Genomic DNA, 113,534 nt, shown 5'->3' with positions numbered 1-113,534 from the left:
GTCGACCTCTCCGACCTCAGCGAGCAGGAACGACGCGTCGCGTCCCTGGCTGCCGCCGGGCTCACGAACAAGCAGATCGGCGGTCAGCTGTTCCTCTCACCCCGCACGGTGAGCGGGCACCTGTACCGGCTGTTCCCGAAGCTCGGCGTCTCCACCCGCGCGGGGCTCCGCGATGCGCTCGTCGCGCTGGGAGCGCCGGGAGCGCCGGGCCCGGACCCGGACCCACAGGGCGAGCGGCCCTGATCACCCGTCCTGGTGGAGCATCCTGGTCGCCGCGACGAGCACGGCGACCAGGACGAGGCCGGCGAACGCGACGAGGACCGTCACGGGCGGCAGGACCAGCAGGGCCGCGCCGACGAGCAGCACCGGCAAGCACAGGCCCGCGTAGGCGATGAGGAAGACCGCCGCGAGGACCTCGCCCCTGGTGGAGGGGCTGCTGGTCGAACCGGCACGGGCGAGAGCCGAGCGGAAGAGGAGCCCGACCCCGGCGCCGGCGACGGCTCCACCGCCGGCGAACAGCGGCAGCGAGGCGAGCACGGCCCCCGCAGCGAGCAGGAGGAGACCGACGGGCATGAGGACGAGCACCGCCCGGAGCTGCCGGGCCACCGAGGACCCGCGGAAGAGCACCTGCGCGACGCACGCGGCAGCGAACACCGAGAACGCGACCGAGCCGGCCAGCAACCGGTCGGTCTGGTGCAGCGACTCGGCGAGGAACGTGGGCGCCAGCGACGTGAACAGGCCGAAGACCGCGAACCCCGCGAAGGCCGCGGCACCCGCCGCGACGAACGTCGGCCTGGCCGCCTGTGGCACGGCGATCCGCTGCGGTCGGTACGGCTGTCGTCCGACCGGGCGGGCGACGGTCTCGGGCACCATCGCGACGGCGACCCACGCTGCGACGAAGAGGACCAGGAAGACCAGGTGCGGCAGCAGCAGCGGGGCAGGGAGGCACTCGGCGAAGAGTCCGCCGATGAGCGGGCCGAGGCCCAGTCCGCCCAGGTTCGCGATGCCGGAGACCGTCACCGCGGTGGTGGGGTCCTCGTCCGGGCGTGCCCGAGAGCGCAACTCGCTGATGTGGGCGGTCGCGGTGGCGGTCAGGAGCCCGACACCGACTCCGTTGACGACCCGGCCCACCAGCAGTCCGGGGAGTTCCGGCCACAGGACGAACACGACGGCGGCAGCCGCCTCGACCCCGAGGGCGATCAGGATCATGCGGCGCCGGCCCAGCACGTCGCTGAGGTGACCGGCGAGGTACAGCGCCCCGACGACACCGACGGCGTACGCAGCGAACACGAACGTGACCACGATGGGCGGGAAGCCGTCCGCTGCCTCGTAGAGCCCCCACAGGGGTGTCGGGACCGTCGAGTACGCCATCACCGCGGTGAAGGCGACGGCGACGACCCAGAACCCGGCACCGTGGTGGAGCACCGGGAGCGGTGGGAACGCGGGACCCTGTCGCACGGACGTCATGCACCGACGATGCCCGACTGCGACGGAGCCCTCGAGCGTCAATCGGCTCGAAGCCCGGCGTGGCCCTGCCAGGGACACCCTCGTCGTCGATCCGCCGGGTGGCGGTCGGCAGCCCCCGCCCGCACCCGGTCGAGGGGCGCCGGACGACGCCGATCCGGTGTCGACACCCGCCGCTGGGGTAACGACAGGGACAGTCGCGAGCACCCGGTTCGTTCGTAGACTCCTGCCACCGACGAGGACTGGTGGCCGCCGTGTTGACGAACGAGGAGTACCGCACGCTCGAGTGCGGTGCGCCGGCACGCGGGCTCGCCACACCTCGCGCCGACCTGCCGATCCGGGGGCGTGACGCCGAGCAGGCCACCGTCTCCGAGGCGTTGACCGGACTCGCTCGCGGGGCCGGTGACGTCCTCGTCGTCCGGGGGTCCTCCGGCGTGGGCAAGTCGCGGCTGCTCGAGGACATCGTCACCCGGGCGGGCGCGGCAGGGCTGCGCGTGGCGGTCGGACGCACCGACCGGGACGCACGGCTGATCCCGCTCGCTCCGATCATGGAGGCACTCGCGACCGGGGTCCGGCCGATCTCCGACCGCACGAGGCTCGGTACGGTCGCCCAGGACCCCGAAACACGCTACTGGCTGCTGCAGCAGCTGCAGGACGACCTCGAACGCGCCGCATCGTCGAGCGGGGTCCTCGTCGTCATCGACGATCTGCAGTGGTGCGACACGACGACGCTCGCCGTGCTGCGGTCGCTGTCCCGCCGACTCGCCGACGTCCCCGTCCTCTGGGTGGTGGCGGTGCGCTCCGAGGACCAGGACCCGTCGGTGGCGACGACCGCGGAGGACCTGGGCGCGAGGGGACGGGTGATCGACCTCGAACCGCTGAGCGAGGACGCCACCTCGGCGATGATCGCGGACCTGCTCGGTGCCGTGCCGGACGAGACCGTCCTCCGCGCCGCGCACCGGGCGGAGAACGTGCCACTCCTCGTCGTCGAACTCGTCCGCGGGCTCGTCGACGAGCACCTGCTGGCGATCGTCGACGGGATCGCGACGATGCCGGGGCCGACGCTCCCGGTGACCTTCGGGGCGTCGGTGCGTGCGACCGTTCGGCGGTTGTCGAAGGAGACGCAACAGATCGTGCAGGTCGGGGCGGTGCTCGGGCGTTCGTTCGACGTCGAGTCGCTCTCGGCGATGCTGGAACAGCCGGTGCAACGCCTGCTCCCCGGGCTGCAGGAGGCGATCGAGGTGGGCGTCCTGGTCGACGACGGTCCGCTCCTGACGTTCCGGCACGACGTCTTCCGCGAGGCGGCGGAGTCGATGATCCCGTTGGCGGTCCGGCACGCCCTGATCCGCCAAGCGGTGGACACGCTCCTGCGCCAGGGCGTCGAACCCCGCTCGGTCGCATCGCGCATCGCCGAGGTCGCCGAGCCCGGCGACGTCCGCGCGGCGGAACTGCTCCGGACGGTCGCTGTCGACCTCGCCGCGACGGATGCGGCGCAGGCGAGCGACCTGGCGCTCCGCGCCGCCGAGCTCGCCCGGGACACCGCCGCGATGCCGGGCATCGTCGTCGACGTGCTGCCCCTGCTCTGGCACAGCGGACGGACCGCTGCGGCGCGCGCCCTGCTCGCGGATCTGGACGGCCGGCTCCAACCCGAGGACGACGCACGCCTGCGCCTCGCACTGGCGCGCCTGCAGACCGAGCACTCCGCCCCCGACGCGTTGCGGTCGGTCGAGTCCGCGTTGGCGCTCCCCGGTCTGAGCGCCGGGCTCCGGTCGCGCCTGCTCGCCGTGCGCGCGCTGAACCTGGCCAACGCGGGTCGGCACGAGGACCTGCAGGCCGCGTTGCACGAGTCCGGACCGACGGTCGAGGCCGGTGCCGACCCGGTCGCGGTCGCGACGTTCGAGGCCAGCGCGTCGGTGCTCGCGTTCAACCAGGGGCGCTTCGCCGAGGCGACGCAGACGATCACGACGGCCATGAGCCGGGTCGCCGCCGTCGGACACGCATCGAGCACGTGGTTGCCGGAGGGACTCTGGGTCGCGTTCCTCGCGAACGCCCTCGGGGACACCGAGCGCGCCGGCCGCATCGCCGAGGCGAACGCCATCGAGACGCGGCGGAACCACCTGGCCCGCCCGACCGCCGCCTGGATGATGCTGCGGACGAGGGTCCTGTTCGACCAGGGCCACCTGGAGGACGCCAAGACGCTGGCAGAGTCGGTGCTCGACCTGGCCGAGGACCTGGAACTGGGCGGCTTCGCGGCCCTGACGGCGGGGTCGGTGCTCTTCCGCACCGCGCTCGTGCAAGCCGACCACGCCGCCGCCGACCGGTACCGACGCTTCGCCGAGGACCTCCGCGCCGACCCGACCTTCGAGCGCGCCGGTGCCTGGCTGCTCGCGCTCGAGGCCGATGCGCGCGACGCCGTCGACGCAGCGGTCGCCCACAGCGAGCCAGCCTGGTGCACCCTGGAGTCGCCGGTCTCCTCGATGTCGAGCCCGGCGGACTTCGCCGACGACGTCCACCTGGCACGGATCGCGATCCGGGGTGACCGGCTCGACCGGCTCGACCGGATCGAACGCGTCGCCCGGGTGCGCGCAGCGGCGAACCCGGAGAACGACCTCTGCACCGGGACGTGGCTCCACGTCCACGGCCTCGTCCACGGCTCCGCCGAGAGCCTGCACCGCGCGGTGGCACGACTCCGCCGCGTCGACCGGAAGCTCGTGCTGGCGGCCGCCCTGGAGGACCTGGGGGGCGCCCTGCGATCGACGTCCGTGCCCGACACCGTCGGGGTCTGGCAGGAGGCGGCGGGCGTGTTCCACGAGGCCGGCGCCGTGCGCGATGCCGAGCGGGTCCGTGGACACCTGCGCGGCGTCGGGGTCGCCACCCGTCCGAGCTCCGCCGACCCGGGGGTCTCGGGTCTGACCGCCCGGGAGTCGCAGGTCGTCGAGCGGGTCGCGGCCGGGTTGACGACGCAGCAGATCGCGTCCGACCTGTTCATCTCGACCCACACGGTCACCAGTCACGTCCGGCACGTCTACACGAAGTGGGGCGTGTCCTCTCGCCGGGACCTCGCCGTGCGGTTCCGGCAGGAGCGCCCCGGCTGAGCGGCTGGTCGGGAACGGTCAGACCGCCTCTTCCCCGACGGGCGAACCGCGTTCGGGGACCACCGGGTGCACCGCTGTCGAGAACCCGAGTTCGATCCGCCCCGAGAAGCCCCCGAGTTCGACGAATGCACCCCCACGGGACCCAGCGGCCCCCAGGAAGCCGAGGTGGTGCTCCGTCCCCGCACCCCCGGCCCCCGGCGTCCGGAAGCCGACGAGGCTGCCCGCCACCGCCCGGAGGGTGGCGGACCCGGTCCCCCCGGACCGGGTCTGCACCCGGTCGAAGACGCCGTCGGCGCGGACTGCCACGTCGAAGTCGCACGGCGGCAGGACGGCGGCGATCCGCGCCTCCAGGTCGGCTCTGGAGGCGACCGACGCGACCGTGATCACGAGGTCAGGCGAGAAGGTCGAGACGACCGCGAACGCGACCTCGTCCGCTGCCGCCGCCTCTGTGGCCGTCCCGTCCGGGCGCATCCGGAGGCACCGGCGGTCGAGCACGACCAGACCGTCCCCGTCCCCGTCGGAGCCACCGGCGAACGCGCCCAGACCGAGGGTGCCGAGCCGCAGGAGCTCCGCGACGGTGCCTCGGACGGGCGTCAGACCGTGCGGGATGCGGTCTGCCGCTCGCCGCGCCCACGCGGCGAGGCGATCCCGGGCGATCGCCCCGTCATCCGTCGTCTTCCGCACCACACGCTCCTCGTCGTTCCCGCTCGCTTCGACGGTAGGAACCGGGTCGCGTGCCGCACCAGCGCCGTTTGACTCCTCCGCGCCCGGACGCGGTCGGGTCGAGTCGTTCTCCTCATGCGTCGGGCGGAGGATCGGGGCAGCGTTGCGGCATGAGCGATCTCACGAGCATGGTGTCCCCATCCGTCCCGCCGTCCGGCACCGGGTGCGTGGAGTGCGAGTCGACGGGGTCGTGGTGGGTGCACCTGCGCCGGTGCGCCGCCTGCGGACACGTCGGCTGCTGCGACGACTCCCTGAACCGGCACGGCACCGCCCACTTCGCCACCACCGGACACGAGGTCATCCAGTCGTTCGAACCGGGTGAGGACTGGTTCTGGGACTTCGTGTCGCAGGACTTCGTGGACGGTCCGCGACTCGCCGACCCACAGGCGCACCCGCGCTCCCAGACGGTCCCGGGGCCGGCTGACCGGCTGCCGTCCGACTGGGCGCAGCAGCTCGCCGACCGCTGAGGTGACCGGGCAGCGGACGACGACCGTCGGCGGCCCGAACCGCTGCGCGGGCGTGCCGCGGTTCAGGACTGCGGGCCGGCGTCGTCGAGCGCTTCGGACCGGGCGATCAACTCGTGCATCGTCGTCTGCGACCGCACCTGGTAGGACAGGTGCGCGACGGCGAGCACCACCGAGGCCGCGACGCCCCAGACGACCGAACCGGGGTCGTCGACACCGAGCTGGTCGACCAGGATGGCGACCCCTGCGCCGGCGACGATCGAGTTCACGACCGCGATCGCCGACGACATCGTGAAGAGCAAGCGGTACCAGGAGGGGGCCCGCCCGATGTCGAGGAGCTCGTTCGCCGCGTGCCGGCCCGTCGGCATCGGGAAGTACGTGTGGGCGTCCGGCAGGAGCCGACCGTAGTACCGGCGGATCCGCTGCATCGCCGCCAGCGCGGCGACGTCCTCGAGCGAGGTCTCGACGAGCCGCTCGTAGGTGAACGCGCCCAGCAGGACGATCACCGGGATGATCGCTCCGAGGAACCCGAGCGCGAACGGTGTGTGGGCCAGGAACCCGAACGCGACGAGGGAGCTGGAGAGCGTCGTGAGGTAGAGCGAGGACCGGCTGCTCGACTCGCTCACCGTGATGCTCCGGGCGGTCTCGAGCACGAAGTGCTCGGTCAGCAGGGCGTTGAAGAACGCCGTCGGTCGGTCCAGTGCGGCGACCGACTCCGACGCGGTCGGGAGCGGCTGGTCGACTTCTTCGGGCATCGCGGGCCTCCTCGGTCCTTCCGTCGTTCCGTCACTCAGTCGCTCGCGGCCAGGTGACGGTGCACGAAGGTGACGGCCATCGCGCCCTCCCCGACCGCTGCGGCGACCCGTTTGACCGAGCCGGCGCGGACGTCCCCCGCGGCGAAGGAGCCCGGCACGTTCGTCTCCAGGTAGTACGGGCGCCGGTCCAGCGGCCACCGGTCGAGGGCACCAGGAGCACCGTCGAGGTCTGGTCCGGTGACGAGGTACCCGAGCCGGTCACGGACCATCGGGGTCCCCGCGGCCCACCTCGTGTCGGGTTGTCCGCCGATGCAGATGAACAACCGCGTCGCGGCCGTCACCGACGTCGAACCTCGCACGTCGGTGACCTCGATCGACTCGAGGCGGGCGTCCCCGAGGAGCGCTGAGACCCTGCTGCCGGTCCGCACGGTGACGTTGGGCGCGGCCTGGATCCGGGCGGTCAGGTACTCCGACATCGTCGCGGACAGGGACGGGCCCCGCACCAGCATCGTGACGTGCGCGGCGGACCGCGAGAGGTTCATGGCCGCCTGGCCCGCCGAGTTCGCCCCGCCGACCACGAAGACCTGCTCCCCGACGCACCCGTCAGCCTCGCTCGTGCCGGCACCGTAGTAGACCCCGCACCCGAGCAGGTCGACCTCCCGCGGCAACCCGAGCCGGCGCCACTCGACCCCCGTCGCACAGATGTTCGCCCGGGCGACCACGTGGCCGCCGTCGGCGAGGTCGGCGTGGATGCGGCCGTCGTGGAAGACGCCGCGCACGCCCTCGCGCATCACCAGCAGCTCGGCACCGAACCGGACCGCCTGTTCCCGCGCACGCTCGGCGAGCTCGGCGCCGGCGACGCCCTCCGGGAAGCCGAGGTAGTTCTCGATGAGGCTGCTGGAGCCGGCCTGCCCGCCCACGGCGTCACGCTCGAGCAGCACGACGTCGAGTCCCTCCGACGCGGCGTACACGGCGGCGGACAGTCCGGCGGGCCCGGCCCCGTAGATGGACAGGTCGTACTCCTGACGACGTGGGGCGTGGATCCACCCCAGGCGGTCGGCGACCTCGCGCACGGCGGGCGCGACCAGCTCGGTGCCGTCCGGGAACACGACGAGCGGCAGTCGCGTCACGTCGAGCCGGCGGCCGGCGACGAGCACCGCGGGGTCGGTGACGTCGACGGGGATCCAGTCGAAGCGGACGACCGATCGTGACAGGAAGTCCCGCAGCGCGTAGGCGTCCGCGTCGAACTCGTGTCCGTACACACGGACGCGCCGTGACGGGACCGGATCGGTGACGTCGTCCTGGGTGTCCATGGGTCCTCCCGATGGGTGCGACGAGGAACGGTGGCGGCACTTCCGGGGGCGGGACCGTGCAGGTCGCCCCTGACGAGCACCGTACGGACCGACGCGGCACCGCACGTGGCCCTGTCAGGACCCGGTCTCGGCCGGACCCGGCCGTGAGCCGGGAGGACGGCGACCGTGGACACCCGTGGAGCGCCGTCCCCGACGCCAGAACCGGTTGCGGTGGCCCTCCGAGGGCCACCCTCGGAAACCGTCCGGCGCGTTAGCGTGACCGCATGAGCCGCAACGATGCCGGGGAGCACGCTCCGGACGGCGTCAGCGAGATGGTGGCGGCGATCGGGTGTCTCCCCGCCGTGGTGACCGACCGCCACCTCACCGTCGTGTCCTCGAACCCGCTCGCCCGGGCCCTCAGCGGCGCCTTCGAGCCGTCCGTGAACATGGCGCGGTACACGTTCCTGGACCCCGTGGTGGACGACGACGCCCCCGGCTGGTCGGACGCAGCCGGCCAGATCGCGGCGATGCTCAGGGACTCACTCGACCAGCACGAGGAGGACGCCGGGTTCCGTGCACTCGTCGGCGAGCTGTCATCGCAGAGCATCGACTTCGCGCGGGCCTGGGCGCACGACGCCCGCCGCCCGGCCCGGACCGGCACCGTCCGGTTCGCCCCGGTGTCCGTCGGACCGCTGACGATGGTCTTCCAGGAACTGCTGATCCCGGACGACTTCGCGCTCCGCATGCTGCTGTGGCGCCCGGACGGTACCCCGGATGCGCGAGCAGCCTTCGCCCGCCTCGTGGCGCGCGCCGCCGACGACGGTTGAGCGTGCCGACGCGATGACGGACGGGAGGCCCGTGGCGGATCCGCCACGGGCCTCCCGTCCGGTCCCTGGTCCGGCTCAGCCCACCCGCGCGACCCGCACGTCGACCCGGCTGAGCGCCAGGCCGTGCGTCGCCGCCGTCGCGAGGGCGACGTCGTGGACCGCGCGGGCGACCGCGGGGGCCGGAAGGAACCCGTCGGTGCCGATCACGACGCGGAGAGCGGCCTCGTCGTCGACGACGGTCCGGAGCGGTGCGCTGTTCGTCGCGATGCCGCGGACGGCCTGGACGGCGCTGGCGACCGTGGGTCGCGCGCGGTAGAGGTCGACGACGCCGGGGACCTCGGCGACGGCGGCCTCGATCGCGGCGAGGGTCTCGTCGATGGTGCTCATCGGGTCACCTCCGGGTCGGTGTCGATGCCGGTCTCGGTCTCGGTCTCGGTCTCGGTCTCGGTCAGCAGGTCGCGGACGACCACGTCGATCGCCTCGACCAGCAGGTCGGTCTGCTCCGCCAGCTCGCCGGCGACCGCGGTGCGGACCAGCTCCGCGGTCGCGGGGATCGAGGGGCCGGCGGCGATCGCTATCTCGACGACCACACGGACCGGCGAGGCCAGCTCGGTGACGTCGCCGTCCAGCTGGCAACGCGCGACGAGCACGCCGGGGACGCCGTCACCGGTGCGGCGGATGAGCGAACGGATGGCGCCCTCCGTCATCACCGGACGCTCCGTCTCGGACAGCGGGCGGAGCGGGACGTCACGGCCGGAGCGGGACTCGAGCGAGATGTTCGCCAGCACCCCGCTGATCCAGGACTCGTCGGCCGGGGCCTCGTCGCGGGCGGCGGCCTCGAGCGATCCGAGCGAGGCCTGTCGCACGCGGAGGATCGCTGCGAGGGCGTTCTGGCAGGCGGGCGAGTGGTCGATGCTCGGGTCGGCGGGCTGCATGCCGGCGTCGAGGTAGTCGGCGAGTTCGTCGATCGAGCGGCCGTCGAGGTCGGCCCGTTCGAGGGCGTCGAGCGCCCCCGGGGTGTCGGGCAGGTCCGGCCGGGTGCCGTCGGGGTCGGTCATCGCCATCCCTCCATGAGTCGGATCATGTTCTTCCTCGCTCGGGACAGCAGTCCCCGGACCGTCGACGGGGGCAGATCGAGTTCTGCGGCGATCTCCTCGTACCGGTACTCGAGCACCTCCTTCATGATCCAACATCGTCGTTGGGCTTCGGGCAGCTCGGACAGGGCCCGCTCCACGGCGTCCTCGCGCGACCGCGCTTCGGCCACCCGGTCGGGGGCATCGTCGGCGGGTGCCGCCACCTCGAGCTCGGTGACGTCGTCGTGGACCCGCCGGGCGCGGATCCGGTCGAGGCACTTCCGGCTGAGGATGCGCATCAGCCAGGACTTCACGCGGGCGAGGTCCTCGAGTCCGTCGAGGCGGCCCCAGGCGGTGATGAAGGTCTCCTGCACCACGTCGTCGAGCTCGTCGGTCGACCCGAGGGTGCGACGGGCGTAGGCACGGAGCAGCGGCGTGTGGCGGCGGATCAGGACCTCGAAGGCCCGGACGTCGCCGTCGGACGAGCGGCCGGCGAGGACCGCGTCGTCGAGCTCGGCGAGGGGCTGGTGGTGCACGGGTTCCTTCTACTGGTGGCGGGTGGTGAACGGCTGGGTGCGTCGATGATGAGACGTCCCCAGGAGCCGGTCCGTCACACGCGGTGTCGACAACGGCGAGCGGCTCGGCTTTGCGCCGCGCTCCGGTTGCGTCAGAGTGGCTCCCATGTCGCTCGTCACAGCCGTCTGCCGCGTCGACCGTCTGCTGGCGGATTCCGGCGTCATCGGCGTCACCGCCATCGACAAGCGCCCTGTCCAGGGCAGCGTCCGGGTCCGGCCGCTCGGCCTGCGCGCCGACGTGCAGGCGAACCGCAAGTACCACGGCGGCGAGGACCAGGCCGTGTACGCCTACGCCGACGAGGACGCCGCGTACTTCGCTGAACTGCTCGATCGCGAGGTCCCGGCAGGGCTGTTCGGTGAGAACCTCCGCACCAGCGGCATCGACGTGACCGGCGCCGTGACCGGTGAACGGTGGCGGATCGGCGACACCCTCGAACTCGAGGTCACCGTTCCCCGCACCCCCTGCGGCACGTTCGCCCGCCGGATGGGGATCGACAAGTGGGTGAAGCGGTTCGCGGACGAGGGTCGACCCGGCGCGTACTTCCGCGTGGTCCGGTCCGGCTCGGTGGCCGCCGGTGACCCGATCGAGGTCACCTACCGACCCGGCCACGGGGTGACCATCGGCGAGATCTTCGGCGACCTGGCGCCCGAGCGCGCCCGGGCCGTGCTCGAGTCGGGCGAGCGCCTGGCACCGAAGGTGCTGCGGGACCTGTCGAAGGTGGCAGCGCGGGCGTGATCTGCTGCGTCAGTCCGGCAGCGAGCCACGAGTCGGGTCGATCGGCCGCCGGGCCCGGGGCAGCCCGGCGACCACCAGGTCGTACGCGTTGGCCACGAGGTCCTCGACCAGGGTCTCGTCGATGCCGTCGCCCGGCGTCACCGTGATCCAGTGCCGCTTGTTCATGTGCCACCCGGGGGTGATCTCGGTGTGGTCGCGGACCAGCGAGGCTCCGTGCGGGGGCGCGCACTTCAGGTTCACGATCGGGGTCCCGCGTACCTCGCTGACCATCACGAACATCTTGCCGACGACCTTGTAGACCACGGAGCCCTCGCCGAAGGGCTGCGTCTCGACGGCCGCCGGCAGCGCGAGCGCCGTGCGGCTCGCCACGTCGTGCAACTGCTCGCCGTCCATGCGCCCAGCATGCCGCAGGCCGCCGACGGTGAACCTCGTTCGGGGGTGGGTCGCGCGGGCGGATCACGTCGTAGGATCACCACGCCGCGCACCCGACGCGGCGGTCGCTCGCGCGATCACCACCAGTTCCAGGGGGAACCCGTGCGCATCATCCGCACCCTCGGCATCGCCGCCGCCACCGCCGTCCTCGCGACCACCGTCGTCGTCGGCGGGACCTCGACCGCGCAGGCCGCGCCGAAGTCCTACGCCAACTGCACCGCGGTGCACAAGGTGTACTCCGGCGGCATCGCCAAGAAGTCCGTCAAGAAGAACAAGGTCGTCTCCGGCGGCAAGGCCACCTACCGGGCGCTCAAGGGCACGGTGAAGAAGGACGACGCGCTGTACAAGGCGAACACGAAGCTGGACCGCGACAAGGACGGCATCGCCTGCGAGAAGAGCTGACGCTCGCTCCTCGCCCACGGTGACCGGCAGAACACCGGTGTTCGCGTCCTGAACACCCACACACCGCGGTGCGACGCGCGAACACCGGTGTCTTGCGGGACCGGTGTTCTGCGGGCCTGACGTGACGCGGGAGTGCTCAGAGCGTGGGAACGCCCTCGTGCCCGGATCGGGGACGAGGCGTCCCGGCGACCCCGGTGACGACCGACCCCGCCGGCACGTCCTTCGTCACCACGGTGTTGGCGCCGACGACGGAGTCCGGCCCGATCGTGATCGCACCGATCAGGGACGACCCGGCGCCGAGCACGACCCGGTCGCCCACGACGGGGTGCCGTCGCGCTCCCGGCCCGTGGTCACCGCCGCGTCCGCCGAGGGTCACTCCGTGGAACAGCAGCACGTCATCGCCGATCACCGAGGTCTCGCCGATCACGACGCCCATGCCGTGGTCGATGAAGAACCGTCGGCCGATGCGCGCACCCGGGTGGATCTCGATCCCGGTGACGGACCGGGCGACCTGCCCGAGCAACCGGGCGGCGAACCGCGACCCCGGCAACCCCTGGGCGTTCCAGAGCCGGTGCGTCACCCGGTACGTCCAGATCGCGTGCAACCCCGAGTAGACGATCGCGTTCTCCAGGTCGCCCCGGGCAGCGGGGTCACCGCGGCGTGCTGCGGACAAGTCCTCGCGGATGGTCCGCAGCACGCCTCGTCGGCGGCCACGACTCACGCAGTGAGCCCCTCGAAGAGCACCGTCGACAGGTAGCGCTCTCCGGTGTCGCACACGATGGCGACGACCCGCTTGCCCGCGTTCTCGGGGCGTGCGGCGATCTCGAGTGCCGCGTGCACGATCGCGCCGGACGAGATGCCCGCCAGGATGCCCTCCTGCGTGGCCAACGCGCGGGCGACCCGGAGTGCGTCGTCGAGCTCGACGGCGAACACCTCGTCGATGACGCTGCGGTCGAGGACCTCCGGGATGAAGTTCGCGCCGATGCCCTGGATCTTGTGTGGCCCGGCCTTGCCCTCGGTGAGCAGGGGCGAGTCCTTCGGCTCGACGGCGACGATCTGCACGCCGGGGACGCGCTCCTTCAGGACTTGACCGACCCCGGTGATCGTGCCGCCGGTACCGACGCCCGCGACGAACACGTCGACGTGCTCCTCGGTGTCGCGGAGGATCTCCTCCGCAGTGGTCTTCCGGTGGATCGCGGCGTTGGCGGCGGTCTCGAACTGGTGGGCGAGGATCGCGCCGGGCGTCTCGGCGACGATCGACTCGGCCTTGGCGACCGCGCCCTTCATGCCCTCGGACCCGGGGGTGAGGACGATCTCAGCGCCGTACGCACGGATGACCGCGCGCCGCTCGACACTCATCGTCTCCGGCATCGTGATGACGACCCGGTAGCCGCGAGCGGCACCGACCAGGGCGAGCGCGATGCCGGTGTTGCCGGACGACCCCTCGACGATGGTGCCACCGGCCTGCAGTTCGCCGGACTCCTCGGCCGCGTCGATGATCGCGACGCCGAGGCGGTCCTTGACGCTGGCGCCGGGGTTGTAGAACTCCAGCTTGGCGAGGACCTCGGCGCCGCCGGCCTTCGGCAGCCGGTTCAGCTTGACGAGGGGCGTGTTGCCGAACGCCTGGGAGATGTTCTCGTAGATGGTGCCGCTCATCCGGTCCGTCCTCTGCAGCTCAGGTCGCGCATCGCTCTTCCTGGAGGCGCGGTGTGCGCCCGATCCTAGCGACCGGACCCCAGGCGGTCCTGTCCGTGACGTGCCGTGCGCGCCGGGCGCACGTCGCGCCTCCAGGCCCGGTTCCTGTGCTGCGAAGGCGACAGATGCCTGCCGAACGTTCGCGGGACTCTGTCGTTTTCGCGGAGGTGAGCAGAGCCAGCGCCGAGAAGGGTCGCTTTCGCGGCACGGTCCCACCGCGTCAGCGCACGAACGCCGTCCGGGCGAATCGCTCGTCGGTCGCCTCGAGCACCCGCAGCACGTTGCCGCCGGCGAGCGCCCGCAGATCCGGCTCGCCCCAGCCGCGCCGCACGAGCTCCGCCGCCAGCACCGGGTAGCGCGACACGTCCCGCAGTTCCGGCGGCAGCACGGGGGTGCCGTCGTAGTCGCCGCCGAGCCCGATGTGCGCCGCACCCGCGACGCCGCGCGCGTGCTCGACGTGGTCGGCGACGTCGGACGCCGTGACCAGCGGCCGCTCCCCCACCATGCCCGACTCCTCCCAGTCCGCCCACGCCCGCGACACGAACTTCGGCACGAACGTGATCATCACGACGCCGCCGTTGTCCGCCAACCGGCCGAGCACGTCGTCGGGCACGTTCCGCGGATGGTCGTCGATCGCGACGGTCGACGAGTGGCTGAACACGACCGGCTGCGTCGCCACGTCGAGCGTGTCTCGCATGGTCGCCGGCGCGGTGTGGGAGAGGTCGACGAGCATGCCGATCCGCTCCATCTCGGCGACGACCTTCCGGCCGCGATCGGTCAGGCCGCCGTGCGCCCGCGCCCCGGTGGCGGAGTCGGCCCAGGGGGTGTCGTCGTTGTGGGTGAGCGTCATGTAACGGACGCCGAGCCGTGCGAGCGTGCGGAGGACGGCGAGGTCGTCCCCGATGGAGTGTCCGCCCTCGGCGCCGAGCAGCGAGGCGACCCGGCCCGCGTCGACGGCGGCTCGTACCTCGGCCGCGGTACGGGCGAGTGCGAGGTCGTCGGGGTAGCGCTCGATGATCCGGTGGGCGAGGTCGACCTGCTGCAGGGTGGTGCGCACGGGGTCGGGGTCGTCGGCGGGCACGAAGACCGACCAGAACTGCCCGACGACGCCACCGGCGCGGAGCTTCGGGAGGTCGGTGTGGAGCGAGGCGTCCGCGGAGTCGATGCCTTCGACGCCGGAGTCGTGCGTCTCTCGGCGCTCCCACGGCAGGTCGTTGTGGCCGTCGATGACCGGGAACGGGAGCGCGTCGAACGTCATCCCTCGACGCTACCGCCCGTGCCGCCGTGGCTAGGCTCGAGCCGTGCACCCCGTCACTCTCCGTACCGAGCGCCTGGTGCTCTCGACGCCGGCACCCGCCGATGCCGACGACGACCGATCGGCCGCGACCGGCTGGCCGGCGTCGTGACCGTGTCGTTCCGGGTCGTCACGGACCTGCCCGTGCCGCCGGAGCGCGCCTTCGCGCTGTCGCTCGACATCGGGGCCCACGAACGGTCGATGGCGGCGAGCGGTGAACGCGCCGTCGCCGGCACGACGGCCGGCACGATCGGCCTGGGCGAGACCGTCACCTGGCGCGCTCGGCACTTCGGGATCGTGTGGCGGATGACGAGCAGGATCACCGCCCTGGAGGGACCCCGCCGGTTCGTCGATGAACAGGTGCGCGGGCCGTTCGCCCGCTTCCACCACGAGCACCGCTTCGAGCCGTCGGCCGGCGGCACGCGCATGGTCGACACGATCACGTTCCGCGCGCCGCTCGGCCCGCTCGGCCGCGTGGCCGAGGTGCTCGCGCTGGCGCGGTACATGCCGCAGCTCATCGCCGACCGAAACGCCTCGCTCGCTGCCGAGCTGCGCGCGGACTCGGACGGCGATCAGGGCGCGGCGAGCTCCCCCAACGCGTCGTAGGCGCTCGCGACGGCGTCGACCCGCACCCGCCCGCCGGGTCCGGAGGCGTCGTACACGTCGTTCGCGATCGCGGCCACGACGGCGAACAGCGCCGCCATCGAGTCGAACGCCGACGGCGAGTCGACCGGGCAGAGGATCGCGGTGGTCGCGGAAGCCGCGATGACCGCAGCGGTGGGGTCGCCGAGCACGACGACGTCCGCTCCGGAGTCGACACAGTGCCGGACGATCCGTTCCACCCCGGCGGTGTGCCGGCGCACGGTCACCAGGACGACGAGGTCGTGCCGGTCGAGGTCGGCGACCTCTTCACCGAGCCGCTGCCCGGGCGACGGACCGACGCGGACGTCGGACCGCACCTGCGCCAGCTGCGACCGCAGTTGCAACGCGATCGGGTACGCGCCGCGTTCGCCGAGGACGAGCACCCGGCGGGCACGGACGATCCGGCGGGCCAGCCGCGGGCGGTCCGCTCGCCCCAGGGAGGCGAACGCTGCGTCGAGGTTGCGGGCCTCGACGGCACGCTGGTCGACGTGGGCGGCGTCCTCGGCCACCCACGGCAGCCCCGAGCCCCGCGCGGACATCAGGTTCTGCCGGACCTCGGCGGCGTCCTGGAACCCCAGGGAGCGCACGAGTCGCGAGACCGTCGCCTTCGACGTGCCGGACTCCGCCGCGAGTTCGGCGGAGGTCCCGACGAGCAGGAGTTCCGGGTCGTGGCGGACCATCGCGGCCACCCGGCGTTCGGCCGGCGAGAGCTGGTCCCACACGGCGTCGACGCGGGCGCGGACGTCGGGGCCGCCGGTGCTCATGCCCGTGCCACGCGTCCGACGGCGACGGCGAGCGCGTCGAGTCCGAGGGCGATGTCCGGTGTCGAGACGTACTCGTCCGGGTGGTGGCTGATGCCGTCCGGGTTGCGGAGGAACAGCATCGCGACGTCGGTCACGAGCCCGAGTGACATGGCGTCGTGTCCGGCCCGCGAGAACAGCTCCACCGGCGTCGTCTCGCCGGTCGACGCGATCCCGGCGCGGACGGCGTCCATCAGCCGCGGCGCGCAGAACACCGCTGGCGCACGGTGCACCTCGGTGGGGGTGACGCTCACCCCGCGCCGCTCCCCGATCAGGGTGAAGGCCTTCGTCAGTTCGTCCCAGACGTCGTCACGCTCGTCGTCGAACTCGCCGCGCAGGTCGACGGAGAACCGTGCGAGCCCGGGGACGACGTTGACGGCTCCGGGTTCGACGGTCATCGTGCCGACGGTGCCCACCTGGTGCGAGGCCCGGCAGATCCGTTCCACCGCGAGCGCGGCCTCGGCGGCGGCGAGCAGCGCGTCGTGCCGGCGCTCGTAGGGGGTTCCACCGGCGTGCCGGGCCTCTCCCACGGCCTCGACCGAGAACCGTCGGGCGCTCGCGATGCTCGTGACGACCCCGAGGGCCTGCCCGGCCTGTTCGAGGTGCGGCCCCTGCTCGATGTGCGCCTCGAGGTAGCCGACCACCGACGCCGGGTCGACCGCGGCGTCGCCGACGCGCTCCGGGTCGAGGCCGAAGTCGGTGAAGGCCTGCCGGAGCGTGACACCGTCACCGTCGGCCAGTTCCCACCAGGAGTCGTCCCAGACGCCGGCCACCGCGGACGAACCGAGCAGGGCCTTGCCGAAGCGCGTGCCCTCTTCGTCGGAGAACGCGATGACCTCGAGCGCGACGGGCAACGGGCCGTCGACCGCGAGTCGGGCGGCGGTGCGGATCGCCATGAGCACCCCGACCACGCCGTCGAAGCGTCCGGCGTCCACCACGGTGTCGAGGTGTGAGCCGAGCAGCAGCACCGGGGCCTCCGGTGTCGCGCCCGCCACTCGGCCGTGCAGGTTGCCGGCGGCGTCCTGCCATGTGGTGAGCCCGGCGTCCTGCATCCAGCCGGCGACGATCGCGTTCACCCGCGCGTGCTCGGGCGACAGGTAGACGCGGGTGATCCGCCCTGGTTCGGCGGTCACGACCGCGAGTTCGTCGCACCACCCGGCGACGAGTTCGGCATCGGTGGCGGCGACGGCGGTGGCGCTGAGCACTGGGGCGGCGCTCATGCGAGCACCCCGACCGGATCGGCGGCGGGGACTGCTCCGTAGACGTCGAGGGCAGCGTCCACACCGCCACCCTGCGGCACCCCGTGCCCGGCGCGACGGAGCGCGTGCTCGAGCGCGGCGAGGGTCGTGACGACGGTGTCCTTGCGGGCGTTGTAGCCCATGGTGCCGATGCGCCAGACGCGTCCGTGCAACGGCCCGAACGAGGTGCCGATCTCGATCCCGTGGTCGTGGAGCATCGCGGCCCGGACCTGGTCGCCGACGACGTCGGATGGGATCTCGACGGCGACGACGTTGTGCATCTTGTGCGCCACATCGCCGAACACCTGGAGCCCGATGGCCTGCACACCGGCGAGCATGGCGCGGCCCGCGGTCTCGTGGCGGGTGACCACGGCGTCTCGACCTTCCTCGAGCAGGATGCGGGCGCACTCGTGGGCGGCGTAGAGCATCGACGCAGCCTCGGTGTGGTGGTTCAGCCGGCGCGGGCCCCAGTAGTCGAGGATCATCGCGAGGTCGAGGTAGTTCGACCGGATCGGCTCGTCGGCGACCTCGTCACCGGGTTCGCGGATGCCGGCCTCGACGCTGCGGCGCTCGTCGAGCACGGCGACGGCCTTCGGCGACAGGGTGACGGGAGCGCCGCCGGACGGCCCGCCGAGGCACTTCTGCAAGCCGACGCTCGCGGCGTCGATCCCCCAGGTGTCGACCTCGAGCGGGTTGCCGCCGACCGTGGCCGTGGCGTCGGTGTAGAGCAGGACGCCGTACCGCTCGCAGATCGCGCCGAGCTCGTCGAGCGGCTGGTTCATCGTGGTCGACGTGTCGCCCTGCACGACCGCGAGCACCTTCGGTCGGACCCGGGCGATCGCGGACTCGATCGCGGACGGCGTGAAGACCTGGCCCCAGTCGGTCTCGATGGTGTGGACCTCGGCCCCGGCACGACCGGCGATCTCGGCGAGCAGGTGCCCGAACCGACCGAACACCGGGACGAGCACGCGGTCCCCCGGGGCCAGGAGCGAGACGAGCACCGCTTCGATGCCGGCGCGCGAGGTGCCGTCGACCAGCAGCGTGGCGTCGTTCTCGGTGCCGAACACCCGACGGTAGAGCGCCTGCGTCTCGTTCATCGTGGACGTCATCCACGGGTCGTACTGGCCGACGAGCGGGGTCGACAGCGCACGGAGCACACGCGGGTCGGCATCGATCGGCCCCGGGCCCATGAGGAGACGGGCGGGTGGGTTCACTGGGAGCATGGTGGTTCCTTCCGTTCCGGCGACGACGATACCGGAACGATCGTTACAGGGGTGTTTCCGTGACGAGCACGGACCGGCCGACGAGCGAGCCCTCGACGCCGACCACGCCACCGTCGGCGGTGGCTATCCGGCGCCCCCGCAGCCAGGTCTCGGTGACGCTGCCGAGCACGTGCAGCCCGTCGAACGCCGAGACCGGGTTGCGGTGCTCGAGTCCGGCGACGTCGACGACCGACTCGGCGGTCGGGTCGAACACGGCGAAGTGCGCGACGGCACCCGGAGCGATCACGCCGCGGTCGCCGAGGCCGACGAGCGCCGCCGGGCCGGTCGTGAACAGCGGCAGCACTGCCTCGAGCGGGATCCCCCGGCGCTCGGCCTCGGTCCACGCCGCCCGGAAGCCGACCTGCAACCCCGCGACCCCGCCCCAGGCGAGCCCCCAGTCGTCGGTCTTCAGAGCCGCCGTGGAGGGCGAGTGGTCCGACACGACCAGGTCGATCGTGCTGTCGAGCACGCCCGCCCACAGGGCGTCACGGTTCGCGTCGTCGCGGATCGGCGGGCAGCACTTGTAGGCCGTCGCGCCGTCCGGGATCGTCGCGGCCACGAACGACAGGTAGTGCGGGCACGTCTCGACCGTGATCCGGACGCCGTCGTCCTTCGCGGCGCGGATCATCGGCAGCGCACCGGCGTCGGACAGGTGCAGCACGTGCACCCGCGCCCCGGTGGCACGCGCGCCGTCGATGACCTGCGCGATCGCGGACCGCTCGGCGGCGACGGGACGGGTGGCGAGGAAGTCCACGTACCGGCCCCCCAGCGCCCCGTGCGGGACGAGGTGCTCCGGGTCCTCGGCGTGCACGATCAGGAGTGCGTCGAGCCGGGCGACCTCCGTGATCGCGGCCCGGAGCTGCACGGGGTCGAGGTGCGGGAACTCGTCGACCCCGCTCGGCGCCGTGAAGCACTTGAAGCCGTGGACGCCGGCGTCGTGCAGGGCGTCGAGCGACCCGAGGCTCGCGGGGACCGCGCCGCCCCAGAACCCCACGTCGACGGCGACCCGGCCCTCGGCACTCGCACGCTTGACGGCGAGCGCCTGGACCGTGGTCGTCGCGGGGATCGAGTTGAGCGGCATGTCCACGATCGTGGTGACCCCACCCATGGCTGCGGCCCGGGTCGCGGAGACGAACCCCTCCCACTCGGTGCGCCCGGGCTCGTTCACGTGCACGTGGGTGTCGACGAGACCGGGCAGCAGCACGTGCCCGTCCGGCACCGCGTGGTCCTGCGCGGCGTCGACCACCGCGTCGAGGGGCAGGACGTCGGTGATCCGTCCGTCACGCACGACGACGGCGGCCGGCCGGAACACACCGTCGACCCATGCGCGCGGCGCGCGCAGCACCAGGTCGGCCGGGAGGCCCGTCACGAGCCCGCCCCGACCGTCGTGACCGCCGCCGGGTGGCGTTCGAAGCCCGCCAGCAGCCCCGACATCGGCTTCACCGGCGGCAGCGCGTACTCGCCGCGCTTGCCCGTGGACAGCCCGAGCCGGACGAGCGACTCGGCCAGCACCGTGGCCGCCGCGACGCCGTCGACGACCGGCGCCCCGATCGCCAGCGAGACCTCGGCGCAGATGTCGGCCATGCCGGCGCACCCGAGCACGACGGCGTCCGCTCCCCCGTCGATCACCGCCCGGCACTCCTCGACCACGAGCGCACGCGCGCCGGACGCGGGGTCGTCGAGCTCGAGCACCGGGACCTCGCACGCCCGGACCTCGGTGACGAGCGCGGCGAAGCCGTAGCGGCCGGCGAGCTCGTGCGCGCGGCCGGTCGTCCGCGTCAGGGTGGTGACGACGCCGAACCGGCGGCCGAGCATCGCGGCCGCGTGGAAGCCCGCCTCGGCGATGCCGATCACCGGCACGGTCGCGAGCTCTCGTGCGGCGTCGAGCCCCGGGTCCCCGAAGCAGGCGACGACGAAGGCGTCCACCCCGTCACGCTCGCCGCGGGCGATCTGCTCGAGCAACCCGGGCACGGCCAGTGCCTCTTCGTAGTGGCTCTCGATCGAGGCCGGCCCCATCGTGGGCTCGACCGGTTCGATCAGCGTTCCGGGAGCGGCGACCGCACGGGCCGCGACGCCGATCGACCGCGTCATCAACGCGGTGGTGTTGGGGTTGACGACGCGGATGCGCATCAGGGTCCTTCCGGTGGAGCGAGTGGAGCCGTGGAACGGGTGACGCTGGGTGGTGACCATCGTGGCGGGGGCGGGGCGGGCCTCCCGGCCGTGTCCGGGATCTGTGGACGACCGAGCGTCGCGGCCCGCCCTGTGGAGGACGGCCGCGACGCCGGCGGTCAGGCGCGACCGACGGCCGCGCCGTCGTCGACCGAGGGGTCGTCCGCGTCGAGCACGGGCATGCTCGGCCGGACACGCTCGAGCGCCCAGAAGACGACGAGGCCCAGGCCGCACCCGATGAACCAGCTGTAGCTGGACAGCCAGGGCAGCACGCCGAGCGCCGGGGGCAGGACCGCGCTCGCGACCGAGACCGCGCCGGTGACCACGAGGGTCCAGATGGCGTTCGGGTTGAACCCGCCGCGGTACCAGTACCGCGCGGTGCGGCTCGTGGAGTACATGTCGTCGACCGCGATGCGCTGCTTGCCGACGATGTAGTAGCCGGCGATGAGGATGCCGAACAGCGGGCCGATCAGCGCACCGAGCACCCCGAGCGTGTACAGGATCGCCTGGTCGTTGCCGTACCAGTTCCACGGGGTGAGGAGCACCGAACCGACCGCCGCGATCATGCCGCCGGCCCGCCAGGAGATCTTCCGCGGAGCCACGTTCGAGAAGTCGAACGCGGGGCTGATGAAGTTCGCGACGATGTTGATGCCGACGGTCGCGGTGACGAACGTCAGGCCGCCGAGCAGGATCGCGAACGGGGCACCGATGGCCTGCACGGTCTCGATCGGGTCGGTGATGAGCTTGCCGAACACCGGCACCGTCGCACTGGCGCAGAGCACGGTCAGGACCGAGAAGAACAGGAAGTTGATCGGCAGCCCCCAGAAGTTGCCGCGCTTGACCGCACGGAACGACCGGCCGTAGCGCGAGAAGTCACCGAAGTTGAGCATTGGGCCCGAGAAGTAGCTGACGACCAGGGCGACCGCGGACAGCATCACCGGGATCGATGCTCCGAACGACAGCGGCTCGCCCGCCGACAGCGTGAACGAGATGTTCGACAGCCCCGCCTGGCTGACCAGGTAGATCGCCAGGGCGATCATCACCACGTACACGGCCGGCCCGGCCCAGTCGATGAACTTCTTGATCGCCTCCATGCCCATCCAGAACAGCGCGCCCTGCGCCGCCCAGAGGATCGCGTACGAGATCCAGCCGAGTGCCGACAGCCCGAGGAACGAATGGTCGAGCAGCGCCGCGGACGCCGGGATGAACTTCAGGAAGATGATGTTCAGCGACTGCGCCGCCAGGAACGTCTGCACCCCGTACCAGGCCATCGCGATCAGGCCGCGGATGATCGCGGGGACGTTCGCACCGAGCACGCCGAACACCGCACGGTTGATCACCGGGTACGGCACCCCGGTGCGTTGCGAGGGCTTGGCGACCAGGTTCGCGAACACCTGGACGATGAGGATGCCGACCACCAGGGCGATGAGCACCTGCCAGCTCGCGATGCCCAGGGCGAAGAGCGACCCGGCCGTGACGTAGCCACCGACCGAGTGCACGTCGGACATCCAGAAGGCGAAGAAGTTGTAGCTCGTCCAGCGCTGTTCGCGCAGGGGGGCGAGGTCCTCGTTCGTGAGCGCGGGGTCGTACCCGGGCTTCACGACACCGGCACCCGCAGGAGCGGGCGCGGCGGTCGTGGTGGGGGCGTGGGGCGCGGCGACTGGTGTCGCGGTGTCGGTTGCCATGGCGTCCTCCGAGGGAGTGGGAAGCGGGGCGGTGCGTGCTTGAGCACGAAGCTACGGAGCCACTTCGCCCCCGTCGTTTCCCTCGTGTAACGGTCGTGTGTCCCGCGCCCCGTCCTGGAACGACCGTTCCGAAACGGTCCGCTCGACGTGTTCACCCACCGTCCGGGACCGCTCTGCGGCTTGCCGCACCGATGTCGCACGGAGCACGCACGGACCGGAGGGCGCGAGCGCGCGGTGGTACGAATCGAGCATGACCAGGGGAATCAGGATCGACCACGTGGGCGTCACGGTGCCGGACATCGACGCAGCAACGGCGTTCTTCGAGGCGGCGTTCGACGCCGTCGTCCTGTACGACATGCGGCGGCGGCACGAGGCGCCGAACAGCAGTCCCGAGGCGCACGACTACCTCGGCATCCCGAGCACGATGGCGCAGGGAGCCATGCGGATGCTCGCGCTGCCGGAGGGCCCCGGACTCGAGCTGTTCGAGTACCTCGGCCCGGAGCAGCGGAACCCGGCGCACCCGTCCGACCTGGGCTGGCAGCACCTGGCGATCTACGCCGACGACCTGGACCACACGCTCGCCCGGGTCGAGGCGGCCGGCGGCACCAGGAACTCCGACCCGCGCGACCTGCGCGGCGACGAGGCGGGGGCGGGGAACCGGTTCGTCTACACGCGCACACCGTGGGGGTCGACGCTCGAACTCGTCAGCTACCCGACGCCGCAGCCGTACCTGCTGCACGCGCCGCGACCGAAGTGGGCGCCGTGGCCGATGTCGGACGACGTGTTCCCGATCCCGGCACCCGCCGTGGGCTGACGAGCAGTCGGCGCATGCCGGGCGGGCGCCGTGCCCTGCTCAGTGCCGGGGCACCTGTCCCGTCCGCCGCACCGCGAGTTCGAGCAGCTCGACGTCGATCCCGACGTGCTGCCGCGCGATCGTGCCGGCCTCCGTCGCGCGGCCCGAGCACACCGCCTCCACCAGGGCCTCGTGCTCGTGCAGCGCCCGGGTCTCCATCTCCGCCATGCCCTCGGCCGTGCCCCACAGGTGCGCCGGAGCGGCGATCGAGATCTGCGACTCCAGCCCGGCGAGCGCGGTACGCAGGGCGTCGTTCCGCGCGGCGTCGATGATCGAGCGGTGCAGCACCGCGTCGGCCTGCTGCTTCTCGATGCCTGACGAGGCCCGGCGGAAGACGTCGAGACGTGAACGGATCAGCTCGACGTCGTCCGGTGTCGCGCGCTCGGCAGCGGCCGCGGCGAGCGCCCCGTGCAGCAGCGCGATCGCGTCGGCGGTGTCCTGGATCGCCGCCCACCGGGCGAGCAGCACGCGGCCGACGGCGTCCGACGACGTGTCCGGCCACTGCGTCCGGACGAAGGTGCCGCCGCCCCGACCACGCCGGGTCTCGAGCAGGCCACGGTCGACCAGCCGCGCGATGGCACCGCGGACAGTGACCCGGGCGACGCCGAGCAGCGCCGCGAGCTCGCGCTCCGGCGGTAGGCCGGCGCCGGGCAGGTACTCCCCCACGGCGACGGCGGTGACGAGCCGGTCCTCGACCTCGTCGACACGGGTCTCGGTCGCACGATCGGACACCCGGGCCCCCTTCGAGTTGTTACGACCACGTTAAGGCAGCAGAAAAGGTATTGCGTGGGACCTTTTTCGCCTCCATGCTGACCCCCATGTCCAGCATCACCGAATCCACGATGCCGTTCCGCGACGGCGAGACCTGGTACCGGGTCACCACGCCCGACGCTCCCGTCGCCGGCGCGCTGCCCCTCGTCGTCCTGCACGGCGGGCCCGGCATGGCCCACGACTACCTCCGGAACCTCGCGGCCCTGGCCGACGAGACCGGGCGCACCGTGGTCCACCACGACCAGTTCGGCTGCGGCCGGAGCAGCCACCGTCCGCAGGCCCCGGTCGACACGTGGCAGCCGCAGCTGTTCGTCGACGAGTACGCGGCGCTCGTGGAGCACCTCGGCCTCGGTTACCACCACGTCCTCGGGCAGTCCTGGGGCGGCATGCTCGGGGCCGAGATCGCCGTGCGGCAGCCCGCCGGACTCCGGTCGCTCGCCATCTGCAACTCACCTGCCTCGATGCAGCTCTGGGTCGACGGCGCCGCCGAGCTCCGTGCGCAGCTGCCCACCGACGTGCAAGATGCCCTGACCCGGCACGAGACCGCCGGTACCGTCGAGGACCCGGAGTACCTCGCTGCGACGCAGGTCTTCTACGAGCGCCACGTCTGCCGCGTCGTCCCGATGCCACAGGACTTCGTCGACTCCGAGGAGCAGATGGAGCAGGAGCCGACGGTCTACCACACGATGAACGGCCCGAACGAGTTCCACGTCATCGGCACGATGCGCGACTGGACCGTCGTCGACCGACTCGACCGCGTCGCCGTACCGACCCTCGTCGTCGCGGGCGAGCACGACGAGGCCACACCCGCCACGTGGGCCCCGTTCGTCGAGCGGATCGCCGACGTCCGGCAGCACGTGTTCCGGGGTGCGAGCCACTGCTCGCACCTGGAGCAGCCGGCGGAGTTCCGCCGCGTCGTCGCGGCGTTCCTGGCCGCGCACGACGGGTCCTGAACCCGCCACGAACACCCCTGGAGGCGCGGTGCGGGCCCGCCCCGCGCCTCCAGACCGCAGTTCCCCGCCCCACCGCCGCACCCGTCCCTCCACCCGAAACGGAACCCGACATGTCGCAGCAGCACAGCGAGCTCTCCGCACAGCAGCAGCTCGAGGCCTACGGCTACAAGCAGGAGCTCAAGCGCTCCGTCTCCACCACCGACCTGCTCATCTACGGCCTGGTCTTCATGGTCCCGATCGCCCCGTGGGCGATCTTCGGCACCGTCTACAACGCCTCCAGCGGCATGGTGCCGCTGGTGTACCTGGTCGGCCTCGTCGCGATGATCTTCACCGCCCTGGCCTACGCGCAGATGGCGAAGTCGATCCCCCTCGCCGGCAGCGTGTTCTCGTACGTCGGCCGCGGCATCCACCCCACCGCCGGCTTCTTCGCCGGCTGGGCGATCCTGCTCGACTACCTGCTCGTCCCGACGCTGCTCTACGTGTTCGCGGCGGAGAGCATGGTCGGCATCTTCCCGGGCACGCCCCGCTGGCTGTGGGCCCTGGTCTTCGTGGCGATCAACACCGTCATCAACCTGCTCGGGGTGTCCTCGCTGAAGCTCGCGAACCGCATCTTCCTGCTCATCGAGCTCGTCTTCGTGGTGATCTTCGTCGTCATCGCGATCGTCGCCCTGACCGGTGGCACGATCCCGGACGCGTCCTTCGGCACGGAGCAGATCTGGGACCCGGCGAAGGTGTCGGCGCCGCTCATCGCCTCCGCCCTGTCGATCGCGGTGCTGAGCTTCCTGGGCTTCGACGGCATCTCCACCCTGTCCGAGGAGTCGACGGGTCGCCGCGGCGGTGCCGGCACGGCGATGATCCTTGCGCTCGTCATCGTGGCGTTCCTGTTCATCCTGCAGACCTGGCTCGCGTCGGCTCTGGCCGCTGGCCGTGACTCGTTCTCGGACAGCGAGGCCGGCAACGCCTTCTTCACCGTGGTCGAGCAGGCGTCGTCGAGCGGCTGGGCCACCGCGTTCTTCGCCGTCAACGTCCTCGCGGTCGGCATCGCGAACGCCATGGCCGCCCAGGCCGCGACGAGCCGTCTCCTCTTCTCGATGAGCCGCGACCGCCAGCTGCCGGCGTTCCTGCACAAGCTCAACGGCCGTCAGGTCCCGCAGAACGCGATCATCGTCGTCTCGGTGCTGTCCGCGATCCTGGTGCTGTTCTTCGTCGGGCAGATCGACACGATCTCGTCGCTCGTGAACTTCGGTGCGCTGTTCGGCTTCATGCTCCTGCACGTGTCGGTCTTCGTGCACCACATCGTCAAGGGGAAGTCGCGCAACTGGCTGCTCCACCTGGTCGTGCCGCTCGTCGGGTTCCTGATCATCGGGTACGTGCTGCTCAACGCGGCGGTCGAGGCGAAGGTCGGCGGGATCATCTGGCTGATCGTCGGCGCGGCCGTGTTCCTGTACTACCGACGCACCGGCCGTTCCACCGAGGTCGGCTCGGAAGCAGATCCGACGACGGAGGACGCACGATGACCCCGGACCACCTCCTGCCCAACGCGCTCGGCCGCCCCGGGTTCTCCGCCGACCGCGAGCCCGTGCTGCGGATCCGCCCCGGCACCGGCGAGGCCATCGGATTCGAGACCACCGACGCCGTCTACGCCGAGCTCGACCAGCACCACGACATGGCGCAGCTGCAGGCACCGATCAACCCGGTCACCGGCCCGGTGTTCGTCGAGGGCGCCGAGCCCGGCGACACGCTCGCCGTGACGATCCACTCCATCGAGCTGACCACGCACGGCTGGTCGGTGTCCCTGCCCGGCTCCGGGGCGCTGCAGCACGTGATGGGCGACGAGGTCTTCGCCCGTCGCTGCCCGATCGAGGACGGGATGGTGCAGGTGTCCGACCGACACCGGTTCCCGGTGCGACCGATGATCGGGTGCATCGGGACCGCGCCGGCCGAGGGCGAGAACTCGACGATCATGCCGGCGTACCCCGAGGGCGGCAACATGGACGTCACCGAGGCCCGGCCGGGCTCGACCGTGTACCTGCCCGTTCGCGTGCCGGGTGCGCTCCTGTCGATCGGTGACATCCACGCCCTGATGGCCGAGGGCGAGTCGTCCTTCGTCGCCATCGAGGCCCAGGGCACCGCGATCGCCTCCGTCGACCTGGTCAAGGGCGGCCCGGTGCTCCGCGCACCCCGCATCGAGACCGCCGACGACTGGCTGTTCGTCGGGCTCGGCGACCCCGTGCAGGAGAGCGTCCGACGCGGGTACGAGGACGCCTTCGCGTTCCTGGTGGACGAACACGGCTGGACCGCCGAGGACGCCTACGCCGTGCTCAGTGCGGTGGGCGACTCGAAGCTCGGCGGCCCGACGGGTTCGGTCGCTCCGGACCCGCTGCACCCGTTCGCCGCCGTCGGCTCGGTCACCCTGCACCGGGTGCCGAAGGCGGTGCTCTGAGGGTTCGCTGGGGGTGATGAGCCCTTCATGAGCAGAAATGGTCGGGTGCCGAACGGCGACCCGACCATTTCTGCTCACGACGCTCGCGCCGAGCGCCGGGAACCTGCACAGGCGTGTGCACGATGATGGGCGCATGCACGACACCATCCGCTACGTCGCGATCGGCGACAGCTTCTCGGAGGGCATCGGCGACGCCGGACCCGCTCCGTTCCCCGGCTGGACCGGACGACTCGCGAGCGCGATGGCCGGAGCCTCGGCCGCCGACGTCTCGTACGCGAACCTGGCCGTCCGTGGCCGACTGCTCGCCGGGGTCCTCGACGGCCAGCTCGAGGCCGCCCTCGCGCTCGACCCGGCGCCGACCCTGATCACCTTCTGCGCCGGCGGGAACGACCTGCTGCGCCCGCGCTTCGACGTGCCGGCGCTGGCAGCCCGACTGGAGTCGGCCGTCGTCACCGTGCGCGAACGCGGCATCCGCATGGCCCTGCTCAGCCCCGCCGATCCCAGCGCCCGCCTGCCCCTCGGCTCGCTCGTGAACGCCCGCGGCGATGCTTGGGCCGATGCCCTTGGCGAAATCGCGCAACGCCACGACCTGCCGTTCGTCGACGTCTCGCGCGACCCGCACCTGCGCCGTGCGGAGTTCTGGTCGGACGACCGGCTGCACATGAACGCCACCGGCCACCAGCGCGTCGCCGACCTGGCGCTGCACGCCGTGATGGACGGCCCTGCGCCGGTCGAACCCGCTGACGCGGGGACGGCCAGGGCACGACTCGGCGAGGAGCTCCGCTACTACCGCGAGTACGTCCTGCCATGGGTGCAGCGACGGATCACCCGCACGTCGTCCGGTGACGGGCGCTCGGCCACGTTCCCCGCCTGGACACCGGTCCGGTAACGCCGTCAGCCCGTGACGAAGACGCGTGTCGTGACGCCGGTCAGGGCGTGCGCGAACTCGTCGCCCGTCGCGACGAAGCCACCCGCCTCGTACATCCGCACGGCGCGGTCGTTGTCGCCGAGCACGTGCAGCACCACGCGCGGGTGCCCGGCGGCGCGGGCATCGTGGACGGCCTCGGCGAGCAGGGACCGGCCGACCCCGCGGGCCTGCAGCCCCGGGCACACCGCGAGCAGCGACAGGTAGGCGGCGTCCGCCGGGTCCGTCGACCGCCCGGTGCCCGGTGCCGTGACGAGCACGAACCCGTCGAGCGCCCCGTCGGCCCCGGGTGCCACCAGCCAGGCGACGTGCTCGGCTGCGAACTTCTGCCGCGCACGCTCCCGCACCGCCGGGTGCTCGGCGACACCGTCACGCGCGGCGACGGCTGCTGCCCACAGGTCGATGCAGGTGTCGGTCTCGTCCACGGTCGCAGGACGCACGACCACGGACGACTCGATCACCCGATCAGCCTACGACCGCGCGGCTCCCGATCCTGAACGAGGCCCCGCGGTGCTCGTCGGGCAGCCGGTCCCCGCGGCCGTGCAGTTTCTGACGGAGCGACCCCGGCTCGTACTCGTCCGGGTAGGCCCCGCGGGCACGGAGCTCCGGGATCACGAACTCGATGACGTCCTCCCAGGTGCCCGGGGTCACAGCGTACGCCAGGTTGAACCCGTCGACGTCGGTCAGCTCCTGGATTTCCTGCAGCCGGTCGGCGATCGTCGCTCCTCCACCGACCGCCACCGGGCCGAGTCCACCGATCGCCGTCTGCCGGGCGAGGTCGCGGATCGTCCAGTTCGAGCCGTCCTCGCCGGTCGCGGCCGCGACGTTCGCCGCCGCCGACTGGATGGCGTTCGACTCGACGTCGCCGAGCGGCTGGTCCGGGTCCCACTGCGACAGGTCGACGCCCATCCAGCCGGAGTTGAGCACGAGCGCCCCGAGTTCGGACGCGTACGACAGGTAGTCCTCGTACTTGGCCTGGGCCAGCTCGTCGGTGGCGTCCGTGATGACGGTGAGCAGCGTGTAGATGCGAGCGGCGTACCGGTCGCGACCAGCTGCCTCCAGGGCGTCCCGGACCTTCGCGACGGTCGACGTGAGCTGCTCGAGCGTCGGGGCGCCCACGAAGACCGCCTCCGCGTTCTCCGCGGCGAAGCGGATCCCGCGCGGTGACGCGCCCGCCTGGTAGATGACGGGCGTGCGCTGCACGGACGGCTCGGACAGGTGGATGCCCGGCACGTCGAAGTGCACGCCGTGGTGCTCGATCGGGTGCACCTTCGACGGGTCCGTGAACACGCCGGCCTCGCGGTCCGCGACGACGGCGTCGTCCTCCCACGACCCTTCCCACAGCTTGTAGAGGACCTCGAGGTACTCGTCCGCCACGTCGTACCGGTCGTCGTGCGACAGTTGGTCCGACTGCCCCATGTTCCGCGCGGCACTCGGCAGGTACCCGGTGACGACGTTCCAGCCGACGCGGCCCTTCGTCAGGTGGTCGAGCGTCGACATCCGCCGGGCGAACGGGTACGGGTGCTCGTAGGCGGTGCCGGCCGTGATGCCGAAGCCCAGGTGCTCGGTGACCGAGGCCATCGCCGACACGAGCAGGATCGGGTCGTTCACGGGCACCTGGGATCCGGTGCGGAGCGCGGCCTCGTTCGAGCCGCCGTACACGTCGTACGTCCCCAGGACGTCGGCGATGAAGATCCCGTCGAACGCGCCGCGCTCGAGCGTCTTCGCCAGGTCCGTCCAGTAGGTCAGGTCGCGGTAGTCCCGCGACCGGTCGCGCGGGTGCCGCCACAGCCCGGAGGACTGGTGCGCGACGCAGTTCATGTCGAACGCGTTGAAGCGGATCTGCCGGTGCTCGCTGCTGGTGGTCACGGGTCGAGACGCTACGTCGGACACCTGCGCCCGTCACGGATCGTGACGAAGCGTGACGGGCGGGCTCCGGTAACGGCCTGGAGGCCCGCCCCGCGTCCGCCCGTCGACTCACAGTTTGAGTATTCAATATCTGTAAATTGACATTTGACACCGTTGGCACGGGTCGAAAGACTGACGGCCCTACTCGCGACAACGGAGGCACAATGTCAAGCAAGTTCACCGTCCGCCATCGCTTGATCGCTACTGCGACCGGGATCTCGTGCTTGTCGGGGTGCCTGCTGATGGCGGCACCAGCGAGGGCCCAAGACCGCCCTGTTCCGGCCACGGCACTCGACTCGACGATCGTCGATCCGTCATTCGACCCGACGGCAGCGGTCCGTGTGGATGACACGGGTCAGCCCTTGAGCCGGAGGAATCCATGCCACGACCGAGCGTTCGCCGCGATCCCGAAGATGCTGACTTCGACGCCGGGGTGCAGCATCATCGGGTCGAGCAAGAAGACGAAGGTCACCTACAGCTGGTACCGAGACAAGGGCCGGGTAGGGGTGTGCGTGTGGGGCAAGGGCTTCAACACGCGTGCGCAGACCACGTGGACGCCAGCCGGGTGCGGGACGGGCCGGCGAGGAGTCGTCATCTCCTGGGGAAACGTCGCCGCTTCGAAGCAGATCAGAGGCATGACCGCCTCTGGGGTCGCGGGAGTCCAGTGGGGTTGAACGAGCCGCGGACCGCCCGGTGGTCGGCCTCTGCCGTGGCGTTCGTCGCCGCGATCTCGACGCTCGCCGGATGCAGCGCAGCCCCGAGCCACGAAGCCGAGGCGTTCGCGGACGCGAGCCCCGCCGCCGACTCGCTCGACCAACGACAGCAACAGGCGCTTGCTGACAGCCTGGTGCAGCAGATCCCGTGCGCGGACAGGGATCAGTGGCTCGATGATCTCGCCTTCTGGGACACGATGCGCGGATACGACTGTGTCGACGGAACCGATTCGTCTTTCGTGCGGGTCTACGCGCACAGCTCCTCCGTTGCACAGGTCCTCGCCGAGTGGGACGAGACGTTCATCGAGGGTCGAACCGCGCGTCGCGGAACACACTGGTTCGTCATCGGTCCAGCGGAAGTGATCGGGGACATCAAGAGTCCACCCGACGACCCCGAGCAGCCGTACCGTCGGGGTGCCCCGCTCGGCCTGACGGCCGACCAGGAGTACCTGACGATGTGTACGCAGTACGCACTCGACGAGGCCCTCCGGACGATCCGGATGCAGCCCGGCTCCGCACCGGACGCCGCGCAGTACGACGCCCTGTTCCCCGGCGTTGGCGCAACCGTCCGTACCACTGTCGACAGGAAGGTCAGGAACGCAGTCACGGTCGAAGGCGACGAAGAGCGCTGGCCCGCGTTGCTCTCGAAGCTCGGCCCACGGTTCAAGAGCACCTACACGCGGGCAGCTTCACGATTCGCGGATCTCCCGACGGCGGTGCACGACGGATGACGATACCCGTTCACGTCATCCGCACTGCGGCGGTACTCGGGACGACCGGAGTGGCGCTGCTCGGGGCTGAAGACTGGTTGCGGTTCTTCGTGGGAGGGCTCCTCCCTGGCGCCGCCCGGGTGTGCATCGCCGCGGCGAGCGCCGTGGCACTGACCTGTGTCGCAACCAGCTCGAGGGCGGACGCACCGCTCCGACTGATCGCGCTGACGCTGCTGATCCAGTTGGCGGGTCGGCCCGCCGTGGAGAGCGACGCCGGAGCGCTCTACGTCGCCGTGGAAGTCGCGCACGCGGCCGCACCGGTCGTCGCCACGCTGGTCGGGGTCTCATTCCTCCGCTCGCGGCACGGCCGTCGGGAAAACCTGGTCAGCATCGTTGTCGTCTGCGCAGCGCTGTCGTGGTTCACCGCGAGTTGGACGCCACTCCCGCTCCCAGTGCTGGTCGGTGCAAAAGCGCTCACACTCACGGCGTTCTGGGCACTGGTCGCCCTTCCAGCGCTCCGGCTCATCACTCCCGTGGTTCGCCGAGTGCTGGATTCGGGCGCGGTCCGTTGACGCGTCCCGACTGGTCAGGACACCTGACGATTCGTCAGGCTCGGTCGTGGAGCGTCACGTGGTAGCCGTCGGGGTCGGCGAACGTGAACGTCCGGCCGAAGGGGCCGTCGATCGGCGCCGAGACGATCCGGTGCCCGCCCGCGACCAGGGCGTCGTGGATGGCCTGCACGTCGGTCGCGTGCAGCCAGATCGCAGCGCCGATGCCCGGCTGGGTCACCGCGTCGAGGTCCGTGCCGGGAACCAGGTCGCGCAGGGCGAAGGCGATGGGGGTCGTCTCGAACACGACGGCGTGCGGCGGGCCGGCCTGCGAGCGGACGAGGCCGAGGTACTGCTCGTAGAACGCCTGCGAGGCGTCGAGGTCGCGGGTCTGCAGGGAGATGAAGTCGGGGCCGGTGACGGGCATGTGGTGCTCCTTGGGTTGCGTGTCAGTCTTCTGACATAGCTCAACCTATGTCAGACTTCTGACATGCGTCAAGACGACACCGGCATCCACCTCGAGACGTCGATCGGCTACCTGCTCAAGGAGGCCGCGAGTGCGCTGCGCGCCTCGATGGAGGCAGTTCTGCGGCCACTCGGCATGACGGTGACGCACTACTCGTGCCTCGAACTGCTCGCACAGCGCCCCGGCCTGTCGAACTCCGAACTCGCACGTGGCACCTTCGTCACCCGGCAGTCGATGAACGTCCTGCTGCAGGCGCTGGAGCGGGACGGCTTCGTCGCCCGGGCCACGGAGCCGTCGGTCGGCAAGGCGCTCCCCACGCAGCTGACCGACCGTGGGCGGCAGAGCCTGGCGCAGGCGAGTGCGGCCATCCGCGGGGTCGAACAGCGGATGCTCGACGGACTGACCGAGGAGCAGCAGGCGGACGCCCGCCGAATCCTGCGGAGCATGGTCACATCGCTCCGCAGTCAGGCCACGTAGCGCACCGACGCGGCATCCTTCGGCGCGTACCGCTCCTCGAAGTCGCGCTCGTTGGGGATCCACACGTCCCGCCAGAGCGCATCGTGCCTGCGCCCGAGCGTGCGATCACGAGCCATGCCCCGACGTGCCGCCGTGTCGAGGTCCACGTCGCACCAGATGCTGACGTCGAGATGCGGGAGCGCGTCCGGGTGGAAGAGTCCGATCAGGTCGACGACCAGGACGTCCGTCCGCGGCATCGACTCAGCCGGTCGGAGGGCTCGAGCCGACCAGTCGAACCGCTGGAACGTGCTCGCCCGACCGGCCCGGTGCGGTTCGAGCACCGATGACACCAGACGGGGCCGATCGACGCCGTCCCAGTCGGCGGAGCGCTGATGGGACCGAACGGGGTCGAGGAAGTCGTCGCCGCGGATGCGGGCGGAGCCGGGGAGTCCCGCGACGAGCGTGCGCGTCAGCGTGGACTTGCCGGATCCGCAGTACCCGGAGACACCGACGACGATCGGCGCACGAGCCGAGGCTCGGCGGGATGCGACAAGGTCGATGACGCCGTCGCGGTCCATCGGGCAAGCGTACGAGGTCGATGACGGTGCGCCGGGGTTCGTAGGCTTCTCGCATGGACGTCGCACTGCGGGACAGCACCACCGAGGACCTCGAGTGGCTCGTCGAGCTCCGGACCGTGGTGCTGCGCGGCGACCTGACACGACTCGGGGTGTTCGACGAGACGCGCGTCCGGCAGCGCCTCCGCGACGCGTTCCGGCCAAAGCTGACCCGTGTCGTCGTGGTCGACGGCCGTGACGTCGGGTCGATCACCGTGCGTGTCGACGGCGACACCCGCTGGGTCGAGCACTTCTACCTCGCGCCAGACGTCCAGGGGCAAGGCGTCGGGTCGACCGTACTGCGCACCGTCCTCGACGAGCCGCACGACGGACGCACGCGACTCAACGTGCTGGTGGGCAGCCCGGCCCGCCGACTGTACGAACGACACGGCTTCGTGCTCGACACCGACGACGGCGTCGACGTGTTCATGACGCTGCGGGCCGCCGATCGAGCACCCCACGGAGCGCGCTGAGCTGCTCGTCGACGATGTCGGCCATCCGGCGCTCGGCCGGTCCGGTGAGCCAAGCCTCGAGGGCCAGGTGGAACAGCATCACGGTCGTCTCGGCGATCACCGCCGACTCGGACGGGTCGAGACCCCGGGTGACGAACGCCTCGCGCACCGCGCCGGTCAGGTCGGCCCGCTTCCGGGCGTCGCGCTCCCGCAGTGACGGCTCGGACAGGACGAGCCGCCGCACCGCACCGACCTGGTCGTGACGACCCTCGAAACGCTCGTCGGCAACCTGGCGGAGGCCGTGCACGACGATGTCGAGCGGGTCGATCCCCGCCGGTGCGGCCTCGATGGCAGCCCGCGCCAGGTCGGGGATCTCGTCGCCGGCGAAGATCACCTCGCGCTTGTCGGCGAAGTACCGGAAGAAGGTGCGGGTGGTCAATCCGGCCCGTGCGGTGATCTGCGGCACGGTCGTCGCCTGGTACCCCTGCTCGGCGAACAGCTCGAACGCCGCTCGCTCGAGTCGTCCTCGGGCATCCGGAGACCAACGCATGGGTCCACAGTAGTAGTGACGACACGCCATGTCATGGTTCAATAGCGATGACACGTCGTGTCATGCCGCACGTCGAGCAAGAGATCGGACACCGTGTCGTCATCGGGCAACACCGCACTCTGGACCACGTCGAGCGGTCGGTTCACCGTCGGGCCGGCACCGGTCCCCCAGCCCGCGCCGGGAGAGCTCGTCGTCCGCGCCGAGGCCGTCGCCGTGAACCCGGTGGACGCCGTCAGCGGACTCCTCCGCCACGTGGTCTACCCGAAGCTGCGGTACCCGGTCGTCCTCGGGTCGGACGTCGCCGGCACCGTGACCGGCGTCGGGACCGGGGTCGAACGCTTCCGCATCGGCGATCGGGTCGTCGGGTACGCCGCAGGCCAGGAGCAGCACCGGAACAGTTCGGCCGAGGGCGCGTTCCAGCACCACGTCCTGCTCCTCGAACGCGTGACGACCGAGGTGCCCGCCGACCTGTCGCCCGAACAGGCAGCGGTCCTGCCGCTCGCCGTCTCGACCGCCGCGGCCGGCCTCTTCGAACCGGACCAGCTCGCCCTGCCGCTCCCGACGGCAGACTCGGCCGAGCGCAACGGGGTCGTCCTGGTGTGGGGCGCGTCGACGAGCGTCGGCGCCAACGCCGTCCAGCTCGCACGGGCCGCCGGGTACGCCGTGATCGGTACCGCGTCACCGAAGAACCACGCGTTCGTGCAGTCCCTCGGGGCCGAGGCCGTGTTCGACTACCGCGACGACGCTGCCGCACGCCGCATCCTCGAAGAACTCGCCGACCAGGAACTCGCCGGCACCCTCGCCTTCGGCCGGGGCTCGTTGACCCGCACGCTCCCGATCGTCCGGGCAGCCACCGGCTCGGGTCGACTCGCATCGGCGTACCCGACTCCGGCGACGACGATCCGAGCACGGCTCGCCCAGCGGCACGGTGTTCACGTCACGGCCATCTGGGGTGGGCGCCCCACCCGGTCCGAAGTCGGCCCGGCGATCTTCCGCGACTTCCTTCCCGACGCACTGCGGACCGGACGCTACCGCGCGACCCCGACGGCATCGGTCGTCGGCACCGGACTCGACGCGATCCCGGCCGCCCTCGCCGAGCTCCGCGCCGGAGTCTCCGCCCGGAAGCTCGTCGTCACGCTCCCCTGAGCGACTTCGCGTACCAGCGGTCGGAGTACGGGTCGTTGTTGAACGGGTCGACCCGGACGAAGCCGAGCCGTTCGTAGAGCGCACAGGCCTCGGCGAGCTCGGCCCGGGTGTCGAGACGCAGCGAGGTGGTCCCGCGAGCCCGGCAGACGTCCTCGACGTGGCGAAGGAGCGCCGAGCCGACGCCTCGGCCGCGGTGCTCCGGCAGCGTGAAGACCTTCGTCAGCTCGCCGACGTCACCCACGAAGCGCACGCCGGCGCACGCGACGGCTGCTCCCCCGTCGGCGGCGATGATGAACACGCCGGAGTCCCCCTGCAGGTCGTCGTACGGCTCGTCGTCGAGCGCCCGGTCGACCTCAGCCGCGGTCGCCGCGCGGCCGTACCACCGCGACGCGACCTCGGTCAGGTACGCCCGCACGATCGCGTCGGCCCGGGCTGCGCCGGGTCGCTCCACCTCGACGATCATCGCGCCTCTTGCATGGTCGGACTGTTCGGGCGTTCCGGCACTGTGCGCAACCCACTGCTGACTGGAGGCGCGGGGCGGGCCCGCCACCGGCCTCCAGGCTGTCCGGTGCTCGCGATCACGAGCCGCACACGGGTCAGCGGGACGCGGTCGCGTCGCGCGCCGCGGCTTCCGCCGCGACCCAGGCGAGCATGCCGCACTTGACGCGCATGACGAACTTCGAGACGCCGCGGAAGGCGACGAGGTCCTCGAGGACGTCCTCGTCGGGCTCACCGACGCCGCGGGATCGCATCATGGAGCGGAACTCCTCGGTGAGTGCGAGGAACTCCGGCACGGTCCGGCCGACGGCCATGTCGGTGAGGACGGATGCCGAGGCCATCGAGATCGAGCAGCCGTCGCCCTGCCAGGCGAGCCCGGCGATGCGGTCGGTGCCGGGTTCGAGGCGCAGGCTGACGGTGATCTCGTCACCGCAGGTGGGGTTGCGCTCGAAGTGCGACGCGTCGGCGTCGGGCAGCTCGCCGTCACCGTGGCGGGCCTTCGCGTGGTCGAGGATGACCTGCTGGTACAGGCTGTCGAGGGCGTTCACGCGGTGGCTCCGAAGTAGTCGCGGACCTCGGCGACGGCTGCGAGGAACCGGTCGACGTCGTGCTCGGTCGTGTAGACGTAGGTGCTCGCGCGGCTCGTGGCGACGAGGCCGAGTCGGCGGTGCAGGGGCTGGGCGCAGTGGTGGCCGGAGCGGACGGCGATGCCCTGTGCGTCGAGGTACTGCGAGACGTCGTGGGCGTGCACGCCGTCGACGTCGAACGCCACCAGGCCGGAGCGCGGGACGCCGGCGGGCGGGCCGACCACGCGGATGCCGGGCACGACCGCCAGGCCGTCGAGCATGCGGCGGGCGAGGTGCTCCTCGTGGGCGCGGACCCGCTCCATGCCGATGCGCTGCAGGTACCGGACGGCCTCGGCGAGGGCGACGGCCTGGGACACGGGCTGGGTGCCGGCCTCGAACCGCTCGGGCGCGGGCATGAACTCCGAGCCCTCCATCGTCACGGTGGTGATCATCGAGCCGCCGGTGCGGAACGGGGGCAGGGCGTCGAGCAGCTCGCCACGGCCCCAGAGCACGCCGATGCCGTTCGGGCCGAGCATCTTGTGCCCGGAGAACGCGGCGAAGTCGACCCCGAGCTGCTGCACGTCGACCGGGCGGTGTGGTGCGGACTGGCAGGCGTCCAGCACGACGAGGGCACCGCGGGCGTGGGCGAGGCCGACGACCTGTTCCACGGGGGCGATCATGCCGGTGACGTTCGAGACGTGCGAGAACGCGACGACCCTCGTGCGGTCCGTGATCAGCGCGGCCGCGTCGTCGGCGGTCCAGGTGCCGTCCTCGGTGACGGGTACCCAGCGGAGGGTCGCGCCGGTGAGGGCGGCCAGCTCCTGCCACGGCACGAGGTTGGCGTGGTGCTCGGCCTCGGTCACCAGGATCTCGTCGCCGGCACCGAGGCGGAAGCGCTCGGCGTCGGCGCCGCCACGACCACGGCTGGCGTTGGCCATGCCGTGGGCGACGAGGTTCAGGGCGTCGGTGGCGTTCGCGGTCCAGACGACCTCGGTCGGGGCGGCGGCACCGATGAAGCCGGCCACGGTGGCGCGGGCGTCCTCGTAGGCGTCGGTGCTGAGCGCCGCGAGCGTGTGGGCGCCGCGGTGGACGGCGGCGTTGTCGTGTTCGAGGAACCGGCGTTCGGCATCGAGGACCTGGCGGGGGCGCTCGGCCGTCGCACCGGAGTCCAGGTACGCCAGCGGCTGCCCGTTCACGTCCTGCGCGAGGATCGGGAAGTCCCGCTTGATCGCCTCGACCTCGGCCTCGGCGAGCGGCTGGTTCGGCGCCACGACTGTCACGTCTCGTCCTCCTGGTGTTGCCGTCGGAGCAACCCGTCCATGGTGTCCGTTGTTCCCGGCCGCGTCCAGTCGGCGCGGCAGCGGCCCCGGAGGATCACCGTCCGGGGCCGCCCACGCGCTGGTCGCTACTCGTTGCCGAGCTTCTTGTCGGCGGCGTCACGCGCGCCGTCGATCTTGTCGTCGTACTTGCCGCCGGTGGCCTTCTTGACCGCGTCGGCCACGCCGCCGAGCACCCGGTCGCTCGCACCCTCGGCCTTCTCGCTCTTCAGGGCGTCCTGGACCTTGCCGTCCTTCAGGAACTCCTGGGCCTTCTTCGTGATGTCGTCGAACCCCGCCATCGGCTGCTCCTCACCTCGGTGCGGAGCCCGTCGCTCCGTCGTGCCGCCGAGCGTAGGCCGCACCGTCGGGGGCCGTACCGGAACGCTCGGGGTCTTCACACCATCTGGGCGCTGCGCCGACGGGCGAGGACGTAGCCGACGGCGACCGCTCCGGACACGGCGAGCAGCGAGGGGACGAGGATGTCGGTTCCCTGCTGGGTGAACTCGACGACGAGCACGAGCGCCGTGAAGGGCGCGCGCATCGTGGTGGCGAGGAACGCGGCGGCGCCCACGAACGCGAAGGCGGCGAGGCTCGGACCGTCGCCCGGCCAGAGCAGCAACCACGCGCCACCGAGGCCCCCGCCGATCGACGATCCGATCGCGATCGAGGGCGTCAGGGTCCCTCCGACCGCACCCGCACCGATGGTGGCCGAGGTGGTCACGGTCCGCAGGACGCCGAGCAGCAGGAGGAGCACGATCGGCGCGAGCCCGGCGATCGAGGCGTCGTCGAGCGAGGTGTTCATCGCCACGATCCCGAGGGCCCTGCCGTTGCCGAGGATCTCGGGGAACGGGATCGCGATGAGCCCGACCATCGCGAAGACGACGGGCAGCACGACGAGCAGGTGCCAACCCTTCGGCGCCATGCCCTGCAGCCGGTTGGTGAGCTTCACGAACCCGACCCCCGCGAGGCCGAGCACCGGGCCGACGCCGATCGCCCAGACGAGCAGCGACGGCGACAGGTGCATCGCGGGCACGTGGTAGAGCACCTCGTCCGGGATCACGAGGCGGGCGGTGACGGCGGCGACGGCGCTGGTGGCGAAGGCTGGCAGCGCGGTGGCGAAGCTGATCTCCCCGAGCAGGACCTCGACCGCGAACAGCGCGCCACCGAGCGGCACGTCGTACACGGCGGCGAGGCCCGCTGCCGCGCCACAAGCGACGAGGATCTTCGTCTCCCGCGGCGTCAGGCCCGCTCGACGGGTGATGAGCTGGGCGAGCCAGGCGCCGACCTCACGCGGCGCGACCTCTTTGCCGATCGAGGCGCCGAGACCCACGGCGAGGATCTGGACACCGGCGTTCGCGAGCGTCGCGAGCGCGGGCATCCGCTTGCCGTCGACGGCCGCTGTGACCGGGAGGATCGACCGGCCCCAGCGCCGGAGCGCCCACCAGGAGACGCCGGTCAGGACACCGGCCGCGGTGAGGGCCAGGAACCGGTTCAGCCCCGAGGGCGCGTCGGCGGCCTCGAGGTGCCCGCCGAAGCCGTACCCGAACGCGACGAACTGGATGAGCTGCAGGGCGAGCCAGACGGCGATGCCGGCGATCCCGCCGGAGACCCCGACCAGCGCGGTGACGACTGCGAGCTTGAGGGCCCAGACCGGGGTGGCGTGTCCGGAGTGCGGCATATCGGAGAGCCTAACGGCTCCGCTCGCCGTTCCCCGGGCACCGCCGCACGTCAGTCGAAGAGCTCACTCAGCCAGTTGCCGCGACGCTTGCCGCGGTACCCGTTCTGTTGCCCGTACCCGGGCTGCCCGTACCCGGGCTGCCCGTACCCGCGGCGGCCCTTGTCCCACGACCCCGGCGAACCGGGCGACCCCGGCGACGCGTACCCGTTCCGCGGCACGGCCATCCCGGGGCGGTACCCCTGCTGGTGCATCGGCGCGACCGGGGGTACCGGCGGCACCGCGGAGGCGGCACCGGGCGCCGGACCCGCCGCCCGGTCGATGATCTTGTCGAGCTCACCGCGGTCGAGCCACACACCGCGGCACTCCGGGCAGTAGTCGATCTCGATGCCGGAGCGTTCCGACATCACGAGGGTGGCCTGGTCGTTGGGGCACTGCATGCGGGGGTCCTTCCGAGGAGCGCGCTGATCGGGCGCGTTCCCGTGATCCTGGCCAGGTTCCTTGAACCGACCATGCAAGGGACCTGAGCGGACCCGGTGAGCCGGGTCGGGCCTCCCGGTCGGGCACCCGACCGGCAGCGGACGGACGGCGAGCCGGTCTCAGACCGCCGTCACGCGGAACGGCACCACGCAGTCCGCCGGCATGAGCGGCGGCTGCAGGCCGACGCTGCCGAGCACGCGGCCGCTGAAGACCCGCGGTCCGGACCACCAGTCCGGGCGGACCAGGCCGTGGTCGTCACCGATGACGATCGGGTCGACGCGGTAGGACGCCTCCGGGTCGAGGTCACGGAACGTGACCCTGCCGGTGCCCGAGACGTCCGAGCGGCCGATGCTCGCCAGGAAGAACACCGCGCGCTGCTGGTCCGGCGCGACCGTGCCGTACACGAGCCGTGCGTCGTCGACCTCGTCCGAGCGCACCAGGTCGCCGCCGTGCAGGAGCGGACGGAGTTCACGGTGGAGGGCGATCCACTCGGCGAGCTCGGCGGACTCGGCCGGGGTCGCCCGGGCCAGGTCCCACTCGATGCCGAGGTGCCCGACCAGGGCGGTGCCGGCACGGAAGGCGAGGTCGTGGATGCGCCCCGTGGTGTGGTTCTTCCCGCTCGCGATGTGCGCGCCGAGCATCTCCGGCGGCAGGAGCTGCTGCGTCCACCGGTGCATCTGCTGCCGCTCGAGGGGGTCGATGTCGTCGGACACCCAGACGCGGGCGGTGTGCTCCAGCACGCCGAGGTCCACCCGGGCACCTCCCGACGAGCACGACTCGATCTCGAGCGACGGGAAGCGCTCCCCGAGCGCGGCCATCAGGCGGTAGACGGCCAGCGTCTGCTCGTGCACCGCGGCACCGCCACCGGGGGACCCGGCCTCGACGAGGTCGCGGTTGTGGTCCCACTTGACGTACTCGATGCCGTACTCGCCGATGATCGCCGTCATCCGCTCGAGCACGTACGCGAAGGCCTCCGGGATAGCGAGGTTCAGCACCTGCTGGTCGCGGGAGCGCACGGGCAGCCGGCCGTCCGCCTGCATGATCCACTCCGGGTGGGCGCGGGCGAGGTCGCTGTCCTCGTTCACCATCTCGGGTTCGAACCACAGGCCGAACTCCATGCCGAGAGCGCGGACCCGGTCGACCAGCGGACCGAGGCCGTCCGGCCAGACGTCCTCGTCGACGTACCAGTCGCCGAGCCCGGCGTGGTCGTCGCGGCGGCCGCGGAACCAGCCGTCGTCGAGCACGTACCGCTCGACGCCGAGGGCCGCAGCGCGCTCGGCGAGGTCGGTGAGGCGCGCCAGGTCGTGGTCGAAGTACACGGCCTCCCACACGTTGATCGTCACCGGGCGCGGTGTCGTCGGGTGCTGCGGTCGGCTGCGGAGCCAGCGGTGGAACCGGCGGGCCTGGTCGTCGAGGCCGTCACCGTGCGCGAAGTACACCCACGGCCCCTCGTACGTCGCACCGGTGTCGAGCCGGACCTCGCCGGGCAGCAGGAGCTCGCCGCCGCCGATGACCTGCCGCCCGGTGGACAGGCGTTCGGCGTGGTGGCGGTGGTTCCCGCTCCAGGCCGTGTGGACGCCCCAGACCTTCCCGCGGGCGAATCCGAAGCCGGGCTCCCCCACCGTCAGCACGGTCGCGGCGTCGGCACCGGTCCGGCCCTTCCGGCCGTCACGCTGGTGGGTCCCGACGACCAGGGGCCGGCGCTGCGGGGTCCGTTCCTTGCCCCAGCGTCCGGCGAAGTCCAGGATCTCCCGTGCGCCGGACGGGATCGGCATCGCCAGCGTCAGGTCGTCGACGGTGTAGACGCCGGCGGCGGTGTTCGTGACCGCTGCTCGTGCGCGGACCAGCCCGGAGGCGAGCAGCTCGATCGTCACGCGGACGGCGAGCCCGGCGGTGGGGTCGCCCGCGTCCGCCGCGACCGACGTGTCCGACACCTCGAGCGACGACACCGTGAACGCGGGCGACCAGTCGGCGCCGTCCCGGTGTCCGGCGAGTCCCGGGCGGCCGCTCCACCCGCGGTGCGGTTCGGGCAGCACGGCCAGACGCACCGGCTCGTCCATCTCGTTCGGGGCGACGGGGGCGACGTCGGCGCCGGCGAGCGCCACGAGTGCGTCCTGGGCGAGCGGTCCGAGCGCTGCACCCCAGTGCACGACGGCGGGGAGTGCTGCGTCGCGGCAGTCGAGCACGAGGGAGACGCCCCCGGCGGTCAGGTGGACGAGGTCGTGCGGCATGGGTGCTCCAGTCGGCGTCGTTGCACGTCAGAGCCTTCCGCCCGGGTGGCGTCCGTGGCAAGTCCGGGTGCGGCGCGGCTCAGAACCAGCGCTTGACCTTGAACACCACCCACAGGCTCGCGGCGAACAGGATCATCGCCACGATCGACAGGGGGTAGCCCCACCGCCATCCGAGCTCTGGCATGTGGGTGAAGTTCATGCCGTAGATCGCCGCGATGAGTGTCGGGGCGAACAGGATCGCCGCCCAGCCCGAGATCCGTTTCGTGTCGTCGTTCTGCTTCTGGGCCGCAAGGGTCGAGTCGACGGTCAGGGCGTTCTGCAGCAGCTGCCGGAAGGTGTCGAGGCGCTCCACCGTCCGGATCGCGTGGTCGAGGACGTCGCGGAACCGGCGCTGCATCTCGATCGGCAGGTGGTACTTCTCGGCGCCGCGGTGCAGGTTCTCGATGATGCTGATGAGCGGCCGTGCTGCGCGCTGGAAGTCGACGACCTCGCCGAACAGCTCGTACACGCGGCGGGACACCCCGGCCTCGCCGGAGAACAGCTGGTCCTCGATCTGGTTGATGTCCTCCTCGAGGCCGTCGATCACCGGTGCGTAGCCGTCGACGATCGTGTCCATCAGTGCCCAGAGCTGCGCCTGCGGCCCGACCGTCACCAGCCCGGGCTTGCCGCTCATCCGCTGCAGCGCGCGGGGGACGGTCTGCTCGCCGCGGGGGTCGGCCTTCACGACGACGAGGAAGAAGGTGTCGCCCACGAAGGCGTGCACCTCGCCGAACGCCACCTCCTCCATCGCGTCGTTGTAGAGCGCTGGCTTGAGGACGACGAACAGGGTCGACCCGTAGCGCTCGAGCTTCGGACGCTGGTGCCCCTCGGCGGAGTCCTCGACAGCCAGCTCGTGCAGGCCGAGGGCGACCGCGACGTCGCCGAGTTCCTCGGCGTCGGGCTGGTGCAGGACGATGCAGGCACTGGCGCCCTGCTCGTCGAGCATCCGGAAGGTGTCGTCGAGCGACGGACTCGCGATCGGGGCGATCCGGTCGATGTAGACGGTGTTCAGTGCGACGCTCACGCGACCACCGTACGCAGGTGGCCGACGGACGGACGGGAGGCGCGGTCCCAGCCCGCCCCGCGCCTCCCGTCCTGCCTGAACGCGCGCTGCACGACCAGCTGCACGAGCCGCCTACGGTGCAGGTCATCAGCATGCTGACGAAAGGACGGACGTGAAGAGGATCTGGAAGCGCATCGCGGTGGTCGTGAGCGCGGTCGTGGCCGTGACCGGCGCGTACGTCGGCTCGGGCGCTGCCGGTGGCACACCGATCCAGGACGCCGCCGGTGGCGCGCTGTCGGCGTCCTCGACCGCGATCGCCCCGGACGGCCCGGCGTTCTCCATCTGGAGCGTCGTCTACGCGGGGCTCATCGGCTACGCGGTCCTGCAGCTCGTCCGCACCGCCGACGACGAGCGGCACGAGCGGCTGGTCGTGCCGGCGGTGCTCTCCCTGCTGCTCAACGCCGCGTGGATCCTGTCGGTGCAGTTCGGGTTCCTGTGGGCGAGCGAACCGATCATCGTCGCGCTGCTCGTCGTGCTGATCCGGACGTTCACGATCCTGCGTCGGACCCGACCGTCGGGGGTGCTCGCGGCGATCCTGACCGACGGCACGTTCGGGCTCTACCTGGGCTGGGTGTGCGTCGCGACGGCGGCGAACACCGCCGCGGTGCTGACGGCGGCGGGCTTCCGGGGGTTCGAGCTCGGGCAGGACGTCTGGGGTGTCGTCATCGCCGCGGCGGCCGGGCTCGTCGGGGTCCTCATCGCGCTGTGGGGTCGGGGGCGCCTGGCGCCGATGGCCTCGGTCGCGTGGGGTCTGGCGTGGGTGGCGGTGGCCCGGTTCGAGGGGCCGCTCGTCTCCGTGCCGACGGCGGTCGCGGCCGTGGTGGCTGCGGCGGCCGTGGTCGTCGTGACCGTGGTGGTGCGTGCCCGCGCCGGCTGGGTCGACGGGCGTGCCGGTCGGGCGGCGGCTCCCGTGGCGGCCTGCCCCGCGGCTGCCTGACCGGCGGCTGCCGGACCCGCAGCTGCCTGACCCGCCGCTGCCTGGACTTCAGGTCCGCGAAAGCGACAGATCTCGCGGTGCCGCACCCGTCCGACCCGCGAAAGCGACAGATCCCCGCGGATGTTCGGCGGGGAACTGTCGCTTTCGCGAAAGGGGGCGGCGCCGGAGCCAGCCGCGTCAGCGCGCGGACGCCACCAGGCCGTGCGCGGCGGCGACCGCGGCGTTCGTGACGCGGCCGGCGTGCACGTTCAGGCCCGCGGTGAGCGCCGGGTCGGCCTCGAGCGCGGCCTGCCACCCGCGGTCGGCGATCGCGACGGCGTAGGGCAGCGTGGCGTTCGTCAGCGAGATCGTGCTCGTGCGCGGGACGGCACCGGGCATGTTCGCCACGCAGTAGTACACGGTGTCGTGCACGGCGAAGGTGGGGTCGTCGTGGGTGGTCGGGTGGGAGCCCTCGAAGCAGCCGCCCTGGTCGATCGCGATGTCGACCAGCACCGACCCCGGGCGCATGTCGGCGACCATCGCGTCGGTGACGAGCTTGGGTGCCGACGCCCCGGGGATGAGCACCGAACCGATCACGAGGTCGGCGTCACGAAGTGCCTCGGGGATGGCGTGGGCCGAGGAGCGCAGCGTCGTGATCCGGCCGTCGAACCGGGCGTCGAGCGCGCGGAGCCGGGGCAGGCTGATGTCGAAGACGGTGACGTCCGCCCCCATGCCGAGCGCCATCGTCACTGCGTGCTCGCCGGCGACACCGCCGCCGATCACCACGACGTGCCCCTTGGGTGCCCCGGGGACCCCGCCGAGCAGCAGGCCACGCCCGCCGCTCGCACGCATGAGGTGGTGGGCGCCGACCTGGGCGGACAGTCGCCCGGCGACCTCGGACATCGGGGACAGCAGCGGCAGTGACCGGTCCGGCAGCTGCACGGTCTCGTACGCGATCGCCGTCGCACCAGAGGCGATGAGCGCATCGGTCAGCGGCCGGTCGGCGGCGAGGTGCAGGTAGGTGAAGAGCACCTGGCGCGGTCTGATCAGCGGGTACTCCGACGTGACCGGCTCCTTGACCTTCAGGATCAGGTCCGCGCGCTCCCAGACCTCCGCCGCGGTGTCGACGATCGTGGCGCCGGCGGTGCGGTACTCGTCGTCGGTGAACGCCGAACCGGCTCCGGCACCGGCCTGCACCAGGACCTGGTGGGCGTGCGACGCGAGCTCGGCGACACCGGCAGGCGTGGCCGCGACGCGGTACTCGTTGTTCTTGATCTCGGTCGGGACGCCGATGCGCATGCGGACTCCTTCGTGGGCGGTGCGTTCGTCCCCACCATTGAGCACCAGATTCGCCGGCGGTCCGCCACCACCGAACATCCGGACAGTATCGGGCCGATCGGTGCGACGAGATTCGGCGGCGCCGCGACCGCTTCAGTGCCCGCGCAGCGACTCGCTCGGCAGCTCGCCGAACCGGGAGCGGTACGTCGCCGAGAAGCGGCCGAGGTGTCCGAAGCCCCACGTCCGGGCGACCTCGGCAACGGTGGTCCCGTCGAGGTCGCCACGCACCAGGTCGGTCCGCGCGCCGTCGAGCCGGACGCTCCGCAGCAGCGCGCCGGGCGTCTGGTCGAGGTGCCGACGCAACGACTGTTGCAGCCCGCGCGGACTGAGTCCGGCGGCCTGGGCGATCTCCGGGGTGCCGATCGGCTCGCGCGCGTGCTCGTGCACGAACTCCAGCGCACGACGGACCCGGTCGTGCTCCGGCCCGCTGCCCGACACCGTCGCCCGCCACCCGGTGCGCCGGGGGAACGCCCGGATCGCAGCGGTCGCGAAGTCCTCCGCGATGCTCCGCTGCGCGATCGGGTCGAGTTCTCGATCGACGTCGAGCCAGGTCGACGAGTGCCGCCGGACCACGGACCGCCACGCACGGAGCCCGTCAGCGGTGGGGCGCCGGAGCGACTCGAACGCGAAGTCCTGTTCTCCGACGATCGACCGGACGAAGTCAGCGTCGAGCTGCACGATGTTCATCCCGATGTCGTGGTGGTGCAGCCGGAAGGTCTCGGCGAACGGCAGGACCACGGGCACGCCGGGCTCGAGGGGCTGCTCGCCACCGGCGTGGCTGAGCGTGCTCGATCCACTCCGGGTCCAGGCGACGAGGAACTCGCCGTCCGTCCGGCTGTCCGTCCGCAGGTCCACCATGAACCGCGACGACCGGAGGGACATCCGCTCGTCGCCGACCCCGGCGAAGTCCCAGTGGGACCGCGGCCGCGTCCGTCGGACCCGCGGCGACTGGAAGTCGTAGTCGCCGCCGAAGAAGGTCAGGGCTTCGTCGATGTCGGTGCCGACGAGCCGCCGGAAGTACCGCGTGTCGGCCTCGATCTCAGAAGTGGGCGCCATGGTCAGAACCTATGACGAGTGACCGACAAACTGCTTCACGTGCTGCGTCAGGGCTGCAGGATCGCCTGCCCGACGCTCTCGTCCAGGATCAGGTCCGTCACCAGCCCGGAGGCCAGTGCGCCCTTCAACGACGCGGCCTTCGACCGGCCGGCGACGACGCAGACCCGACGCGGCGCGCGCTTGATGGTGTCGAGGTCGGGGCCGCCCGCACGGGCGTTCACCCCGATGTCCCGCCACGACCCGTCCGCCCGGTAGAACACGGTCGAGACGTCCCCGACGACCTGCGCCTTCGTGAGCTCGTCACGGTCCGCGGGGTCGAGGTAGCCGCCCGAGTAGACGTGCGACGGCACCGGGGCCTGCGGGGCGCCGACACCGAAGACGACCAGGTCCATCCGCTCGTGCAGGTCGAGCACACGGCGGATCGAGCGCTCGCGGAACAGTGCTTCCTTCGTGGCGGGGTCGTCGAAGAACGCCGGCACGGGGAACTGCTGCACGAACGCGCCGTAGGCCTCGCCGAACCGACGCAGGATCTCGGACGCGTAGACGATGCCGGTCGTGCGGGTGTTCGCGGCGCCGTTGATCTGCACGATCGTCGACCCGTGCGTGGTCTTCGGCACCAGGTACCGGCTGACCGCGCTCACCGTCGATCCCCACGAGATCCCGATGACCATGTTCGACTCGACGTACTGGGTCAGGATCCGCGCGGCGGACAGCGCGACGCGTTCGAGCCGGTCGACGTCGCTCGTGTGGTCCGGCACCGGGACGACGTGCGCGTGCACCCCGAAGCGTGACCGGATGCTCCGGCTCAGCGCGGCCGCCTGGTCGAGGGGCGACCGGATCTGGATGTCCACCAGCCCGGTGTCCCTGGCGTACTTGAGCAGGCGCGACACCGACGAGCGCGAGGTGCCGAGTTCATCGGCGATCGCGTCCATCGTCAGGTCCTGCAGGTAGTACAGGTGGGCAGCGCGCAGCGCCTGCTGCGTGCGCATGGGCTGGGCCGCATCGCTCATGGTGCTCCGATCTGTCGAACGCAACCATGCACGGACGTGCACGGCCTCTGCAACCCCTGTCGCGCCTCCGGACGGCCGTCTCGGGCTGCACGACACCGGTGCTGCACGTTCGTGCACGCAAGTTGCCCACCTTGTCGAACGAGCGCACGATCGATCCTGACCCACGAACAGACGAAGGAAGCGACGAACCATGTCGAAGAAGACACAGCCCCGGAACACGGTGACCGCCCTCACCGAGCGCCCGAACGCGCAGGTCCTCGTCGTCGGCGGCGGCATCAACGGCATCGCCACGTTCCGCGACCTCGCCCTGCAGGGCGTCGACGTCGCCCTGGTCGAGCGGAGCGACTACGCCTCCGGCGCCTCCGCGGCCTCGAGCCACATGATCCACGGCGGCATCCGCTACCTGGAGAACGGCGAGTTCCGCCTGGTGCGCGAGAGCGTGCAGGAGCGCAACGGCCTGATCCGCATCGCCCCGCACTACGTCAAGCCGCTGCAGACGACGATGCCGATCTTCTCGACGTTCTCCGGCATCATGAACGCCCCGCTGCGCATGCTGACGCACAAGCAGCGCTCCACGAAGGAGCGCGGCGCGATGCTCATCAAGATCGGCATGACGATCTACGACTCCTTCTCGCGCGACGGCGGCTCGGTCCCGAAGCACGTCTTCCGCACCAGGAAGGCTGCGCTCGAGGACATGCCGGCCCTCAACAAGGACCTGAAGTACACGGGCACCTACTACGACGCGAGCGTGCACGAGCCCGAGCGCCTGGCCCTCGACGTCCTGAAGGACGGCCTGGCCGCGGGCACCGGGAGCGGCTCCGCCGCGACCGCGCGCGCCACCAACTACGTCGAGGCCGCCGGAACCCGTGACGGCGGCGTCCTGCTGCGCGACCGCGAGACCGGCGACGAGTTCGTCTTCACCGCCGACGTCGTGATCAACGCCTCCGGCCCCTGGACCGACCTGACGAACGGGGCGTTCGGCGGCGAGACGAAGTTCATGGGCGGCACGAAGGGCTCGCACATCGTCGTCCGCAACGACGAGCTGCTCGAGGCCACCAAGGGCCGCGAGCTGTTCTTCGAGAACGACGACGGCCGCATCGTCCTCATCTACCCGCTCAAGGGCCGGGTGCTCATCGGCACGACCGACATCGACGCCGACCCCGCGAAGCCGGTCACGACCACGGACGAGGAGATCGACTACTTCTTCGGGCTCGTGAAGCACGTGTTCCCGCAGATCGAGGTCACGCGCGACCACATCGTCTACAGCTACTCCGGCATCCGCCCGCTCCCCCGTCACGAGGACACCGCCCCCGGCTTCGTCTCCCGCGACTACCGGATCGTGGACACGCAGATCGCCGGTCTGCCGAAGTCGACCGTGCTGTCGCTCGTCGGCGGCAAGTGGACGACGTTCCGCGCCCTCGCCGCACACCTGTCCACCGAGGCGACGACCAAGCTCGGCATGACCCGCAAGGTCGACACGACCGGGATGCCGATCGGCGGTGGCAAGGAGTTCCCGACCACGGACGCCCAGCGCGCCCTGTGGATCAAGTCGCACCGCGACGGCCTGGACGAGTCCCTGGTGGAGGGGCTGCTCGAGCGCTACGGCACCCGTGCCGCCGAGGTCGTGGACGTCCTGACCGACGGCCCGGTCGAGGCACTCGAGTCGGACCCGTCGCTCACCCGCGCGGAGGTCGCGTACTTCGCCGAGCACGAGCAGGCCGTCCACCTGGTCGACGTCGTCCTGCGTCGCACGAACCTGGCGTTCGTCGGTGGCGTCACGATCGACCTGCTCGACGAGCTGGCGGACGTACTCGCCGGTGCGCTCGACTGGACGGCCGAAGAGCGCGCGGACGAGGTCCAGCGCACGCTCGACGTGCTGCGCGAGTCGCACGGCGTGATCGTGCCGCTCACGTCGGCATCGGCGCAGCTCGCGTAACGCGCACAGGCAGACGGGAGGCCCGGTACCAGCTGGTACCGGGCCTCCTGTCCGTCTGCTGGTCGCGTGCGCGACCCGCGCGTCAGTACCGCTCGCCGGTCGGGTCGAGCGCCGTGCGGTCGATGAGCTGGTCGCCGCCGACGGGCTCGCCCTCCCAGTCGACCAGGTGCCAACCATCGGCGAAGGACCCCTCGAGCTCGACGATCCCGGTGTTCTCCAGGTGGCGCTCCGTGCCGAAGTGGTCCGGGGTGTTGTCGGCGGCCGCGCTCGCCCACGTGCGGATCGCCGCGCCGTGGCTGACCGCTGCCGCGACGGCGACCCCGGTGGCCTCGATCTGGCGGACGGCGTCGTCGTAGCGCGCGAAGAACTCGATCCCGCTCTCGGCACCGGGCATGCGGGTCGTGCGATCGCCACCGGACCAGCCGTGCACGGTCGAGATGTAGGTCTGCACCGAGACGGTGTCGCTCTTGCCCTGGGTGTCGCCCGCCTCGATCTCGCGCAGGCCGGGCAGTACCACGGGCTCGAGCCCGAGCGCGGTCGCGAGGGGTGCCGCGGTGATCTGCGTGCGGACCATCGACGACACGAACAGTCGCTCGATCCCACGGTCGGCGAGCGCCGCGGGCAGGGCGTCGGCCTGCTGCTGCCCGAGCTCCGTCAGCCCCGGTCCGGGCACCACGGCATCGAGGACACCGTTCACGTTCGCGGGGGTCTGGCCGTGTCGGATGAGCAGCAGTCGCATGCCGCCACCCTACGGACCGCCGCTGACGTCAGCCCTGCCGGGTGTTCCAGCGCGGGTTCTTCGTGGTCGAGCTTCGGGTCGGTGCTCGCGCTCGTCCCGACTGCGAAATCGTCGTGGGACGTCGATGCCCCGATCGGGCAGTCGCTGGTCCCGGCGTCGGAGCACCGGCACGAGTGAGGGCGGTGCGGGTGCGGGTTGCGGTGGGTGCGTGCGCATCTTCCGACAGAACGCGAGTCGATCGACGCGTGCAACGTCGTCTCATGCGTACGCATCCGGTACAAGCGCATGCAACGACAGAACACGCGTCGATCGACGCGTGGATCGTCGCAGTGTGCGCGCGCACGGACGGGAGGCGCGGTGCGGGTCGGACCCGCACCGCGCCTCCCGTCCGTGGTCACGCCGAGAGCCGCACGCGTCAACGCACCGGCGGCGCCTCCTGCGCAGCAGCGTCGCGCGCAGCGGCAGCAGCGGCGTCCTGCGCGGCGAACGGCAGGTCACCGAGGTCCAGGTGCGGGTTCGTGTCCTGCGTGAGCACGAGCTCCTTCGCCTCGTCCTCCGTCTCCACCGCCGGCATCGACCCGGGCAGCGGACGCTGCGAGGACTCCTTCATGCAGAAGACACCGATCGCACCGACGACACTCATCGCCATCAGGAAGTACGCCGGCGCCAGCTGGTCACCCGTCGCAGTGAGCAGTGCCTGCACGATCAGGGGGGTGGTCCCGCCGAACACGGCGATCGCGATGTTGTAGGCGAAGCCCATGCCGCCGTACCGCGTCGAGGTCGGGAACAGCGCCGGCAGCGACGCAGCCTGGTTCGACACCCACAGCGCGGTCATCAGCGCGAGCAGCCCGAGGCCGGCGAGCGTCGACCACTGCGCCCCGTGCCCGATCAGCATGAACGCCGGCACGACGAGCACGACCGTGGTGGCGGCACCGATCCACATCACCACACGGCGCCCGAGGCGGTCGGACAGCTTGCCGGTCAGGGGCAGCATCACCGCGAGCAGCAGGAGCACCGGGATCGTCAGCAGCGTGCCGTCGAGCGCGGAGTACCCGAGCGAGTCGGTCAGGTACGTCGGCATGTACGAGGTCAGCGCGTAGCCGACGGTGTTCGACGCCGCGACGAGCATGATCGCGATGACGATCGGACGCCAGTGCTGGCGGACCATCGCGACGACGCTGGCGGGGCGCTCACCGTCGAAGGACGCCCGGGTCTCGGTCGCGGCCTCCTGCGCGGCCTGGGTCGCCTGGAACACCGGCGACTCCTCGATGCGCAGGCGGAACCAGATCGCCACGACGCCGATCACACCGGCCGCCAGGAACGGGAACCGCCAGCCGTACGCGGTCATCGCCTCTTCGCCGAGGGTGATCTGCAGCACCGACACGACCGTGGCGCCGAGCGCGAAGCCCAGGTAGCTGCCGAAGTCCAGGATGCTCGCGAAGAACCCGCGGCGGCGGTCCGGGGCGTACTCGGTGACGAAGGTCGTCGCACCGGCGTACTCACCACCGGTCGAGAAGCCCTGCGCCAGCTTCAGCACGACGAGCAGGATCGGGCCGAAGACGCCGATGGTCGCGTAGGCGGGCAGCGCGCCGATCAGGAACGTCGACGCCGCCATCATGATCAACGTCGTGGCGAGGATCTTCTGGCGCCCGATGCGGTCGCCGAGGCGTCCGAACACGATACCACCGAGGGGCCGCGCGATGTAGGTCGCCGCGAACACCCCCAGGCTGAACAGGATCTGCACCGACGGTTCGGCCGTGGGCAGGAAGACCTTGCCCATGGTCACGGCCAGGTAGCCGTAGACACCGACGTCGTACCACTCCATGGTGTTGCCGACGACCATGCCGCTGACGGCTCGGCGCATCATGCTCTTGTCGACCACGGTGACGTCGCTCTCGCGCAGTCGTCGGTGCGGTCGGGGATGGGTACTGCTGGGGTCGGAACCCATGCACTGCTCCTCGGGGGGATCGGTTGACCGGCGGGGACCCGGCCCAGAACAGCGAGCGACGTTACCGAGCAACCGAAATGTCATTGGCCGGGGATTCTCAGGAACCGGCGTGTCACCCGGACGGGGGTCGCCGTCGATCCGCACCAGTCCGGCGAACCAGGAAGCTGAGTAACGAGGCCATAACATCGGCCCCATGGCGATCGAACCCGAGACGAAGAGCTGGACGTGGGTCATCGAGTCCGCGTGCCCCGAGTGCGGTTACGACGGCAGCACCGTGACGATCCGCGACGTGCCGGGCATCATCGACGAGAACACCGCCGGGTGGCCGGCAGTGCTCGGACGCGACGACGTCCGTGACCGCCCGGATGACCACACCTGGTCACCGCTCGAGTACGGCGCCCACGTGCGCGACGTGCACCGGAAGATGGCCGAGCGCCTCGAGCTGATGCTCACCGAGGACGCCCCGACCTTCCCCAACTGGGACCAGGACGCCACCGCCGTGCAGGAGCGCTACGGCGAGCAGGACCCCGCCGGCGTCGCGCGGGAGCTGCGGGAGTCGGCCGACCGCGCGGCCCGCGCCTTCGCGGCGGTGCCCGACGAGGTGCTCGAGCGCACCGGGCTCCGGTCCGACGGCAGCGCCTTCACCGTCGCGACGCTCGCCACCTACTATACGCACGACCCGGTGCACCACCTGTGGGACGTGCGGCGCACGCCGTAGACGCGGGAACCACCGGCCGGGAGGCGCGGTGCGGCCCCGCCCCGCGCCTCCCGGCCGGCGTACCGACCGGAACCGGGCGTACCGACCGGAACCGGGCGTACCTGCCACGAAGAAACGACCAGGTATGCCCGAATCCACCCTCCATCTCACGCGCGATGGGAAGGATCGGGCGCCGAGCCGGGTCGCTCAGGCGAGGGCGTCGAGCACGGCGCGCGCCGTCGCCGCGTCCGTCACCAGCTCGTTGACCAGCCCACCGCGGACGGCACCGACGATGCTCGACACCTTCGCGGCGCCGACGGCGACCCCGACGGCGTGCGGCACGGTCGACAGGATCTCGCGCGAGGTCCGCACCATCCGGTCGCTCCCGGGGAACTCGATGGCGGAACCGTCGGCGGCGTAGAAGTTCAGGCAGACGTCGCCGGTGGCCCGGTCGAACACGGCGTCCTCGACCGGGATGCCCCTGGCCAGGGCGTCGCGCGTGTGGGTCGGCGCACCGATGCCGAGGATCGCGCCCTTCGCCCGGCTCCACAGCCCGACGACGTGCTGGAACGCCGGGTCCTCGTCGAGGGTGGACCGCATCGCCGGGGACGGCAGCGCCTGGGCGAACAGGAACGCCGGGATCGCGCCGGAGTGCTCGGCGGCCGTCCGGGTGATCTCGTTCGTCTGGAACCACGGCATCGGGTCGGCCTGCCCGCCCACGGTCGGGACGAGCTGCACGCCCGACATCGCGGGCATGCCGGAGCGCGCGACGTCGTGGACGGTGCGCCCGGACGACATCAGGACGGCGTCGCCGGGGACCAGTCCCATCCCCTCCACCGCGGCAGCGAGGGGGGCGGCCAGGTCGGCGCCGAGCGTCGCCGCGTGGGTGACCGCGGCGAGGTGTACGGCTCGGAGCCCGAGCACGACCTGCAGGCGTTCGGCGAGCGCCACGGTCTCGTCCTGGAACGGGTCGACGACCTCGATGCGGACGAGTCCGGCCTTGCGTGCCTCGGCGACGAGCCGCGAGACGGTCGGTCTTGAGACACCGAGGCGCGAGGCGATCTCGACCTGCGTGGCGTCCTCGAGGTAGTACATCCGCGCCGCCTGGTAGACGGTGTCCAGCGGGAACCGGGTCCGGGCTCCGTCCGGGGTGGGGGTCTCGGCCGACATGGTGCGATGCTACCGCCACGCGCAGCGCAGAAATTGTGTGCTGGACAGATGTCCGTGGTCGTCGCAGACTGGAAGGAGCGTTCGGATCTCCGAGCGCGGAGGGAGCACACCCATGACGTACCGTCTCGTGATCGGGTCCGACGACGCCGGGTTCGACTACAAGGAGATCATCAAGGCCGACCTGGTCGCCGACGACCGGGTGTCGGACGTGGTCGACGTCGGCGTCGACGCGGACGGGCACACCGCCTACCCGCACGTCGCCGTCGACGCTGCACGCCTGGTGGCGAACGGCGAGGCCGACCGCGCGATCCTGATCTGCGGCACCGGCCTCGGCGTGGCGATCAGCGCCAACAAGGTCCCGGGTGTCCGCGCTGTCACCGCACACGACTCGTACAGCGTGGAGCGCTCGATCCTGTCCAACGATGCCCAGGTGCTCTGCATGGGGCAGCGCGTCGTCGGCATCGAGCTCGCACGACGCCTGGCGAAGGAGTGGCTCGGCTACGAGTTCGACCGCACCAGCGCGAGTGCCGAGAAGGTCAACGCCATCTGCGCCTACGACGGCAGCGCCCCCGCCGGCGTCGACGCCGGAGCGAGCGCCTAGTTCGGCCCGTTTTGCGGATGCCCAGCTGCCTGTCGGGGGGCGGACGTACCGTACCGACGACTCTGCTGCTCCACGAGGGGAACCCGATGAAGAAGTCAGCATGGCTGCCAGCCGTCATCGCACCGGTCGTCGTCGCCGGAGCCGTTGCCGCCCCGATGATCGCGAACGCTGCGAGCGACCCGATCGCGGGGACGAACCCGAGCGCGGCGGCCGTCATCGCCAGCATCGCGAAGTCCTCCGACGCCCAGTACTCGGGCAAGCTCTCGCAGACGAGTGCCCTCGGCCTGCCGGAGCTGCCGACCGGGACCGGTGGCTCCTCGCTCGAGGGTGACGCCTCCGACGTGCTCGGCCTGCTCACCTCGGCGCACACCGCGCGCGTCTACGTCGACGGCCCGGACAAGCAGCGCGTCCAGCTGACGCAGCAGCTCGCCGAGCAGGACGTCGTCCGCAACGGTGCCGAGGTCTGGACCTGGGACTCGAAGGAGCGAACGGCCACCCACGTGACCCTGCCGAGCGACGCCGCGGAGGACCCGCAGGACGGCACGACCACCCCGGCCGACATCGCGAAGCAGGCCATCGACGCGATCACCCCGACCACCACCGTGTCGAAGCCGACCGAGGTCAGCGTCGCCGGACACGACGCCTGGCAGATCACCCTGACGCCGAAGTCGTCGGACACCCTCGTCGGAGCCGTCCGGCTGGCCGTGGACCAGCAGACCGGGCTCCCGCTCCGTGCGAGCGTCGAAGCAGCCGGCGGGGACGACCCCGCGGTGCAGGTCGGGTTCACGAGCCTCGACTACGGTGCCCCGGCCGCGCGGCTGTTCGACTTCACCCCGCCGTCGAACGCGAAGGTCACCGAGAAGGACCTGTCCGACGCCGGAACCGACGCGGAGGGTGAGCACCGCGGGCACGGCGGCGAGGCCGAGCGCAGCGGTGACGAGCCGAGCTTCACCGGCACGGGCTGGAGCACCATCGCCGAGCTCCCCGCCGGCACGGTCGACCAGTCCGGGCTCGAGGGCGAGGCCTCGGGCCTGCTCGACCAGCTGACGAAGCCCGTCGACGGCGGGCGTGCCGTGCAGACGTCGCTCGTCTCCGTGTACCTGACCGACGACGGCCGTGTCCTCGCGGGTGCGGTGCCGGTGGCCTCCCTGGTCGCCGCTGCGAAGTGAGCGCGAGCCACGACGACGTGCGCGCCAGCCCCGACGGGGTGCGCACGACCGGACCGGACGCCGTGCAGGCGACCGCCCCGGCGACGGCCACCGACCTCGCGATCCGCACCACGGGCCTCCAGAAGGTGTTCCGCAAGCAGCGCGCCGTCGACGGCATCGACCTGGCGGTGCCGCGCGGCGCGGTCTTCGGGTTCCTCGGGCCGAACGGCTCCGGCAAGACCACCACGATCCGGATGCTGCTCGGCCTGTCGAGCGCGACGGGCGGCACGATCCAGGTCCTCGGCGAGCCGATGCCGAAAGCGTTGCACGAGGTCCTGCCGCGGGTCGGCGCGCTGGTCGAGGGGCCGGCGTTCTACCCGTACCTGTCGGGCCGGGCGAACCTGCAGCGCTTCGACGCGGCCGACCCCACGTCGGACCCCCGCACCCGGAAGGCCCGCGTGGCGAGCGCGCTCGACCGCGTGGGGCTGACGCACGCGGCGGACAAGAAGGCGCACGCGTACTCCCTCGGCATGAAGCAGCGGCTCGGCCTGGCGAACGCCCTGCTCTCGCCGCGCGAACTGCTGGTGCTCGACGAGCCGACCAACGGCCTCGACCCGCAGGGCACGCGGGAGGTCCGCAACCTCATCCGTTCCCTGGCCGACGACGGCACGACGGTGTTCGTGTCGAGCCACCTGCTCGCCGAGATCGAACAGGTGTGCACCCACGCCGCGGTGATGCGGACGGGCAAGATCGTGGCGCAGGGCCCGCTGGACGAACTCCGCTCGGCCGGCGCCCGCACCGTGACGGTCCGCACCCCCGACGTCGGGCAGGCGAGCGCGGTGCTCGCACGACTCGGACTCGCCCCGCGGCACGACGGCGGCGCCGACGTCCTGGTCGCCGACCTGCCGAACGACTTGCTCCCGGAGACCATCACCGCCGAGCTCGTCCGCGCCGATGTCCGGGTCCGTGGCCTGACGGTCGGCGGCGGGACGCTCGAGGACCTGTTCGTCGCACTCACCGGAGAGGGATTCGATGTCGCAGCCTGACGCGGCCGTGCGCGACCTGCCGGTCCGCCGCCGGCAACGGCCGTTCGCCCTGCTCGGCTCCGAACTCGCGCTGGTGTTCCGCCGGCGTCGTACCTGGGCCATGTTCGGGGCGCTCGGCCTGGTCCCGATCCTCATCGCGATCGCAGTGCGGCTGACCACCGACGGCGACGACGGCGGCCCGGCGTTCCTCGGGGACATCACCAACAACGGCCTGTTCGTGGCGTTCACCGCGCTGACCGTCTCGATCCCGCTGTTCCTGCCGCTGACCGTCGGGGTGGTGGCGGGAGACACCGTCGCGGGCGAGGCGAGCCACGGCACGATCCGCTACCTGCTCGTCGCGCCGACCGGCCGGGTGCGGTTCATCCTGGTCAAGTTCGCCGGCGCGGTGGCGTTCTGCCTGGCTGCGACGCTGCTCGTGGTGCTGGTGGGGGCGGCGATCGGTGCGGTGCTGTTCCCGATCGGTCCCGTCACGCTGCTGTCCGGCACGCAGGTCGGTGGCTGGTCGTACGCCGGTCGGGCACTGCTGCTCGCGCTGTACGTCGCACTGTCCATGCTCGGGCTCGTGGCGATCGGGATGTTCGCCTCGACGCTGACGAACGTGCCCGTCGGGGCGATGGCGGCGACGGTCGTGCTCGCCGGGGCGTCGCAGGTGCTCGACCAGCTGCCGCAGCTCGACTGGCTGCACCCGTTCCTGTTCTCGCACCAGTGGCTCGGGTTCGGCGATCTGCTCCGCGACCCGATCTCGTTCGACTCGTTCGGGTCGAACGCGCTGCTGCAGCTCGGCTACGTCGTCGTCTTCGGGGCGCTGGCGTACAGCCGGTTCGCCTCGAAGGACATCCTGAGCTGACGCGGCGCGGATGCGCGCCGCGTCAGCTGGCTCAGCTCGCCGGTGTCGCCGTCCCGCCGGCCATCGTCTCCGTGTCCGTCCCGCGTTCCTCGGCGTACCGGTCGCGCAGGTCGCGGGCCTTCTCGGAGCGGTACCAGTCGAGCCGTGCGCCGGTCTCGACGGTCTGCATCCCGATCACGACCTTCCCACGCGACTTCATCTCGGCCAGGTCCTCGTACGCCTCGACGATGTACTCGAACGGGTAGAAGCCCGAGATGAGCACCTGCACGCGGCGGTCCTGCACAGCCTTGGCCAGCAGGGTCAGGAGCTCGCGGGTCTCCTCGTCCTCGGCGGGCGCCCGGAGGAACCGGACCTCGATGTCCCGACGCTCCTCCGACGACACGAACCGTTCGGTGCTGACGCCGAGCCGCTCGGCCAGCAGCTCGGCGTTGCTCTCGCCGTGGTTGTCGATGAACGCGGTGACCTGACGACCGTCGGCGATGGCGCGGATTCGGTCCTCCTCGCCCTCCCCGTAGGCGACGGGCAGCGTGCCGATCTGGCGCAGGTAGTCGTGGTTGCGCGGGCTGCCGAGCGCGATGACGGTCGCGCCGGAGTCGTGCGCCAGCTGGCACTCGATGTGGCCGACCCCGCCCGCCGCGGCCGTGATGACGACGGTGTCCTTCGGTCCGAGGCGGAGTGAGCGCACCACCGACACCGCGGTGCAGCCCGCCAGGTACAGGCCGCCGGCGACCTCCCACCCGACGTGCTCCGGCTTCTTGATCACGGCGCCGCGCGGCACCGCGATCCAGGTGGCGTGCGCCCCGCCCTGCGGCGCGTGTCCCATGACCTCGTCGCCGATGCGCAGGTCCTTCACGCCGTCGCCCCGCGCACGGACGATGCCCGCGAAGTCGACGCCCTGGTGGGCGGGGAACTCGAGGTCGACGTGGTCGCGGAGCTTTCCCTCACGCAGGAACCGCTCGATGTGGTTCAGGCCCGCCGCGACGATCTCGACGACGATCTCGCCGGGGCCGGCCGTGGGCTTCTGCTGGGGGACGAGCTCGACGACGTCGAAGTCGCCGTACCGGTCGTACTGCACTGCACTGCCGATGCGCATGGGCTGCTCCTTCGCTGACGTGTGCGTCCGGCCTACTCGGTGTTCCCGCGTGCAGCCCGAGGGGGTGCGGGCACCGGCACCCGAGACGCGACCAGACGGCGGACGGGAGGCCCGTGACGGCCCCGCCACGGGCCTCCCGTCCGCCTCGACGCGCGTGCACTTCGCGTGGTGCGCAGCGAGACCGTGGTCAGTGCTTGCCGGCGGCGGCGATGACCGCGCGGACCGACTCGGCGTCGATGTGGAACGCGCGTGCCTCGGCGTCGCCGGCGACGCGGACGGGTGTCGACCAGACGCAGCCGTCCTCGGCGACGTCGACGACGAGGGCACCGCTGGCGACGACGGCGGACTCCTCGTCGTACGGTCCGACGACGTCGGTGTCGTTCGCGACCCCGGGCGCGACGAGGACGGGGACACCGGCGAGCGACCCCGCGAAGTGGTGGTGGTAGTGCCCGGCGAGGACCACCCGGACGTCGGAACCACGGATCGCGTCGGCGAGCGCGCCGGGGTTCTGCAGGCGCAGCGCCTCGTGCAGCTCGGTCGGGGCGGGCAGCGGCGGGTGGTGCAGGACCACGACGGTGCCGTGCGGTGCTCGTTCGTCGGCGGCGAGTGCTCCGCGCAGCCGCTCGAGGGCGGTCTCGCTCAGCTCGCCGTACCCGGCACCGGGCACGCTCGTGTCGACCGTGACGACGCGTCGGCCGTCGACGATCGACTGCCCGGACACCGGGACCGAGGGCGGCAGGTACTCCATGGTGTGCACGAGCCGGTGGCCGCCCTGCCCCAGGACGTGGCCGTTCGCGAGCACCTGACGGAAGCCCTCGCGCTGGTCGTGGTTGCCGGGCACCGCGACGAACGCGGCCCCGTGCCGCTCCGCCCAGCCGCCGATCCGGTCGCGCACCGCCGTGTAGGACGACGGGCTGCCGTCCTCGGACACGTCGCCGGAGACCACGACCAGGCCGATGCCGGGCACCCCGTCCACGTGCGCGAGCACGCGGTCGAGCGCCGCGGCCGTGTCGACCGAGCCCTGGTGCAGGGCACCGTCGCCCGTCAGGTGGGTGTCGGAGAGGTGGAGGACGCGGAGGGTTCCGGCTGCGGGCGGCTGCATGGGGACCACGGTAGCCACGCGGGCCATCGGTCGACTCGGGCGCGGGGTAGCGTTTGCTGGTGACCGACGCGACCATCGACCTCCGTTCCGACACCGTCACCCGGCCGACCGCAGCGATGCGCGCCGCGATGGCCGACGCCGAGGTCGGCGACGACGTCTTCGGCGAGGACCCGGAGACCAACGCCCTCGAGCGCGAGGTGGCCGCGCTGCTCGGGCACGAGGCCGGCCTGTTCACCCCGACCGGGTCGATGGCGAACCAGCTCGGGCTGCGGTTGCTCGTGGCCCCCGGTTCCGAGCTCGTCGCCGACCAGCAGGCCCACGTCGTGCGCGCCGAGCTCGGTGCCGCCGCGGTGTTCTCCGGCATCACCACCCGCACGTGGGCGTCCACGAACGGTCGACTCGTCGCTTCCGCCGTGCGGGACATCGCCGAACCGAACGCCGGCGCCTACTCGGTGTCGACCACCGCGATCGCGATCGAGAACACCCACAACTTCGGCGGCGGCACCGTGCAGCCGGCCGCGGAGGTCCGCGCGGTGCAGGCGTACGCGCGCGAGCACGGCATCGCCCTGCACCTGGACGGCGCCCGGCTGTGGAACGCGCACGTCGCCTCGGGCACCCCGCTGTGGGAGCTCGCCGACGGGTTCGACACCGTGTCCGTCTGCCTGTCGAAGGGCCTCGGCGCCCCGGTCGGCTCGGTGCTGGTCGGGTCGACCACGACGATCGCCGCCGCACGGATCTGGCGGAAGCGGTACGGCGGGGGCATGCGGCAGACCGGGTTCCTGGCGGCGGCCGGTCGGTTCGCGCTGGCGCACCAGGTCGACCGGCTCGCCGAGGACCACGGGAACGCCCGCGTGCTGGCTGCGGCGCTCGATGTCGACCCCGCGTCGGTCGAGACGAACATCGTGTTCGCCGAGGTGTCGGACCCGGCGGCGTACGTCGCGGCAGCCGCCGCAGCGGGGATCCGGCTCATGCAGCTCGGGCCGCGCCGGGTGCGGTTGGTCACGCACCTCGACGTGTCGCGCGAGGACGCGTCATGGGCCGCCGGGGTGCTGCGCTCCCTGCCGCGGTAGGGCGGGGGCGCGCGGGGCTGCGGGCCGTCCGGCGGTGCGGCCGGCACGGCGCTGCGGGCGCACGGCGCAGCGGCCCGCTCACTCGGCGGCGGCGAGCTGGTCCTCCAGGTTGAAGACCTCGGGCAGCACCCGCGCCGTCTGGTCGGCCCGCCCCACGGCCCCGGCGAAGAGGTCCTGCATGTGCGCCTCCCACGCCGCCGCGACCTCGGAGGCCGCGAGCGCCGCGTCGGCACCGGCCACCGAGTCGGTCTCGTAGTACCCGACGAGCAGCCCGTCGTCGTCGAGGAACAGCGAGTAGTTCCGCCGTCCTGCCGCCGCGATCGCCCGGAGCATGGCGGGCCACACACGCGCGTGCCGCTCACGGTAGGCGTCGAGCAGGTCGACCTGCACCTGCAGCCGGAAGCAGACCCGCGTCATCGTCCCGCCTGCTCGCGGCGCCGCTCGGCCTCGTGGACGGTGCGCTCGTCGGCGGAGCGGACCGTGCCGGTGACGGTCGTGACGGTGCCGTAGCGTTCGGCCTCGATCGCCTCGAGGGTCTTGCCCTGCGTGCGCGGAGCCCAGATGGTGCCGACCAGGAACGACAGCGCGAGGAGTCCGAGGATGAGTCCGCCGAGTGCCCGGAGCCCGATGTCCGCCAGCAGCAGCGGGAACCAGATGCTCAGCAGCCCGACCATGACGCGGGCGCCCAGGAAGAGCACGCCCTGCGCACTCGCGCGGTACCGGGTGGCGAAGAGCTCGCTCGTCCACAGTCCGTAGAACGCCTGCGCGCCGATGCCCGACGACATGCCCCACGCGACCGCGAAGAACAGCAGGGTGCCGAGGTTCGCGGGCGCGTAGATGAGCACGGCCCAGGCGATGATCGCCAGCACGGCCCCGATCGCGAACAGCACACGGCGGCTGACCCGGTCGGCGTACCGCATGAAGCCGAAGTACGTCGCGGCGACGGTGCAGCCCCACACCAGGATCTGCAGCCCGTACTGCTCGGTGACGCTCGTGACCCCGGTGGCGGCGTAGACCCGCGGCTGGAAGATGCCGGCCTGTCCGGCGACGGTGTTCCACAGCGCGTAGACGCCGAACAGGAACAGCATGGCGGTGAGGTTCTTGCGACGGCTGAACAGCTGCGTGATGCCGTGGAGGAAGGTCGCGGTGCCGGTGGCGGCACGCTCGTCCTTCCAGATCACCGACTCGGGCAGGCCCCGGCGGAGCCACCAGACGACCGCGGCGACGACGAACAGGTGCGCGAAGATCAGGCGGCTGCCGAGCAGGCCGAGCGGTGCCGCGGCGATCGCCAGGGCGAACCCCACCATCGGGCCGATCGACCACGCGAGCTGGGCGGTGCCGACGTGCGCGGCTCGCTTGTCCGCCGGAGCCTGCTCGGCGATGTAGGTCCAGCTCGCCGGCACGCCGGCACCGACCGCGATCCCGGTCAGGATGAACCCGACCAGGAGCACGCCGTAGCTGCCGGCGAACACCGCGAGCAGGATGCCGAGCATGTAGAGCAGCAGGTCGTACGTGTAGATGAACTTCCGGCCGTAGCGGTCGCACAGTGGTCCGCCGAGGACCGCGCCGAGGGCGGCGCCGAACGCGTTCGCGGACAGGCTCGCGAGGAGTCCGACCTCGAGGTCGCCGATCCGGAACTCCGCCTGCCAGAGGCTCAGGCTCGTGGCGATCGCGATGATCGACCCCGACTCGATGTAGTTCGACATGGCCACCGAGACGGTGGCCTTCCAGCCCGTGGTGTTCCGGGCTCCGATGCGGACCGCCATTGGTCCTCCGTTCGCGTGTTCGTCGGTGAATCGTTTCAACGGGACGACGAGGACGATAGCGCTCCGGCCTGCGCGCTGGCAAGACCCGCTCGCCGGGGTAGCGCCTCGCACCGTGCGAGGGGTCGCCCGCCCCGCGCGAGGTTGCGTACTCCGTGCGACCACTCCCCCCTCGCACCACCGACGGAACCTCGCACCAGCGCGCGACCCCGCACCGTGTGAGGCAGCGTCCGCGCGGCCCCGCGCGCACCCGGCGGACAAGCTCGCACCCTGCGCGGGCAGTCGACGCGACCACCCGACGGACGGGAGGCCCGGTGCGGCCCCGCCCCGCGCCTCCCGTCCGCGTTTTCCACAGATCACGGCGCGAGCCGTCCGGAAGCCCCGCCACGATGCCAGGATGGCCACATGGCGGTCAGTGTGCGAGAGGTGGCAGCGCTCGCCGGCGTGTCCCTCGGCACGGTGTCCAACGTGCTGAACCGGCCGGACAAGGTCGCGCCGGGCACAGTCGAACGGGTGCAGTCGGCCATCGCGACGCTCGGGTTCGTGCGCAACGACTCGGCGCGCCAGCTCCGGGCCGGGCGCAGCTCCACCGTGGGACTCATCGTGCTCGACGGGGGCAACCCGTTCTTCACCGACGTGGCCCGTGGGGCTGAGGACGCCGCGATGGACAACGGCCTCGCGGTCCTGATCGGCAACTCGGACGAGTCCTCCGACCGCGAGCGCACCTACGTGGACCTGTTCGAGGAACGCCGGGTCGCCGGGCTCCTCATCTCCCCGGCCGGCGACGACCTGTCGCGCCTGGCCCGGCTGCGCGACCAGGGCACGACCGTCGTGCTCGTGGACCGGCGCGCCGACGACGAGCACTTCGCCTCCGTGTCGGTGGACGACGTCGCAGGCGGGCGGATCGCGGTTGAGCACCTGGCCTCCATCGGGCGCACGCGCATCGCGTTCGTCGGCGGCCCGTTCACCATCCGACAGGTCACCGATCGGCACGCCGGCGCCCTCGCCGCCACACGGGCCGCCGGGATCGAGCTCGAGGTCCTGCCGACCGCGTCGCTCTCCGTGCTCGAGGGGCGGCGCATCGGTGAAGCCATCCAGGCGCGCCCTCCGGCCGAACGGCCCGACGCCGTGTTCGCCGCGAACGACCTGCTCGCGGTCGGGCTCGAGCAGGCGTTCATCATGCGCGGCACCATCGCCGTGCCGGAGCAGATCGCGATCGTCGGCTACGACGACATCGCCTTCGCCGAGGCCGCGGTCGTCCCGCTCACCTCGGTCCGCCAACCGGCGCAGGACCTCGGTCGCCGAGCCATCGAGCTCCTGACCAAGCAGGTCGAGCAGGGGCAGGACATCGACCTCGAGCACGTCGAGTTCACGCCGGAACTCGTGGTCCGCCAGTCCTCCGTGGCGGACGCGTAGGGGCGCGGTCCGGAGACGGGTCGGTCGCCGCCTACGATCGGAGCATGGTGCATGTCCCCCGGCGCGACGGCCCGCCGAGCGTGCACCACGTCGCCGCGAAGGCCGGCGTCTCGCTCGCCACCGTCTCGAACGTCCTGAACCACCCGGAGCGCGTGGCCGACGCGACCGCAGCCCGGGTCCGTCACGCGATCGACGAGCTCGGGTACACCCCGAACCGCAACGCGCGGGCCCTGGTGTCCGGCAGCACCCGCGCGATCGGACTCGTGGTGATGTCCCTCCGGAACTCCCTGTTCAGCGACATGGTGAACGGTGCGCAGCTCGCCGCGCGGGAGCGCGGGTTCACCCTGCTGATCGCGAGCAGCGAGGACGACCTGCAGGCGCAGGGCGAGCACCTGGCGTACCTCGAGAGCGCCCGGGTGTCGGGGATCCTCCTCGCCTCGATGACCGACTCGCGTGAGCAGGTCGAGGCGGCCCGACGCCACGGCCGGCCCGTCGTCTACGTGAACCACGAGCCGACCGAGGTCGATGCGTGTTCGGTGGTGGTGGACAACGAACAGGCGGCGTTCATCGCGACCGAGCACCTGATCGAGCGCGGCTGCCGGCGCATCGGCTTCGTGAGCGCCCGCCCGGAGCTCCAGCCGGTCGACCGCCGACGAGCCGGGGTGCTCCGCGCGATCGCCGCGCACCCCGGGGTCGGGCTCGTGGACGTCGACGCCGGGGACATCGACCCTCCCGGCGGCACCGACGCCGGAGTCCGCATCGCCCGGATGCCCGCGGCCGAACGGCCCGACGGCGTGCTCGGCGTCACCGACCTGCTCGCGATGGCCGTCGTCTCGGAGCTCCGCGCCGCCGGCCTCCGCGTCCCCGAGGACATCCCGGTGTCGGGCTGCGACCACAACTCGGTGGCATGGGGTGGCGCGGTGCCGCTGACCTCGGTGACCATGCACGGGTCCGAGATGGGTGGGGCTGCGGTGGAACTGCTGCTCGAGGAGCTGACGGACCCGACGCACGTGCACCGGACGGTGGTGCTCGGCAGCGAACTCGTGCCGCGCGAGAGCACGCTCGGCCGGGCCGGCGCGGCCGCCGCAGCCCGGGGCGCGGTCGCGGTCACGCCGAGCGACCCGAGGCGCACCGAGGCCTGACCGGCGGCGGACCATCCCGCGAGAGCGACACATCCGCGGGTCGTTGCACCGTCCGGTCCGCCAGAGCGACAGATCTCCGCGAACGTTCGGCGGCACGCTGTCGCTTTCGCGGGAAGCGGGAAGCGGGAAGCGGGAAGCGGGAAGCGGGCCGCGGGGAGCGGGCCGCGGGCCGGCCGCCGCGCACGACGCGACGCGGGCCGCTCACGCGACCGGGCACCGGACGGGAGGCGCGGGGCGGGGCCGGCACGGGCCTCCCGGCCGGCGGGCGGCGCGACCACCGCACGGTGCAGCGCCGACGTCAGCTCGGTGCGAGGTTCCGCACTCCGTGCAGGGCTGCGGGCGGGGCACGGAGTCTGGAACCTCGCACCGAACGGACGGGCCACGGCGCCACCGCGCGCCACCGCCAGCGCGAGATCGCGCAACAAAACCGGCACAGCGATTGACACGCTTCAATGCACATGGTTCCATCCTGATTGAAACGTTCTAAAACGCAGCAACCGGGCCCCGCGACGGAGCGGGACCCGGGTCCGTTTCACCCGGGGTACCCCAGCCCCGGGCCTTACGAGGAGGTAAGGAATGTCAGCTCGTTCCATGACCACGAGGTCGCTCGCGAAGCGCGTGATCGCCATCGGCGGCGCGACGGTCCTGATCGGCAGCCTCGCTGCCTGTTCGTCCAGCGGCTCGGCCGACGACGGCGGCAAGGTCGAGATCACCTACCAGGCCGACAACGCCCCGGCCACCGCAGCCACCGCGAAGCCACTCATCGAGGCCTTCGAAAAGGCCAACCCCGACATCACTGTCACGTTCGACACCCGCCCCCAGGGCACCGACGGCGACAACCTGATCAAGACCCGGCTGTCGACCGGTGAAGCAGCCGACGTCTTCAACTACAACTCCGGCTCGCTCATGCAGGCCCTCAACCCGGACAACACCCTGGTGGACCTGTCCGACGAGAGCTGGGCGAAGGACGTCGACCCGCAGTTCACCAAGGTCGTCAGCACCGACAAGGGCATGTACGGCGCCCCGTTCGGCACGAGCTTCGGCGGCGCGGTGCTCTACAACAAGACGGTCTACGACGACCTCGGCCTGCAGGTCCCGACGACGTGGGACGAGTTCATCAGCAACAGCGAGAAGATCAAGGACGCCGGTGACGTCGCCCCGATCATCCAGACCTACGGCGACACCTGGACCAGCCAGCTGTTCGTACTCGGCGACTTCGCCAACATCACGGCGCAGCAGAAGGACTGGGCGGACAAGTACACCGCCAACAAGGAGTCCTACGCCGACGAGCCGGCACTCGCCGGGTTCGAGCACCTGGCCGAGGGCAAGGACAAGGACCTCTACAACGAGGACTACGCCTCGGCCACCCAGGCGAACGGCCTGAAGATGCTCGCGGACGGCACCGGGGCGCAGTACCCGATGCTGACGAACGCGATCTCCGCCATCCAGCAGGACTCCCCCGACGCGGTCGAGGACATCGGCGCCTTCGCGCTGCCCGCCGAGGACGCTGCGGACACGAACCTGACCATCTGGGAACCGAACGGCCTGTACATCCCGAAGACGACCGAGGGCGACAAGCTGGCGGCGGCGAAGAAGTTCGTCGCCTTCGCGAACTCGACCGAGGGCTGCCAGGTGCAGAACGACACCGGCACCCCCGCGGGCCCGTACGTCATCTCGACCTGCGAGCTGCCCGACGACGTCCCACCGATGATCGGCGACCTGCAGCAGTACCTGGACGACGGCAAGGCGAGCCCGGCGCTCGAGTTCCTGTCCCCGATCAAGGGCCCGAACCTCGAGAAGATCTGCGTGCAGGTCGGCTCGGGCATCACCACCGCGGCGAAGGGCGCCGACCAGTACGACGACGACGTCGTGCAGCAGGCACAGCAGCTCGGCATCAAGGGCTGGTGACCGGCGTGACCGCGACCCTCACGACGGCGGTGGCCCCACCGCAGACACGCAAGTCCGGCCACCCAGGACCCGCGCGCAAGCGGATGCGCTCGTTCTACCCCGCGTGGTTCTTCATCCCCGCGATCGCGCTGTACGTCGTGTTCTTCGCGGTCCCCACGTTCGCCGGGTTCTACTTCTCGCTCACCCGCTGGACGCTGTTCGACCAGACCTTCATCGGGTTCGACAACTTCGCCCGGTTCTTCCAGGACCCGCAGCTCGTCTCCGGGTTCGTGCACACGTTCCAGTACGGCTTCGTGACGAGCGCGGCGAAGGTGGTCCTCGGACTCGCCCTCGCCCTGCTCCTCACGTCGCCCGTGCTGGGACGCGGCTACCTGCGAGCGGTCGTGTTCTTCCCGGTGCTCGTGTCGACGATCGGCATCGGCATCACGTTCAAGGCGCTGATGGACCCGTTCCACGGGATCATCAACGGCGTCCTGGGTTCGGTCGGCCTGCCCACCCCCGGGTGGCTGACCGACCCGGCACTCGCCCTGTGGAGCGTCGCCGCGGTGGACGTCTGGAAGGGCGTGGGCATCGCGACACTCATCTTCATCGCCGGCATCGTGGCGATCCCGCAGGAGTACTTCGAGGCAGCACGGGTGGACGGGGCGAGCGCGTGGTCGATCTTCCGGACCATCACGCTGCCGCTGTCCCGCCCTGCGATGGGCACCGTCATCATCCTGTCGCTCATCGGCGGCCTGCGGTCCTTCGACCTGATCTGGGCGATGACCGGCGGCGGGCCCGGGTTCACCAGTGACGTGATCGCGAGTGTGATCTACAAGCAGTACCAGGCGGGGTTCTACGGCCTGTCGACCGCCGGGAACGTGGTCCTGTTCGTCGTCGTCACAGCGATCATGGTCCCGATCTCGTGGCTCCTCAACCGCAAGGAGGCAGACCTGTGACCGCCATCACCAACCAGCGGCTCACCCCGGCCGCACCGCGCGGACGCCACCCCGGTCGCACACGCAGGTGGGTCATCGGTTCGATCGCCATCGTCGTCAGCTTCGTGGTCTTCCTGGTGCCGTTCGTCTTCGTCCTGCTCCAGGCGGCGAAGAACCCGGCAGAGGCGAACCAGCTCGGCTTCAGCCTGCCGACGGAATGGCAGCTGTGGCAGAACCTGCAGGGGGTCTTCCAGAGCGGTGACGGCGGCATCCTCCGCGCGTTCTGGAACAGCGCCCTGCTCACCGTGGGCAGCGTCACCGTCATGGTGGTGTTCTCCGCGATGGTCGGTTACGTGCTGCAGCGCCGACCGAGCAAGTGGAACGGTCTGATCAACTTCTTCGTGCTCGCCGGCCTCATCGTCCCGCCCGCGATCGTCCCGACGATCTGGGTGCTGCAGGGCCTCAACCTGTTCAAGACGATGGGCGGGATGATCCTCATCGAGGCGACCTTCGGCCTGTCGTTCTGCATCCTGCTCTTCCGGGCCTTCGTCGCGACGATCCCGAAGGAACTCGACGAAGCCGCAGTGCTCGACGGCGCCGGCCCGGTCCGACTGTTCTTCGGGGTGGTCCTGCCGCTGCTCAAGCCCGTGATCATCACGGTCGTGCTCGTGCAGTCGGTGACGGTCTTCAACGACTTCACGAACCCGCTGTACTTCCTGCCGGGGTCCGAGAACGCCACGGTGCAGCAGACGCTCTACGCGTTCCAGAGTCAGTCGGTCAGCCAGCTGAACCTGCTGTTCACCGACGTGCTGCTCATCACGATCCCGCCGCTGGTCCTGTACATCTTCTTCAACCGTCAGATCGTCGCCGGCATGACCAGCGGCGCTGTCAAGGGCTGACGCCCACCCCGGCCTGGAGGCGCGACCCGCCTCCGCCACACCGCCCACCCGCGCGGGTGGCGGCCCCACGACCCCGCACCGGTCGACGACGACCGGTCGCGTGAAAGGACCCACCACATGACCACCTGGACCGCACCGTTCATCGCGGCCGACACGGACCTCGGCAGTGCGCCGATCCTGCGTCGCGAGTTCACCCTCGACGACGGCCACGGCGCCGTCACCGCCGCCACCCTCGACGTCAGCGCGCTCGGCGTCGTCGAGGCCTGGCTCGGCGGGCAGCGGGTCTCCGACCACCTGCTCGAACCGGGGTGGACGAGCTACGAGTGGCGCATCCGCGTCGTCTCGCACGACGTGACACCGCAGCTCGTCGACACCACGCCGGGACAGCCGGCAGTGCTCGCGCTCGTGATCGGCAACGGCTGGGCCGCGGGTCGCCTGGCCTGGGGCGGCGGGGGCGGCTGGTACACGAACGAGCGCGCGGGGTTCGCCGAACTCCGGATCAGCTTCGCCGACGGCCACGAGCAGCACGTCGCGACCGACACCGACTGGCAGGCGCTGCCGAGTGCGATCACCGCCGACCAGCTCTACGACGGGCAGGACGTCGACGCCCGGATCGACGACACCTCCTGGAAGCACCCGGGGGCACCGCAGGGCACCACCGGCGTGCACCCCGTCGACATCGGCGAGCGCGAACTCGTCGCCGACACGGTGCCACCGGTGCGCCCCCTGGCCGAGATCGCCCCGGTCGACATCTGGACGAGCCCGTCCGGGGCGACGCTGGTCGACTTCGGCGTCAACCTGGTCGGCTGGATCCGCGTCACCGCGAGCGGCCCGTCCGGCACGGTCCTGACCCTGCAGCACGCCGAGGTGCTCGAGCACGACGAACTCGGCACCCGTCCGCTGCGCACGGCGAAGGCCGCGGACCACTTCATCCTGAGCGGCAGCGGCGTGGACGGTACCGACGAGCCCGACACCTTCGAGCCCCGCTTCACCTTCCACGGCTTCCGGTACGCGCAGGTCTCCGGGTTCAGCGGCACCCACGACGAACTCCGCGGCGCGATCACCGCCGTGCAGGTCGGCTCGGACCTCGTCCGGACGGGCACCTTCGGGTCCAGCCACGAGCTCCTCAACACCTTCCACGACAACGTCGTCCGCGGCATGCAGGGCAACTTCCTCAGCGTGCCGACGGACTGCCCGCAGCGCGACGAGCGGCTCGGGTGGACGGGCGACATCGCCGCGTTCGCCCCGACGGCCTCGTACCTGTTCGACACCAGGACGTTCCTGGCCGACTGGCTGCGCGACGTCTGGCTCGAGCAGCAGCACGCCGACGGGGTCATCCCGTTCGTGGTGCCGGACGTGCTGAAGTACTCCCCTGCCGAGGACTTCGGGAAGCCCGACGCGACCGCCATCTGGTCGGACGCCGGCGTCTGGGTGCCGTGGACGCTGTACCAGGCGTACGGCGACACGGCGGTGCTCGAGGAGCAGTTCGAGTCGATGGCCGCGCACCTCCGCCGGGTCCGCGACCACCTGTCCCCGGAGGACCTGTGGGACACCGTGTTCCAGTTCGGCGACTGGCTCGACCCGGATGCCCCGCCGGAGGCCCCGGCCGACGCGAAGGCCGACAAGGGTGTCGTCGCCACGATCTGCGCCTACCGGTCCGCGACGATGGCGGCGGACGCGGCGGAGCTGTTGGGCGGTCACGAGGCGGAAGCGGCGGAGTTCCGGGAACTCGCGACGCGCCTCCAGGCCGGGTTCCGTACCCACTACCTGCAGGACGACGGCCGGATCCTGTCGGACGCGACCACGGTGTACACGCTGGCGATCGTCTTCGGGATCCTGTCCGAGCAGGAGCAGGCCGCGGCGGGCGACCGTCTCGCCGAGCTGGTCGAGGCGTCCGGGTACCGGATCTCGACGGGCTTCGCGGGGACGCCCTTCATCACCGACGCGCTGACGCAGACGGGCCACCTGGACGACGCGTACCGGCTGCTGCTGCAGACGGAGTGCCCGTCGTGGCTGTACCCGGTGACGATGGGCGCGACGACCGTGTGGGAGCGGTGGGACTCGATGCTGCCGGACGGCACGATCAACCCGGGCGAGATGACGTCGTTCAACCACTACGCGCTCGGTGCCGTGGCGGACTGGATGCACCGGGTCGTCGGCGGCCTGTCGGCGCTGGAGCCCGGGTACGCGTCGGTGCTGATCGCGCCGCAGCCAGGTGGGGGCCTGGCGTGGGCATCTACTTCGCTCGACTCCGTGCACGGGCACATCGCGGTGCGGTGGGAGCTCGTCGACGGCGAGTTGCTCGTCCGCGCCGAGGTGCCCGAGGGTGTGTCGGCGGTGGTGCGCCTGCCGGGCGCTCCCGACCAGCGCGTCGGCGCTGGAACGCACGACCTCCGCGCCCCCGCTGCGGTCCCCACCGCGTAGGGGTCTGCCGGAACCTGGTTCCCCCACCCACCCCACCACCGCACCACCGCGGTTGCGCGAAGCGTGCGCAAGCCGTACCGTATGAAACGATTCAATCGCACACGAGGAAGTGACACGATGACATCGACCAGCTTCAACTCAGTCGCCGACCAGCTGGCACGACAGCAGATCGAGCTGCCCAGCTGGGCCTTCGGCAACTCCGGCACCCGCTTCAAGGTGTTCAGCACGCCCGGCACCCCGCGCGACCCCTACGAGAAGATCGCCGACGCCGCCCAGGTGCACCGGTACACCGGCCTCGCCCCCACCGTGGCGCTGCACATCCCGTGGGACCTGGTCGACGACTTCGCCGACCTGAAGCGCCACGCCGAAGAGCACGGCGTGCGTCTGGGCACCGTGAACTCGAACACGTTCCAGGACGACGACTACAAGTTCGGTGCCCTGACCCACACCGACGCCGCGGTCCGGCAGAAGGCGATCGACCACCACCTGCGCTGCATCGACGTGATGGACGCCACCGGCAGCCGTGACCTGAAGATCTGGCTGGCCGAGGGATCGAACTACCCCGGCCAGGCCGACATGCGCGAACGCCAGGACCGCCTGCACGACTCCCTCAGCACGATCTACGACCGCCTCGGCGCCGACCAGCGCCTGGTGCTCGAGTACAAGTTCTTCGAGCCGTCGTTCTACCACACGGACGTTCCCGACTGGGGCACGAGCTACGTGCAGACGAGCGCGCTCGGCGACAAGGCGATGGTCTGCCTGGACACCGGCCACCACGCCCCCGGCACGAACATCGAGTTCATCGTGATGCAGCTCCTGCGCCTCGGCAAGCTCGGGTCCTTCGACTTCAACTCGCGCTTCTACGCCGACGACGACCTGATCGTGGGGGCGGCGGACCCGTTCCAGTTGTTCCGGATCCTGGTCGAGGTCATCCGCGGCGGCGGCTACGACAACCCCGACGTCGCGTTCATGCTCGACCAGTGCCACAACGTCGAGGACAAGATCCCCGGCCAGATCCGATCCGTGCTCAACGTGCAGGAGATGACGGCCCGGGCGCTGCTCCTCGACCGCGTCGCACTGACCGCCGCGCAGGAGGCCCACGACGTCCTCGGCGCGAACGAGGTCTTCATGGACGCGTACCAGACCGATGTCCGCGGGGACCTCGCCGCGTGGCGGGAATCGCGCGGTCTGCCGGCGAACCCGATGCGCGCGTACCTGGAGTCCGGCTACCAGCAGTCGATCGCCGCGGGCCGCGTGGGCGGCGTGCAGGCCGGCTGGGGCGCGTAGGACATGACGATCAACGACCTGGAGGCACGGGTGGACCCCGCAACGCACGGCACCGACGCAGACACCACGATCAGAACGCTCATCGCGCGCTCGAACGCGCTCGGCTCGGATCCGCGGATCACGAACTACGCCGGCGGGAACACCTCGGCCAAGGGCACCGACACCGACCCCGTCACGGGCGAGCCGGTCGAGCTGCTCTGGGTGAAGGGCTCCGGGGGCGACCTCGGCACCCTGACCTCTGCGGGCCTCGCCGTCCTGCGGGTCGACCGGGTCCGAGCACTCGAGCAGGTGTACCCGGGCGTCGACCGCGAGGACGAGATGGTCGCCGCCTTCGACCACACCCTGTTCGGTCGCGGTGGGGCCGCCCCGAGCATCGACACCGCCATGCACGCCCTCGTCGGCGCCGCCCACGTCGACCACCTGCACCCCGACGCCGGCATCGCCATCGCCACCGCGGCGGACGGCCCGGCCCTGACGTCGACCATCTTCGGCGACAAGGTGGTGTGGGTGCCGTGGCGCCGTCCGGGGTTCCAGCTCGGCCTCGACATCGCCGTCGTGAAGCGTGACCACCCGCAGGCGATCGGCACGATCCTGGGCGGCCACGGCATCACCGCGTGGGGCGACACCAGCGACGAGGCCGAGGTGAACTCGCGCTGGATCATCGCCACCGCCGAGCAGTACATCGCGGAGCACGGGAACGCCGACCCGTTCGGCGCCGTGCGCCCCGGGTACGAGGCGCTGCCCACCGAGGAGCGACGGGGACGCGCCGCAGCCCTCGCACCGACGATCCGCGGCATCGCCGGCCACGACAAGCCCGTCGTCGGCCACTTCACCGACAGCGACGTCGTGCTGGGCTTCCTGGCGTCGGCGCGCGCCGACGAACTCGCAGCGCTCGGCACGAGCTGCCCCGACCACTTCCTCCGCACCAAGGTGAAGCCGCTCATCCTCGACCTGCCCGCCACGGCCACCGTCGACGAGCAGATCGACCGCCTGAGGACCCTGCACGAGCAGTACCGCGCGGACTACCAGGCCTACTACGACCGGCACCGGGCGCCGGACTCCCCCGCCATCCGCGGCGCCCATCCCCTCATCGTGCTGGTGCCCGGCGTCGGGATGTTCTCGTACGGCAAGGACGCCCAGACCGCCCGCGTCGCCGGGGAGTTCTACACGAACGCCATCAACGTGATGCGCGGCGCCGAGTCGCTCAGCACCTACGCCCCCATCGACGAGGCCGAGAAGTTCCGGATCGAGTACTGGGCCCTCGAAGAAGCGAAGCTCCAGCGCATGCCGAAGCCGAAGAAGCTCGCCACCCGCATCGCCCTGGTCACCGGCGCCGCGAGCGGCATCGGCAAGGCGATCGCGAAGCGCCTGGCGGCCGAGGGCGCCGCGGTCGTCATCGCGGACCTGGACGCGCAGAAGGCACAGGACGCCGCCGAGGAGATCGGCGGCCCGGACCAGGCCATCGGCGTCGCGGCGAACGTGACCAGCGCTGATGACATCGACCGGGCGATCCAGGACACGCTGCTGCACTTCGGCGGCCTCGACCTCGTCGTCAACAACGCCGGACTCTCGCTCAGCAAGAGCCTGCTCGAGACCACCGAGCAGGACTGGGACCTGCAGCACGACGTCATGGCGAAGGGCTCGTTCCTGGTGTCGAAGGCCGCGGCGAAGGTCCTCATGGGACAGGGCCTCGGCGGTGACATCGTCTACATCTCGTCGAAGAACTCGGTGTTCGCCGGTCCGAACAACATCGCCTACTCCGCCACGAAGGCCGACCAGGCCCACCAGGTCCGGCTGCTCGCGGCCGAACTCGGCGAGTACGGCATCCGGGTGAACGGCATCAACCCCGACGGCGTCGTACGCGGCTCCGGCATCTTCGCGAGCGGCTGGGGCGCCAACCGGGCGAGGACCTACGGCATCGAAGAGCAGGACCTCGGCGCGTTCTACGCGCAGCGCACCATCCTGAAGCGCGAGGTCGTGCCCGAGAACGTCGCGAACGCCGTCTACGCCATCTGCACCGACGACTTCTCGCACACGACCGGCCTGCACGTCCCCGTCGACGCGGGTGTCGCAGCGGCGTTCCTGCGGTAGCGCCGTGCACACCAGCGGCAGCGTCGCCGCGGTCGACCTCGGTGCCACGAGCGGCCGGGTGGTCGTCGGGCACGTCGATCACGACGGCGTCCGGATGGAGCACCTCGCGCGGTTCACGAACGGCCCGGTGACCCTGCACGAAGGCGATGCGCACGGCGGGCGTGATGCCCTGCACTGGGACGTCGTCGAGCTGTACCGACAGGTCACCACGGGCCTCCGCCGGGCGTTCGCGGACCACCGGGACATCGCGAGCATCGGCATCGACTCGTGGGCGGTCGACTACGGGCTGCTCCGCGACGGCCGACTGCTCGGGCTGCCGACGCACTACCGCGATGAGCGGCACGCGCACGGGGTCGCGAAGGTCCACGCCGCGATGCCCGCCACCGAGCTGTACGCCCGCAACGGGTTGCAGCACCTGCCGTTCAACACGCTGTTCCAGTTCGCCGCCGACCCGTCGCTGCTGCTCGCGCAGCGAGCGCTCCTCGTCCCCGACCTGCTCGGCTACTGGATGACCGGCGTCGAGGCTGCCGAGCGCACCAATGCCTCGACGACCGGGGTCCTCGGATTCTCCGACGGGCACGGGGCGACCACCCGCGAGTGGGACCCGGCGGTGCGGGCGGCTGCGGGCCTCCCCTCCGGGTTCCTGCCCGCGCTGCGCGACCCGGGCGACCGACTCGGCCCCCTGCTGCCGTCGGTCGCCGAGCTCGTCGGCGGGCGGTCGCCCGTCACGCTGGTGGGCTCGCACGACACGGCGAGCGCCGTCGTCGCGGTCCCCGCGACCGACCCGGACTTCGCCTACGTCTCGTCGGGCACGTGGTCGCTCGTCGGCGTCGAGCTCGACGCGCCCGTCCTGTCGGACGCGGCACGCGACGCGAACTGCACGAACGAGGGCGGGGTCGACGGCCGGGTCCGGTTCCTGAAGAACGTGTCCGGGCTGTGGCTGCTCTCCGAGAGCGTCCGCACCTGGGAGCGCGACGGCACGGCCGTCGACCTGGAGGCCCTGCTCGCCTCCGCCGCGGCCGTCACCGTCCCGGTCCCCGTCTTCGACCCGGCGGACGAGTCGTTCACGGCACCCGGCGACATGCCGGCTCGCATCGCTGCGTGGTGCGCGGGGCACGGGCTGAGCGCCCCCGCGAACCGGGCGGAGTTCGTGCGTTCGATCCTGGAGTCCCTGGCGACCGCGTACGCCGACACGCTCCGCACCATCCTCGACGTCACAGGCCGAGAGGTCCGACAACTCCACGTCGTCGGGGGCGGTTCGCAGAACCGCCTGCTCTGCCAGCTGACCGCCGACCGCACCGGGTTGCCGGTCCTGGCCGGGCCCGTCGAGGCGACCGCACTCGGCAACGTGCTCGTGCAGGCCCGGGCCGTCGGGCTCGGCGGACTGCGGAACGCGTCCCTCGAGGCGCTCCGCTCCATCGTCGCGCGCACGGTCGAGCCCGTGCGGTACACCCCCCGCCTCGATGCGCGCACTCCCCACCGGACCACCCCGAGAGGTAGGATGTCTGTATGACCTCGACCGATGACCAGCACCGCATCGACCCTGCGACCGGGGCACCGACCGCCGCCACGGGCCCGGCCTCGAGCGCTCGCACGCGGGTCAAGCGGCAGCTGCCGACGGTGCGCGACCTGGCGCCGCTCATGCAGTTCAAGAAGCCGGATTTGAACGCTCGGCGCCGTCGGCTCGAGTCGGCACTGACTATCTGGGACCTGCGCGACATCGCCGCCCGCCGCACACCGAAGGCCGCCTTCGACTACACCGAGGGTGCGGCGGAGGCCGAGATCTCCCTCGCCCGTGCGCGCCAGGCGTTCGAGGACATCGAGTTCACGCCGGCGGTCCTGCGGGACGTGTCGCGGGTCGACACCTCGCGGACCGTGCTCGGTGCGCCGGTGTCGTACCCGTTCGGCATCGCCCCGACCGGCTTCACGCGGATGATGCAGACCGAGGGCGAGCGCGCCGGTGCCCGCGCCGCCGGGCGCGCCGGCATCCCGTTCTCGCTGTCGACCATGGGCACCACCGCGATCGAGGACGTCCGTGACGCCAACCCGCACGGGCGCAACTGGTTCCAGCTGTACATGTGGAAGGACCGCGAGAAGTCGATGGCGCTGGTCTCCCGTGCCGAGAAGGCCGGCTTCGACACGCTCCTGGTCACCGTGGACGTCCCCGTCGCCGGCGCCCGCCTGCGCGACAAGCGGAACGGGTTCTCGATCCCGCCGCAGCTGAGCGCTCGGACCGTGATGAACGCCATCCCGCGGCCGTGGTGGTGGTTCGACTTCCTGACCACCGAACCGCTGGCCTTCGCGTCGCTCGACCGCTGGTCCGGCACCGTCGGCGAGCTGCTCGACCACATGTTCGACCCGACCGTCACGTACGAGGACCTGTCGTGGATCCGCGACCAGTGGAAGGGCAAGATCGTCGTGAAGGGCGTGCAGTCCCTGGCGGACGCTCGACGGCTCGCCTCGATGGGCGTCGACGGCATCACGCTGTCGAACCACGGCGGCCGCCAGCTCGACCGTGCCCCCGTGCCGTTCCACCTGCTGCCCCAGGTCGTGCGCGAGGTGGGCGACGACACCGAGGTGCACCTGGACACGGGCATCATGTCCGGCGCGGACATCGTCGCAGCGGTGGCCCTCGGTGCCGAGTTCACCATGGTGGGCCGGGCCTACCTGTACGGGCTGATGGCCGGTGGCGAGGCCGGGGTGGACCGGATGATCCAGATCCTGTCCGAGCAGATCGAACGGACCATGCGGCTGCTCGGGGTGGCGACGCTCGACGAGCTCGAGCCGGGGCACGTGACACAGCTGCAGCGGTTGCAGCCGATCCCGCGGGCCTGAGGGCGGCGGGGCGCACGCGGCGATCCGACGGGCTGTGCGCGTTGCATCGTGCACGTTCGGCCGTCGGACACCGTGCGTTCGCCGGTCGATTTCCGTGACGCCCCCCGAACGGGTCACAAATGATGCAAGATGTCCGTGGACGCGTCAACGATCCCCTCGGCATCCTGCCGGTCGATGCGTCCGTCCCTCCCCGCATCCTGCGACCGAAGCACCCCACGAGGAGCACGACATCTCGACCCGAAGCACGTGCACGCCCACGGGCGGCACGACCTCCCGACACACGCCCACGCCCAGCGAAGGGCACACCCGATGATCCGCCACCGCGCGATCCTGGCAGCAGCGACCGCGGGCGCCCTGGTCCTCGGCGTCCCCACCGCCGCGTCCGCCCGCACCTGGTGGGGCTGGGACGGCGAGCGCCGCTGGCACGCCCCGGTGACCCCGACCCCGACCCCGACCGACGAGGTGACCCCGGCTCCCGCCGACGAGTGGGCACCGGAGCCGGAGCCCACCCAGGAATCCGCCCCCGTCGAGGACACCGCCCCGGTCCTCGAGCCCGAGGCGGCGCCCGAGCCCGACGCAGCACCGGAGCCCGGAGCAGCACCCGAGTCGGACGCCTCGCCCGCCGACCTCGCGGCACGCGCGCCGAACGCGTCCTTCGTCGAGGACTTCACCACGAGCGCCCTCACCGGCCTCGTCGCGTCGCTCTACCCGCAGTCGTGGCAGCCCTACCCCGACGGCACCTCCGGCATCTACGCGCCGAGCAAGACGGTCTCGGTGCACGACGGCGTCATGGACGTCGCCCTCGGCACCGGTGCCGGAGCCGCCGGCACGTTCGGGACGGCGGACGGAGCCTGGGACCACGTGGGCGGCTCGTTCTCCGTCCGCGCGAAGGCGACCGGCGGCGACGGCAACGGCGCGGCGTTCATGCTGTGGCCGACGTCGAACGTGTGGTCCGACGGCGAGATCGACTTCCCCGAGGGCAACTTCGAGTCGAACCCGATGGTGTTCCACCACTCGATGACCCCGGGGCAGGAAGCCGAGCGCATCCAGGTCGACACCGGCGTCTCGTGGCGCGACTGGCACACCTACAAGGTGGACTGGGTCCCCGGCGAGTCCGTCACGTACAGCGTCGACGGCACCGTCCTGCAGACCATCACCGAGGACGTGCCCACCACCCCGCACCGCTTCATGTTCCAGGTCGGCAACTGGGGCGACCAGGGCAACCTGCTCATCGACTGGGTGTCGACGACCGAGTGACGCCCGATGGTCCACCCGGGACGGACGGGAGGCCCGGTGCCAGCTGGCACCGGGCCTCCCGTCCGTGGTGTGGTCGACCCGTCTCCCGCATGACCGACATCGCTGCGGCGATCTCGGCGTTCGACACGCACTGTGAGCAGGCGCTCTTGACAGGGTGGCTACGACTGTTAGCTTTACGCTAACGCCGTAAGCCAACGCGGCCGATCCTCCGGAGGCGGACATGACCGAGTTCCTGAACATCGATGGCGGCACCCTCGCGTACGAGGTGAGCGGGACCACTGGCCCCCTGCTCGTGCTCGCTCACGGCATGGGCGACGATCGGCAGGCGTACCGCTTCCTGACACCGCTCCTGGTCGAAGCCGGCTACCGCGTCGCCGCCGTCGACCTGCGCGGGCACGGCGGATCCAGCGTCGGATGGGCGGGCCACACCCGCACCGACCTCGCCGGCGACCTCATCAGCTTGATCCGGCACCTGGGCGGACCGGCGGTCCTCGTGGGGCACTCCATCTCCGGCGGCGCTGCGACGATCGCGGCGGCCAAGGCCCCGGAACGCATCACGGCACTGGTCGAGCTGGCCCCGTTCACGCGGAAGCAATCGAGCTCGATCGGCGACATGCGGGTGGCTGCGCACCGTCGTGGTCTGCTTCACCTGATCGGCATGACGTTCCTCGGCAGCACCCGCCAGTGGGAGAAGTACCTCGACGTCGCCTACCCCGGGACCAAGCCCGTCGACCACGACGCTCGCCTGCAGCAGATCGAGGCGATGCTGGCCGAGCCCGGGCGGATGAAGGCACTCCAGGCCATGGCGAACACACGTCCGGTCGACGCCGGCGAGCAACTGAACAACGTGCGTTGCCCCGTACTGGTGGTGCAGGGCAGCGCCGACTGCGACTGGGTCGACCCGCAGCGCGAGGGTGAGGCCATCGTCGCCGACCTACCCGCCGGCCTCGGTCACCTGGTGGTGATCGAGGGTGCGGGGCACTACCCGCACGTGCAGTTCCCCGCGCAGGTTGCCAGCGCGATGCTGACGTTCCTGGCTGGCGTGCATGCCTAGGGCCGGCCTCGACACCGCTGCAGTGGTCGCGGCCGGCGCGGACCTCGCCGACGAGATCGGCTTCGCGGAACTCACCATGGGCCGGTTGGCCGATCGGGTCGGGGTGCGGCCACCGTCGCTGTACAAGCACGTCGCCAGCCAAGACGACCTGAGCCGGCGGATCGCCGAGCTCGCACTGAACGAAGCCGCTGATGCCGTCGGCGCGGCGACACAGGGCCGGTCGGGCCGCGATGCCCTGCATGCTGCAGCCGCTGCCCTGCGTGGTTTCGTGCTCCGTCACCCCGGCCGGTACGCCGCCACCGTCGGCCTGACACTGACGGGGCCCGACGACCCGGTCGCCATCGCCGAAGCGCGGGGGCTCGAACCGTTCCTCGCGGTGCTCCGCGGCTACGATGTCGCGTCCGCGGACACCACCCACGCACTCCGCGCGCTCCGCAGCATCTTCCACGGCTTCGCCACCATCGAAGCCGACGGCGGCTTCCAGTGGGGCACCGCCACCGACGAGAGCTTCGAATGGCTCATCGACCTCGTCGACCTCGGCCTCCGCGCCGAACGCTCCACGTAACACTCAGCGCTCAGCGCTCAGCGCTCCGCGCACGGAAGGAAACACGGAATGGTCGGAGCAGTGCCCGTTCTCCCAGTGGTGATCCCGTTGGGAGGCGTGATCTTCACGGTGCTCGTCGCGGTCCTCCACGTTCGACGCCGGTCTACACTGCCGCGCATCGCGGTCGCCCTGGCCCTGTCCGTGTACGCGAGCGGCATCGCGGCCAACACCGTGTTCCCGATCTTCCTCGACCCGCCGCCGAACGAGGGGCCCTGGATCCCACCGCTCAACGTGGTGCCCGTCGTCGGCTACGAGTGGCGCGACGCAGTGACGAACATGCTGGTCTTCCTGCCACTCGGACTCCTCGTGCCGCTGTTGCTGGCACGACCGTCGTGGTGGCGGGTCGTGCCGACGGTGGCGGGGGTCAGCCTGGTGATCGAGGCGACGCAGTTCGTCACCGCGGGGCTGGCGGCCGGCGGACACATCGCGGACGTCAACGACTGGGTCTGCAACACCGTGGGTGGCGCGGCCGGGTACGGGGTGTTCGTCCTGCTGGCTCGGGCCCCCGCGACCGCCGACCTGGTGGATCGCTTCCGCTGGAGCGGGCGGCCCCGTCCGTAGCCGTCGCGAGACGACTCGATCTCGAGCGGTGTCCACTCGGGGTCGCGGCCAGCACGTCCTCGGCGGAGTGCGGTGGAGCCAGGGACGGTCACTCCGGTGAGGACTGTTCGTGCGTCGCGCGATCGGGATCGCCACGGGATCCCCGGCGGCGTCCCTGCACGAGCTCCTTCGTACGGACGAGTCGGAGGGCGGTGACGAGGACCAGTCCGCCGAGCATGTTGAACAGCAGCGTGTACCCGAACCACCCCAGCCACTGGCCGTACGTGATGTCGCTTCCGGCCTGGATCGCTCCGAACAGCAGGAGCGAGTCGAGGACGGAGTGGAACAGCTGCAGGCCGGCCAGGAGGAACCCTCCTGCGACGGCCGCGACGATCTTCGCAGGGTCCGACTGGGTTCCCTGCTGCATGCGGGTCATCAGGGTGATCGTGCTGCCGCCGAGCACGGCCAGCACGATGCTCTGCAGCCCGAAGGGCGCGTCGACGAAGTGGTGTCCGGCTTCGGAGAGGGTCTGGTGCCACTCGGGGAACGCCTGGACGAGCAGCCACATGAACACCCAGCCGCCGACGAGGTTCGCGACGAGGGTGCCTCCCCACAGCTTCGCGAGCTGGAGCACGCTGCCCTCCCGGGCGACGACCGCGGCCACCGGCATGAGGAAGTTCTCGGTGAAGAGCTCGCTGTGCGCCAGGTGCAGCGCGATGAACCCGATGCCGAAGGCGAAGCCGGCGAGCAGGTGGCTGCCGGTCTCGGTCAGGACGGCGAGGTACGCCATCACGCCGAGACCGACTTCGAGTCCGCCGAAGAACCCGGTGATCAGGATCGCCCGGGAGGTGCGTTGGAGCCGTTCCGCGCCTTCCTCGATCGTCGCTTCGAACGACTCCAGGAGTTCGTCCTCGACGGGTGCGTCGGTCGATCCGAGTTCCCGTCGCCGCTCGTCCGTCATCGCGGAGTCCGGGCGTCGGCGTCCGGGATCCCGATCAGCGTCGGCTGCGCCCCCGCGGCCTGGACGGCGACCTGACCGAGGTCACCGACCACGGCGTGGGCTGCGCGCTGCCTGGTCGCCCCGTTGCCGTGGATGAACGCCTGGTGGACGGCACGCTCCACGAGCTGGTCGTCGCCGTTCGCTGTCAGAGCAGGTCGAAGGTACTCGAGGAGCATCAGGATCACCTCGTGTGCGGGCAGTGGGCGGTTGGTGAGCGGGTCGACGAGGTGCCCGTCGAGGCCCTCGATCGCCGCTCGCCAGTTCGCGAGCCGGATGATGCACGCGGGCGTGTCGGCGGCCGGCTTCCCGGCGTTCCACTCCTCGACCGCGGTGTCGACGAGGGCGCGCACGATGCCGGCGACGGTGACCGTCATCGTCGGGTCGAGCGGCACGTCGGCGACCCGCACCTCGACGGTCGGGTGGTTCCGCGAGAGTCGGGCGTCGAAGTAGAGCATCCCCTGGTCGAGGAGCGCCTCGGTGCCGATGATGGCGTCGGTGAGCGCCCGGTACCGTGCCACGGTCCCGTACCGTTCTGCGGGTCCGGCGGTGGGCCACTGGTTCCAGGTCACCGACCGGAAGCTGGCGTGGCCGGTGTCCTCCCCCGCGTGGAACGGCGAGTTGGCGGTGAGGGCGATGAAGACGGGCAGCCACGTGCGGATGCGGTCGAGGACCGCGACGCCCTCGCGATCGGACGCCACGGCCACGTGCACGTGCAGGCCGCAGGTCAGGCTGTGTCTGGGGACCGCACCGAAGCGCTGCACCATCCGGTCGTACCGCTCGGAGGACCGGAGGTGCGGGAGGACCGGGAGCGGTGAACTCGCGAGGGGTGCGGCGAGCGCCCCGTGCTCCGCGGCGAGCCGGGTGGCGAGGGCGCGGTTGTCGAGGACCTGCCGACCGAGCGTCGCGAGCGTCGAGTGGGGGCGGGTGATCACCTCGAGCATCTCGAGCTGCATCTCGCCGGTGAAGTGGGCGCCGTCCCACGGGACGTGGTCGGTCACAGCCCGCTGGAGCACGAGATCTGCGACCGGCACCGGGGCACCGGTGGTCCCGTCCACGAGGAGGAGTTCTTCTTCGACGCCGATGGTTCGCATGATGTCAGTCAAGGCGCTGCGCGCCGTGCCCGCTCACCGGCACCGCGTTCGCCGGCTCGTTGTCCGACGAACGAGCCTGACTAGGGCTTCTCGTCGACGAGGGCGACGAAACGGCTGCCGATGCCCTCCACCTCACGCCGCGTGAGACCCGCGGTCGGTTCTGGTGCCTGGTACGGCGAGTGGTAGTCGCACATCAGGTAGTCCCACTCGGGCCACCACTTCTTCGGCCGCGCCTCTTCGTCGAAACCGCAGACCACGCACTCGAGTCGCGCCCAGACCTTCTTGGTGCCCGTGCGGTTGGCCCGGGACTGCACGAGCCAGGCGGGCGGGTCCTGCTCGATCGCCTCGAGCTCAGCTTCGCTCAGGTGCGAGGGGATCCCGTGGCGGGTGGCCATCTCGAGGGGGATGTCGAGCCGGACAGCGGCGTCGCGTCGGGAGGGCATCCGTCAAGGGTAGGTCCTACCGACCACGCGTGCGGCCGTCCGAGCCCTTGCAGATGCGGTGTGACCTCAGCTCTTCTCGCCCCGGTCCTGTGTGGCGTTGTCTGATCCTGCCGCGCCGGTGTACTCGCCCTCGAGCGCGACCAAGAGCTCGCGGAGCGTGTTCCCGAGCGCGATCCTGGCTCCGCGGGACATCGTGGCCAGGATCGCGTCCTCGTGGACTGCACGAGCGTGCAGGACGGGCCGGATGGCGTCCAGCGCAGTGTCGGAGGGTTCGATCAGCACGGCGCGTGCGTCCGAGGGGTGGACCCGCCGGACGATCAGGCCGCTCGCCTCGAGCTTGTGCAGCCGCTTCGTCGTCCCCGACGCCGACACCCACAGCGCGCGGGCGAGCGCGGTGGGAGTCAACGGACCACCGGCACGGACGAGCAGCGAGAGCAGGTCGAACTCGTCGCGGGAGATCCCGTGGTCGACGAGGATCGCGTCGGTCTGCACCTGCACGATCCGGGAGATGCGAGCCATCCTGCCGAGAGTGTCCCCGGAAGCGGTCGACAGCTCCGGGTCCAGGGCCGCCCAGCCGCGTCGCATCGCGTCGATGTAGTCATCCATCCGACCATTGTACTTCGCCAGCGAATGATCCTGTAGGGTTCTACTTCGCCAGCAAACGAATTGGAGATCGTGCAGCACTCGAAGGACGTCCTCGCCCCCACGCCTCGTTTCCCGACGCTCCGTGAGGCGCTCCACGTCGCCCCCCATGCGGGTGCCCACTTCGCGGCGCTCCGCGTGTTCCTCGCATCTGCGGTCCCGCTCCTGGTCCTGCTCGTGTTCGACCGCGTCGACCTCATGGCCTACGCGTTGCTCACCACCGTGATGGCGGTGTACGGTCGGCCGCTCTCGCGATCCGGACGGCTCCGCATGCAGGGTGAGGCCGTGGCGGTGCAGATCGTCCTCCTGCTCGCAGGCACCGCCCTGGCGGCGACCGCCCCCGCCGTCGCGATCGTCATCGCTCTCACATCGCTCGTGGCCGGCGCGTGCACGGCCTTGGCGGACGTCCGTCGGTGGACACCCCCGGGAGCGGTGTTCTTCGTGTTCGCATTCGCGGTGACGGCCCTCGGCGGCCCGCACGTGGACCTGCTCCTCGCGGGAGCGACCGCGATCTCCGCGGCGTTGTTCACCCTGCTCGTCACGTTCCTGTTCTCACGAGGTGGGGGCACCCCTGCTGTCGTCGAGACCCTGAGCGGTCACCGGCGGCGGATCATCGTCACACACGCACTGGTCTGCATGCTCGGCGCAGGCGTCGCCGGAGCGCTCGCCCTGGGACTGGGGCTCTCGCACCCGTACTGGTCGATGGTCTCCGCGATCGTCCCCGTCGTCGGGGTGCGGACCAGCATCCAGACGCTGCGAGCGGCGCATCGCGTCATCGGGACGCTCGCCGGACTGCTCGTCGCGCTGGCGATCTTCTCGTGGCCGATGCCGGTGCCGGTACTGCTGGTCGTGCTCGTCGCGGTGATGTCCTGCATCGAACTGTTCGTCGCACGGAACTACGCCGTCGCCTTGCTGTTCCTGACGCCCTTCACGGTCGGGATCCTGTTCTTGGCCGGCCCGGTCGACCTGGGCAGCGTGCTGGTGCTGCGCGGAGCGGAGACGGTGCTCGGCGTCACCGTCGGGTTCGTCTTCGTCCTCGCGACCCACGCGATCCGCCACCCGAAGGAGCCCACGCAGGACCGTCACCGTGGATCCCAAGAGGACCCCGAGCGCGCCGACCGCGAACAGGGCTGACAGCAGTTGCGCCGAACCCGCTGCGGACTCAACCCAGTTCGTCGACCAAGCGCAAGCTCGCCTCCCACGACCGCACGGCGTTGCCGGTGCTGATCGTTCCCGGAAGTGGAACCCGCCGTGCGTGGTCGTCGAACATCCCGCCTTCCACCCCCGGTTCGGCGGACCGCGAGGCGAGGTGGTCCACAACCGGGCAGACCTCGCTTGCGAAGTGGTTCGAGACACTGCCGAATAGCCGCAGTGGGAGTGCCCGTTGACGGAGCAGCTCGGACCTGATGAGCCCGGGGTGGAACACTGCGGCGCTGATACCGGTCTCGGCCGCCGAGAGGCGCCGCGCCATGAGCAGCTTCCAGGCAAGCGACTGCGTCAGGACTGCCACTGCCGAGGCGTTCGGATCCACACCGTCGACGGCGAAGCCCTTCAGGCGACGGACGAGTGCCGGTGCTGCACCGACGGTCAGGACGCGGGCTTCGGGAGCTGCTCGGAGAAGTGGCAACGCCGCGCGCGTGAGGAGGAAGTGCGCCAGGTAGTTCGTCGCGAAGCTGCGGGGGATCCCCGGCCGCAGCTCCCCGCGTTCGCCGATCGACCCCGTGGCGTTGACCAGCACGTCGATCCGGCTTCCGGTTCCACCGATGTCGTCCACCAGGCGGGTCACCGAGGCTGGAGAGGTGAGGTCGACGGTGTGCGATTCGACCTCGGCCCCAGGCACTGCTTGCTGCACGGAACGGACCGCAGTCCGTCCACGATCCGCGCTTCGGGAGAGCAGCAACGTGTGCGCGCCGAGACGCGCGAGGCCCTTGGCGACCGCGAGTCCCACGCCGGACGAGCCGCCCGAGACGAGGACGGTCTTGCCCTCCATGCGCTGTGTTTCCATGACGACCTCCGTTGATGACACTGTGTGTCATAACGATAGCACTGAGTGCCATCGTTAGGCTCTCGGTATGCCTCGCTGGGAACCGAACGCTGAAGAGCGCCTCCGGGCCGCCGCAGTGGAGCTCTTCGAGTTGCACGGGTTCGACGGCGTCACCGTGGAGGACATCGCACGCCGAGCAGGGATGAGCCGAAGGTCGTTCTTCCGCTACTTCAGCGACAAGCGTGAAGTGCTCTTCGGTGGACAGGACGGCCTGGGCGCTGTCGTCGCGTCCGCGATCACCGCGATGCCCGAGCGCGGATCCGAAGCCGCGAGCCGCGTCGTCTTCTCGGTCCTGAGCGAAGTGGGTGAGTTCCTCACAGTCGATCGAATCGCCCAGCGCCGAAGGCGAACCATCATCCGGTCGAGCGCAGACCTGCGAGAGCGCGAACGCACGAAGCTCGCCTCCGCCGCCGCCACGATCGGCTCGGCACTCGTGGATCGTGGAGTGGCGCAGGGCACGCTTCTCGGAGCGATTGCAGTCGAACTCTTCCGCGAAGCGTACGAACACGCCCTTGACGACGATGCTGCAACGCCGTTCGCTGAGCGACTTGCATCGGCGAGGGAGGACGCTCGCCGATTGCTCGGTGCATGACCCACCGATCCCCCACCGGCTTCCGTCACCTGACGCCCGGAAACCCGGCCGAGACGGACGGGAGGCGCAGCGCCAGCTGGCACCGCGCCTCCCGTCCGGTCGTGGCGGCGTCGACGACGACGCGTCCTCGGCGCCCAGCGCCGGTGCCGGCCGTGATCAGGTCTCAGCCACCGCTGCGCTCCCGGCGTCGTACCCGGAGCGTGCCGATGCCCTGGACGATGACGACGACACCGCTCGCGGCGACCAGGACCGAGATGAGGATCCGCGGCACGGACACGTCACCCAGCAGCAGTGGGACGACCGCGACCCCGATGAAGATCGCGCCCATCACGATGACGACGACCGGGTTCTGGGCGACGAAGAACCGACGCCCGCCGTTCGCCTCGGCGATGGCGCGATCACGTGCGCTGCGGACGGCGTCCGGGGATCTCCCCGCGCGGACGTCGGCGCGCCGTCGCCGACCGCGGAGGATCAGCCACACCGCCCCGCCGACGACGGCCGCGGCTGCGAAGGCGATCCACTGCGGCACCTGGAGGAACCCGAGGACCACCGTGACGGCGAACCCGACCACGATGCCCGCGACCATGGCCGTCGTGACCCGGTCGGTCCGGCCGTCGACGCCCGTCACGAAGCCGCGGCGTCGTTCGTACGGATCGTGCTCGTCCACGGCCGGTTCGTCGGCACGTTCTGTTTCCATGCACCGAACGTACCGATCCCGCATGACCGCCGCCGGCTGTCGGAGCGACAGCAGGCGCTTCCGGAGGGACGGACCTAGGGTGAACGGGTGACGCACGACGGATCAGCACGAGCAGCACTCGCGGGGGTCGCGGCCCGCGGATGGGGCGACACCGAGCCGCTCGTCGAACCCGGCGGCACGACCGCACCGCGACGAGCCGCCGTCCTGATGCTCTTCGGCGCGCTCGACCGCGCGTCGAGCGACCGGTCCGCTGTCGCGTCCGCCGTCCCCCGCGACCTCGACGTCCTGCTGCTCGCGCGCGCCAGGACCCTGCGGTCGCACGCGGGTGAGGTCGCGTTCCCCGGCGGACGCATCGACCCCGGCGATGCCGACGCCGTGGCCGCGGCACTCCGTGAAGCCCAGGAGGAGACGGGCCTCGACCCAGCCGGCGTCGAGGTGCTGGGCACACTGCCCGCCGTCCCGCTCGCGTTCTCGAACCACCTGGTGCGGCCGGTCCTCGGGTGGTGGCGGGACGAGTCACCGATCCGGGTCGTCGACGAGAACGAGTCCGCGGCCGTCTTCCGCGTCCCGGTGACAGACCTGCTCGACCCGGCGCACCGCGGGGTGACCGTGATCCGCCGCGGGGGTCACGAGTGGCGCGGGCCTGCGTTCACGGCCGAGGCCGACGGCACCGCGCACCTGGTGTGGGGGTTCACCGCGATGCTGCTGGATGCACTGTTCGATCGGCTCGGCTGGACAGAGCACTGGGACCGTGATCGAGAGCTTCCGCTACCCGGCTGAGCAGCGGGAACGACGGCGCTCCGCGCACGGTGCTGCTCTTCACGGCCTTCCTGCGGTCGATCCCCGTGGAGCTGGAGGAGAGTGCTCACAGGGACGGTGCGAGCACGGGCAGGTGTTCTGGCGACTCGTGTTCCCGCTGCTGGCAGCCGTGAGCGCCACCGCCGGCATCTCCGCGGTTCCCGGGGTGACGCAGGGCGCGATCAAGTGACCGACACCGACACCGACACGAACGACGACAACCGAGAGAGGCACGCCGTGACCGACACCCTGGTCCAGAACACCCCGACCGCGAACGACGAGACCTGGTGGCGCCAGGCCAGCGTCTACCAGATCTACCCCCGCTCGTTCGCCGACGCGAACGGCGACGGCCTCGGCGACCTGCCCGGCATCACCGAGCGGGTCCCCTACCTGGCGTCGCTCGGCATCGAGGCCGTCTGGCTCAGCCCGTTCTACCCGTCCGCCCTCGCCGACGGTGGCTACGACGTCGACGACTACCGCGACGTCGACCCGCGCCTCGGCACCCTCGACGACTTCGCTGCGCTGGTGCAGGCGCTGCACGCCGCCGGCATCCGGGTGATCGTGGACGTCGTCCCGAACCACACCAGCAACCGGCACGAGTGGTTCCGCGAAGCCCTCGCAGCGCCCAAGGGCTCCCCCGCCCGCGACCGGTACATCTTCCGCGACGGCACGGGGCCGGACGGGGCGGAGGCCCCGGCCGACTGGATCTCGATCTTCGGCGGCCCGGCCTGGACCGCGGTGGGCGACGGCCAGTGGTACCTGCACAGCTTCGCGAAGGAGCAGCCCGACCTGAACTGGGCGAACCGCGAGGTCCGCGACGACTTCCTCACCACGCTCCGCTTCTGGTCCGACCGCGGGGTCGACGGGTTCCGCATCGACGTGGCGCACGGGTTGGCGAAGGACCTGGGCGAGACGCTGCCCACCTGGTCCGAGCTCGCCGAGATGCCGAAGGACGGCACCCACCCGCTCTGGGACCGCGACGACGTGCACGAGATCTACGCCGAGTGGCGGAAGGTCTTCGACGAGTACACCCCGGCCCGCACCGCGGTCGCCGAGGCGTGGGTCCCCGCCCACCGCCGGGCCCGCTACGCCAGCGCCGAGGGGCTCGGGCAGGCGTTCAACTTCGACCTGCTGGAGGCCGACTTCGACGCCGGGCAGTTCCGGACGATCATCGAGTTCAACCTCGGGCTCGCCGAGCAGTCCGGGTCGTCGACCACGTGGGTGTTCTCCAACCACGACGTCGTCCGGCACGCCACCCGCTACGCCCTGCCGGCCCGCAACGGCGGCACGGACAAGCAGGGCAGCGCCTGGTTGCTCGCCGGCGGTTCGCAGGACGCCCTCGACCGGCCGCTCGGCCTCCGCCGCGCGCGGGCCGCGACCATGCTGGAGCTCGCCCTGCCGGGCTCCGCGTACCTGTACCAGGGCGAGGAGCTCGGCCTGCACGAGGTGGGCGACATCGCGGACGCCGACCGTCAGGACCCCGCGTTCTTCCGGAACCCCGGCGTCGACGTCGGTCGCGACGGCTGCCGCGTACCGCTCCCGTGGACCCGCTCGGGCCCGTCGTTCGGCTTCGGACCCGACGGGTCGCACCTGCCGCAGCCGGCGTGGTTCGCAGAGTCCAGCGTCGAGGCCGAGGACGCCGACCCCGACTCGACCCTGAACCTGTACCGCAAGGCCCTCGGCCTGCGTGGGCAGCTGCAGTCGGAGGAGCAGCTCGAGTGGCTCGAGACGGGCCGCGACGACGTGCTCGCGTTCCGGCGTCCGAACGGCTGGACGAGCGTCACGGTGTTCGGCGACGAGCCGTACACGCTGCCGGCCGGCGAGCTGCTGCTCGCCTCGGCACCGGTGGTCGACGGTGCCCTGCCGGGCGTGGGGACGGCCTGGTTGCGTTCCTGACGCAACCCTCGCGCCCTGTGCGCGAGCGGATGACGCACGGGAGGCTCGTGGCGGGTCCGCCACGGGCCTCCCGTCCGTCGCGTCGGCACCGTCCCGGACCGCGACCGGCGCCCGCGCCGTCAGCCGGTGCCGGTAGGGTCGCCGCATGAGCGGGGCGAGCATCAGCGTGCAGGAGTTCGTCATGCGCTTCGGCGACCGGAACGTGGTCGACGGACTGTCGTTCGACATCGCCCCCGGTGAGACCTTCGGCCTGCTCGGCAGCAACGGCTCCGGCAAGACCACGACGATCCGGGCCCTGCTCGGCATCACCAGCCCGACGGCGGGCACGTTGACGATCGACGGCCACCCCTACCGACCGGCCACCGGCGGCATCGGCTACCTGCCCGAGGAACGCGGCCTGTACCGCAAGGAATCGGTCATCGACGTGATGACCTACTTCGGCCGGCTGCGCGGGCTCCGTGGCGCCGAGGCGACCGCGTGGAGCATGGACTACCTGGCCCGCGTCGGGCTGGCCGACCGGGCGAAGCTGCGCGTCGACAAGCTCTCCGGCGGGCAGCAGCAGAAGGTGCAACTCGGCATCACGATCATGGACCGACCCCGGCTGCTGATCCTCGACGAGCCGACGAAGGGACTCGACCCCGTCAACCGACGCCTGCTGCTGGACCTGGTCGACGAACGGAAGGCCGACGGAGCCACCGTGGTCCTCGTGACGCACCACATGGACGAGGTCGAGCGGCTCTGCGACCGGATCCTGCTGCTGAAGGACGGCCGGGCAGCGGCCTACGGATCCGTGCCGGACGTGCAGGACGCGTTCGGTGGTGCGGTCGCCCGGGTGGGGCTCGACGGCCCCGTGCCGAAGTCGCCGCTGTACCGGCTCGCCCGCCACGAGGGGCACGTCGCCCACCTCGTGCCGACCCGGGCCGCTGCGGCGGACGGCGCGGACATCCTGGCGTCGCTCGTCGCCGCCGGGGCGCACGTCACCGCGTTCGAGATGCGCCGGATCCCGCTCGACGAGATCTTCGTGCAGGTGTACGGGCACGATGCCCTGGCCGCTCCGGACGGGGCAGCCGCATGAGCAGCCTCGGCACGGTCGTCCGGTTCGAGTTCGTCCGCGCGGTGAAGAAGCCCGCGTTCTGGATCGGCACCCTCGCACTGCCGGTCGTCATCGTGGTCGTGTCGCTGCTGGTGGGCATCGGACAGGCAGCGGGCACGAACTCCGTCGTGTCCGGGTCCTCGGCGACGAAGACCCCGTTCCACTACGTGGACGAGTCGGGCCTGGTGTCCGAGTCCGTCGCGGCGAAGTGGGGCGGGACCCCGTCGACCGACGCCGACACCGACCGGGCCGCGGTCCGTTCCGGTGACCTGGACGCGTTCATCGTGTTCCCGTCGTCACCGTCCACGACGGCGATCCGGGTCGAGGCCGCCGACCGCGGGCTCTTCGCCAACGGGGTGTACTCGTCGCTCGCCGAGCGGGTGCTCGAGCAGAGCGTCGCCGCCTCGGTCGACGCCCCCGAGACCGTGCAGTTGCTGCGGAACCCGCCCGCGACCGACGTCACGACCTACACCGACGGCCGGGTCGCTCCCGGTTGGTTGTCCGTCGTGCCGCCGTTCCTGTTCGTCGCCGCGTTCTTCGGGCTCGTGATCCTGCTCGCCGCGCGGATGGTGACCGTCGTGGTCGAGGAAAAGGAGAACCGGATCTCCGAGATGATCCTGACCACGGTCACTGCGGGCGACCTGATCCGCGGCAAGGTCATCGCCATGCTGCTCGTCGGGTTCGTGCAGGTCGGGGTGTTCGTCGTGCCCGGACTGGTCGGGCTGCTCGTCGCGCTGCCGTTCCTCACGTCGCAGCTCGGCGGTCTGGCGGTCGACCCCTGGCGGATGGTCACGGGTGCGCTGCTGTTGATCGGCGGCGTGCTGCTGGCGTCCGGGCTGTTCGTCGCCGTGGGAGCCGCTGTCCCGTCGATCAAGGACGCGTCGGCGCTGCAGTCGGCGGCGATCTTCGCGCTGATCATCCCGCTCTACGCGGCGTTCTTCGTGATGACCACCCCGCAGTCGCCGGTCGCACAGTTCTTCACCTACTTCCCGACGTTCACACCCATCACCGCGATGGTGCGGAACGCGGTCGGGGCGCTGACCGTGACGGAGTCGGTGATCTGCATCCTCGAGGTGTTCGCCGTCGCCGGGCTGTTGCTGTGGTTCGCGGAGTACCTGTTCCGCCACTCGGTCGCGCAGTACGGGTCGAAGGTCACCGTGCGGCAGGTGCTGTCGTGGCGCCGGGGGCGGCGGAGCTGACGCCCGTCGTCCTCGTCGGACCGGTCAGACCCGGACGGGTACCTCATCGAGGTCCCACGAGGGGACGTCGTGCTGCTTCCAACCCTGGCGCAGTGTGTCCATCGACCGGTTGAACTCGACCAGCACGTCGATGTGCGGTCGGACGAGCATCTGGATCTGCAGCCCCTCGAACACCGCAAGCAGCTGCGTGGCCGCCTGGTACGCGGGGATGCAGGACTCCTCGACACCGTTATCGAAGTCGCGCTGCAGACCGACCGTCAGCTGCTCGACGTACTCCTCGTAACGCTTGCGGAAGAGCTCCGCGAACCGTGTCTGCGAACTGGCCACCGTGATGACGCCCGCGAGCACGCGCACGAGCCCGGGGTCGGCGACGTCCTCGGCCAGGGTCAGCCGGACCTGCTCGATCGTGCAGGACGGCAGGGACTTGCGACGGGTGCCCCGGAGCTGCGTCCATCGGTCGTAGGTGACCAGGAGCAGGGCGTCCCACGTGGGGAACAACCGGTCGACGGTCTCGAGCGGGATGCCCGCGACCTCGGCGATGACGGAGGCGTCGACCGCATCGAAGGGATGCAGCCGGTAGGCGCGGATCGCCGCGCGCACCGTGCGCTCGGCGAGGGACTCATCGTCCTCGACGCGTTCGCCGTGCAGGGGTTCCATTCGACCATTCCACCGCATCCGAGACCATTTGTCTCGTCCCAGACCGGGGGCCGCACCCCGTCCGGCTCAGCCGACGGTGACCGGGGCCGCCGGTGGCCGCACCCGCTGGCGCATCCAGACGAAGAACCCGGTCAGGGTGAAGACCCCGTAGAACACGTACATCAGGCCGGACGCGTAGTACCCGGCCGAGAACAGCAGCGGCACCCCGACCAGGTCGACCGCCACCCAGATGAGCCAGAACTCGACCCACCCCTTCGCCATGCCGTACGTGGCGAGCAGCGAGCCGACGAAGATCCAGGCATCGCTCCACACCGGCTCGTACGAGCCGAGCGCACGGAAGACCGGGGTGAGCAGCGCGGTTCCGCCGAGCATGCCCACGACGAGCAGGATCCGGGCCCGCCACGAGGCCCAGCGCGGGTCGATCACGGTCGTCGCGTCCTCGGGGCGGTGCGTCCACCGGTACCAGCCGTAGATGCTCACGATGATGAACATGACCTGTCGGCCGGCCTGGCCGAGCAGGTTGACCGGGTTCGGGGTGTCGAACAGGGCACCCATGAAGACGGTGAAGAGCAGGGCGTTGCCGACCAGGCCGACGGGCCAGGCCCACACCTTGCGGCGCATCCCGCCGAGCGCGCTGAGCAGCCCGAAGACGTTGCCGATCACCTCGCGCCAGAGCACCGTCTGGTCACCGATGACGATCTGCGCGTCGAACAACCAGCGCACGATGCCCATTGGCCCTCCTCGTTTCCGGTCGGTGCAACGGTCGCCGTGATAGCTGCATTCCTTGTGCGCGGCCCGTCGTCGACCAATCGACAGGCATTGAAAACGGGGTACAAATCATGTCCTCCATAGCGAGGACTGAAATGACCCCCGTTCTGGGTACACGCGAACGCCCGTTCTCGCTTGTCCGCACTTTGGGGGACGAGTACCGTCGACACCAGAGCGAGTCCAGCCCGCCCGAGCAGCAGCACATGCGCTCCGAGGCCCGGCGACCGCTCTCGGCACCGGTCAGCCGCGACCCCCTCCAACCACTGGGTCGATGACAACGTCTCCACCGGATCGACGCCCGAATGTCACCGGTGGGCTTCAGCGTGCCCCGGCGCGCAGGAACGGAACTCCCCATGCACAAGATCGTCACCGGTGCCATCGCCGGCGCAGCAGGCGTCGCGCTCCTCCTCGGCGGTGCGGGCACGTTCGCCCTCTGGAACGCCAGCGCCTCGAGCGCCGCGTCCTCGGTGAGCTCCGGCACGCTGACCCTCAGCGCGAACAACGACGGGGCCTGGACGGACATCACGAACGGTCGTTCCACCGCCATCGACCCGACGAAGGCCCTCATGGTCCCCGGGAACACGTTCCAGTTCACGCAGACGCTGAACATCGGCGCGACCGGCCAGGACCTCAAGGCCAACCTGACCTACGCCAACCAGAGCATCACCGGCGACGCCGCCCTGCTCGCCGCCACGACGAAGACCCTCGCCGTGACGTCGTCGAGCGCCTCGGTCGTGCAGTCCTCGTCGAACGCGAACACCTTCGTGGTCTCGCCGTCCTCGTCGACCTCGACGGTCAAGGTCGTCTTCACCGTGACGCTCCCCGCGTCGGCGACCACCGGACAGGGCGGCTCGATCAACCTGAGCGCACTGGCCTTCACGCTCACCCAGACCGCGATCGGTTCCTGATCCACCGATCGCAACCCACCGACCACGACGACCAGGAGCAGGGACATGACCGCCACACCGCGGACGACGGGACGCCACCGCGCGAACCGACGCCACCGCTGGGTGTGGCCGGTCGCCCTCACCCTGGTCGTCGCGGTCGGCACGGCGCTCCTCGGCACCGGCGGCACCTACGCACTCTGGAACGGGACGGCCAGCACCAGCGCCACGACCGTGCGCTCCGCGACCGCGACGGTCACCGTCGGCGCGCTGTCGGCGATGAACACCACGGTGCTCGGGCCGGGCACCAGCACCACCGGCACCTTCACGGTGCAGAACACCGGTTCAGTGCCGCTCTCGATGCGGGTCGCCACCTCCGCCACCCACGCATCGTCCGCCGCGGCCCTCGGTGAGCTGACCCTCCACCTGGCGGTCGTGTCGTCGACCGCGAAGTGCACCGCCGGACTGTCCGGCGCCAGCGGCCGTCTCGCCACCTTCGACACCGGCAGCGGGTCCTTCACCCTGCCGGCCGGCTCGAGTGGGATCGCGTGCCTCGAGGTGGTCCTCGACGCGGACGCGCCGCAGAGCGTCGCCGGCGCCGCCACCGACTTCACCCTCTCCGTCACGGGAACGCAGGTCTCCGCATGAACCGCCGACTCCGGCTCATCGTCGCCGTGCTCCTCACCGCCGTGTTCGTCGGCGGCGGGTCGAGCGCCGCGTGGGCCCTCTGGAGCGCATCCGGCACCACGACAGCGAGCACCACGATCGGCAGGGTAGCGGCGTCCGTCACCGGCACGAGCGCGCTCACCACGACGTTCTCGCCCACGGTCACCACGATGACGAAGCCGATCACCCTCACGAACACCGGCACCCTCGCCGGGACGGCCAGCACCACGGTGTCCGTCGTGTCCGGCAGCTCGACCGCCCTCGCCAAGGCCGTCTCGGTCACCGCGTGGCCGGTGGCGTCGACCACGGCCTGCACCACGAGCACTGCCGTCGGCAGCGGCTCGGTCACGGGGACGTGGGCATCGCTGCCGAGCATGACCGCCAAGACCGCCGCCGGCGCATCCGCCGTGTGGTGCACCCGCAGCACCCTGCAGACGTCCGCCCCGGCGGCCGCGACCGCCAAGGTGAACGTCAACCTGACCGTCACCAGCGGGACGTGGACCTCCGGGGTCGTCGCCGGCGGGTTCACCCTGACCACTCCGGCGGCCGCGACCACCGCGACGCTCGTCTGCACGGACCACGGCGGCTGGTACGTCGAGGTGCGGTGGGACTCGGCGAGCCGACCGATGGACACCGTGTACGGCGCCTTCGTGGGCACCACCGCGATCGGCCAGAAGGCGCAGGGTTACTCCGGCTTCATCACCATCGCACCGACGGACATCCCCGCGAGCGCCGGCACGGGAACGATGACCGTCACCGTGAAGGTGCTCGACAGCGCCGGCAACCCCACGACGACCGTGGCCGGCGGCGGCAAGGTGACGATCTTCACCCAGAACAACGGATCGGCGATCCGATGCGGTGCGTGACCCCGAAGACGGCCCGGACCGGTCCGCGCGGGGTCGTGCACGCGATCGCCCTCGGGCTGAGCACCGGGCTGCTGCTGATCGTCGCCGCCCTGGCGGTCGTGCTGATCGTCGTGCCGAAGGCCACGGGGTCCACGCCGCTCACGGTCCTGACCCAGTCGATGGAGCCGACCCTGCCCCCGGGCACGCTGCTCGTGGTCCGTCCGACCGCGGTCGAGGACATCCAGGTCGGGGACGTCGTCACCTACCAGATCGTCTCCGGGCAACCCGCGGTCATCAGCCACCGCGTGGTCTCGGTGTCGTCGTCATCGACCGGCGAGCGCACCTTCGTGCTCAAGGGTGACAACAACGCGAAGGCAGACCCGGCGCCGGTCACCGCGGCGCAGATCCGCGGCGTGGTCTGGTACAGCGTGCCCGACATCGGCGTCGTCAACCAGCTGGTCAACGGCTCGAGGAGCTGGCTCATCCCCGCGATGGCCGGCGTGCTCCTGGCCTACGGCGCCGTGATGATGACCGCCGGGTTCGTCAGCGCCGCGCGCCGTCGCCGGGACACCACCGCCCACGGACGTCGCAGCGCGGCACACCACGTCGAGACCACCACCACGACCGATATCCCGACCCGGTCTAGGCTCGGTTCACGTGACGGACGGAGTGCTGCGAACGCGCCAGCTGCTCGACGAGGCCGCCGGTCGGCTCCGCGCCGCGGACGTCCCCGACGAGGCGCTCGGCGAGTACGTGCAGCCGAACGCCGTCCTCGGGATCCGTCGTGACCCGACGATGCGCCCCCTCGGCCGGGTCTGGCGCGTCGGCGCGCTGCTGATCGGTTCGTCCCACGAGGCCACTGGTCGCGTCTGGGCCACCGGGTCGATCACCCGCGTCACCGAGCCCGGTCGCGCGCAGTTCCAGTCGGTCTCCGCCGAGGTCCGCCGGGCCTACCGCGCAGCCGCCGCCAAGGGCCGCTTCGCCGCCGGCGACACCGTCAACCACGGGGCCGTGCCCATCACCGTCGACGACGCGCTCTTCGGCTCCGATGGCGTGCTCTTCATCGCCGACGAGGTCCCGCTCGTGCGGTGGTCGCCCGCCGCCGGTTCCGCCGTTCCCCTCGCCGACTACCTGTCCGACCGTGTGGGGCTGCTCGTCGATCCGCCGCCCGGCGCGACCGACTGACCCACGCCACGACCCCGCCCGAACGGCCACCCTGGCACCCCTGGCCGATCCGCCCGACGCGATCCGTGCCTCCAGGCAGACCGAAGCGGCCACGCGCCTGTCGCGACGTCACCCGGTCCCGATAGTGTCGACGGGTGAGCAACGAGGCATTCGACGAACGCTACGAGCTGCGCGAGTTCGCGCCCGGGACGGACGACAAGGGGGCGCCGAACGCCGACACGGCAGCCTGGATGCAGGCCGTCGGGATGGGGTTCCACGAACCCTTCCCCGATGACGAGGGCGCAGCCCGCATGGTGTCGCACTTCATCGCCGACCAGGAGACGTTCCTCGGCGTGTACGCCCGCAAGCCCTTCCCGGGATCGGTCGACGAGTCGTGGCCTGCCGGCACGTTCACCTGGTTCCGCAAGGCGCTCAGCTGGGGCGACGGATCCTCCTTCGACACACAGGCCATCTCCGCCGTCACCGTCCGACCCACCGAGCGCCGCCGCGGCATCCTCCGCCGGATGATGACGCACGCGCTCGAGCGCGGCGTGGCCGAGGGCTACGCGATGGCGTCGCTCACCGCGTCCGAGGGCACCATCTACCGCCGCTTCGGCTTCGGCTGCGCGATCCGCGAACGCGCGGTGCACGTCCGCCGCGAGCGTGCACTCCCACTCCTGGCACCGACCTCGGGCGCCGTGTCCGTCGTCACGCCGCAGTGGCTCGCCGACGGCCCCGGCCAGGCCGTCTTCGACCGGTTCCACGCACGCACCCCCGGCTCCATGGTCCGAAACACCGGCACCTGGCCCGTCGCGTTCGGCCTGCTCGGGCACGACGGCCAGAAGACGAAGGACGTCCGCGCCGCGGTGCACCGGCCCGAGGGCTCCGACGAGCTCGACGGCTACGTGACCTGGCGGGTGAAGGAGAGCCACGGCACCGACACCACGATCGAGGTCGTCGACCTCGTCTACGCGAACGACCAGGCCTACACGGCCCTGTGGGAGTTCCTGCTCTCGATCGACCTGAACGACGTCGTCAAGTACAACCGCTCGCGCCTCGACGACCCGATCGTCGCAGCGCTCGGCGACAACCGCGCGTACGACGTCGACCACGAGGAAGACCACGTCTGGCTGCGCGTGCTCGATGTGCCGGCCGTGCTGCAATCGCGCCCGTTCGCCGTCGACGGGTCGCTCACGTTCGCGGTCACCGACGCGCTCGGGTTCACCACCGGCACGTACCGGCTCGACGTCCAGGAGGCCCGTGGCACCGTCACGCGTGTCGCCGACGACGCCGACGTGGCCGGTTCCGACGTCCAGCTCGACGTCGCGGAGCTCGGTGCACTGCTCATCGGGTCGGTCTCCCCGGTCACGTTGGCGGCGGCGGGGCTCGTCCGCGCTGCGGACCCGGCGTCGGTGGAGCTGCTCCGGGCGATGCTGCTGCCGCCGCGGACGCCGCACGGGATCACGTACTTCTGATCGAGGTCGCCCGCGTGGTGGCGTGCGTGCGGGCGGACCTCGCACCGTGCGAGGGCCGAGCGCTCTGGTGCGAGGTTCCGGATCCCGTGGCACGCGGACGAGTTCGCACCCAGTACGGAACCTCGCACCACACGAACGGGCCCTACGCCCGGCGCCGCACCCGGGGGTCGACGAACGCGTAGACCACGTCGACGATGACGTTCGCGGTCACGATCAGCAGCGCCGAGAACAGCGTGAAGCCGACGACGACCTGCAGGTCGAGCGTGTGCACCGCGTCGATGAGCAGCGCACCGAGGCCCTGCATCGAGAACACCTTCTCGGTGATGACCGCACCGCCGAGCAGGGAGCCGAGGTCGAGCCCGAACAGCGTCACCACGGGCAGGATCGCCGTCCGGAGTCCGTGCCGCACGACCACCTGGCGCTCGCGCAGTCCCTTGGCCCGAGCGGTCCGCACGAAGTCCTGCGACATCGACTCGAGCATCTCGCCGCGGGTCAGCCGGGCGTAGATCGCGGCACTGATGAACGCGAGCACGCACCACGGCAGGATCAGGTGGGTGAACCAGCCGACCGGGTCGTCAGTGAACGCCACGTACCCGCTCGTCGGCAGGATCCCGAGCACGAAGCCGAACAGCAGGATCCCGAGCAGGCCGACCAGGTACGCCGGCGCCGAGACCCCGGCGACCGCGACCGTCATCACGGCCCGGTCGACGAAGGTGCCGCGGCGCAGTGCCGAGACCGTCCCGCCGAAGACGCCGACGACGAGCCAGAGCACCGCGGCACCGACCGCGATCGAGGCGGTGACGGGCAGGCGCGCGAGGATCAACTCGGTGACGCTCTCGTGCAACTGGAACGAGTACCCGAAGCACGGCGCCGCGCACTCGATCACGCTGTTGCCGCTGCCGAAGGTCCGGCCGGCGAAGATCCCGGCCAGGTACGCGCCGAACTGCGCCAACCACGGCTTGTCGGTGCCGAGGAACGCCTGCACCTCACGCAGCCGGTCAGGCGTGCAGGGCTTGTCGCAGATCGCCCGCGCGGGGTTGGTCGGCAGCAGCATGAACAGTGCGTACGTGATCGCCGCGACGACGAGCAGCACGACCGCGGCCCCGAGCAGGCGGATCGCGAGGAACCGCAGGGTGGCGGCGTTCACGCGGTGCCCCCTCGCGGATCGAGGGCGTCGCGCAGGGCGTCGCCGAGCACGTTGAAGGCGAGGGTGATGAGGAACAGTGCGGCTCCGGGGAAGACGAGGTACATGGGGTCGGTCTGCACCCAGCCGATGGCGTCGCCGATGCTCCGCCCCCAGGACGGGGTCGGCGGGTTCACCCCGACGGCGAGGAACGACAGCGCGGCCTCGGCACCGATCATCGACGGGATCGAGATCGTCGCGTAGACGGTGATCGTCGCGGCGAGGTTCGGCAGCAGCTGCGTGCGGATGACGTGCCACCGGCCGGCACCCATCGCGGTGGACGCGACGACGTAGTTCCGGCTGACGAGCGACAGGGTCTGCCCCCGCACGACACGGGCCACGGCGGGCCAGCCGAAGAACCCGATGACGAGCACGACCAGGACGGGCTTCGGGAACGACGACGGCACGATCGCGGTGAGGGCGATCATGAACACGAGCGACGGGAACCCGAAGATCACGTCGACGACCCGCGAGAGCACCCGGTCGTACCACCCGCCGAAGAAGCCCGTCGTGACGCCGACGAGCACACCGATGACGATCGACACCAGGGTCGCCGCGAGTCCGATGCCGAGCGAGGTCCGCGCGCCGTACGTGACGATCGAGAACAGGTCGCGACCGGTCAGCGGCTCGACGCCGAACCAGTGTTCACCGCTGATGCCGCCGCCGGCACCCTTCGGCGCACCGAACGAGTTCAACGCGTCGATGTCGTACGCGTACGGGTCCTGCCCGGAGAGCTTCGCGATGAGCGGTGCCGCCACGGCCACCACCAGGAACACGGCGATGACGACCGCCGCGCCGACGGCCCAGCGGTCCTGTCGGACCCGCCGTACGACGGCTCGGAAGCCGGTCGTGCGCCCGGACGGTGCGACCGGTCGGTCGACCACGTTGGCCGTCACGAGGCCACTCCTTCCCACGCACGCCACGCCTCGCGGCGCGCAGCCTGTCGCACGGGGTCGGCGACGGGCGCAGCGGCGAGCAGCATGCGCGTGTAGTCCTGTTGCGGGTGGTCGAGCACCGCGTCGGTGCTCCCACGCTCGACGACACGACCGTCGCGGAGCACGATCACCTGATCGGCGAGCTGCCGGACGACCGCGAGGTCGTGGCTGATGAGCAGCATGCCGAACCCGAACTCCTGCTGCAACTCGGCCAGCAGGTCGAGCACGGCGGCCTGCACGGTCACGTCCAGCGCCGACGTCGGTTCGTCGGCGATCACGAGCGCCGGCCGCAGCGCCAGGGCACGGGCGACCGCGACACGCTGCCGCTGCCCGCCGGACAGCTGGTGCGGGAACCGCTCGCTCCATGACGGATCGAGCTGCACGGCGGCCAGCAGCTCACGGACCCGCTCGGCTCGGTCGGCGGCCGAGTCGGTGCCGTGCACGAGCAGCGGCTCGGCGATGCTCCACCCGATGGTCTGCCGCGGGTTGAGCGACGACGCCGGGTCCTGGAACACGATGCCGACACGGTTGCGGAGCTCGCGCAGCCGTCGGCCGCGGGCGGTGCGCAGGTCGCTGCCGTCCACCTCGACCGAGCCGGCGACGACGGGCACCAGGCCCGCGAGCGCCCGCCCGATCGTCGACTTGCCGGAACCGGATTCGCCGACCAGGCCGACGGTCCCGCCGGCGTGCAGGTCGAGGTCGATGCCGGACACGGTCGGCCCGCCTCGGCGCGAGTACCGCACGGCGACGTCGCGCAGGCGCGCGACGGGCGGCCGGGAGGCGCGACTCGCGTCCGCCTCGTCGCTCACCGCAGCGGTCTTCGCGCTGGGCGACACCTCACGCGCGCCCGGAGCCGTGAGCTGTCGTTGGGCGCGTGAGCCGGGCTCGCCGGCCCGGGCGTCCGGGTCCGCAGCCGGCGCTGCGGACGCGGGGCGGGCCTCCAGACTGGGGACGGCCGCGAGGAGCTCGCGCGTGTAGTCGGCGGTCGGGTGGGCGAAGACCTCGGCGACGGTCCCGTGCTCGACCGGGTCGCCGCGGCGCAGCACCAGCAGGTCGTCCGCGACGTCCGCCACGACGCCCATGTCGTGGGTGATGAGCAGCACGGCGAGGGAGCGGTCGCGGCACAGACGGCGCAGCAGGTCGAGGATGCCGGCCTGCACGGTGACGTCGAGCGCGGTCGTGGGCTCGTCGGCGAAGAGCGCGACCGGGTCACCGGCCAGGGCCATCGCGATCATCGCGCGCTGGAGCTGCCCGCCGGAGAGCTCGTGCGGGTAGGCCTTCCGGATGCGCTGCGGATCGGTCAGTCCGGCGTCGCGCAACAGCTCGTCGACGCGGGCCGTGACGCCAGCGCGGTCCAGGCCGGACGGGTGGGCGCGGACGGCCTCGGCGATCTGCGTGCCGATCGACAGGACGGGGGTGAACGAGTTCATCGGCTCCTGGAACACCACGCCGATGCCCGCGCCACGGACGGCGCGGACCGTCTCGACGGGGGCGCCGATGAGTTCCTCGCCCCGGAACCGGGCGCTGCCGGAGACCGAGGCCTGCGGCGGGAGCAGACCGAGCACGCTCATGGCGCTGACGGACTTGCCCGAGCCGGACTCCCCCACCAGGGCGAGGACCCGGCCGGGCGTCAGGTCGAAGGAGACGTGACGGACGACGGGCTCCGCGTCGCCGAACGCGACGCGGAGCCCCTCGACCTGCAGGATCGGATCGGTCACTGCTCGAGCGAGACCTTGAGGTAGTTCGGGTACGCGGGGAAGTCCGCGATCTGGAAGTTCTGCACGTTCGAACCGGCGAGGAACGACTGCTTCGCGTAGATCAGCGGCACGACCGGAGCGTCGGCCATGATCTTCTGGTCTGCCTCGGCCCAGAGCTTCTGGGCGTCGTCCTGGTCGACCGTGGAACTCGCCTTCGCGATGAGGGCGTCGACCTCCGGGTTGCTGTACTTCGAGACGTTGTAGCCGCCGCCACCGATCTGCGACGAGGCGTAGAGGGGCTGCAGATTGGCGTTCGCGCTCGGGAAGTCCGGCTGCCAGCTCGACAGCGACAGGTCGAAGTCGGTCCCGTTCGTGGTGGCCTGCGTGAAGGAGTCGTAGTCGAGCGGCTTGAGCGTCACCGTGATGCCGGCTCGCTTCAGCCCGGACTGCAGCGCCTGCGCCTGCGCGAGGTACGTCGGGTCGTTCTGCGTGACGAGGGTCAGCTTGAGGTCCTCGGCACCCGCCTCCTTCAGCAACTGCTTCGCCTTGTCGACGTCGCCGGTGGCCTTCGTCTCGTACAGGTCGTAGTCCTGCCGCCCGGCGATGCCCGCAGTGATGAGCGTCGACGCGTACGAACCGGCGATCGCACCGCCGGCGGCGATCCGGAAGGACTTGCGGTCGACCGCGTACTGCAGGGCCTGGCGGACCTTGAGGTCCTTCAGCTCACCACGCTGGGTGTTGATCGCCATGTACGAGATCGGGCCGGCCTTCGAGGTGGCCAGCCGCTCCTGCGCCGCCGGGTTGCTCCGCACCTGGTTCAGCTCCGCTGCCCCGAGGTAGATGGCCCCGAAGGAGTTCTTGGCGTCACCGTTGTCCGCGATGAGCGTCTGCGTCACCGTCGACGCGTCCTGGCTCTCCTTGAACACGATCTTCGACGGGCCCGCCGTGCGGACCTCGTCGGTCTTGGCGCTCCAGTTCTCGTTGCGGACGAGCGTGACCTGCGAGCCCTGCGTGTTCGACTGCACCTGGTACGGACCGGAGGCGACCGGCTTCAGGTCGTAGGCACCGGTGTCCTCGCCGTCACCCTCGGGCACCGGGGTGAACGCCGGCATCGACGCGAGCCAGGGCCAGTCGCCGTACGCGTCGTTCAGCTTGAAGACGATGGTCTTGTCGTTCGGGGTCTCGATGCTGTCGAGCGTCTTGCCGTCGAACGGACCCTCGTAGGCGTCACCACCCACCAGGAGCGACTTGTGGTAGCTCAGGCCACCGCTCAGGGTCGGCGCGAACGAGCGCTCGATGCCCCACTTGATGTCCTTCGTGGTGATCGGGGTGCCGTCCTGGAACTCGACCCCGTCCTTCAGCGTGTAGGTCCAGGTCTTGCCGCCGTCGCTCGAGACCCCGGTGTTGGTCGCGAGGTCCGGGACGACCTTCGCCGTCTTGCCCGGCTCGACGTCCCACGTGGTGAGCCGTCGGGCGACGAGGCCGAGCGACGTGATGCCCAGGCTCTGGCTGGTGGCGGGGTCGAGGTGGAACGAGGTCTGCGGCGTCAGGATGTTGAGCGTGCCGCCCTTGGCCGTGCCGTCAGCACCGTCGTCGGACGAGCCCCCACCCGAGCAGCCGGTCAGCACCAGGGCTGCTGCTGCGGCGACGGCCGCGGTGATCGTCAGGCGGTTGGGGCGTCTCATGACGGTGCTGCTCCTCGGGGGAAGGGGTCGCGACCTCGATGGCGGTCGCTGCGACGGCGGAACGGTTCACCCGCCGGGCGGCGTCCATCCTGACACCGCGACGGTGCCCCGTCCGAATCTCGCGCGCCTCGGACGACGCGCGACGAAACATTGCAAGCGCCGGACGCCGTCCCCCTATTCCCGATGCGTTCGCACAGAAGTGCGGCAGCTGCCGAAGAGCTGGTCACCCACGGTCGGTGGGTGGGCGCCCCCTGCGAGCTCGGTCTTGGTGCCAGCCCGCGAGCAGGATCAGGATCAGGATCAGGATCAGGATCAGGACAGGATGCGCGCCAGGAACGCGTTGCGGAACCGCCCCGTGGGGTCGAGGTCACGGGCGAGGGCAGCGAAGTCGGACAGCCGCGGGTACGCCTCGTGCAACCGCTCGGCACCGGCGGCGGACACCTTGCCCCAGTGCGGCCGGGGGTCGAACGGAGCGAGCACGTCCTCGATCCGCGCGACCGCCGCCGCCACGGCAGCGGCGTCCCGCCGGAACGTGAAGTGGATCCCGACCGACTGTCGGCCGGTCGACGGCGCGAGCCAGGCGCTGTCGGCGGCGATGGTCCGGACCTCGGCCGCGATGAGGATCGGGGCGAACAGGGCCTGCAGCGGCCGGAGTGCCTCCAGCGCCGCCGCCGCCGAGCCCGCGGGGATCAGGTACTCCGCCTGGATCTCGGCACCGGTCGACGGCGTGAACGAGGACCGGAAGTGCGGCAGCCGCTCCGCCCACGGCCCCGGGACGCCGCCCTGCTCGGTGACCCCGGCCGGGTCGTTCTCCCCCGGGTGCACCGGGCCGGTCGCCGCGCCGGCGCCGAGCGCGACCAGGTCGATCGACGGTGCGGGCTCGTCGACGCGGTGCTTCACCCAGACCTGCCGGGCGCCGCGGGCGTCGAACGACGTGAACATCGACACCGAGTAGGCGTCAGACATCACCTGCTCGAACTGCGACGCGACGCTCTGCCACGGCAGGTCGAGGTGCACCGTCGTGGCGACCTGGAACGTCGGCTCGATGGCCAGCTCCACCGCGGTGACGACCCCGAGCGCGCCGATGCCCACCCGGTGGGCGTCGAGCAACCCGTCCGGCGAGGACGCATCGACGTGCTCGAGGGATCCGGAGGCGCGGACGATGTCGAGCCCGACCACCGCCTGCGCGAGCGACGGGTTCCGGACGCCGGAGCCGTGCGTGCCCGTGGCGACGGCCCCGGCCGTGGAGATGTGCGGCAGGGACGCGAGGTTCCCGAGTGCCCAGCCACGGGCCTCCAGGCCGGCCGCCACCTGGCTGTGCGTCATGCCGGCGGCCACACGGACCACGCGCCGGGCCGTGTCGATGTCGAGCACGGGCGGCAGGTCGGCCAGCGAGACCTGGACCGCGTCGGTGTCGGCGATGGTGTTGAACGAGTGCCGCGAGCCGAGCGCCGTCAAGCGCGGCGTCGACGCGACGAGCTGCTGGAGCTCGTCCACCGACGTCGGGCGTGCCAGCGCCGAGGCGCGGTACGTGACGTTGCCCGCCCAGTTCGTCCGCGTGCGCTCGGCCGCGATCACATCGGTCATCGTGGGGTCCTGACTCCTCTAGAAGCCGCGGTCGAGACGGTGCCACGTCTGCTGGAGACGCAACTCGTCACGGAAGCCGCGGGCAGTGGTGTGCTCGTCGATCACCAGGAACTCGGTGCCGACCATGGTCGCGAAGTCCTCGACGACCTGCAGGCCGACCGCCGTGGTCATCACGGTGTGGTGCGCGGCACCGGCGGTGAGCCAGGCCTCGGCTGCGACCGGGAAGGACGGCCGGGGCTCCCAGACCGCGCGACCGACGGGCAGCTTCGGCAGGGCCTCGGTCGGGGGCACGACGTCGACGACGTTCGCGGTGAGGCGGAAGCCGTCCCGGGTGTCGGACAGTGCCACGACGACGGCCTCGCCCGAGTCGGCGGTGAAGACCAGGCGGACCGGGTCGTCCTTGCCGCCGATGCCGAGCGGGTGGATCTCCAGCGTCGGCTTGGTCGTGGTCAGCGTGGGCGAGACCTCGAGCATGTGCGCGCCGAGGATCTTCTCGGCCCCGGGCGTGAGGTCGTAGGTGTAGTCCTCCATCAGGCTCGCACCACCCGGCAGGCCCGCGCCGGCGACGTTCATCGCGCGGACGAGGACCGCGGTCTTCCAGTCGCCCTCGGCACCGAAGCCGTAGCCGTCGGCCATCAGGCGTTGCACGGCGAGGCCGGGCAGCTGCTTGAGGGAGCCGAGGTCCTCGAAGTTGGTGGTGAAGGCGGCGCTGCCGTTCTGCGCGAGCAGGGTGCGGAGGCCGATCTCGATGGCGGCGCCGTCGCGGAGCGCGCCTCTGCGCTCGCCACCCGCCTGCAGTTCCGGGACCAGGTCGTACGACGCGTCGTACGTGGCGACGAGTTCGTCCACCTCTTGTTCAGATGCGGCGGACACCGCTGCGGCCAGCTCGTTGACGGCCCACGTGTTGACCTGCACGCCGAGCTCGATCTCGGCCTCGGTCTTGTCGCCCTCGGTGACCGCGACGTAGCGCATGTTGTCGCCGAAGCGCGTCAACTTCAGCGACCGGACGGCGGCGGCGCCGGCGGCGGCACGGGTCCAGTTCGCGACGCGCTGCTGCACGCGGGGGTCCGAGACGTGCCCGACGGCCGTGGCGTGCCGGACACCGAGGCGCGCGAGGGCGTACCCGAACTCGCGGTCGCCGTGCGCGGCCTGGTTGAGGTTCATGAAGTCGAAGTCGATGTCCGCCCAGGGCAGCGTGACGTTCGCCTGCGTGTGCAGGTGCAGCAGCGGCTTGGTCAGGGCCTGCAGGCCGCCGATCCACATCTTCGCGGGGCTGAAGGTGTGCATCCAGGTGGTGACACCGATGACCCTGTCGTCCGCGCTGGCCTCGATGAGCGCGCGCCGGATGCCGTCGGCGTCCTTCAGGACGGGCTTCCAGACGAGCTTCACGGGCAGCGCCCCCGCGAGCGACTCGTGCACGGCACGGGACTGCTCCTCCACCTGGCGCAGGGTCTCCTCGCCGTAGAGCCCCTGGGAGCCGGTGAGGAACCAGACCTCGTAGCCCGCCAGGGTCTCGGTGGGGTCGACGGTGGTGCTCATCGCAGGGCTCCTTCGGGGTTCTGTCCGTAGACGTTCTGGTAGCGATCGAAGAGTCGATCGATGTCTGCTTGCGCGATGGCCCTCGGCTCACCGAGCTGCTTCGCGATGTGCACGGTGCGGGCGACGTCCTCGCACATCACGGCGGCCTTCACGGCGTCGCGGGCGTCGCGGCCGATCGTGAAGACGCCGTGGTTCTGCATCAGGACGGCGCGGGACCGGTGACCGCTGAGGGTCTCGACGATGCCGTGGCCGATCGAGTCGTCGCCGATGATCGCGAACGGGCCGACCGGGATCGGGCCGCCGAACTCGTCCGCCATCGCCGTGATCACGCACGGGATGGGTTGCGCTCGTGCGGCCCACGCCGTCGCGTACGTCGAGTGGGTGTGCACAACGCCGCCGACCTCTGGCATGTTCCGGTACACGTAGGCGTGCGCAGCGGTGTCGCTGGACGGGCCGTGCTCGTTGCCCCAGCCGTCGGCCGCCACACCGTCGAGCGTGCAGACGACCTGGTTCTCGGGCGTCAGGTCGTCGCTCGACACCCCGCTCGGCTTGATGACGAACAGGTCCGTGCCCGGAACGCGCTCGGAGACGTTGCCGCCGGTCCAGATCACCAGGCCGTAGCGGACGAGTTCGCCGTGCAGGCGCGCGACGCGCTCCCGCGTCGTCGCCACCGCCTGACGCGTGGTCTCGTCGATTGCGTCCGTCATCGGATCACTTCCTTCTCGGTCGTGTCGGCCGCGTCGGCCGCGTCGGTCGTCTCGGCCTGGAGGCGCGGGTCGGCGCCGTCGATCTGCTCGGTCGGGTGCGTGGTCGCGCTGGGGCGGGACGCCGCCGCGGCGACGTCCTGCACGGGCAGCGCGGCCCGGTAGCGCTCCAGGTACGCCTGGAACCCGGCGACGTCGGTCGGCTCGGGCTCGGCCACGTGCACGGCGTCCCCGCCGAACACGGTGTCCGACAGGTAGTCGGCGAGCTGCTGGTCAGTGTGCTCGAGGTAGGCGGCCAGGACGGCGATGCCCCAGGCGCCACCTTCACCGGCGGTCTCCTCGAGGGCGATCGGCACGCGGAGGGCCGCGGCGAGCAGCCGCTGCGGCGTGCCGGGCGTGCGGAACAGGCCGCCGTGCGCGGTCATCCGGTCCACCTCGACCTGTTCACCGTGCAGGACGTCCATGCCGATGGCCAGGGTCGCGAAGGCGCCGTGCACCTCGGAGCGCACGAGGTTGCCGAGGGTGAACCGGGCGCCGGGGGTGCGGAGCAGCAGGGGTCGGCCGTCCTCGACGTGGGTGACGGGTTCGCCGGCCAGGTAGTTGAAGGACAGCAGGCCACCGGCGTCGGCGTCCGTGTCGTCCGCGACGGCCTCGGCGAGGAGCGTGGCGTAGACGTCGTCGATGCCGACCGCGGTCGTGCCCGTTCGCTCGCTCGACGCCTCGGCGAAGCGGCCGAAGACGCGCGCCCAGCTCGCGATCTCGCTCGCGCCGTTGTTGCAGTGCACCATCGCCACGGTGTCGCCGGCCGGGGTGGTCACGACGTCGAGTTCCTCGTGGGCGGTGGTGAGCGGCTGCTCGAGCACGACCATCGCGAAGATGCTCGTGCCGACGCTGACGTTGCCGGTGCGGGGCGCGACGGCGTTCGTCGCCACCATGCCGGTGCCGGCGTCGCCCTCCGGCGGGCAGAGCGGTGCGCCGGGTTCGAGCGTGCCGGTGGGGTCGAGCCACGCGGCGCCATCGGCGGTGAGCTCGCCGGCCTCGGCGCCTGCGACGAGGACCTCGGGCAGCAGCGAGCGGAGGTGCGGCAGCCCGATCAGGTCCTGCGCGGTGGCGAGCATGGCGTGGTCGAAGTCCTTCGCGCCCGGGTCACCGGGGCCGCTGTCGACGGGGCCGCCCTCGATCGGGAACATGCCGCTCGCGTCGCCGACACCCAGGACGTTCCGTCCGGTCAGGCGACGGTGCACGTAGCCCGCCAGGGTCGTGAAGCCGGCGATGTCGGCAAGGTGGGGTTCGTCGTCGAGGACCGCCTGGTACAGGTGCGCGATCGACCACCGGAGCGGGATGTTGAACCCGAGGGCGGCGCTGAGCCGTTCCGCCGCAGGGCCGGTCGAGGTGTTGCGCCAGGTGCGGAACGGGACGAGCAGCTCGCCGTCGGCGTCGAAGGCCAGGTAGCCGTGCATCATCGCGCTCACGCCGACCGCGCGGTAGGTCGTCGGGCGGACGCCGTACTGCGATTCGACGTCGGCGACGAGGGCGGCGTACGCGGCGCGGAGCCCGGTCTCGACGGCCAGGAGCGAGTACGTCCACCGGCCGTCGACCAGCTCGTTCTCCCACTCGTGGGAACCGGCCGCGATCGGCACGAGGTCCTCGTCGACCAGGCAGGCCTTGATGCGGGTGGAGCCGAGCTCGATCCCGAGCGTGGTGCGGCCGTCCACGATCCGCTGTCGGCGGTCGTCGCCCATGCGTTCCTCCAGAACCTCGTCGTCCTCAGTGAGCGCTCACATCCTGGCACGTGAGCGCTCACGCACGCAACGCTGCGGCGCGCCGAGGTCGCACGACACGCCGCGGCCCGTCCGCCGGGGTCGGACGAACTGTCGCCCCGGAGCGCGCCGCGCGGCTCCTTCTGCGACCCCGGCGGATGGCGCGCGGCAGGTCATGCGACTTCAACCAGCACGATCGGGGTCGCACAACACGCCGGCGGGTATCCGCCGGGGTCGCAGGAACTGCCGCCCGACGGTGCATCGTGCGGCAGTTCGCGCGATCTCCCCGGGCCCGCGGCCAACGGGAGCGCCCGCACGCGACTAGGCGCCGAGGGTGCTCTCGCGGATCACGAGCGACGGGGTGACCGACGCGGACGCCGCCGTCCCGCCGTCGATCAGGGCGAGCAGCGCCTGCCCCGCCACGCGCCCGAGCTCCTCGAGCCGCAGGTCCACCGTGGTCAGCGGCGGCCTCGAGGCGAGCGCCATCACGTCCCAGTCGTCGAACCCGCTGACCGCGACGTCGCCGGGTACGGATCGCCCGAGCTCGCGCAGCCGGTCGCACACCCCGCGGGCGATCTGGTCGCTGCCGCACACGATCGCGTCGACGTCGGGCGACTCCCGCGCGAGCACGTCGACGGCCTGCCGCCCCCAGCGCTCCGACCACTCGCCGTACAGCGGCGGGCTCGCCACCAGCGGCCCCAGCACCGACGTCGCCCCGGACACGCGGCGCACGGCCGACTGGTGTCGAGCGGGCCCGGTCACGATGGCGACCCGCTGCCGACCGAGCGAGCGCACGTGCGACGCGACGAGCGCCGAACCGGCCGCGTCGTCGAGGGTGATCGACACGTCGGCGGGGTCGGTCGACGGCGTGAAGGCGTACACGACCGGGATCGACACGTCGATCGGGGGTCGGGCATCGGCCGATCGACCGGTGACGATGATGCCGTCGACACCGCGGGCCGCCAGGGAGCGCAGGTAGTGGGCCTCGCGCACGTGGTCATCGCGGGTGTCGCACAGCAGCACGGCCATCTGCCCGGCGGACAGGGCGTCCTCGGCACCGAGCAGCACCGGGATCGAGAACCGGCCGAACGAGTCAGTGGTGATCATGCCGACGGTGTAGGTCCGCCCCGAGGACAGCGCCCGTGCGCGGGCATCGCCGACGAAGCCGAGCTTCTCGGCGGCCTCCTTCACCCGCAGGCGCGTGGCGTCACGCAGCTGGCCGGTGCCGTTCAGTGCCTTGGACGCGGTGCCGATCGACACACCGGCGAGCGCCGCCACGTCGGTGATCCGGATCGGCTGTCCGGTGCGTTCGAGCGTCACGGCAACCACCTTTCCGACGACTGGAAACTGACCATGACTATACGCAGGCGGGCGACGGGGCCCTTGCGCATGGTGCGACGCGTGTCGTAACGTCCTCCGCAGAAACCGTTTTCCGGACGGCACGACCCCAGCGGAACGGTTCCCCGTCACATCGCAAGGAGGCGACATGACCACCACGCTCGCAACGGATCGCGGCGCACACACCGCGACCCCGGTCCTCCCGACCGCCGACGCGCACCTCACGCTCCGGCCGCTGCCGACCGGCGACGCCCGGATCACGGGCGGCTTCTGGGCGCTCCGGCAGGAGCGCAACGGGCGCGACGCCGTCCGCAGCGGCTACCAGCAGCTCGACGCGGCCGGCAACTTCCGGAACCTGCGCATCGCCGCGGGGCTCGAGGAGGGCGAGGCCGTCGGCCCGATCTTCATGGACTCCGACGTGACCAAGTGGCTCGAGGCCGTGGCGTGGGAGTACGGCCGCGCCCCCGCCGAGGACCTGCTCGACCTGCAGCGCGAGGTCACGGCCCTGTACGCACAGGCACAGGCCGACGACGGCTACCTCGACTCCGTGCAGCAGGTCCGCGGGAAGGGCGAGCGGTACACCGACCTCAAGTGGAGCCACGAGATGTACTGCGCCGGGCACCTGTACCAGGCGGCCGTCGCACAGCACCGTGCCACCGGCGACACCGGCCTGCTCGACGTCGCGATCAAGAACGCGGACCACCTGGTGCGGACGTTCGGCGACGGCCCCGGCAAGACCCGCGACATCGACGGCCACCCCGTGGTCGAGATGGGTCTGGTCGAGCTGTACCGCGAGACCGGCAACCGCGACTACCTCGACCTGGCGCACTGGTTCGTCGACGCCCGCGGGCACGGGATCATCGAGCGTGCGGGCGGCGAACCGACGTACTTCTCCGACCGCGTGCCGACCCGGCAGGCCACGACCGTCGAGGGCCACGCCGTCCGCGCCGTGTACCTGGCGGCGGGTGCGGTCGACGTCGCGATCGAGACCGGCGACGTCGAGCTGCTGGCCGCGAGCGAGCGCCAGTTCGCCGACATGATGGCGACCAAGGCGTTCATCACCGGTGGCCTCGGAGCGCGCTGGGACTGGGAGGCGTTCGGCGACCCGTACGAGCTGCCGACCGACCGCGGCTACGCCGAGACCTGCGCGGCCATCGGCGGGGTGCAGTGGGCCTGGCGCCTGCTGCTCGCCACGGGCAAGCCCGTCTACGCGGACACGATCGAGCGACTGCTGTACAACGCGTTCCTCGCCGGGGTGAGCCTGGCCGGCACCGAGTACTTCTACGTCAACCCGCT

The 113,534-nt window shown here is 71.4% G+C and carries 109 protein-coding genes and 1 pseudogene (2 of these 110 cut by a window edge); 52 read left to right on the top strand and 58 right to left on the bottom strand.

Annotation, left to right across the window (positions count from 1 at the left end; all coding sequences use genetic code 11):
* Positions 1-243 carry the end of a LuxR C-terminal-related transcriptional regulator gene (locus ITJ56_RS02450; RefSeq protein WP_194627224.1) on the top strand. 2,415 nt of this gene lie to the left of the window's left edge, so 243 of the gene's 2,658 nt are visible here — the last part of the coding sequence; its start codon lies off the left edge, out of view; the stop codon is at positions 241-243.
* Here the strand turns inward: ITJ56_RS02450 and ITJ56_RS02445 are convergent, their stop codons facing one another.
* The gene (locus ITJ56_RS02445) at positions 244-1,467 is read right to left on the bottom strand and encodes an MFS transporter (protein WP_194627222.1); all 1,224 of its coding nucleotides are present in this window, start codon (positions 1,465-1,467) and stop codon (positions 244-246) included. It lies immediately after the preceding gene.
* 242 nt (positions 1,468-1,709) lie between these two features.
* On the opposite strand from ITJ56_RS02445, the gene ITJ56_RS02440 reads away from it, so the two are divergent.
* The gene (locus ITJ56_RS02440) at positions 1,710-4,559 is read left to right on the top strand and encodes a helix-turn-helix transcriptional regulator (protein ID WP_194627219.1); all 2,850 of its coding nucleotides are present in this window, start codon (positions 1,710-1,712) and stop codon (positions 4,557-4,559) included.
* 18 nt (positions 4,560-4,577) lie between these two features.
* Here the strand turns inward: ITJ56_RS02440 and ITJ56_RS02435 are convergent, their stop codons facing one another.
* Complete coding sequence (locus ITJ56_RS02435; protein WP_194627218.1) at positions 4,578-5,243, bottom strand: acetolactate decarboxylase; 666 nt, start codon at positions 5,241-5,243, stop codon at positions 4,578-4,580.
* Positions 5,244-5,392: 149 nt separating this feature from the next.
* On the opposite strand from ITJ56_RS02435, the gene ITJ56_RS02430 reads away from it, so the two are divergent.
* A complete protein-coding gene (locus ITJ56_RS02430) occupies positions 5,393-5,749 on the top strand; it encodes a UBP-type zinc finger domain-containing protein (RefSeq protein WP_194627216.1) in 357 nt (118 codons plus the stop codon).
* A 62-nt stretch (positions 5,750-5,811) separates the two neighbouring features.
* On the opposite strand, the gene ITJ56_RS02425 is transcribed toward ITJ56_RS02430, so the two are convergent.
* Together ITJ56_RS02425 and ITJ56_RS02420 are read right to left on the bottom strand one after the other, a co-directional pair.
* Positions 5,812-6,501, bottom strand: coding sequence for a hypothetical protein (locus ITJ56_RS02425; RefSeq protein ID WP_194627215.1), 690 nt, complete (start codon positions 6,499-6,501; stop codon positions 5,812-5,814).
* A 35-nt stretch (positions 6,502-6,536) separates the two neighbouring features.
* Complete coding sequence (locus tag ITJ56_RS02420; protein WP_194627212.1) at positions 6,537-7,814, bottom strand: NAD(P)/FAD-dependent oxidoreductase; 1,278 nt, start codon at positions 7,812-7,814, stop codon at positions 6,537-6,539.
* 263 nt (positions 7,815-8,077) lie between these two features.
* On the opposite strand from ITJ56_RS02420, the gene ITJ56_RS02415 reads away from it, so the two are divergent.
* Positions 8,078-8,620 (top strand): hypothetical protein, encoded by a 543-nt coding sequence (locus ITJ56_RS02415; protein WP_194627210.1) that lies wholly within the window; start codon positions 8,078-8,080, stop codon positions 8,618-8,620.
* 75 nt (positions 8,621-8,695) lie between these two features.
* On the opposite strand, the gene ITJ56_RS02410 is transcribed toward ITJ56_RS02415, so the two are convergent.
* From ITJ56_RS02410 to ITJ56_RS02400, 3 genes are read right to left on the bottom strand one after another with little or no spacing between them, the layout of a single operon-like run.
* Positions 8,696-9,007: a hypothetical protein gene (locus tag ITJ56_RS02410; protein ID WP_194627208.1), complete on the bottom strand. Its 312-nt coding sequence runs from the start codon at positions 9,005-9,007 to the stop codon at positions 8,696-8,698.
* Positions 9,004-9,678, bottom strand: coding sequence for a hypothetical protein (locus ITJ56_RS02405; protein WP_194627206.1), 675 nt, complete (start codon positions 9,676-9,678; stop codon positions 9,004-9,006). Before ITJ56_RS02405 ends, ITJ56_RS02410 begins: the two co-directional genes overlap by 4 nt.
* The gene (locus ITJ56_RS02400) at positions 9,675-10,229 is read right to left on the bottom strand and encodes an RNA polymerase sigma factor (protein ID WP_194627204.1); all 555 of its coding nucleotides are present in this window, start codon (positions 10,227-10,229) and stop codon (positions 9,675-9,677) included. The genes ITJ56_RS02405 and ITJ56_RS02400 overlap by 4 nt, the downstream gene beginning before the upstream one ends.
* A 145-nt stretch (positions 10,230-10,374) precedes the next feature.
* Here ITJ56_RS02400 and ITJ56_RS02395 point away from each other — a divergent pair, with 145 nt between their 5' ends.
* The gene (locus tag ITJ56_RS02395) at positions 10,375-11,004 is read left to right on the top strand and encodes an MOSC domain-containing protein (protein ID WP_194627201.1); all 630 of its coding nucleotides are present in this window, start codon (positions 10,375-10,377) and stop codon (positions 11,002-11,004) included.
* A gap of 9 nt (positions 11,005-11,013) precedes the next feature.
* Here the strand turns inward: ITJ56_RS02395 and ITJ56_RS02390 are convergent, their stop codons facing one another.
* The gene (locus tag ITJ56_RS02390; RefSeq protein WP_194627199.1) at positions 11,014-11,397 is read right to left on the bottom strand and encodes an MmcQ/YjbR family DNA-binding protein; all 384 of its coding nucleotides are present in this window, start codon (positions 11,395-11,397) and stop codon (positions 11,014-11,016) included.
* A 141-nt stretch (positions 11,398-11,538) separates the two neighbouring features.
* Between ITJ56_RS02390 and ITJ56_RS02385 the strand changes: the two genes are divergently transcribed.
* A complete protein-coding gene (locus ITJ56_RS02385; protein WP_323749700.1) occupies positions 11,539-11,838 on the top strand; it encodes an excalibur calcium-binding domain-containing protein in 300 nt (99 codons plus the stop codon).
* 136 nt (positions 11,839-11,974) lie between these two features.
* Here ITJ56_RS02385 and epsC read toward each other — a convergent pair whose 3' ends face one another.
* The 3 genes from epsC to ITJ56_RS02370 form a co-directional block, all read right to left on the bottom strand.
* On the bottom strand, positions 11,975-12,535 hold the full coding sequence (gene epsC, locus ITJ56_RS02380) for a serine O-acetyltransferase EpsC (RefSeq protein WP_194627195.1): 561 nt from the start codon (positions 12,533-12,535) through the stop codon (positions 11,975-11,977).
* A 20-nt stretch (positions 12,536-12,555) separates the two neighbouring features.
* Positions 12,556-13,494: a cysteine synthase A gene (cysK, locus tag ITJ56_RS02375; protein WP_194627193.1), complete on the bottom strand. Its 939-nt coding sequence runs from the start codon at positions 13,492-13,494 to the stop codon at positions 12,556-12,558.
* A gap of 259 nt (positions 13,495-13,753) precedes the next feature.
* Complete coding sequence (locus tag ITJ56_RS02370; RefSeq protein ID WP_194627191.1) at positions 13,754-14,791, bottom strand: dipeptidase; 1,038 nt, start codon at positions 14,789-14,791, stop codon at positions 13,754-13,756.
* A gap of 144 nt (positions 14,792-14,935) precedes the next feature.
* On the opposite strand from ITJ56_RS02370, the gene ITJ56_RS02365 reads away from it, so the two are divergent.
* Complete coding sequence (locus tag ITJ56_RS02365) at positions 14,936-15,433, top strand: SRPBCC family protein (protein WP_194627189.1); 498 nt, start codon at positions 14,936-14,938, stop codon at positions 15,431-15,433.
* Here ITJ56_RS02365 and ITJ56_RS02360 read toward each other — a convergent pair.
* The 6 genes from ITJ56_RS02360 to ITJ56_RS02335 form a co-directional block, all read right to left on the bottom strand.
* A complete protein-coding gene (locus ITJ56_RS02360) occupies positions 15,400-16,233 on the bottom strand; it encodes a MurR/RpiR family transcriptional regulator (RefSeq protein WP_194627187.1) in 834 nt (277 codons plus the stop codon). The two genes, ITJ56_RS02365 and ITJ56_RS02360, sit on opposite strands and share 34 nt — an antisense overlap.
* The gene (locus ITJ56_RS02355; protein ID WP_194627185.1) at positions 16,230-17,489 is read right to left on the bottom strand and encodes an allantoate amidohydrolase; all 1,260 of its coding nucleotides are present in this window, start codon (positions 17,487-17,489) and stop codon (positions 16,230-16,232) included. Before ITJ56_RS02355 ends, ITJ56_RS02360 begins: the two co-directional genes overlap by 4 nt.
* Positions 17,486-18,730, bottom strand: a complete 1,245-nt coding sequence (locus ITJ56_RS02350; protein WP_194627183.1) for a pyridoxal-phosphate-dependent aminotransferase family protein — start codon at positions 18,728-18,730, stop codon at positions 17,486-17,488. Before ITJ56_RS02350 ends, ITJ56_RS02355 begins: the two co-directional genes overlap by 4 nt.
* Positions 18,731-18,773: 43 nt before the next feature.
* Complete coding sequence (allB, locus tag ITJ56_RS02345; RefSeq protein WP_323749699.1) at positions 18,774-20,138, bottom strand: allantoinase AllB; 1,365 nt, start codon at positions 20,136-20,138, stop codon at positions 18,774-18,776.
* Positions 20,135-20,899: an aspartate/glutamate racemase family protein gene (locus ITJ56_RS02340; protein WP_194627181.1), complete on the bottom strand. Its 765-nt coding sequence runs from the start codon at positions 20,897-20,899 to the stop codon at positions 20,135-20,137. The genes allB and ITJ56_RS02340 overlap by 4 nt, the downstream gene beginning before the upstream one ends.
* A gap of 158 nt (positions 20,900-21,057) precedes the next feature.
* Positions 21,058-22,623, bottom strand: a complete 1,566-nt coding sequence (locus ITJ56_RS02335) for an NCS1 family nucleobase:cation symporter-1 (protein WP_194627170.1) — start codon at positions 22,621-22,623, stop codon at positions 21,058-21,060.
* Between the two features lie 250 nt (positions 22,624-22,873).
* Between ITJ56_RS02335 and ITJ56_RS02330 the strand changes: the two genes are divergently transcribed.
* Entirely contained in the window at positions 22,874-23,437 is a 564-nt protein-coding gene (locus tag ITJ56_RS02330; RefSeq protein ID WP_194627168.1) for a VOC family protein, read from the top strand.
* Positions 23,438-23,476: 39 nt separating this feature from the next.
* Here the strand turns inward: ITJ56_RS02330 and ITJ56_RS18810 are convergent, their stop codons facing one another.
* A complete protein-coding gene (locus ITJ56_RS18810; protein WP_194627166.1) occupies positions 23,477-24,208 on the bottom strand; it encodes a FadR/GntR family transcriptional regulator in 732 nt (243 codons plus the stop codon).
* 86 nt (positions 24,209-24,294) lie between these two features.
* Here ITJ56_RS18810 and ITJ56_RS02320 point away from each other — a divergent pair, with 86 nt between their 5' ends.
* The 4 genes from ITJ56_RS02320 to ITJ56_RS02305 all read left to right on the top strand — a co-directional run bounded on the left by ITJ56_RS02320 (position 24,295) and on the right by ITJ56_RS02305 (position 28,532).
* Positions 24,295-25,200 carry a proline iminopeptidase-family hydrolase gene (locus ITJ56_RS02320; RefSeq protein WP_228516932.1) on the top strand — a complete coding sequence of 302 codons (906 nt, stop codon included), beginning with the start codon at positions 24,295-24,297 and terminating at the stop codon, positions 25,198-25,200.
* A 110-nt stretch (positions 25,201-25,310) separates the two neighbouring features.
* Positions 25,311-26,717 (top strand): APC family permease, encoded by a 1,407-nt coding sequence (locus ITJ56_RS02315; protein ID WP_194627161.1) that lies wholly within the window; start codon positions 25,311-25,313, stop codon positions 26,715-26,717.
* Positions 26,714-27,643, top strand: a complete 930-nt coding sequence (locus tag ITJ56_RS02310) for an acetamidase/formamidase family protein (protein ID WP_194627159.1) — start codon at positions 26,714-26,716, stop codon at positions 27,641-27,643. Before ITJ56_RS02315 ends, ITJ56_RS02310 begins: the two co-directional genes overlap by 4 nt.
* A 133-nt stretch (positions 27,644-27,776) precedes the next feature.
* On the top strand, positions 27,777-28,532 hold the full coding sequence (locus tag ITJ56_RS02305; RefSeq protein WP_228516930.1) for an SGNH/GDSL hydrolase family protein: 756 nt from the start codon (positions 27,777-27,779) through the stop codon (positions 28,530-28,532).
* A gap of 5 nt (positions 28,533-28,537) precedes the next feature.
* On the opposite strand, the gene ITJ56_RS02300 is transcribed toward ITJ56_RS02305, so the two are convergent.
* Positions 28,538-29,029 carry a GNAT family N-acetyltransferase gene (locus ITJ56_RS02300; RefSeq protein ID WP_194627157.1) on the bottom strand — a complete coding sequence of 164 codons (492 nt, stop codon included), beginning with the start codon at positions 29,027-29,029 and terminating at the stop codon, positions 28,538-28,540.
* Positions 29,030-29,033: 4 nt separating this feature from the next.
* A complete protein-coding gene (locus tag ITJ56_RS02295) occupies positions 29,034-30,437 on the bottom strand; it encodes an LLM class flavin-dependent oxidoreductase (protein ID WP_323749698.1) in 1,404 nt (467 codons plus the stop codon).
* A 589-nt stretch (positions 30,438-31,026) separates the two neighbouring features.
* On the opposite strand from ITJ56_RS02295, the gene ITJ56_RS02290 reads away from it, so the two are divergent.
* Positions 31,027-31,920: a hypothetical protein gene (locus tag ITJ56_RS02290; protein WP_194627155.1), complete on the top strand. Its 894-nt coding sequence runs from the start codon at positions 31,027-31,029 to the stop codon at positions 31,918-31,920.
* Complete coding sequence (locus ITJ56_RS02285; RefSeq protein ID WP_194627153.1) at positions 31,917-32,471, top strand: hypothetical protein; 555 nt, start codon at positions 31,917-31,919, stop codon at positions 32,469-32,471. The genes ITJ56_RS02290 and ITJ56_RS02285 overlap by 4 nt, the downstream gene beginning before the upstream one ends.
* A 34-nt stretch (positions 32,472-32,505) precedes the next feature.
* On the opposite strand, the gene ITJ56_RS02280 is transcribed toward ITJ56_RS02285, so the two are convergent.
* Positions 32,506-32,874 carry a VOC family protein gene (locus ITJ56_RS02280; RefSeq protein ID WP_194627151.1) on the bottom strand — a complete coding sequence of 123 codons (369 nt, stop codon included), beginning with the start codon at positions 32,872-32,874 and terminating at the stop codon, positions 32,506-32,508.
* A gap of 63 nt (positions 32,875-32,937) precedes the next feature.
* On the opposite strand from ITJ56_RS02280, the gene ITJ56_RS02275 reads away from it, so the two are divergent.
* Complete coding sequence (locus tag ITJ56_RS02275; RefSeq protein ID WP_194627149.1) at positions 32,938-33,390, top strand: MarR family winged helix-turn-helix transcriptional regulator; 453 nt, start codon at positions 32,938-32,940, stop codon at positions 33,388-33,390.
* Here the strand turns inward: ITJ56_RS02275 and ITJ56_RS02270 are convergent.
* A complete protein-coding gene (locus ITJ56_RS02270) occupies positions 33,378-33,947 on the bottom strand; it encodes a uridine kinase family protein (RefSeq protein ID WP_194627147.1) in 570 nt (189 codons plus the stop codon). The two genes, ITJ56_RS02275 and ITJ56_RS02270, sit on opposite strands and share 13 nt — an antisense overlap.
* A gap of 53 nt (positions 33,948-34,000) precedes the next feature.
* Between ITJ56_RS02270 and ITJ56_RS02265 the strand changes: the two genes are divergently transcribed.
* Positions 34,001-34,456, top strand: coding sequence for a GNAT family N-acetyltransferase (locus tag ITJ56_RS02265; RefSeq protein ID WP_194627145.1), 456 nt, complete (start codon positions 34,001-34,003; stop codon positions 34,454-34,456).
* Here ITJ56_RS02265 and ITJ56_RS02260 read toward each other — a convergent pair.
* Positions 34,410-34,985, bottom strand: coding sequence for a TetR/AcrR family transcriptional regulator (locus ITJ56_RS02260; protein ID WP_194627143.1), 576 nt, complete (start codon positions 34,983-34,985; stop codon positions 34,410-34,412). The genes ITJ56_RS02265 and ITJ56_RS02260 overlap by 47 nt on opposite strands.
* Before the next feature lie 93 nt (positions 34,986-35,078).
* Here ITJ56_RS02260 and ITJ56_RS02255 point away from each other — a divergent pair, with 93 nt between their 5' ends.
* Positions 35,079-36,131, top strand: coding sequence for a zinc-binding alcohol dehydrogenase family protein (locus ITJ56_RS02255; protein ID WP_194627142.1), 1,053 nt, complete (start codon positions 35,079-35,081; stop codon positions 36,129-36,131).
* Here the strand turns inward: ITJ56_RS02255 and ITJ56_RS02250 are convergent.
* The 8 genes from ITJ56_RS02250 to ITJ56_RS02215 form a co-directional block, all read right to left on the bottom strand.
* Entirely contained in the window at positions 36,118-36,594 is a 477-nt protein-coding gene (locus ITJ56_RS02250) for a GNAT family N-acetyltransferase (RefSeq protein ID WP_194627140.1), read from the bottom strand. The two genes, ITJ56_RS02255 and ITJ56_RS02250, sit on opposite strands and share 14 nt — an antisense overlap.
* A gap of 133 nt (positions 36,595-36,727) precedes the next feature.
* The gene (gene sufU / locus ITJ56_RS02245; protein ID WP_194627138.1) at positions 36,728-37,177 is read right to left on the bottom strand and encodes a Fe-S cluster assembly sulfur transfer protein SufU; all 450 of its coding nucleotides are present in this window, start codon (positions 37,175-37,177) and stop codon (positions 36,728-36,730) included.
* Positions 37,174-38,466 (bottom strand): aminotransferase class V-fold PLP-dependent enzyme, encoded by a 1,293-nt coding sequence (locus tag ITJ56_RS02240; protein WP_194627477.1) that lies wholly within the window; start codon positions 38,464-38,466, stop codon positions 37,174-37,176. The genes sufU and ITJ56_RS02240 overlap by 4 nt, the downstream gene beginning before the upstream one ends.
* A 134-nt stretch (positions 38,467-38,600) precedes the next feature.
* Positions 38,601-38,813, bottom strand: a complete 213-nt coding sequence (locus ITJ56_RS02235; RefSeq protein WP_194627136.1) for an Rv0909 family putative TA system antitoxin — start codon at positions 38,811-38,813, stop codon at positions 38,601-38,603.
* Positions 38,814-38,908: 95 nt separating this feature from the next.
* Entirely contained in the window at positions 38,909-40,192 is a 1,284-nt protein-coding gene (locus ITJ56_RS02230; protein ID WP_194627134.1) for a chloride channel protein, read from the bottom strand.
* A gap of 50 nt (positions 40,193-40,242) precedes the next feature.
* The gene (locus ITJ56_RS02225; protein WP_194627124.1) at positions 40,243-40,629 is read right to left on the bottom strand and encodes a zf-TFIIB domain-containing protein; all 387 of its coding nucleotides are present in this window, start codon (positions 40,627-40,629) and stop codon (positions 40,243-40,245) included.
* A gap of 159 nt (positions 40,630-40,788) precedes the next feature.
* Positions 40,789-42,900 (bottom strand): alpha-galactosidase, encoded by a 2,112-nt coding sequence (locus ITJ56_RS02220; protein WP_194627122.1) that lies wholly within the window; start codon positions 42,898-42,900, stop codon positions 40,789-40,791.
* A 79-nt stretch (positions 42,901-42,979) separates the two neighbouring features.
* The gene (locus tag ITJ56_RS02215; RefSeq protein ID WP_194627120.1) at positions 42,980-43,963 is read right to left on the bottom strand and encodes a magnesium and cobalt transport protein CorA; all 984 of its coding nucleotides are present in this window, start codon (positions 43,961-43,963) and stop codon (positions 42,980-42,982) included.
* 151 nt (positions 43,964-44,114) lie between these two features.
* Between ITJ56_RS02215 and ITJ56_RS02210 the strand changes: the two genes are divergently transcribed.
* Positions 44,115-44,939, top strand: coding sequence for a TspO/MBR family protein (locus ITJ56_RS02210; RefSeq protein ID WP_194627118.1), 825 nt, complete (start codon positions 44,115-44,117; stop codon positions 44,937-44,939).
* Between the two features lie 177 nt (positions 44,940-45,116).
* Here ITJ56_RS02210 and ald read toward each other — a convergent pair whose 3' ends face one another.
* The 3 genes from ald to ITJ56_RS02195 form a co-directional block, all read right to left on the bottom strand.
* On the bottom strand, positions 45,117-46,217 hold the full coding sequence (gene ald, locus ITJ56_RS02205; RefSeq protein ID WP_194627116.1) for an alanine dehydrogenase: 1,101 nt from the start codon (positions 46,215-46,217) through the stop codon (positions 45,117-45,119).
* Positions 46,218-46,349: 132 nt separating this feature from the next.
* Positions 46,350-47,312, bottom strand: coding sequence for a helix-turn-helix transcriptional regulator (locus tag ITJ56_RS02200; RefSeq protein WP_194627114.1), 963 nt, complete (start codon positions 47,310-47,312; stop codon positions 46,350-46,352).
* Between the two features lie 47 nt (positions 47,313-47,359).
* Positions 47,360-48,322, bottom strand: a complete 963-nt coding sequence (locus ITJ56_RS02195) for a sugar-binding transcriptional regulator (RefSeq protein WP_228516928.1) — start codon at positions 48,320-48,322, stop codon at positions 47,360-47,362.
* Between the two features lie 190 nt (positions 48,323-48,512).
* On the opposite strand from ITJ56_RS02195, the gene ITJ56_RS02190 reads away from it, so the two are divergent.
* Positions 48,513-50,258, top strand: a complete 1,746-nt coding sequence (locus tag ITJ56_RS02190) for a glycerol-3-phosphate dehydrogenase/oxidase (RefSeq protein WP_194627112.1) — start codon at positions 48,513-48,515, stop codon at positions 50,256-50,258.
* Between the two features lie 82 nt (positions 50,259-50,340).
* Here the strand turns inward: ITJ56_RS02190 and ITJ56_RS02185 are convergent, their stop codons facing one another.
* Positions 50,341-50,997, bottom strand: a complete 657-nt coding sequence (locus ITJ56_RS02185; protein WP_194627110.1) for a histidine phosphatase family protein — start codon at positions 50,995-50,997, stop codon at positions 50,341-50,343.
* A gap of 415 nt (positions 50,998-51,412) precedes the next feature.
* Positions 51,413-52,945 (bottom strand): MFS transporter, encoded by a 1,533-nt coding sequence (locus ITJ56_RS02180; RefSeq protein ID WP_194627108.1) that lies wholly within the window; start codon positions 52,943-52,945, stop codon positions 51,413-51,415.
* 193 nt (positions 52,946-53,138) lie between these two features.
* Here ITJ56_RS02180 and ITJ56_RS02175 point away from each other — a divergent pair, with 193 nt between their 5' ends.
* Complete coding sequence (locus ITJ56_RS02175; RefSeq protein ID WP_194627106.1) at positions 53,139-53,663, top strand: DinB family protein; 525 nt, start codon at positions 53,139-53,141, stop codon at positions 53,661-53,663.
* Between the two features lie 186 nt (positions 53,664-53,849).
* Here ITJ56_RS02175 and ITJ56_RS02170 read toward each other — a convergent pair whose 3' ends face one another.
* Complete coding sequence (locus ITJ56_RS02170; protein ID WP_194627104.1) at positions 53,850-54,812, bottom strand: sugar-binding transcriptional regulator; 963 nt, start codon at positions 54,810-54,812, stop codon at positions 53,850-53,852.
* Between the two features lie 112 nt (positions 54,813-54,924).
* Between ITJ56_RS02170 and ITJ56_RS02165 the strand changes: the two genes are divergently transcribed.
* From ITJ56_RS02165 to ITJ56_RS02150, 4 genes are all read left to right on the top strand, one after another.
* Positions 54,925-55,413 carry a ribose-5-phosphate isomerase gene (locus ITJ56_RS02165; protein WP_194627103.1) on the top strand — a complete coding sequence of 163 codons (489 nt, stop codon included), beginning with the start codon at positions 54,925-54,927 and terminating at the stop codon, positions 55,411-55,413.
* Positions 55,414-55,499: 86 nt separating this feature from the next.
* The gene (locus tag ITJ56_RS02160; RefSeq protein WP_194627101.1) at positions 55,500-56,582 is read left to right on the top strand and encodes a LolA family protein; all 1,083 of its coding nucleotides are present in this window, start codon (positions 55,500-55,502) and stop codon (positions 56,580-56,582) included.
* A gap of 62 nt (positions 56,583-56,644) precedes the next feature.
* Positions 56,645-57,607 (top strand): ABC transporter ATP-binding protein, encoded by a 963-nt coding sequence (locus tag ITJ56_RS02155; protein ID WP_194627473.1) that lies wholly within the window; start codon positions 56,645-56,647, stop codon positions 57,605-57,607.
* Positions 57,594-58,454, top strand: coding sequence for an ABC transporter permease (locus tag ITJ56_RS02150; RefSeq protein ID WP_194627099.1), 861 nt, complete (start codon positions 57,594-57,596; stop codon positions 58,452-58,454). The genes ITJ56_RS02155 and ITJ56_RS02150 overlap by 14 nt, the downstream gene beginning before the upstream one ends.
* 31 nt (positions 58,455-58,485) lie before the next feature.
* On the opposite strand, the gene ITJ56_RS02145 is transcribed toward ITJ56_RS02150, so the two are convergent.
* Both ITJ56_RS02145 and ITJ56_RS02140 read right to left on the bottom strand, forming a co-directional pair.
* Positions 58,486-59,547, bottom strand: a complete 1,062-nt coding sequence (locus tag ITJ56_RS02145; protein ID WP_194627097.1) for an NADP-dependent oxidoreductase — start codon at positions 59,545-59,547, stop codon at positions 58,486-58,488.
* Between the two features lie 187 nt (positions 59,548-59,734).
* A complete protein-coding gene (locus tag ITJ56_RS02140) occupies positions 59,735-60,649 on the bottom strand; it encodes a metallophosphoesterase (protein ID WP_194627095.1) in 915 nt (304 codons plus the stop codon).
* A 59-nt stretch (positions 60,650-60,708) separates the two neighbouring features.
* Here ITJ56_RS02140 and ITJ56_RS02135 point away from each other — a divergent pair, with 59 nt between their 5' ends.
* Positions 60,709-61,719, top strand: coding sequence for a GntG family PLP-dependent aldolase (locus tag ITJ56_RS02135; protein WP_323749697.1), 1,011 nt, complete (start codon positions 60,709-60,711; stop codon positions 61,717-61,719).
* 78 nt (positions 61,720-61,797) lie between these two features.
* Here ITJ56_RS02135 and ITJ56_RS02130 read toward each other — a convergent pair whose 3' ends face one another.
* Positions 61,798-62,136, bottom strand: coding sequence for an L-rhamnose mutarotase (locus tag ITJ56_RS02130; protein WP_194627093.1), 339 nt, complete (start codon positions 62,134-62,136; stop codon positions 61,798-61,800).
* Positions 62,133-63,485 (bottom strand): MFS transporter, encoded by a 1,353-nt coding sequence (locus tag ITJ56_RS02125; protein WP_228516926.1) that lies wholly within the window; start codon positions 63,483-63,485, stop codon positions 62,133-62,135. The genes ITJ56_RS02130 and ITJ56_RS02125 overlap by 4 nt, the downstream gene beginning before the upstream one ends.
* Positions 63,486-63,887: 402 nt before the next feature.
* Between ITJ56_RS02125 and ITJ56_RS02120 the strand changes: the two genes are divergently transcribed.
* The 14 genes from ITJ56_RS02120 (at position 63,888) to ITJ56_RS02055 (ending at position 81,877) form a co-directional block, all read left to right on the top strand.
* The gene (locus tag ITJ56_RS02120; RefSeq protein ID WP_194627091.1) at positions 63,888-64,898 is read left to right on the top strand and encodes a LacI family DNA-binding transcriptional regulator; all 1,011 of its coding nucleotides are present in this window, start codon (positions 63,888-63,890) and stop codon (positions 64,896-64,898) included.
* 44 nt (positions 64,899-64,942) lie between these two features.
* Positions 64,943-66,040, top strand: a complete 1,098-nt coding sequence (locus ITJ56_RS02115; RefSeq protein ID WP_194627089.1) for a LacI family DNA-binding transcriptional regulator — start codon at positions 64,943-64,945, stop codon at positions 66,038-66,040.
* Positions 66,041-66,616: 576 nt separating this feature from the next.
* Positions 66,617-67,948 (top strand): ABC transporter substrate-binding protein, encoded by a 1,332-nt coding sequence (locus ITJ56_RS02110; RefSeq protein WP_228516924.1) that lies wholly within the window; start codon positions 66,617-66,619, stop codon positions 67,946-67,948.
* 5 nt (positions 67,949-67,953) lie between these two features.
* On the top strand, positions 67,954-68,886 hold the full coding sequence (locus ITJ56_RS02105) for a sugar ABC transporter permease (protein WP_323749705.1): 933 nt from the start codon (positions 67,954-67,956) through the stop codon (positions 68,884-68,886).
* Positions 68,887-68,891: 5 nt separating this feature from the next.
* Entirely contained in the window at positions 68,892-69,764 is an 873-nt protein-coding gene (locus ITJ56_RS02100) for a carbohydrate ABC transporter permease (RefSeq protein ID WP_194627465.1), read from the top strand.
* A gap of 117 nt (positions 69,765-69,881) precedes the next feature.
* Positions 69,882-72,188: an alpha-L-rhamnosidase gene (locus ITJ56_RS02095; protein ID WP_194627085.1), complete on the top strand. Its 2,307-nt coding sequence runs from the start codon at positions 69,882-69,884 to the stop codon at positions 72,186-72,188.
* 117 nt (positions 72,189-72,305) lie between these two features.
* The gene (rhaI, locus tag ITJ56_RS02090; RefSeq protein ID WP_194627077.1) at positions 72,306-73,475 is read left to right on the top strand and encodes an L-rhamnose isomerase; all 1,170 of its coding nucleotides are present in this window, start codon (positions 72,306-72,308) and stop codon (positions 73,473-73,475) included.
* A 3-nt stretch (positions 73,476-73,478) separates the two neighbouring features.
* Positions 73,479-75,566 carry a bifunctional aldolase/short-chain dehydrogenase gene (locus tag ITJ56_RS02085; protein WP_194627075.1) on the top strand — a complete coding sequence of 696 codons (2,088 nt, stop codon included), beginning with the start codon at positions 73,479-73,481 and terminating at the stop codon, positions 75,564-75,566.
* A gap of 4 nt (positions 75,567-75,570) precedes the next feature.
* Positions 75,571-77,079 carry a rhamnulokinase gene (locus tag ITJ56_RS02080; protein WP_194627073.1) on the top strand — a complete coding sequence of 503 codons (1,509 nt, stop codon included), beginning with the start codon at positions 75,571-75,573 and terminating at the stop codon, positions 77,077-77,079.
* Between the two features lie 128 nt (positions 77,080-77,207).
* Positions 77,208-78,401: an alpha-hydroxy acid oxidase gene (locus tag ITJ56_RS02075; protein WP_228517079.1), complete on the top strand. Its 1,194-nt coding sequence runs from the start codon at positions 77,208-77,210 to the stop codon at positions 78,399-78,401.
* Between the two features lie 309 nt (positions 78,402-78,710).
* Entirely contained in the window at positions 78,711-79,658 is a 948-nt protein-coding gene (locus tag ITJ56_RS18230) for a family 16 glycosylhydrolase (protein WP_228516922.1), read from the top strand.
* A 220-nt stretch (positions 79,659-79,878) separates the two neighbouring features.
* Positions 79,879-80,712: an alpha/beta fold hydrolase gene (locus ITJ56_RS02065; RefSeq protein WP_194627069.1), complete on the top strand. Its 834-nt coding sequence runs from the start codon at positions 79,879-79,881 to the stop codon at positions 80,710-80,712.
* Positions 80,705-81,277, top strand: coding sequence for a TetR/AcrR family transcriptional regulator (locus ITJ56_RS02060; protein WP_228516920.1), 573 nt, complete (start codon positions 80,705-80,707; stop codon positions 81,275-81,277). Before ITJ56_RS02065 ends, ITJ56_RS02060 begins: the two co-directional genes overlap by 8 nt.
* Before the next feature lie 60 nt (positions 81,278-81,337).
* Positions 81,338-81,877, top strand: coding sequence for a VanZ family protein (locus tag ITJ56_RS02055; RefSeq protein ID WP_323749696.1), 540 nt, complete (start codon positions 81,338-81,340; stop codon positions 81,875-81,877).
* A gap of 88 nt (positions 81,878-81,965) precedes the next feature.
* Here the strand turns inward: ITJ56_RS02055 and ITJ56_RS02050 are convergent, their stop codons facing one another.
* The 4 genes from ITJ56_RS02050 to ITJ56_RS02035 all read right to left on the bottom strand — a co-directional run bounded on the left by ITJ56_RS02050 (position 81,966) and on the right by ITJ56_RS02035 (position 84,996).
* A complete protein-coding gene (locus tag ITJ56_RS02050) occupies positions 81,966-82,817 on the bottom strand; it encodes a formate/nitrite transporter family protein (protein ID WP_194627065.1) in 852 nt (283 codons plus the stop codon).
* Complete coding sequence (locus tag ITJ56_RS02045; RefSeq protein WP_194627063.1) at positions 82,814-83,947, bottom strand: carboxylate-amine ligase; 1,134 nt, start codon at positions 83,945-83,947, stop codon at positions 82,814-82,816. The genes ITJ56_RS02050 and ITJ56_RS02045 overlap by 4 nt, the downstream gene beginning before the upstream one ends.
* Before the next feature lie 80 nt (positions 83,948-84,027).
* Positions 84,028-84,390: a hypothetical protein gene (locus ITJ56_RS02040; protein WP_194627061.1), complete on the bottom strand. Its 363-nt coding sequence runs from the start codon at positions 84,388-84,390 to the stop codon at positions 84,028-84,030.
* Positions 84,391-84,456: 66 nt separating this feature from the next.
* Complete coding sequence (locus ITJ56_RS02035; protein ID WP_194627059.1) at positions 84,457-84,996, bottom strand: MarR family winged helix-turn-helix transcriptional regulator; 540 nt, start codon at positions 84,994-84,996, stop codon at positions 84,457-84,459.
* Between the two features lie 69 nt (positions 84,997-85,065).
* Between ITJ56_RS02035 and ITJ56_RS18805 the strand changes: the two genes are divergently transcribed.
* Complete coding sequence (locus ITJ56_RS18805) at positions 85,066-86,166, top strand: FUSC family protein (protein ID WP_194627057.1); 1,101 nt, start codon at positions 85,066-85,068, stop codon at positions 86,164-86,166.
* Positions 86,167-86,194: 28 nt separating this feature from the next.
* On the opposite strand, the gene ITJ56_RS02025 is transcribed toward ITJ56_RS18805, so the two are convergent.
* Positions 86,195-87,037 (bottom strand): SDR family NAD(P)-dependent oxidoreductase, encoded by an 843-nt coding sequence (locus ITJ56_RS02025; RefSeq protein WP_194627055.1) that lies wholly within the window; start codon positions 87,035-87,037, stop codon positions 86,195-86,197.
* A gap of 67 nt (positions 87,038-87,104) precedes the next feature.
* Here ITJ56_RS02025 and ITJ56_RS02020 point away from each other — a divergent pair, with 67 nt between their 5' ends.
* Positions 87,105-87,668: a TetR/AcrR family transcriptional regulator gene (locus tag ITJ56_RS02020; protein ID WP_194627045.1), complete on the top strand. Its 564-nt coding sequence runs from the start codon at positions 87,105-87,107 to the stop codon at positions 87,666-87,668.
* 163 nt (positions 87,669-87,831) lie between these two features.
* Here the strand turns inward: ITJ56_RS02020 and ITJ56_RS02015 are convergent, their stop codons facing one another.
* Positions 87,832-88,365 (bottom strand): hypothetical protein, encoded by a 534-nt coding sequence (locus ITJ56_RS02015; RefSeq protein ID WP_194627037.1) that lies wholly within the window; start codon positions 88,363-88,365, stop codon positions 87,832-87,834.
* Between the two features lie 87 nt (positions 88,366-88,452).
* Between ITJ56_RS02015 and ITJ56_RS02010 the strand changes: the two genes are divergently transcribed.
* The 5 genes and pseudogenes from ITJ56_RS02010 (at position 88,453) to ITJ56_RS01990 (ending at position 93,351) form a co-directional block, all read left to right on the top strand.
* A complete protein-coding gene (locus ITJ56_RS02010; protein ID WP_323749695.1) occupies positions 88,453-89,145 on the top strand; it encodes a CoA pyrophosphatase in 693 nt (230 codons plus the stop codon).
* A gap of 26 nt (positions 89,146-89,171) precedes the next feature.
* A pseudogene (locus ITJ56_RS02005) lies at positions 89,172-89,320 on the top strand (ABC transporter permease subunit); the annotation flags it as partial.
* A gap of 80 nt (positions 89,321-89,400) precedes the next feature.
* Positions 89,401-91,059 carry a glycoside hydrolase family 13 protein gene (locus ITJ56_RS02000; protein ID WP_194627458.1) on the top strand — a complete coding sequence of 553 codons (1,659 nt, stop codon included), beginning with the start codon at positions 89,401-89,403 and terminating at the stop codon, positions 91,057-91,059.
* A 145-nt stretch (positions 91,060-91,204) separates the two neighbouring features.
* The gene (locus ITJ56_RS01995) at positions 91,205-92,134 is read left to right on the top strand and encodes an ABC transporter ATP-binding protein (RefSeq protein ID WP_194627036.1); all 930 of its coding nucleotides are present in this window, start codon (positions 91,205-91,207) and stop codon (positions 92,132-92,134) included.
* On the top strand, positions 92,131-93,351 hold the full coding sequence (locus ITJ56_RS01990; protein WP_194627027.1) for an ABC transporter permease: 1,221 nt from the start codon (positions 92,131-92,133) through the stop codon (positions 93,349-93,351). Before ITJ56_RS01995 ends, ITJ56_RS01990 begins: the two co-directional genes overlap by 4 nt.
* A gap of 24 nt (positions 93,352-93,375) precedes the next feature.
* On the opposite strand, the gene ITJ56_RS01985 is transcribed toward ITJ56_RS01990, so the two are convergent.
* On the bottom strand, positions 93,376-94,008 hold the full coding sequence (locus ITJ56_RS01985) for a TetR/AcrR family transcriptional regulator (RefSeq protein ID WP_194627025.1): 633 nt from the start codon (positions 94,006-94,008) through the stop codon (positions 93,376-93,378).
* Positions 94,009-94,074: 66 nt separating this feature from the next.
* On the bottom strand, positions 94,075-94,740 hold the full coding sequence (gene pnuC, locus ITJ56_RS01980) for a nicotinamide riboside transporter PnuC (RefSeq protein WP_194627023.1): 666 nt from the start codon (positions 94,738-94,740) through the stop codon (positions 94,075-94,077).
* A 389-nt stretch (positions 94,741-95,129) separates the two neighbouring features.
* Here pnuC and ITJ56_RS01975 point away from each other — a divergent pair, with 389 nt between their 5' ends.
* The 5 genes from ITJ56_RS01975 to ITJ56_RS01955 all read left to right on the top strand — a co-directional run bounded on the left by ITJ56_RS01975 (position 95,130) and on the right by ITJ56_RS01955 (position 99,810).
* Positions 95,130-95,684 (top strand): alternate-type signal peptide domain-containing protein, encoded by a 555-nt coding sequence (locus ITJ56_RS01975; protein ID WP_194627021.1) that lies wholly within the window; start codon positions 95,130-95,132, stop codon positions 95,682-95,684.
* A gap of 45 nt (positions 95,685-95,729) precedes the next feature.
* Positions 95,730-96,308: a hypothetical protein gene (locus tag ITJ56_RS01970; RefSeq protein ID WP_194627019.1), complete on the top strand. Its 579-nt coding sequence runs from the start codon at positions 95,730-95,732 to the stop codon at positions 96,306-96,308.
* A complete protein-coding gene (locus ITJ56_RS01965; RefSeq protein ID WP_194627017.1) occupies positions 96,305-97,192 on the top strand; it encodes a hypothetical protein in 888 nt (295 codons plus the stop codon). Before ITJ56_RS01970 ends, ITJ56_RS01965 begins: the two co-directional genes overlap by 4 nt.
* Complete coding sequence (locus ITJ56_RS01960) at positions 97,180-97,959, top strand: signal peptidase I (RefSeq protein WP_194627015.1); 780 nt, start codon at positions 97,180-97,182, stop codon at positions 97,957-97,959. The genes ITJ56_RS01965 and ITJ56_RS01960 overlap by 13 nt, the downstream gene beginning before the upstream one ends.
* 531 nt (positions 97,960-98,490) lie before the next feature.
* Positions 98,491-99,810 carry a GNAT family N-acetyltransferase gene (locus ITJ56_RS01955; RefSeq protein ID WP_194627013.1) on the top strand — a complete coding sequence of 440 codons (1,320 nt, stop codon included), beginning with the start codon at positions 98,491-98,493 and terminating at the stop codon, positions 99,808-99,810.
* Between the two features lie 142 nt (positions 99,811-99,952).
* Here ITJ56_RS01955 and ITJ56_RS01950 read toward each other — a convergent pair whose 3' ends face one another.
* The 9 genes from ITJ56_RS01950 to ITJ56_RS01910 all read right to left on the bottom strand — a co-directional run bounded on the left by ITJ56_RS01950 (position 99,953) and on the right by ITJ56_RS01910 (position 112,220).
* Positions 99,953-100,957: an ABC transporter permease gene (locus ITJ56_RS01950; protein WP_194627011.1), complete on the bottom strand. Its 1,005-nt coding sequence runs from the start codon at positions 100,955-100,957 to the stop codon at positions 99,953-99,955.
* Complete coding sequence (locus ITJ56_RS01945; RefSeq protein ID WP_194627008.1) at positions 100,954-101,889, bottom strand: ABC transporter permease; 936 nt, start codon at positions 101,887-101,889, stop codon at positions 100,954-100,956. The genes ITJ56_RS01950 and ITJ56_RS01945 overlap by 4 nt, the downstream gene beginning before the upstream one ends.
* Positions 101,886-103,646 carry a dipeptide ABC transporter ATP-binding protein gene (locus ITJ56_RS01940; RefSeq protein ID WP_194627006.1) on the bottom strand — a complete coding sequence of 587 codons (1,761 nt, stop codon included), beginning with the start codon at positions 103,644-103,646 and terminating at the stop codon, positions 101,886-101,888. The genes ITJ56_RS01945 and ITJ56_RS01940 overlap by 4 nt, the downstream gene beginning before the upstream one ends.
* The gene (locus tag ITJ56_RS01935; protein WP_194627004.1) at positions 103,643-105,310 is read right to left on the bottom strand and encodes an ABC transporter substrate-binding protein; all 1,668 of its coding nucleotides are present in this window, start codon (positions 105,308-105,310) and stop codon (positions 103,643-103,645) included. The genes ITJ56_RS01940 and ITJ56_RS01935 overlap by 4 nt, the downstream gene beginning before the upstream one ends.
* Positions 105,311-105,622: 312 nt before the next feature.
* A complete protein-coding gene (locus tag ITJ56_RS01930; protein WP_194627002.1) occupies positions 105,623-106,897 on the bottom strand; it encodes a D-arabinono-1,4-lactone oxidase in 1,275 nt (424 codons plus the stop codon).
* Between the two features lie 18 nt (positions 106,898-106,915).
* Positions 106,916-108,436, bottom strand: coding sequence for an L-arabinose isomerase (gene araA, locus ITJ56_RS01925; RefSeq protein ID WP_194626992.1), 1,521 nt, complete (start codon positions 108,434-108,436; stop codon positions 106,916-106,918).
* Positions 108,433-109,143 (bottom strand): L-ribulose-5-phosphate 4-epimerase, encoded by a 711-nt coding sequence (locus ITJ56_RS01920; RefSeq protein WP_194626990.1) that lies wholly within the window; start codon positions 109,141-109,143, stop codon positions 108,433-108,435. Before ITJ56_RS01920 ends, araA begins: the two co-directional genes overlap by 4 nt.
* Positions 109,140-110,882 (bottom strand): xylulokinase, encoded by a 1,743-nt coding sequence (locus tag ITJ56_RS01915; RefSeq protein WP_194626988.1) that lies wholly within the window; start codon positions 110,880-110,882, stop codon positions 109,140-109,142. Before ITJ56_RS01915 ends, ITJ56_RS01920 begins: the two co-directional genes overlap by 4 nt.
* A gap of 339 nt (positions 110,883-111,221) precedes the next feature.
* Entirely contained in the window at positions 111,222-112,220 is a 999-nt protein-coding gene (locus tag ITJ56_RS01910) for a LacI family DNA-binding transcriptional regulator (protein WP_194626986.1), read from the bottom strand.
* Positions 112,221-112,386: 166 nt separating this feature from the next.
* Here ITJ56_RS01910 and ITJ56_RS18215 point away from each other — a divergent pair, with 166 nt between their 5' ends.
* Positions 112,387-113,534: the 5' portion of a glycoside hydrolase family 127 protein gene (locus ITJ56_RS18215; protein ID WP_228516917.1), read on the top strand. Its footprint extends 838 nt past the window's final position; the window shows 1,148 of its 1,986 coding nt (coding positions 1-1,148); its start codon is at positions 112,387-112,389; its stop codon lies beyond the right edge, outside the window.

The organism is Curtobacterium sp. VKM Ac-1376, from assembly GCF_015351025.1.
Lineage (GTDB): Bacteria > Actinomycetota > Actinomycetes > Actinomycetales > Microbacteriaceae > Curtobacterium.
This window is presented reverse-complemented; position numbering and strand designations above follow the sequence as displayed.

Coding starts and splice junctions, on each gene's coding strand:
- ITJ56_RS02445 (WP_194627222.1), bottom strand. CDS start 1,467: ATGACGTCCGTGCGACAGGGTCCCGCGTTCCCACCGCTCCCGGTGCTC.
- ITJ56_RS02430 (WP_194627216.1), top strand. CDS start 5,393: ATGAGCGATCTCACGAGCATGGTGTCCCCATCCGTCCCGCCGTCCGGC.
- ITJ56_RS02425 (WP_194627215.1), bottom strand. CDS start 6,501: ATGCCCGAAGAAGTCGACCAGCCGCTCCCGACCGCGTCGGAGTCGGTC.
- ITJ56_RS02420 (WP_194627212.1), bottom strand. CDS start 7,814: ATGGACACCCAGGACGACGTCACCGATCCGGTCCCGTCACGGCGCGTC.
- ITJ56_RS02415 (WP_194627210.1), top strand. CDS start 8,078: ATGAGCCGCAACGATGCCGGGGAGCACGCTCCGGACGGCGTCAGCGAG.
- ITJ56_RS02410 (WP_194627208.1), bottom strand. CDS start 9,007: ATGAGCACCATCGACGAGACCCTCGCCGCGATCGAGGCCGCCGTCGCC.
- ITJ56_RS02405 (WP_194627206.1), bottom strand. CDS start 9,678: ATGACCGACCCCGACGGCACCCGGCCGGACCTGCCCGACACCCCGGGG.
- ITJ56_RS02395 (WP_194627201.1), top strand. CDS start 10,375: ATGTCGCTCGTCACAGCCGTCTGCCGCGTCGACCGTCTGCTGGCGGAT.
- ITJ56_RS02390 (WP_194627199.1), bottom strand. CDS start 11,397: ATGGACGGCGAGCAGTTGCACGACGTGGCGAGCCGCACGGCGCTCGCG.
- cysK (WP_194627193.1), bottom strand. CDS start 13,494: ATGAGCGGCACCATCTACGAGAACATCTCCCAGGCGTTCGGCAACACG.
- ITJ56_RS02370 (WP_194627191.1), bottom strand. CDS start 14,791: ATGACGTTCGACGCGCTCCCGTTCCCGGTCATCGACGGCCACAACGAC.
- ITJ56_RS02360 (WP_194627187.1), bottom strand. CDS start 16,233: ATGAGCACCGGCGGCCCCGACGTCCGCGCCCGCGTCGACGCCGTGTGG.
- ITJ56_RS02355 (WP_194627185.1), bottom strand. CDS start 17,489: ATGAGCGCCGCCCCAGTGCTCAGCGCCACCGCCGTCGCCGCCACCGAT.
- ITJ56_RS02350 (WP_194627183.1), bottom strand. CDS start 18,730: ATGCTCCCAGTGAACCCACCCGCCCGTCTCCTCATGGGCCCGGGGCCG.
- ITJ56_RS02340 (WP_194627181.1), bottom strand. CDS start 20,899: ATGCGCATCCGCGTCGTCAACCCCAACACCACCGCGTTGATGACGCGG.
- ITJ56_RS02335 (WP_194627170.1), bottom strand. CDS start 22,623: ATGGCAACCGACACCGCGACACCAGTCGCCGCGCCCCACGCCCCCACC.
- ITJ56_RS02330 (WP_194627168.1), top strand. CDS start 22,874: ATGACCAGGGGAATCAGGATCGACCACGTGGGCGTCACGGTGCCGGAC.
- ITJ56_RS02320 (WP_228516932.1), top strand. CDS start 24,295: ATGTCCAGCATCACCGAATCCACGATGCCGTTCCGCGACGGCGAGACC.
- ITJ56_RS02315 (WP_194627161.1), top strand. CDS start 25,311: ATGTCGCAGCAGCACAGCGAGCTCTCCGCACAGCAGCAGCTCGAGGCC.
- ITJ56_RS02310 (WP_194627159.1), top strand. CDS start 26,714: ATGACCCCGGACCACCTCCTGCCCAACGCGCTCGGCCGCCCCGGGTTC.
- ITJ56_RS02305 (WP_228516930.1), top strand. CDS start 27,777: ATGCACGACACCATCCGCTACGTCGCGATCGGCGACAGCTTCTCGGAG.
- ITJ56_RS02285 (WP_194627153.1), top strand. CDS start 31,917: ATGACGATACCCGTTCACGTCATCCGCACTGCGGCGGTACTCGGGACG.
- ITJ56_RS02280 (WP_194627151.1), bottom strand. CDS start 32,874: ATGCCCGTCACCGGCCCCGACTTCATCTCCCTGCAGACCCGCGACCTC.
- ITJ56_RS02275 (WP_194627149.1), top strand. CDS start 32,938: ATGCGTCAAGACGACACCGGCATCCACCTCGAGACGTCGATCGGCTAC.
- ITJ56_RS02270 (WP_194627147.1), bottom strand. CDS start 33,947: ATGGACCGCGACGGCGTCATCGACCTTGTCGCATCCCGCCGAGCCTCG.
- ITJ56_RS02265 (WP_194627145.1), top strand. CDS start 34,001: ATGGACGTCGCACTGCGGGACAGCACCACCGAGGACCTCGAGTGGCTC.
- ITJ56_RS02260 (WP_194627143.1), bottom strand. CDS start 34,985: ATGCGTTGGTCTCCGGATGCCCGAGGACGACTCGAGCGAGCGGCGTTC.
- ITJ56_RS02250 (WP_194627140.1), bottom strand. CDS start 36,594: ATGATCGTCGAGGTGGAGCGACCCGGCGCAGCCCGGGCCGACGCGATC.
- ITJ56_RS02235 (WP_194627136.1), bottom strand. CDS start 38,813: ATGGCGGGGTTCGACGACATCACGAAGAAGGCCCAGGAGTTCCTGAAG.
- ITJ56_RS02230 (WP_194627134.1), bottom strand. CDS start 40,192: ATGCCGCACTCCGGACACGCCACCCCGGTCTGGGCCCTCAAGCTCGCA.
- ITJ56_RS02225 (WP_194627124.1), bottom strand. CDS start 40,629: ATGCAGTGCCCCAACGACCAGGCCACCCTCGTGATGTCGGAACGCTCC.
- ITJ56_RS02220 (WP_194627122.1), bottom strand. CDS start 42,900: ATGCCGCACGACCTCGTCCACCTGACCGCCGGGGGCGTCTCCCTCGTG.
- ald (WP_194627116.1), bottom strand. CDS start 46,217: ATGCGCATCGGCGTCCCGACCGAGATCAAGAACAACGAGTACCGCGTC.
- ITJ56_RS02200 (WP_194627114.1), bottom strand. CDS start 47,312: ATGGCGCCCACTTCTGAGATCGAGGCCGACACGCGGTACTTCCGGCGG.
- ITJ56_RS02195 (WP_228516928.1), bottom strand. CDS start 48,322: ATGAGCGATGCGGCCCAGCCCATGCGCACGCAGCAGGCGCTGCGCGCT.
- ITJ56_RS02190 (WP_194627112.1), top strand. CDS start 48,513: ATGTCGAAGAAGACACAGCCCCGGAACACGGTGACCGCCCTCACCGAG.
- ITJ56_RS02185 (WP_194627110.1), bottom strand. CDS start 50,997: ATGCGACTGCTGCTCATCCGACACGGCCAGACCCCCGCGAACGTGAAC.
- ITJ56_RS02180 (WP_194627108.1), bottom strand. CDS start 52,945: ATGGGTTCCGACCCCAGCAGTACCCATCCCCGACCGCACCGACGACTG.
- ITJ56_RS02175 (WP_194627106.1), top strand. CDS start 53,139: ATGGCGATCGAACCCGAGACGAAGAGCTGGACGTGGGTCATCGAGTCC.
- ITJ56_RS02170 (WP_194627104.1), bottom strand. CDS start 54,812: ATGTCGGCCGAGACCCCCACCCCGGACGGAGCCCGGACCCGGTTCCCG.
- ITJ56_RS02165 (WP_194627103.1), top strand. CDS start 54,925: ATGACGTACCGTCTCGTGATCGGGTCCGACGACGCCGGGTTCGACTAC.
- ITJ56_RS02160 (WP_194627101.1), top strand. CDS start 55,500: ATGAAGAAGTCAGCATGGCTGCCAGCCGTCATCGCACCGGTCGTCGTC.
- ITJ56_RS02150 (WP_194627099.1), top strand. CDS start 57,594: ATGTCGCAGCCTGACGCGGCCGTGCGCGACCTGCCGGTCCGCCGCCGG.
- ITJ56_RS02145 (WP_194627097.1), bottom strand. CDS start 59,547: ATGCGCATCGGCAGTGCAGTGCAGTACGACCGGTACGGCGACTTCGAC.
- ITJ56_RS02140 (WP_194627095.1), bottom strand. CDS start 60,649: ATGCAGCCGCCCGCAGCCGGAACCCTCCGCGTCCTCCACCTCTCCGAC.
- ITJ56_RS02130 (WP_194627093.1), bottom strand. CDS start 62,136: ATGACGCGGGTCTGCTTCCGGCTGCAGGTGCAGGTCGACCTGCTCGAC.
- ITJ56_RS02125 (WP_228516926.1), bottom strand. CDS start 63,485: ATGGCGGTCCGCATCGGAGCCCGGAACACCACGGGCTGGAAGGCCACC.
- ITJ56_RS02120 (WP_194627091.1), top strand. CDS start 63,888: ATGGCGGTCAGTGTGCGAGAGGTGGCAGCGCTCGCCGGCGTGTCCCTC.
- ITJ56_RS02115 (WP_194627089.1), top strand. CDS start 64,943: ATGGTGCATGTCCCCCGGCGCGACGGCCCGCCGAGCGTGCACCACGTC.
- ITJ56_RS02110 (WP_228516924.1), top strand. CDS start 66,617: ATGTCAGCTCGTTCCATGACCACGAGGTCGCTCGCGAAGCGCGTGATC.
- ITJ56_RS02095 (WP_194627085.1), top strand. CDS start 69,882: ATGACCACCTGGACCGCACCGTTCATCGCGGCCGACACGGACCTCGGC.
- rhaI (WP_194627077.1), top strand. CDS start 72,306: ATGACATCGACCAGCTTCAACTCAGTCGCCGACCAGCTGGCACGACAG.
- ITJ56_RS02085 (WP_194627075.1), top strand. CDS start 73,479: ATGACGATCAACGACCTGGAGGCACGGGTGGACCCCGCAACGCACGGC.
- ITJ56_RS02075 (WP_228517079.1), top strand. CDS start 77,208: ATGCAGTTCAAGAAGCCGGATTTGAACGCTCGGCGCCGTCGGCTCGAG.
- ITJ56_RS18230 (WP_228516922.1), top strand. CDS start 78,711: ATGATCCGCCACCGCGCGATCCTGGCAGCAGCGACCGCGGGCGCCCTG.
- ITJ56_RS02065 (WP_194627069.1), top strand. CDS start 79,879: ATGACCGAGTTCCTGAACATCGATGGCGGCACCCTCGCGTACGAGGTG.
- ITJ56_RS02060 (WP_228516920.1), top strand. CDS start 80,705: ATGCCTAGGGCCGGCCTCGACACCGCTGCAGTGGTCGCGGCCGGCGCG.
- ITJ56_RS02050 (WP_194627065.1), bottom strand. CDS start 82,817: ATGACGGACGAGCGGCGACGGGAACTCGGATCGACCGACGCACCCGTC.
- ITJ56_RS02045 (WP_194627063.1), bottom strand. CDS start 83,947: ATGCGAACCATCGGCGTCGAAGAAGAACTCCTCCTCGTGGACGGGACC.
- ITJ56_RS02040 (WP_194627061.1), bottom strand. CDS start 84,390: ATGCCCTCCCGACGCGACGCCGCTGTCCGGCTCGACATCCCCCTCGAG.
- ITJ56_RS02035 (WP_194627059.1), bottom strand. CDS start 84,996: ATGGATGACTACATCGACGCGATGCGACGCGGCTGGGCGGCCCTGGAC.
- ITJ56_RS02025 (WP_194627055.1), bottom strand. CDS start 87,037: ATGGAAACACAGCGCATGGAGGGCAAGACCGTCCTCGTCTCGGGCGGC.
- ITJ56_RS02020 (WP_194627045.1), top strand. CDS start 87,105: ATGCCTCGCTGGGAACCGAACGCTGAAGAGCGCCTCCGGGCCGCCGCA.
- ITJ56_RS02015 (WP_194627037.1), bottom strand. CDS start 88,365: ATGGAAACAGAACGTGCCGACGAACCGGCCGTGGACGAGCACGATCCG.
- ITJ56_RS01995 (WP_194627036.1), top strand. CDS start 91,205: ATGAGCGGGGCGAGCATCAGCGTGCAGGAGTTCGTCATGCGCTTCGGC.
- ITJ56_RS01990 (WP_194627027.1), top strand. CDS start 92,131: ATGAGCAGCCTCGGCACGGTCGTCCGGTTCGAGTTCGTCCGCGCGGTG.
- ITJ56_RS01985 (WP_194627025.1), bottom strand. CDS start 94,008: ATGGAACCCCTGCACGGCGAACGCGTCGAGGACGATGAGTCCCTCGCC.
- pnuC (WP_194627023.1), bottom strand. CDS start 94,740: ATGGGCATCGTGCGCTGGTTGTTCGACGCGCAGATCGTCATCGGTGAC.
- ITJ56_RS01975 (WP_194627021.1), top strand. CDS start 95,130: ATGCACAAGATCGTCACCGGTGCCATCGCCGGCGCAGCAGGCGTCGCG.
- ITJ56_RS01970 (WP_194627019.1), top strand. CDS start 95,730: ATGACCGCCACACCGCGGACGACGGGACGCCACCGCGCGAACCGACGC.
- ITJ56_RS01965 (WP_194627017.1), top strand. CDS start 96,305: ATGAACCGCCGACTCCGGCTCATCGTCGCCGTGCTCCTCACCGCCGTG.
- ITJ56_RS01960 (WP_194627015.1), top strand. CDS start 97,180: ATGCGGTGCGTGACCCCGAAGACGGCCCGGACCGGTCCGCGCGGGGTC.
- ITJ56_RS01935 (WP_194627004.1), bottom strand. CDS start 105,310: ATGAGACGCCCCAACCGCCTGACGATCACCGCGGCCGTCGCCGCAGCA.
- ITJ56_RS01930 (WP_194627002.1), bottom strand. CDS start 106,897: ATGACCGATGTGATCGCGGCCGAGCGCACGCGGACGAACTGGGCGGGC.
- araA (WP_194626992.1), bottom strand. CDS start 108,436: ATGAGCACCACCGTCGACCCCACCGAGACCCTGGCGGGCTACGAGGTC.
- ITJ56_RS01920 (WP_194626990.1), bottom strand. CDS start 109,143: ATGACGGACGCAATCGACGAGACCACGCGTCAGGCGGTGGCGACGACG.
- ITJ56_RS01915 (WP_194626988.1), bottom strand. CDS start 110,882: ATGGGCGACGACCGCCGACAGCGGATCGTGGACGGCCGCACCACGCTC.